General features: G+C 54.1%; 100 protein-coding genes and 1 tRNA gene (1 of these 101 only partly in view). 60 read left to right on the top strand and 41 right to left on the bottom strand.

Annotated elements, in window-relative coordinates; all coding sequences use genetic code 11:
• Positions 1-806, bottom strand: partial view of a sulfite exporter TauE/SafE family protein gene (locus tag AUQ41_RS18815; RefSeq protein ID WP_008890848.1) — the 5' portion only. 118 nt of this gene lie to the left of the window's left edge; the window shows 806 of its 924 coding nt (coding positions 1-806); it begins with the start codon at positions 804-806; the stop codon falls past the left edge of the window.
• Positions 807-926: 120 nt separating this feature from the next.
• On the opposite strand from AUQ41_RS18815, the gene AUQ41_RS18810 reads away from it, so the two are divergent.
• On the top strand, positions 927-1,178 hold the full coding sequence (locus AUQ41_RS18810) for a sulfurtransferase TusA family protein (protein WP_063089936.1): 252 nt from the start codon (positions 927-929) through the stop codon (positions 1,176-1,178).
• A gap of 41 nt (positions 1,179-1,219) precedes the next feature.
• Positions 1,220-1,711 (top strand): GNAT family N-acetyltransferase, encoded by a 492-nt coding sequence (locus AUQ41_RS18805; protein WP_063089934.1) that lies wholly within the window; start codon positions 1,220-1,222, stop codon positions 1,709-1,711.
• 34 nt (positions 1,712-1,745) lie between these two features.
• Here the strand turns inward: AUQ41_RS18805 and AUQ41_RS18800 are convergent, their stop codons facing one another.
• The 3 genes from AUQ41_RS18800 to AUQ41_RS18790 are packed head-to-tail and all read right to left on the bottom strand — an operon-like array spanning position 1,746 to position 6,754.
• Positions 1,746-3,140, bottom strand: a complete 1,395-nt coding sequence (locus tag AUQ41_RS18800) for a DUF2336 domain-containing protein (RefSeq protein WP_063089931.1) — start codon at positions 3,138-3,140, stop codon at positions 1,746-1,748.
• Between the two features lie 12 nt (positions 3,141-3,152).
• Positions 3,153-4,889, bottom strand: a complete 1,737-nt coding sequence (locus AUQ41_RS18795) for a diguanylate cyclase domain-containing protein (protein WP_063089930.1) — start codon at positions 4,887-4,889, stop codon at positions 3,153-3,155.
• Positions 4,886-6,754, bottom strand: a complete 1,869-nt coding sequence (locus AUQ41_RS18790; protein ID WP_063089928.1) for an EAL domain-containing protein — start codon at positions 6,752-6,754, stop codon at positions 4,886-4,888. Before AUQ41_RS18790 ends, AUQ41_RS18795 begins: the two co-directional genes overlap by 4 nt.
• A gap of 370 nt (positions 6,755-7,124) precedes the next feature.
• On the opposite strand from AUQ41_RS18790, the gene AUQ41_RS18785 reads away from it, so the two are divergent.
• The gene (locus tag AUQ41_RS18785; RefSeq protein ID WP_232308463.1) at positions 7,125-8,471 is read left to right on the top strand and encodes an FAD-dependent oxidoreductase; all 1,347 of its coding nucleotides are present in this window, start codon (positions 7,125-7,127) and stop codon (positions 8,469-8,471) included.
• Positions 8,472-8,505: 34 nt separating this feature from the next.
• Here the strand turns inward: AUQ41_RS18785 and AUQ41_RS18780 are convergent, their stop codons facing one another.
• Positions 8,506-9,210 carry a GGDEF domain-containing protein gene (locus AUQ41_RS18780; RefSeq protein ID WP_063089926.1) on the bottom strand — a complete coding sequence of 235 codons (705 nt, stop codon included), beginning with the start codon at positions 9,208-9,210 and terminating at the stop codon, positions 8,506-8,508.
• A gap of 146 nt (positions 9,211-9,356) precedes the next feature.
• Between AUQ41_RS18780 and AUQ41_RS18775 the strand changes: the two genes are divergently transcribed.
• A complete protein-coding gene (locus tag AUQ41_RS18775; RefSeq protein ID WP_008890840.1) occupies positions 9,357-9,665 on the top strand; it encodes a DUF5818 domain-containing protein in 309 nt (102 codons plus the stop codon).
• Positions 9,666-9,673: 8 nt separating this feature from the next.
• Here the strand turns inward: AUQ41_RS18775 and AUQ41_RS18770 are convergent, their stop codons facing one another.
• The 3 genes from AUQ41_RS18770 to AUQ41_RS18760 form a co-directional block, all read right to left on the bottom strand.
• A complete protein-coding gene (locus AUQ41_RS18770; RefSeq protein ID WP_063089924.1) occupies positions 9,674-10,453 on the bottom strand; it encodes an SPOR domain-containing protein in 780 nt (259 codons plus the stop codon).
• 2 nt (positions 10,454-10,455) lie between these two features.
• A complete protein-coding gene (locus AUQ41_RS18765; RefSeq protein WP_063089922.1) occupies positions 10,456-12,840 on the bottom strand; it encodes an ATP-binding protein in 2,385 nt (794 codons plus the stop codon).
• A gap of 182 nt (positions 12,841-13,022) precedes the next feature.
• The gene (locus AUQ41_RS18760) at positions 13,023-14,489 is read right to left on the bottom strand and encodes a PLP-dependent aminotransferase family protein (RefSeq protein ID WP_063089920.1); all 1,467 of its coding nucleotides are present in this window, start codon (positions 14,487-14,489) and stop codon (positions 13,023-13,025) included.
• Positions 14,490-14,568: 79 nt separating this feature from the next.
• Here AUQ41_RS18760 and AUQ41_RS18755 point away from each other — a divergent pair, with 79 nt between their 5' ends.
• From AUQ41_RS18755 to AUQ41_RS18710, 10 genes are all read left to right on the top strand, one after another.
• Positions 14,569-14,832, top strand: a complete 264-nt coding sequence (locus tag AUQ41_RS18755) for a DUF1127 domain-containing protein (RefSeq protein WP_063090148.1) — start codon at positions 14,569-14,571, stop codon at positions 14,830-14,832.
• Positions 14,833-14,962: 130 nt separating this feature from the next.
• A complete protein-coding gene (locus tag AUQ41_RS18750; RefSeq protein ID WP_063089918.1) occupies positions 14,963-15,925 on the top strand; it encodes a threonine dehydratase in 963 nt (320 codons plus the stop codon).
• Positions 15,922-17,352, top strand: a complete 1,431-nt coding sequence (locus AUQ41_RS18745) for a pyridoxal-dependent decarboxylase (protein ID WP_063089915.1) — start codon at positions 15,922-15,924, stop codon at positions 17,350-17,352. Before AUQ41_RS18750 ends, AUQ41_RS18745 begins: the two co-directional genes overlap by 4 nt.
• Positions 17,353-17,430: 78 nt before the next feature.
• Complete coding sequence (locus AUQ41_RS18740) at positions 17,431-18,255, top strand: PhzF family phenazine biosynthesis protein (RefSeq protein ID WP_063089913.1); 825 nt, start codon at positions 17,431-17,433, stop codon at positions 18,253-18,255.
• A 265-nt stretch (positions 18,256-18,520) separates the two neighbouring features.
• A complete protein-coding gene (locus AUQ41_RS18735) occupies positions 18,521-20,392 on the top strand; it encodes an SLC13 family permease (protein ID WP_008890832.1) in 1,872 nt (623 codons plus the stop codon).
• A gap of 173 nt (positions 20,393-20,565) precedes the next feature.
• The gene (locus tag AUQ41_RS18730) at positions 20,566-21,747 is read left to right on the top strand and encodes a phosphoserine transaminase (RefSeq protein ID WP_063089910.1); all 1,182 of its coding nucleotides are present in this window, start codon (positions 20,566-20,568) and stop codon (positions 21,745-21,747) included.
• A 156-nt stretch (positions 21,748-21,903) separates the two neighbouring features.
• Positions 21,904-23,070 carry an ATP phosphoribosyltransferase regulatory subunit gene (locus AUQ41_RS18725; protein ID WP_063089908.1) on the top strand — a complete coding sequence of 389 codons (1,167 nt, stop codon included), beginning with the start codon at positions 21,904-21,906 and terminating at the stop codon, positions 23,068-23,070.
• Between the two features lie 35 nt (positions 23,071-23,105).
• Positions 23,106-24,401, top strand: coding sequence for an adenylosuccinate synthase (locus tag AUQ41_RS18720; RefSeq protein ID WP_063089905.1), 1,296 nt, complete (start codon positions 23,106-23,108; stop codon positions 24,399-24,401).
• 246 nt (positions 24,402-24,647) lie between these two features.
• Positions 24,648-26,783, top strand: coding sequence for a protein kinase family protein (locus AUQ41_RS18715; protein WP_063089902.1), 2,136 nt, complete (start codon positions 24,648-24,650; stop codon positions 26,781-26,783).
• A 9-nt stretch (positions 26,784-26,792) separates the two neighbouring features.
• Positions 26,793-27,278, top strand: a complete 486-nt coding sequence (locus tag AUQ41_RS18710; protein WP_063089899.1) for a hypothetical protein — start codon at positions 26,793-26,795, stop codon at positions 27,276-27,278.
• A 97-nt stretch (positions 27,279-27,375) separates the two neighbouring features.
• Here AUQ41_RS18710 and rpoH read toward each other — a convergent pair whose 3' ends face one another.
• The gene (gene rpoH / locus AUQ41_RS18705; RefSeq protein WP_040823769.1) at positions 27,376-28,242 is read right to left on the bottom strand and encodes an RNA polymerase sigma factor RpoH; all 867 of its coding nucleotides are present in this window, start codon (positions 28,240-28,242) and stop codon (positions 27,376-27,378) included.
• Between the two features lie 119 nt (positions 28,243-28,361).
• Positions 28,362-29,333: an RluA family pseudouridine synthase gene (locus AUQ41_RS18700; protein WP_063089896.1), complete on the bottom strand. Its 972-nt coding sequence runs from the start codon at positions 29,331-29,333 to the stop codon at positions 28,362-28,364.
• Positions 29,334-29,557: 224 nt separating this feature from the next.
• Between AUQ41_RS18700 and AUQ41_RS18695 the strand changes: the two genes are divergently transcribed.
• Both AUQ41_RS18695 and AUQ41_RS18690 read left to right on the top strand, forming a co-directional pair.
• Entirely contained in the window at positions 29,558-29,929 is a 372-nt protein-coding gene (locus AUQ41_RS18695) for a hypothetical protein (protein WP_083952764.1), read from the top strand.
• A gap of 27 nt (positions 29,930-29,956) precedes the next feature.
• A complete protein-coding gene (locus AUQ41_RS18690) occupies positions 29,957-30,460 on the top strand; it encodes a Mov34/MPN/PAD-1 family protein (protein ID WP_063089890.1) in 504 nt (167 codons plus the stop codon).
• Between the two features lie 18 nt (positions 30,461-30,478).
• Here AUQ41_RS18690 and AUQ41_RS18685 read toward each other — a convergent pair whose 3' ends face one another.
• Together AUQ41_RS18685 and AUQ41_RS18680 are read right to left on the bottom strand one after the other, a co-directional pair.
• A complete protein-coding gene (locus AUQ41_RS18685) occupies positions 30,479-31,504 on the bottom strand; it encodes a glycine betaine/L-proline ABC transporter ATP-binding protein (protein ID WP_063089887.1) in 1,026 nt (341 codons plus the stop codon).
• Positions 31,504-32,367 (bottom strand): proline/glycine betaine ABC transporter permease, encoded by an 864-nt coding sequence (locus tag AUQ41_RS18680; RefSeq protein WP_063089885.1) that lies wholly within the window; start codon positions 32,365-32,367, stop codon positions 31,504-31,506. Before AUQ41_RS18680 ends, AUQ41_RS18685 begins: the two co-directional genes overlap by 1 nt.
• 196 nt (positions 32,368-32,563) lie before the next feature.
• Between AUQ41_RS18680 and AUQ41_RS18675 the strand changes: the two genes are divergently transcribed.
• Entirely contained in the window at positions 32,564-32,932 is a 369-nt protein-coding gene (locus AUQ41_RS18675; protein WP_063089882.1) for a thiol-disulfide oxidoreductase DCC family protein, read from the top strand.
• A 40-nt stretch (positions 32,933-32,972) separates the two neighbouring features.
• Here the strand turns inward: AUQ41_RS18675 and AUQ41_RS18670 are convergent, their stop codons facing one another.
• Positions 32,973-34,448, bottom strand: coding sequence for a pentapeptide repeat-containing protein (locus tag AUQ41_RS18670; protein WP_168173405.1), 1,476 nt, complete (start codon positions 34,446-34,448; stop codon positions 32,973-32,975).
• Between the two features lie 159 nt (positions 34,449-34,607).
• Positions 34,608-35,639, bottom strand: a complete 1,032-nt coding sequence (locus AUQ41_RS18665) for an ABC transporter substrate-binding protein (protein WP_063089875.1) — start codon at positions 35,637-35,639, stop codon at positions 34,608-34,610.
• Between the two features lie 367 nt (positions 35,640-36,006).
• Here AUQ41_RS18665 and AUQ41_RS18660 point away from each other — a divergent pair, with 367 nt between their 5' ends.
• The 17 genes from AUQ41_RS18660 (at position 36,007) to AUQ41_RS18580 (ending at position 57,187) form a co-directional block, all read left to right on the top strand.
• On the top strand, positions 36,007-36,840 hold the full coding sequence (locus tag AUQ41_RS18660) for a 3'-5' exonuclease (RefSeq protein WP_198155654.1): 834 nt from the start codon (positions 36,007-36,009) through the stop codon (positions 36,838-36,840).
• Between the two features lie 195 nt (positions 36,841-37,035).
• Positions 37,036-38,052, top strand: coding sequence for a Fe(3+) ABC transporter substrate-binding protein (locus AUQ41_RS18655; protein ID WP_063089872.1), 1,017 nt, complete (start codon positions 37,036-37,038; stop codon positions 38,050-38,052).
• A 236-nt stretch (positions 38,053-38,288) separates the two neighbouring features.
• Entirely contained in the window at positions 38,289-39,314 is a 1,026-nt protein-coding gene (locus AUQ41_RS18650) for a Fe(3+) ABC transporter substrate-binding protein (protein ID WP_083952765.1), read from the top strand.
• A gap of 81 nt (positions 39,315-39,395) precedes the next feature.
• A complete protein-coding gene (locus AUQ41_RS18645; protein ID WP_232308462.1) occupies positions 39,396-41,156 on the top strand; it encodes an iron ABC transporter permease in 1,761 nt (586 codons plus the stop codon).
• Positions 41,157-41,236: 80 nt separating this feature from the next.
• Positions 41,237-42,490, top strand: a complete 1,254-nt coding sequence (glp, locus tag AUQ41_RS18640; RefSeq protein WP_063089867.1) for a gephyrin-like molybdotransferase Glp — start codon at positions 41,237-41,239, stop codon at positions 42,488-42,490.
• 85 nt (positions 42,491-42,575) lie between these two features.
• Positions 42,576-44,150: an MBL fold metallo-hydrolase gene (locus AUQ41_RS18635; RefSeq protein ID WP_063089864.1), complete on the top strand. Its 1,575-nt coding sequence runs from the start codon at positions 42,576-42,578 to the stop codon at positions 44,148-44,150.
• 133 nt (positions 44,151-44,283) lie between these two features.
• A complete protein-coding gene (locus AUQ41_RS18630) occupies positions 44,284-45,486 on the top strand; it encodes a glycosyltransferase family protein (protein WP_063089861.1) in 1,203 nt (400 codons plus the stop codon).
• Positions 45,487-45,504: 18 nt separating this feature from the next.
• Positions 45,505-46,782, top strand: coding sequence for a glycosyltransferase family 4 protein (locus AUQ41_RS18625; RefSeq protein WP_063089859.1), 1,278 nt, complete (start codon positions 45,505-45,507; stop codon positions 46,780-46,782).
• A gap of 11 nt (positions 46,783-46,793) precedes the next feature.
• On the top strand, positions 46,794-47,948 hold the full coding sequence (locus AUQ41_RS18620; protein WP_063089856.1) for a glycosyltransferase family 4 protein: 1,155 nt from the start codon (positions 46,794-46,796) through the stop codon (positions 47,946-47,948).
• Positions 47,945-48,547, top strand: a complete 603-nt coding sequence (locus AUQ41_RS18615; protein WP_063089853.1) for a histidine phosphatase family protein — start codon at positions 47,945-47,947, stop codon at positions 48,545-48,547. The genes AUQ41_RS18620 and AUQ41_RS18615 overlap by 4 nt, the downstream gene beginning before the upstream one ends.
• Positions 48,547-49,689 carry a glycosyltransferase family protein gene (locus tag AUQ41_RS18610; RefSeq protein WP_063089850.1) on the top strand — a complete coding sequence of 381 codons (1,143 nt, stop codon included), beginning with the start codon at positions 48,547-48,549 and terminating at the stop codon, positions 49,687-49,689. Before AUQ41_RS18615 ends, AUQ41_RS18610 begins: the two co-directional genes overlap by 1 nt.
• Entirely contained in the window at positions 49,686-50,444 is a 759-nt protein-coding gene (locus tag AUQ41_RS18605; RefSeq protein ID WP_063089847.1) for a polysaccharide deacetylase family protein, read from the top strand. The genes AUQ41_RS18610 and AUQ41_RS18605 overlap by 4 nt, the downstream gene beginning before the upstream one ends.
• A 14-nt stretch (positions 50,445-50,458) precedes the next feature.
• Positions 50,459-51,088: a hypothetical protein gene (locus tag AUQ41_RS18600; RefSeq protein ID WP_232308457.1), complete on the top strand. Its 630-nt coding sequence runs from the start codon at positions 50,459-50,461 to the stop codon at positions 51,086-51,088.
• A 1-nt stretch (position 51,089) separates the two neighbouring features.
• Positions 51,090-53,018 (top strand): ABC transporter ATP-binding protein, encoded by a 1,929-nt coding sequence (locus tag AUQ41_RS18595; protein WP_063089841.1) that lies wholly within the window; start codon positions 51,090-51,092, stop codon positions 53,016-53,018.
• Positions 53,015-54,946, top strand: coding sequence for an ABC transporter substrate-binding protein (locus AUQ41_RS18590; protein ID WP_083952766.1), 1,932 nt, complete (start codon positions 53,015-53,017; stop codon positions 54,944-54,946). Before AUQ41_RS18595 ends, AUQ41_RS18590 begins: the two co-directional genes overlap by 4 nt.
• Before the next feature lie 76 nt (positions 54,947-55,022).
• Positions 55,023-56,021, top strand: coding sequence for an ABC transporter permease (locus tag AUQ41_RS18585; RefSeq protein ID WP_063089838.1), 999 nt, complete (start codon positions 55,023-55,025; stop codon positions 56,019-56,021).
• Positions 56,018-57,187 (top strand): ABC transporter permease, encoded by a 1,170-nt coding sequence (locus AUQ41_RS18580; protein WP_063089835.1) that lies wholly within the window; start codon positions 56,018-56,020, stop codon positions 57,185-57,187. The genes AUQ41_RS18585 and AUQ41_RS18580 overlap by 4 nt, the downstream gene beginning before the upstream one ends.
• Positions 57,188-57,257: 70 nt before the next feature.
• On the opposite strand, the gene AUQ41_RS18575 is transcribed toward AUQ41_RS18580, so the two are convergent.
• From AUQ41_RS18575 to dusA, 4 genes are read right to left on the bottom strand one after another with little or no spacing between them, the layout of a single operon-like run.
• Positions 57,258-58,115, bottom strand: coding sequence for a class I SAM-dependent methyltransferase (locus AUQ41_RS18575; protein ID WP_063089832.1), 858 nt, complete (start codon positions 58,113-58,115; stop codon positions 57,258-57,260).
• Between the two features lie 58 nt (positions 58,116-58,173).
• Positions 58,174-59,388 carry a 3-phenylpropionate MFS transporter gene (locus tag AUQ41_RS18570; protein ID WP_063089830.1) on the bottom strand — a complete coding sequence of 405 codons (1,215 nt, stop codon included), beginning with the start codon at positions 59,386-59,388 and terminating at the stop codon, positions 58,174-58,176.
• A complete protein-coding gene (gene mnmC, locus AUQ41_RS18565; protein ID WP_063089827.1) occupies positions 59,385-61,433 on the bottom strand; it encodes a bifunctional tRNA (5-methylaminomethyl-2-thiouridine)(34)-methyltransferase MnmD/FAD-dependent 5-carboxymethylaminomethyl-2-thiouridine(34) oxidoreductase MnmC in 2,049 nt (682 codons plus the stop codon). Before mnmC ends, AUQ41_RS18570 begins: the two co-directional genes overlap by 4 nt.
• Positions 61,430-62,425 (bottom strand): tRNA dihydrouridine(20/20a) synthase DusA, encoded by a 996-nt coding sequence (gene dusA / locus AUQ41_RS18560; RefSeq protein WP_063089824.1) that lies wholly within the window; start codon positions 62,423-62,425, stop codon positions 61,430-61,432. The genes mnmC and dusA overlap by 4 nt, the downstream gene beginning before the upstream one ends.
• A gap of 143 nt (positions 62,426-62,568) precedes the next feature.
• Between dusA and AUQ41_RS18555 the strand changes: the two genes are divergently transcribed.
• Entirely contained in the window at positions 62,569-62,922 is a 354-nt protein-coding gene (locus AUQ41_RS18555) for an ArsC/Spx/MgsR family protein (RefSeq protein ID WP_063089820.1), read from the top strand.
• A gap of 10 nt (positions 62,923-62,932) precedes the next feature.
• Entirely contained in the window at positions 62,933-63,607 is a 675-nt protein-coding gene (locus AUQ41_RS18550; RefSeq protein WP_063089818.1) for an HAD family phosphatase, read from the top strand.
• A gap of 81 nt (positions 63,608-63,688) precedes the next feature.
• Here the strand turns inward: AUQ41_RS18550 and ggt are convergent, their stop codons facing one another.
• Together ggt and AUQ41_RS18540 are read right to left on the bottom strand one after the other, a co-directional pair.
• The gene (gene ggt / locus AUQ41_RS18545; RefSeq protein ID WP_063089815.1) at positions 63,689-65,494 is read right to left on the bottom strand and encodes a gamma-glutamyltransferase; all 1,806 of its coding nucleotides are present in this window, start codon (positions 65,492-65,494) and stop codon (positions 63,689-63,691) included.
• 119 nt (positions 65,495-65,613) lie between these two features.
• Positions 65,614-66,450 carry an alpha/beta hydrolase gene (locus tag AUQ41_RS18540; protein WP_063089812.1) on the bottom strand — a complete coding sequence of 279 codons (837 nt, stop codon included), beginning with the start codon at positions 66,448-66,450 and terminating at the stop codon, positions 65,614-65,616.
• A 245-nt stretch (positions 66,451-66,695) separates the two neighbouring features.
• Between AUQ41_RS18540 and AUQ41_RS18535 the strand changes: the two genes are divergently transcribed.
• Both AUQ41_RS18535 and AUQ41_RS18530 read left to right on the top strand, forming a co-directional pair.
• Positions 66,696-67,376, top strand: a complete 681-nt coding sequence (locus AUQ41_RS18535; protein WP_008890792.1) for a Crp/Fnr family transcriptional regulator — start codon at positions 66,696-66,698, stop codon at positions 67,374-67,376.
• Between the two features lie 237 nt (positions 67,377-67,613).
• Positions 67,614-67,988: a DUF423 domain-containing protein gene (locus tag AUQ41_RS18530; RefSeq protein ID WP_008890791.1), complete on the top strand. Its 375-nt coding sequence runs from the start codon at positions 67,614-67,616 to the stop codon at positions 67,986-67,988.
• A gap of 112 nt (positions 67,989-68,100) precedes the next feature.
• On the opposite strand, the gene rpmG is transcribed toward AUQ41_RS18530, so the two are convergent.
• The 3 genes from rpmG to AUQ41_RS18515 all read right to left on the bottom strand — a co-directional run bounded on the left by rpmG (position 68,101) and on the right by AUQ41_RS18515 (position 70,469).
• The gene (gene rpmG / locus AUQ41_RS18525) at positions 68,101-68,268 is read right to left on the bottom strand and encodes a 50S ribosomal protein L33 (protein WP_008890790.1); all 168 of its coding nucleotides are present in this window, start codon (positions 68,266-68,268) and stop codon (positions 68,101-68,103) included.
• Between the two features lie 93 nt (positions 68,269-68,361).
• Positions 68,362-69,867 (bottom strand): S41 family peptidase, encoded by a 1,506-nt coding sequence (locus AUQ41_RS18520; protein ID WP_063090141.1) that lies wholly within the window; start codon positions 69,865-69,867, stop codon positions 68,362-68,364.
• 197 nt (positions 69,868-70,064) lie between these two features.
• Positions 70,065-70,469: a DUF983 domain-containing protein gene (locus AUQ41_RS18515; RefSeq protein WP_063089811.1), complete on the bottom strand. Its 405-nt coding sequence runs from the start codon at positions 70,467-70,469 to the stop codon at positions 70,065-70,067.
• A gap of 188 nt (positions 70,470-70,657) precedes the next feature.
• Here AUQ41_RS18515 and AUQ41_RS18510 point away from each other — a divergent pair, with 188 nt between their 5' ends.
• Positions 70,658-71,440, top strand: a complete 783-nt coding sequence (locus AUQ41_RS18510; protein ID WP_063089808.1) for an Hpt domain-containing protein — start codon at positions 70,658-70,660, stop codon at positions 71,438-71,440.
• An 81-nt stretch (positions 71,441-71,521) separates the two neighbouring features.
• On the opposite strand, the gene rnr is transcribed toward AUQ41_RS18510, so the two are convergent.
• The 7 genes from rnr to AUQ41_RS18475 form a co-directional block, all read right to left on the bottom strand.
• The gene (rnr, locus tag AUQ41_RS18505) at positions 71,522-73,954 is read right to left on the bottom strand and encodes a ribonuclease R (RefSeq protein WP_083952767.1); all 2,433 of its coding nucleotides are present in this window, start codon (positions 73,952-73,954) and stop codon (positions 71,522-71,524) included.
• 48 nt (positions 73,955-74,002) lie between these two features.
• Positions 74,003-76,651 (bottom strand): type I DNA topoisomerase, encoded by a 2,649-nt coding sequence (gene topA, locus AUQ41_RS18500; protein WP_063089805.1) that lies wholly within the window; start codon positions 76,649-76,651, stop codon positions 74,003-74,005.
• Between the two features lie 170 nt (positions 76,652-76,821).
• Entirely contained in the window at positions 76,822-78,099 is a 1,278-nt protein-coding gene (gene dprA, locus AUQ41_RS18495) for a DNA-processing protein DprA (protein ID WP_232308455.1), read from the bottom strand.
• Positions 78,100-78,162: 63 nt separating this feature from the next.
• The gene (gene plsY / locus AUQ41_RS18490; protein ID WP_063089799.1) at positions 78,163-78,813 is read right to left on the bottom strand and encodes a glycerol-3-phosphate 1-O-acyltransferase PlsY; all 651 of its coding nucleotides are present in this window, start codon (positions 78,811-78,813) and stop codon (positions 78,163-78,165) included.
• Position 78,814: 1 nt separating this feature from the next.
• Complete coding sequence (locus AUQ41_RS18485) at positions 78,815-80,137, bottom strand: dihydroorotase family protein (protein WP_063089796.1); 1,323 nt, start codon at positions 80,135-80,137, stop codon at positions 78,815-78,817.
• Positions 80,134-81,093: an aspartate carbamoyltransferase catalytic subunit gene (locus AUQ41_RS18480; protein ID WP_086013196.1), complete on the bottom strand. Its 960-nt coding sequence runs from the start codon at positions 81,091-81,093 to the stop codon at positions 80,134-80,136. The genes AUQ41_RS18485 and AUQ41_RS18480 overlap by 4 nt, the downstream gene beginning before the upstream one ends.
• A 175-nt stretch (positions 81,094-81,268) precedes the next feature.
• The gene (locus AUQ41_RS18475) at positions 81,269-82,192 is read right to left on the bottom strand and encodes an AEC family transporter (RefSeq protein ID WP_063089785.1); all 924 of its coding nucleotides are present in this window, start codon (positions 82,190-82,192) and stop codon (positions 81,269-81,271) included.
• 248 nt (positions 82,193-82,440) lie between these two features.
• Between AUQ41_RS18475 and AUQ41_RS18470 the strand changes: the two genes are divergently transcribed.
• Positions 82,441-83,256, top strand: a complete 816-nt coding sequence (locus AUQ41_RS18470) for a VOC family protein (RefSeq protein WP_063089783.1) — start codon at positions 82,441-82,443, stop codon at positions 83,254-83,256.
• 59 nt (positions 83,257-83,315) lie between these two features.
• Here AUQ41_RS18470 and ruvX read toward each other — a convergent pair whose 3' ends face one another.
• Positions 83,316-83,840 carry a Holliday junction resolvase RuvX gene (gene ruvX, locus AUQ41_RS18465; RefSeq protein ID WP_008890778.1) on the bottom strand — a complete coding sequence of 175 codons (525 nt, stop codon included), beginning with the start codon at positions 83,838-83,840 and terminating at the stop codon, positions 83,316-83,318.
• Between the two features lie 446 nt (positions 83,841-84,286).
• Between ruvX and AUQ41_RS18455 the strand changes: the two genes are divergently transcribed.
• From AUQ41_RS18455 to gatB, 7 genes are all read left to right on the top strand, one after another.
• On the top strand, positions 84,287-85,390 hold the full coding sequence (locus tag AUQ41_RS18455) for an ABC transporter ATP-binding protein (RefSeq protein WP_008890777.1): 1,104 nt from the start codon (positions 84,287-84,289) through the stop codon (positions 85,388-85,390).
• A gap of 84 nt (positions 85,391-85,474) precedes the next feature.
• Positions 85,475-86,590: an extracellular solute-binding protein gene (locus AUQ41_RS18450; RefSeq protein ID WP_063089778.1), complete on the top strand. Its 1,116-nt coding sequence runs from the start codon at positions 85,475-85,477 to the stop codon at positions 86,588-86,590.
• A 188-nt stretch (positions 86,591-86,778) separates the two neighbouring features.
• Complete coding sequence (locus AUQ41_RS18445; RefSeq protein WP_198155653.1) at positions 86,779-88,368, top strand: ABC transporter permease; 1,590 nt, start codon at positions 86,779-86,781, stop codon at positions 88,366-88,368.
• A 4-nt stretch (positions 88,369-88,372) separates the two neighbouring features.
• A complete protein-coding gene (locus AUQ41_RS18440) occupies positions 88,373-89,593 on the top strand; it encodes an ABC transporter permease (RefSeq protein WP_040823753.1) in 1,221 nt (406 codons plus the stop codon).
• Between the two features lie 290 nt (positions 89,594-89,883).
• Entirely contained in the window at positions 89,884-90,174 is a 291-nt protein-coding gene (gatC, locus tag AUQ41_RS18435; RefSeq protein ID WP_008890773.1) for an Asp-tRNA(Asn)/Glu-tRNA(Gln) amidotransferase subunit GatC, read from the top strand.
• A complete protein-coding gene (gatA, locus tag AUQ41_RS18430) occupies positions 90,174-91,652 on the top strand; it encodes an Asp-tRNA(Asn)/Glu-tRNA(Gln) amidotransferase subunit GatA (protein WP_063089772.1) in 1,479 nt (492 codons plus the stop codon). The genes gatC and gatA overlap by 1 nt, the downstream gene beginning before the upstream one ends.
• 3 nt (positions 91,653-91,655) lie before the next feature.
• Positions 91,656-93,110: an Asp-tRNA(Asn)/Glu-tRNA(Gln) amidotransferase subunit GatB gene (gene gatB / locus AUQ41_RS18425; RefSeq protein ID WP_008890771.1), complete on the top strand. Its 1,455-nt coding sequence runs from the start codon at positions 91,656-91,658 to the stop codon at positions 93,108-93,110.
• Between the two features lie 56 nt (positions 93,111-93,166).
• Here gatB and AUQ41_RS18420 read toward each other — a convergent pair whose 3' ends face one another.
• The 3 genes from AUQ41_RS18420 to AUQ41_RS18410 all read right to left on the bottom strand — a co-directional run bounded on the left by AUQ41_RS18420 (position 93,167) and on the right by AUQ41_RS18410 (position 94,801).
• Positions 93,167-93,718, bottom strand: a complete 552-nt coding sequence (locus AUQ41_RS18420; protein WP_063089770.1) for an NADPH-dependent FMN reductase — start codon at positions 93,716-93,718, stop codon at positions 93,167-93,169.
• Between the two features lie 130 nt (positions 93,719-93,848).
• Positions 93,849-94,049 carry a heavy-metal-associated domain-containing protein gene (locus AUQ41_RS18415; RefSeq protein ID WP_063089767.1) on the bottom strand — a complete coding sequence of 67 codons (201 nt, stop codon included), beginning with the start codon at positions 94,047-94,049 and terminating at the stop codon, positions 93,849-93,851.
• A 71-nt stretch (positions 94,050-94,120) separates the two neighbouring features.
• Positions 94,121-94,801, bottom strand: a complete 681-nt coding sequence (locus AUQ41_RS18410) for a type 1 glutamine amidotransferase domain-containing protein (protein ID WP_063090137.1) — start codon at positions 94,799-94,801, stop codon at positions 94,121-94,123.
• Between the two features lie 106 nt (positions 94,802-94,907).
• Here AUQ41_RS18410 and AUQ41_RS18405 point away from each other — a divergent pair, with 106 nt between their 5' ends.
• Both AUQ41_RS18405 and AUQ41_RS18400 read left to right on the top strand, forming a co-directional pair.
• Positions 94,908-95,849, top strand: coding sequence for a LysR family transcriptional regulator (locus AUQ41_RS18405; RefSeq protein ID WP_063089764.1), 942 nt, complete (start codon positions 94,908-94,910; stop codon positions 95,847-95,849).
• Between the two features lie 42 nt (positions 95,850-95,891).
• Positions 95,892-96,470: a thymidine kinase gene (locus tag AUQ41_RS18400; protein ID WP_063089761.1), complete on the top strand. Its 579-nt coding sequence runs from the start codon at positions 95,892-95,894 to the stop codon at positions 96,468-96,470.
• Between the two features lie 20 nt (positions 96,471-96,490).
• Here AUQ41_RS18400 and AUQ41_RS18395 read toward each other — a convergent pair whose 3' ends face one another.
• A complete protein-coding gene (locus tag AUQ41_RS18395; protein ID WP_063089758.1) occupies positions 96,491-97,117 on the bottom strand; it encodes a LysE/ArgO family amino acid transporter in 627 nt (208 codons plus the stop codon).
• A 101-nt stretch (positions 97,118-97,218) separates the two neighbouring features.
• On the opposite strand from AUQ41_RS18395, the gene AUQ41_RS18390 reads away from it, so the two are divergent.
• The 7 genes from AUQ41_RS18390 to AUQ41_RS18360 all read left to right on the top strand — a co-directional run bounded on the left by AUQ41_RS18390 (position 97,219) and on the right by AUQ41_RS18360 (position 106,194).
• Positions 97,219-98,118, top strand: coding sequence for a LysR family transcriptional regulator ArgP (locus AUQ41_RS18390; protein ID WP_063089756.1), 900 nt, complete (start codon positions 97,219-97,221; stop codon positions 98,116-98,118).
• 146 nt (positions 98,119-98,264) lie between these two features.
• Complete coding sequence (locus AUQ41_RS18385) at positions 98,265-99,590, top strand: paraquat-inducible protein A (RefSeq protein WP_063089754.1); 1,326 nt, start codon at positions 98,265-98,267, stop codon at positions 99,588-99,590.
• Positions 99,587-101,266: an intermembrane transport protein PqiB gene (locus tag AUQ41_RS18380; protein ID WP_063089751.1), complete on the top strand. Its 1,680-nt coding sequence runs from the start codon at positions 99,587-99,589 to the stop codon at positions 101,264-101,266. Before AUQ41_RS18385 ends, AUQ41_RS18380 begins: the two co-directional genes overlap by 4 nt.
• Positions 101,263-101,859 carry a membrane integrity-associated transporter subunit PqiC gene (locus tag AUQ41_RS18375; protein WP_063089748.1) on the top strand — a complete coding sequence of 199 codons (597 nt, stop codon included), beginning with the start codon at positions 101,263-101,265 and terminating at the stop codon, positions 101,857-101,859. Before AUQ41_RS18380 ends, AUQ41_RS18375 begins: the two co-directional genes overlap by 4 nt.
• 254 nt (positions 101,860-102,113) lie before the next feature.
• Positions 102,114-103,802 carry a hypothetical protein gene (locus AUQ41_RS18370; protein ID WP_063089746.1) on the top strand — a complete coding sequence of 563 codons (1,689 nt, stop codon included), beginning with the start codon at positions 102,114-102,116 and terminating at the stop codon, positions 103,800-103,802.
• A gap of 129 nt (positions 103,803-103,931) precedes the next feature.
• The gene (locus AUQ41_RS18365) at positions 103,932-104,966 is read left to right on the top strand and encodes a GlxA family transcriptional regulator (protein WP_232308452.1); all 1,035 of its coding nucleotides are present in this window, start codon (positions 103,932-103,934) and stop codon (positions 104,964-104,966) included.
• Between the two features lie 49 nt (positions 104,967-105,015).
• Complete coding sequence (locus tag AUQ41_RS18360) at positions 105,016-106,194, top strand: MFS transporter (protein ID WP_063089743.1); 1,179 nt, start codon at positions 105,016-105,018, stop codon at positions 106,192-106,194.
• A gap of 157 nt (positions 106,195-106,351) precedes the next feature.
• Here AUQ41_RS18360 and AUQ41_RS18355 read toward each other — a convergent pair whose 3' ends face one another.
• Positions 106,352-106,573 carry a hypothetical protein gene (locus tag AUQ41_RS18355; protein ID WP_008890757.1) on the bottom strand — a complete coding sequence of 74 codons (222 nt, stop codon included), beginning with the start codon at positions 106,571-106,573 and terminating at the stop codon, positions 106,352-106,354.
• Between the two features lie 282 nt (positions 106,574-106,855).
• Between AUQ41_RS18355 and AUQ41_RS18350 the strand changes: the two genes are divergently transcribed.
• Positions 106,856-106,948 (top strand) — tRNA-Ser (locus AUQ41_RS18350).
• 286 nt (positions 106,949-107,234) lie between these two features.
• Positions 107,235-108,095 (top strand): cupin-like domain-containing protein, encoded by an 861-nt coding sequence (locus tag AUQ41_RS18345; protein ID WP_040823827.1) that lies wholly within the window; start codon positions 107,235-107,237, stop codon positions 108,093-108,095.
• A gap of 6 nt (positions 108,096-108,101) precedes the next feature.
• Here the strand turns inward: AUQ41_RS18345 and AUQ41_RS18340 are convergent, their stop codons facing one another.
• Positions 108,102-108,914: a 1-acyl-sn-glycerol-3-phosphate acyltransferase gene (locus AUQ41_RS18340; RefSeq protein WP_063089738.1), complete on the bottom strand. Its 813-nt coding sequence runs from the start codon at positions 108,912-108,914 to the stop codon at positions 108,102-108,104.
• Positions 108,915-108,979: 65 nt separating this feature from the next.
• Positions 108,980-109,759, bottom strand: a complete 780-nt coding sequence (locus AUQ41_RS18335) for a GNAT family N-acetyltransferase (RefSeq protein WP_063089736.1) — start codon at positions 109,757-109,759, stop codon at positions 108,980-108,982.
• Positions 109,760-110,097: 338 nt separating this feature from the next.
• On the opposite strand from AUQ41_RS18335, the gene AUQ41_RS18330 reads away from it, so the two are divergent.
• A complete protein-coding gene (locus tag AUQ41_RS18330; protein WP_232308451.1) occupies positions 110,098-110,583 on the top strand; it encodes a hypothetical protein in 486 nt (161 codons plus the stop codon).
• An 89-nt stretch (positions 110,584-110,672) separates the two neighbouring features.
• Here AUQ41_RS18330 and AUQ41_RS18325 read toward each other — a convergent pair whose 3' ends face one another.
• From AUQ41_RS18325 to AUQ41_RS18315, 3 genes are all read right to left on the bottom strand, one after another.
• Positions 110,673-110,915 carry an Lrp/AsnC ligand binding domain-containing protein gene (locus AUQ41_RS18325; protein ID WP_063089733.1) on the bottom strand — a complete coding sequence of 81 codons (243 nt, stop codon included), beginning with the start codon at positions 110,913-110,915 and terminating at the stop codon, positions 110,673-110,675.
• 97 nt (positions 110,916-111,012) lie between these two features.
• Positions 111,013-111,960, bottom strand: coding sequence for a carbohydrate kinase family protein (locus AUQ41_RS18320; RefSeq protein WP_063089730.1), 948 nt, complete (start codon positions 111,958-111,960; stop codon positions 111,013-111,015).
• Positions 111,961-112,118: 158 nt separating this feature from the next.
• Positions 112,119-113,711, bottom strand: coding sequence for a bifunctional UDP-sugar hydrolase/5'-nucleotidase (locus tag AUQ41_RS18315; protein WP_063089728.1), 1,593 nt, complete (start codon positions 113,709-113,711; stop codon positions 112,119-112,121).
• A 622-nt stretch (positions 113,712-114,333) separates the two neighbouring features.
• Between AUQ41_RS18315 and AUQ41_RS18310 the strand changes: the two genes are divergently transcribed.
• The gene (locus tag AUQ41_RS18310) at positions 114,334-115,329 is read left to right on the top strand and encodes a BMP family protein (protein WP_063089726.1); all 996 of its coding nucleotides are present in this window, start codon (positions 114,334-114,336) and stop codon (positions 115,327-115,329) included.
• The last annotated feature ends 14 nt before the right edge of the window (positions 115,330-115,343 follow it).

Here is a 115,343-nt window from a genome sequence, read left to right as displayed (position 1 = left end):
TTGAGGCGGGAACCAAACTGCGCACCAAACTGTGCGCCGATTACGCCGCCAATCAGCAACAGGATGGCAAGTGCAACATCAACCGTCTGGGTTTGCACCGATTGCAGGAAGGTAACGTTGGCCGTGACAAAGATGATCTGAAACAGCGATGTGCCAATGACAACACCGGTCGGCATGCCCAACAGATAGATCATGGCCGGCACCATCACAAAGCCACCACCAACACCCATCAATGCGGTCAGCATGCCAACAAAGAAGCCAACGGCAAGTGGCAACAGGGCACTGATATAAAGCCCGGAGCGATAAAACCGCATCTTCAAGGGCAGGCCGTGGATAAAGCTGTGTTGATGTTTCTTGGATCTGCGGATTTGGCCGCCGCGACGCCGGGTACGGAAAATGGCGCGCGTGGCCTCAAATAGCATCATGCCGCCAATGATACCAAGGAAGATCACGTAGCAGAGCGAAATGACAAGATCGATCTGACCAAGTGACCGCAACCAGGCAAACACCCAGACACCGACGGTCGACCCGACAATACCGCCTGCCAGAAGAACCAGACCCATTTTAAGGTCGACATTACCGCGCTTCCAATGGGCGAACACACCCGATACAGAAGATGCGACGATCTGGTTCGCAGCAGTTGCCACGGATACAGCCGGGGGAATACCATAGAAAATCAAAAGCGGCGTAATCAGAAAGCCGCCGCCAACGCCAAAAAGACCCGACAAGAAGCCGACCCCGCCGCCCAGTCCCAAGATCAGAAATATATTTACCGATATCTCGGCAATCGGGAGATAGATTTGCATCGCGGGCGGGCTAACAGCGTTTGATTGATTGTTGTGGTTCAGTCTAACATATTGTGCAAATGCAACAATCGCCAATTGCCGCAATATCGGACCGGTTTCGTATTTTTTATAAGGTTTCTTATGTCGACATCTTCAAGTGGTCCCCATGATGCAATTCTTGACGCGCGCGGACTGATGTGCCCGATGCCCGTTCTGAAGGCAAAAAAAGCACTGCGTGACGTCAAGGATGGCGGGATTCTGCAAGTCCTTGCGACGGATCCCGGTTCTGTCGCCGATATGAAAGCCTTTTGCGAGATGACCGGCAATCGCCTGATTTCGTCTGAACAGGACGAAGATGTTTTTATCTATCACATTGAAAAATCCGGTACCTGACACCGGGTTTTAAAGCGCCCCACACGATGAAAGTTCCCTGAATGTCGCCAACCCCACCTAATCTGACTTGGCTGGATTGTGATTTTGATGATCTGTCCGCGCGCCACGTGCACAGCCTTTTGAAGCTCCGCCAGCAGATTTTCATTATCGAGCAGACCTGCATATTTCCCGACATAGACGGGCTTGACCCGCGATGCAGGCACATCGTTGCCTATGAAGGTGACGATGTTCTGGCTGCGGCCCGTATCGTTGCACCGGGCATTGATCCCGACCATGCAGAACAAGGTGACCGTCCTGCGATTGGCCGCGTTGTCACCAGCGATCGTTTGCGCGGGCAGGGCATTGGCCGCGAAGTGATGCGTCGTGCGATTGAGGTTTGTGAAAAGCAGTTTGAAGGCAAACCGATCTATCTGAACGGGCAGCTATATCTACGAGGTTTTTATGAAAGCCTCGGCTTCGTGCAATTCGGCGATGAATATGACGAAGATGGTATAGCCCACATCAGCATGGAACGCCCGGCGAACCTGAAATAGGTCCAGCAGTTGGAATGACCGATAGCGGTGCACCTTAGCGTGCGCCGCTGGTCGCCATGCCGGTAAAGAATTCAAGTTGCCAATTCATGTCATCCTCGCTTAGGGGATACTGATTTCCGCTGCGGGGATTTAGTGTTTGGCTCGGCGGAACATGGCCGAGCTTGACCTGAATTTTCACAGCAAGATCGGCTGGAAGGCCAGCCTTCCATGCAAGCGACACAACACCCTTTGCCGAATGGGTGTTCAGCACCTTTGACACGGCGTCGGGCGAGATTCCGGCCAGAACTGCCAGCGATGCGCGGGCGAATTTGACATCGTTTGCGGCCAGTGCCTTTGCCACTTCCTGATCGGTCAGCTTTTTCTTGGCATGCATGGCCAGTGCCTTTTCAAAGGCAGGTTCGCCTTCCTCTTCGTCACCGTCTTCTGCAACCACGCCTTTTTTGTCAGACTTCGGTTCTGCCTTGTCGGACGGCTTGGCTTTTTCCTTGTCGGCTTTGATCTTTTTCGCATCGGTCGCAACGTCGTCGCGCTTCTCGAATTCGCCAGATGCGATACGGCGCTGAACGACTTCGCGGACCGCATCAAGCTGGTCTTTCTTGAGGTCTTTGCGGCGTTCCAGCACGCTGATCAGGTTTTCGGCGACAAAGCGCGCCAGTTTTCCGGCCGCAGTCGGTGTCAGGGTTGGGCGTTTGACAAGCGGTTCGTGCCACTCCGGGTAATCCGGTGCGCGATCAATCAGTTGATCAAGCGTTTCTTCGCGGATCTGTGCAGACTTGTTGCCAAGCAGATGGGAAATCGCATCCTTGTCACTGCTTGCGGCAATGGCATCGGCAAGCTTTTCACCAACGTTTCTGCGACGCGACACAAAGCTGAGCGCACCACGACCAGAGCTGCCTTCAATGATTTCAAGCAGGTCTTCCTCGGTCAGGACCGGCGAATATTGCAAGACCGGGCCAGAAACGACACTTTCGGCGTCGCGCGCAAGCTGCTGAATGATTGGCTGAGGTGCGTCGGCAATGTCTTTGAGTGTTTCAGAGATCACTTGGCGGACGTGAACAGCCTGGTCACGGACAAGCTTGTCGAGCGCCTCGTAAGTCATGCGGCGCAGTTTGTCTGTCTCATGGGCGGTCAGACCGGCGGAAAGATGCGCGATTTTTTCCGCCAGACTGCCACGGACACTGTCATCGCTGTCATCGGTCAGAAGGACATCGGCCTGAACCGGCGTTGCCTGGTTGGCAGCAATGTGACGACGTACGGAAGAATCGTGGTCAGTGGCAAGGAAATACAGGATTTCAGGGCGGGTATCATGGCGCTGTGCCAGTTTGCCGCGAACATCTGCATCCGGGCTTGCCGCCATTTCCTTGGCTTCGTCATAGGTGATTGGCGTTTCGCTTCGCTTGGTAAATACCCGCTGCAAAAATCCCTTCATCGGGCATTCCTCCTAAACTTCGATTTTTGCCGGGTCTTTTGACCCGGGCGCGGCAGCGATACCAAAACGGCCTTTGCCAAGTTTCTTGACCTGATACATGGTCTGATCTGCGCGTTGCACAAGTTGTTCAAGCGTTTCTTTTGAATCAGGTTCGTGAACCGCAATACCTACGGAAATGCCCAGCGGATGTTCGGCATCCCCGGAATATTTTCCAAGAACGGCACTTTCCTTCATCAGGGTCTTGGCGCGTGCCGACGCGGCAGGAATATCAGCACCTTCCAACCACAGAACAAATTCGTCGCCACCAAGGCGGGCTACAAGATCAGATGGGCGCACATTATCAAGTAACACTTGCGTTAGCGTAAGAATGGCGTCGTCGCCAGCCTGATGGCCATGGATATCATTGACCAGTTTGAAGTTGTCCATATCGACATACATCAATGCCGCAGGCGCATTTTCACGGCGCAGGCGACTGTGACGACGTTTAAGTTCCTCAAAGAACGCGCGACGGTTCAGAAGACCGGTCATGCCATCGGTACGCGAAAGCGTCAGAATGCGTTCATGCTGGATGGCCTGTTCAATGGCGATACCGACCTGATCGGCAACCTCGGTCATGATGGCACGTTCGCCGTCGGTTGGTTCCGGGTGATCAGCATCAAACATAAAGATCACAGCGCCATTATTGCGCTGATGATAATGGCAGCTAAGACCAATGAGCCGGTAATTCCCGACATGGGCATCAAACGTTTCATTCGTTTTCTGCATCTGATGAAGCGCCTGGTGGGCGATCTCGTTGGCCGTCTTGTCTGCATCGCCGGCCGCCAGTTCAAGGTCGCCGGTTTCATCATTGCGTTTGAAAATAACGCAATGGGAACAGGCCAATGCACGCGTGCTGGCTTCGGATGCGCCCTTCAGCACCATAAGCGGATCAATTTCATCACGCATGGTGCGCACGATATAGGTCATCAGGCGGTCACGATTTCGGGCGGTTGCGACTTCGCTTTCGCGGCGGCGCTGTTCGGTAATGTCGTGGGCAAGACCACGTGTGCCGATCCAGACCCCTTCGCGCGAATAGACGGGCGTCGATGAAACAGACAGGCACGCATCGCGTCCGTTCGAACGCCGGAACCAAACCGGGACATCACGCACGGCCTTCTGGCTGCGAAATACGTGTTCGCTGTCCTGATCGGCAGTATCAAGCAGGAATTTCCCCGGGAACCGTCCGACAATGTCATCTGCACGGTATCCAAGTGCCCCGCGCGGGGAGACAAAGATGAATTTGCCCGTTTCATCCGTTTCCCAGGCAAAGGCGGATGAAACTTCCACAATATCGCGATAGCGCTGGCGTGAGTCGATCAGGGCTTCACGCAAGTTCCGGTCCATGCTGACATCACGCGGCAGGATCATGACCTCGTTCTTTGTGGTCGGAAGGGCGGTCAACTCCAGTGTCGCCGTACCGCGCTGGACTTCAAAGGTCATCAGTTCAACCACGCCGCCTGGTGTGGTCAGGGCGCGTCGGATCAGTTGATAGATTTCTGGGAACAGGCCGTCACGAATGCCATTGGCAAAACCGACAGCATTTTTGTTGGCAAATAGCGGCACACCCTTTGCGTCCATCACAATGACGGGGGCCTCGGCCTCGGCCATGACTTTGGGGTCAAGGGTAAACACGTCGGCATCGTAGTTTGTCAGATCGTCTGCAAAGTTTGTATTCTGGTTTTGCGGATCCACCGGATGACGGGAAGTCATGCGCGTCCTCCTGTTGTGGTCGACGCGTTCTGATCGTCGGTGTCGGCACTACTATTTGAGCTGGCGAGATTGGTCTTGTGATAATCGTCTTCGCTGCCAATCGTGATTGGCGGCCCAAGATGATAGCCTTGACCATAGTCGATACCCAGATCACATACCAGTTCGTAACTGGCCTGATCGTGGATCATTTCGGCGATTGTATGAATACCAAGGTCACGACAAAGCAGGGCGGTCGCCTTAAGAAATGCGCGCCCTTTGGGATTGGCAAGCGCAGTTCTCATCGCCCCGCCATCAAACTTGATAATGTCGACATCAAGCGCACTCAAATATTCGAAGTTGGCTGCCCCGGCACCAAAGTCATCAAGACAGATGGCATGACCACGGGCGCGCAGCATCTGCAACCCGTTATTCACATCGGTCAATCCACGAATACGTGACGTTTCGGTAACTTCGAAAAGGACTTGTTCCGAAGGGATGTCATAGTCGCCAAGCAGTTCGATCAGGGCCGGCATGAAACCGGCCTGTTCAAGCGAGTGGCCGGAAAGATTGACGGCAACCGGGTAGGGGATGCTGTCAGGATTGTCGCGCAGGTGATCAAGAACCTTGCTGCACATTGCCAAATCAAACTCGGTAATCAGTCCGGTTCCTTCGGCGAAATGAATGATCTGGTCAACAGCCAACGTGCTGTCGCCGATGTTAAAGCGCGCCAATGCTTCGAAATGATGCATTTCCCGATTGCCAAGATGGACAATCGGCTGCAATGCAACGGCAAAGGACCCATTTTCCACAATCTCGCGGAAGGCACGCACCGACTTCAATGTTTCGTTGATCAGGTGCGGCAGGCTTGCCGAAAGGCGGGCGGCGGTGACGTCATTCTGTGCCTTGCGCTGCATCCGGTTGAGCGCATAGGCAACCGCCCGTGTCAGGTTGGTGTCCCGGTCACTTTCGGCATTCTCGGTATCGAAATGATGGATGTTCCGAGCACTTTCATAGTCATTGCCAAACAGTTCCGCTGTTTTGGACTTTTTGGTATTTTTGCCGTTAACGCCCGAGGTGTTGGTCAACGACATCAATCCGCTGAGATTCTCGGCCGAGGTGGTTTTATCAATTTCCTCAAGGTCAGCGCGGAGCGCACTGGCATAGGCCACGATACGGCGTTCGAGTTCGATCATCGGTTCGTCAACCGGATGAATTTTGTGCGGTCGTCGTGACTGTTCCTGATCCTTAACCACACTGGCATTGAATTGCTTGGCGCCAATTCCGATCAGACGGGCCAATTCATTGGTTGCGGCCGTTTCCGCCTGTGAGCGCGAAGCAGCCAGGTTTTCGAGCACGACCAAGGCTTCGTTATGGTAGTTCATGCTTGAAAGATCACCAACCGAACCGGTCTGGCTGGTTTCGGCGTTCATGTTCTGGCGAATGACGGCATTCTGCAAAATGATACGGTCAATGCCCGATCTGGCCCGAGGACGAATGGCGCGGTGGCGGGCTGCGATGTAATAGCGGCTTGAAGGGTCGGCGATCATGTAGCCGCTGAGTGAGAGCGGCACAGCTTCCTGAACCGGTTTGCCATCGGACTCGCAAAGCTGGAAATCAAGATCAAGCTCTTCAAGGCGTTTCAGCCCAGTGCCGCCGTGAAGATAGGCGCGCAGCAAAGGACGTTCAGACTTAACAACAATTTTCTCGAAGGCTTCGCCGATCAGGCGGTCAGGCGTGCATCCCAGAAGGCTCTCGGTCGCGCCTGCGACAAACAGAATATAGCCGTTCTCATCGACCTCAAGAAGCATGTCAGCCCAGCAGAATGCCATGGCTGCCAGAAGGTCTTGGTCATTCGTTTCCGCCGAGTGGCCGGTGCTGTCTGTCATTTTCGACCCGTCATCGTAAGCCGCCTGTTTGTTTTTCTAAGCCGCAGCTTTGCCTGTCTCTCATAAATAGCGATCTTACAAAGGATATGAAGGATTTGCACTTGATATGGCAAAAAAACATTCCGGCTTCAAAAGATCGATTTCTGACACGTCGCAAGGGGCTGAGTGTCGATCAATTCTAAGCGACAGTCGAGCGACACTGACTTTCACCGGAATGCCGTCGGAGACATTGAGGCTTGATGTTTTTTCGATTGTTCTATCAACTCTGAATTGGACAGTTTTCTGCGCCTTCCACCTTCTGTCCGGGAAACTGCATCATCAGCTTAGTGAGGTCGCTGTGTTAAGCCGAAACATCAACCGCCGCCGATTTATGAAGTCTGTCCTGATGGCAAGCGGGGCTGTCGCCTTTGCATCAAAATTTGCCGTCAAAAGCGCCCATGCGCTGGAAAATGTTTCTGTGGTTGTGGTCGGTGCAGGTATTGCCGGGCTCGGTGCGGCGAATTTGTTGCGTAAACACGGGGCCACAGTGACCGTGCTTGAGGCAAAGGACCATACCGGTGGTCGTCTTCTAACAGACTGGTCTATGGGCGCACCGTTTGAAGTCGGTGCTGGATGGATCCACGGTCCGTCGTCGGACAACCCGACCAAGCAACTCGCCGATGCGGTTAATGCCCAATATGCCGTCACCGACGATGAGAACGCAGTGTTCTTTGACATCAACGGCTATGAATATGATGAGGATGAGGTCGAGAGAATTGTCGATGCCTGGGAAGGGGTTCTTGAACACATCGACGGCACCTATGAGGTCAATGACCCGCGCAGTCTTTTGCAGGCGATCAAGGACTATCGTCCGGCGTATCTTGATGATCCGGGGATCATGTGGGCGTTTTCTGCCTTTACCGAATTTTCAAAGGGTGGGGCGATCGAAAAATTGTCAGCGCCCCTATTTAACTGGGATGAGGCATTTGACGGTGCGGATGTCGTCGTCACATCCGGCTATGACGAGATTTTAAATCCTCTGAAAGAGGGGCTTGATATCAAGCTTTCCCATGTGGTTTCGGCAATTGATTACAGTGCCGATGAGGGAGTGGTGATCACCACCGATCAGGGAACTTTCGAGGCTGACTATTGCATTTGTTCGGTTCCACTCGGTGTTCTGAAAGCCAACAATATCCAGTTTACGCCCGAACTTCCCGGCAGCTATCGCGATTCCATCGAAAATCTCGGCTTTGGCAGTGTGACCAAACTCGCGCTGAAGTTCGAGGAACCGTTCTGGGATATCGAAACCCAGTATTTCGGCATCACAACCGAGCCGAAAGGGCGGTGGAACTATTGGCTGAGTTACCGAACGTTTTCAGATGAGAATATCCTGCTAGGGCTGAGTGTCGGGGATTATGCACTGACCGCTGATCGTATGACGGATGCGGAAATGGTTGAAGATGCACTCGATGTGCTGCGGACAGTCTGGGAAGATGACGTGACAGAGCCGATTGATGTTCTGGCAACCCACTGGGCCACCGATCCATTCACACTTGGCGCATATGCTTTTCCGCGTCCGGGTAACCGAAAATCTGATTTTGACGATCTCGGAGAGCCGATTTCAGATCGATTGATCTTGGCTGGTGAACACACAATCTTTGACTATGCCGGTACAACCCATGGGGCGTTCATGACCGGTCTGCGCGCAGCAGAGTATATAATCGACGAGGAAGGTTAAGGGAAACCGACAGCCTGTCCTGTCTTACCGGATATCAGGCTGCGTTATGATCGGCTTTGCGGGGCTCGTTTGCCTCGCGGCGGCTGTGCTTCTGATCATACATGGCTTCATCTGCTTCGCGGATCAAATCGGCAATATCGCATTTTGCGCCAAATGATGCGTGACCGAAACTTGCCCTGATCGACAGAGCCTTGCCCTGCCATATCAGCGGGAATCGCTCGGTCGCGTTCTGAAGCTGCACAATCCGTTTTGCCGCTGCGGCAGGATCACTGCCGGTCATCAGGATGGCAAATTCGTCGCCGCCAAAGCGGGCAACAAAATCATCAGACCGGGTGTGCGTGCGCAGGTTCTGGCCAAAGTGCCGAAGGACGGCGTCCCCCGCAGCATGCCCGTGCATGTCATTGATTTGTTTGAAACCATCAAGATCGGCAATGACCAGAATGCCGCGTTCGTCGGTTCGTGACGCGCGCGAGATTGCCTCCCGCGTGCGCTTCATGAAGCCGCGGCGGTTATAAAGCCCTGTCAACTCATCAGTTTCGACCATGAGTTCAAGCTGTCTGATTCGGTTTTGCTGCTGATCAAGGCGGGTTTGCATGTCACGGGCAAGATCAACCAATGTCGAAAGCGCACTACGTTGTTCGCTTTCGTCTGTTTCTTCGGTCGCGCGATTGTTGATTGCCGTCTGATGCTGAAAATCAGCAGCAAGCTCTATCAACAAATCTATCTGCGACTTTTCCATTGGGCGTCTTGTTCTCAATGACATTGGATACCGAAACCCTTAAAAGGGGTGGAACCATTCTATCTTTCATGGCGTTACAAGAACATTAACGCACATGAAGCGTATTTGTGACGAAGCACTGTCGATCACGCAAAGGAGCACGACGGATGAAGTACCTTTTTGGGGCCGGATTGGCGCGAAAAATCGCTGTTGCGGGCGTGGCTCTGGCGTTGGCAGGGTGTTCGTTCCTGCAAAAAGAGAACTTTACGGTTGGTGGTGAAATCACCGATCAGGGGCAAGAATGCGTTACGTTCCGTGCCGAAGACGGGACACTTTATGCACTCGCCAATAAGGCAAGCAGGCTGCGCCCGGGCGACAAGGTGCGCATCACCGGCCATCTGGCACTGATGACAACCTGTACCGAGGCAACAACCCTGATCGTTGACAAGATTGTCCTGCTTGCACCTGCTGACTGAGCCTTTGTCTAGCGCGCAGTTGCAAAACAATCCGTGCCGTCAGCTTTCAGCTGGCGGCATTGTTTTTGCGCAGACTCGGAGTCTTCAAATCCTGCAAGCTGCAGCCGGTGGTAGATGCCCTGACTGCCGAGATCGGCGGATACGATTTTTTTTTCGTGCGATTTGGCCAGTTCCGGATAGCGGATGCTAAAGCTTGCCCAATAGGTTTCAGCGGTAAATGTGTCGCGAAAGGCGCCAAGCTGTATTCGGAAACCACCACCGCTGGCTGTCGGTACAGGCGTTGCTGTTTCAACAAGATCAGATGCCGTCGTGCGTTGCACGGTCACAGCGGGCTGTGTGGTCTGAGTCGCAGGCGAAGTTGGTGAAGGCGCCGGGGTAATCCGAGTTTCCGTGGGCTTTGGTGTCCTTTGACGGACTGGTTGGACCGAACGGATTGGTGGTTTACCGTTGATCGTCCGTTGATACTGATCTGCCAAGGAGGGGATTTCGATTTCTTCCTCAAGCCGGGTTTCAGTTGGAATTGTCCCGGGCAGGAGGCTTAGAGGCTGATTGCCTGATCGCACACTTGATGCGCGGGCAGGCAAATCTTTCGGGATGATATCGATCCCGGTTGGTCCTGTTTCAGGCGCAAGCGATTGTGCCACTGCACCGATATTAAAGATCATGGCGGCCATTAGTGCCGCAGCAAAGATGCCCGAAAAAGGAAAGCCACCCCACATTCCGGCAAAGCCAATCGCCTGCGAAAACTGTGTCGCAGGGGTTGGATATGCGTGGGGTGGTTTCGCCATTCCTACATCTCCGTGCGCGGACCATATGCATGGCGTTCGCGCAAAATCTGATCATTGTTGCGCAGGCGTTCCATGGCTTTGCCGTAGACTGTGTCTGGCGCATATTGACCATCTGTCCGGTCACCTGTTGCCATCCCGGTCAGAAGCTCAATCGCATCATTGATGTGTTCCACCGTCCAGATGTTGAACTTGCCCTGGCGAATGGCCTGAACGACTTCTTCGCGCAGGACAACGTTTTCCGCATTGGCCGAGGGAATAATTACGCCCTGATCACCGGTAAAACCCTGATCAGCGCAAATGCGATAGAAACCTTCGATCTTGTGGGAAATACCCCCGACCGGTTGTGCCTGGCCAAACTGGTTCATCGACCCCGTAATGCCTACATTCTGGCGCATCGGGATGTTGGAAACAGCGGAAATGATGGCACAAAGTTCCGCCATCGACGCAGAGTCCCCTTCGATCCCGCCATAGTTCTGTTCGAACGTAACGTTACAGGCGAATGAGAGCGGGAAATCCTGCGCAAAGCGTGATTTCAGGAAGCCTTCGATGATCATCACAGACTTTTGCTGCAATGGGCCAGACATATCGACCATGCGTTCGATGTTTAGAACGCCGAGGCTACCGACATATGACCGTGCCGATACGCGTGCTGGCAGGCCAAATGCATGATCGCCATAATCGAGAACCGTCAGTGCGTTGACTTGACCAACCACGCTGCCAAAGCTGTCGATCAGGATTTCGCGCCTTTGGACCCGTTCGTGGGATCGGTCTTCAAGGCGTGAGTTGCGATGGCGGCGTTCCTCGATCGCACGTCGGACATCGGCGGCACGGATGGTTTCGCGGCCTTCGGCCTTGCTGAGTGCGCCGGCCTCAATCGCGACATCTTCGACCCGTTCAATCTGGGCTGTCAGCTTGTCACGTTCGCCTGCCCAACGCGCCGCCTGACCAAGCAACTGTCGGATCGCACCATTATCAACCGGGATGCCGGAGCGTGACAGGGCGGATGCCCGCAGAAGCCCGGTATAGATCGAAATGTTGCGACCAGCCGCTGGCATGTCGGCATCAATATCTGCCTTGACCCGGAAGTGGTTTCTGAAATCCACATCCAGCGAGAAGAAGGTATAATAAAACTTCGGCGCGCCGACGATAACCACCTTGAGGTCAAGCGGGATCGGGCGCGGTTCCGGTGCACCTGCGGTCGGTGGGCCGCCCTTGTGGGTTTCCTCGATACGAATTTCACGGTCACGAAGGGCTGCTTTCAAAAAGCCCCAGCATTCTTCGTGTTCCAGAAGGCTTTCCGCACGCAAAACAAGAACGCCGCCATTGGCGCGATGAAGGGCGCCCGGCTTGATCAGGCTGAAATGCGGATGCATGCCGCCACCCATCGGGCGGTACTGAATTTGCCCAAACAGGTTGTCGTAGCTTGGGCTCGGTTCAAGCACGACATCGGGGTGATTGTCGCGCGAATGATCAATCAGCAGGTTGACGGCATAACGATCATCGACGGTTTCCGGGATCTTGCCATCCCCGCTTTCGATGGCGGGTTGGTCGCTGGCTTCCTCGAACGCGTCGATATTGTCGAGAATGTCTTTTTCAAGCGCGTCGAACCATGCCTTGAGGCCAGGGCTTGTGAATTTGTCGCGCAGTTTCTTGATGCGCGGTTTCAGAACAACCTTTGCTGCCCCGCGTCGCAGACTATCAAGCGTATCGGCGATCTGTTCTTCGAGGTCGCGTGTGGAAAGCAGTGTTTTGCGGGCTTCTTCGGCGACGTCCTCAAACGCGTCTTCGGCCTCATTGCGGCGATCCTTGGGAATTTCATCAAGGGAAACCGGTTCGCCTTCCTCGTTCAGCGCGACAATCATCACGCCTTTTTCGTTTTCCTGAACATCCAGACCGCGTTCACGGGCGTATTCACGCAACGCATCGAACTTTTCGCGAAGCTGCGCACGCGCTTCTTCGGTCTGGGTTTGGGTCTCGGTCAGGTGGGCCGGGGCGTTGAAGGCTGAGGCGAAAGCTTCGCGCAGATGCGTGATCAGCGTTTCCATCGCCGCCAAAAGTTTTTGGCCCTGACCAGCCGGAAGGGCATAGGGGCGCGGCCGATTGGTGCGCGAAAAATTGTTCAGATAGACCCAATCATCGGGGGCTTCGCGTTCTTCCATGGCCTTGTTGAGGTAATCAAGTGTCGCCGTCATGCGGCCAGCGCGATCAAGGCCAAGAACAAAAATGTTGAAACCGGGTTCGGACATCGAAAGTCCGAATTTAAGAGCCTCTGCCGCGCGGTAATGCGATGAAAAATCAAATATTTTCGGCTGTTGGTCTTTGTGTGGGCTGCGAATACGGAAATGCGGGAAACCGCAATCATCTGCGTCAAGGCGGGAAACTGGCATCTGCTGACTTTCTGCTGCCCAAGATCAAGGTATCAAGCAGGGGCTTCTTGCCCCCGCAACATATCTTGGAAGCAACGCAATCACGCGGTCAAGCGTTGCGTGCGGAAATAATTGAAATGCCAGTAAGAACCGTGACTTCGCCTGAAAATTCCACGGTCAACATGCACAAGAAAAACCTTGCGTTACATGACGACAGAATTGCCAAAATCACTGCTCTGAAGCAGTCGGTCGACGATTTGCACGCCGCGGCGCAATCTTTCGGGGGATCGCTCTGCACCGAAGCATAGGCGCATACCCCTTGGCACGTGGCCAACTGCGAATTGCTGTGCCGCGGTCAGAAGAACACCGTTGTTGGCCGCATCCATCACCAGTTCACTGGTGTCGATATGTTCGGGAAGTTCCAGCCAGATGTGATAGTTGGTCGGGTGGAAACGGATATCGTAACCCTTGAGTGTGCCAAGCACGATCGCCAGACGTTTGGCCGCTTCTTCGCGATGCCATGCCTCGAACTGGGCAAGGCTGCCATCCATGATCATGCGTGTGACAAGTTCAAGGTTGATGGTTGAAACCATCCAGCAAGTGGACCGGATTGCACTGGCAAGTTTGCCGATCATTTCGCCCGGTGCATGGATATAACCGACACGCAAACCACCACCGATGCTTTTTGATACGCCATCCAGATAAATGCTGCGTTCCGGTGCAAAGCAAGACAGCGGGGGTGGGGCATCGGGGTCAAGGAAGTGGTAAATGCCGTCTTCGATCAATGTCAGATCATATTTACGCAGGATTTCGGCAATTTCGATGCGGCGCTTCTGGCTCATGGTGCCGCACAGCGGGTTGTGCAGCGTCGGCATCAGATAAATCGCACGCGGGCTTTGTGTGCGACACATGTTTTCCAGCGCGTCAGGCATGATGCCGTCGTCGTCCATGGCCACACCACGCAGACGGAACTGCAACAAATTGGCAAGGCTGCGCAGGTTGGGATAGGTGAGTTCCTCGCACAGGACAAGATCGCCGGGGCGCACTGTCGCCAGCAGCGAGACCGTCATGCCATGTTGCACGCCGGCCGTTGGTAAAACGCGTTCCGGATTGTCATCCAGCCCCAGTCTTCCGGCGGAAAAAGCCAATGCTTCACGCTGATGGGCAACGCCATATTCCGATTTGTACGGCACCATATCGTCCGTCGACATGGTAGTCGCAACCTCAATCAGGGTCTCGCGAATGCGGCCTTCCCTTGGCGGGAGGGGGCAGTTCATCCTGAAATTGATCGGTCCGGTATCTTCGGTCTCGTTTGACTGGGAGTTCGTCGATGGCGCAGAGCCGGTCGATCGAGCCAGCTGGGTGAGGTTGTTGGTAAATGCCATCGGAATCGGAGCGGTGGCCGCCATATCAAGTTCCGACTGGATATTGTCGAGCACATAGGTTCCGCGGCCAACTTCACCAGCCACCAGCCCCAATCTTTCCGCCTCGCGGTAGGAGCGGGTAATTGTGCCGACCGTGACGCCAAGTTGATAGGCGAGATCGCGATGGGTGGGCAGTCGGTCTCCGGGTTTGAGAGAGCCGTCTTTGACTGCTTTGCGAATGGCTTGCGCGATCTGTCGATAAACAGGACCACCAGCCTCATCAAGTTTCGGGAGCCATATTGTCATGGTGACAATGTTTAAATTGACACAATGACAATGTCAATGACAAAACAATATCGAGACAATTCACCGAAAGGAGATGGAAATGGTAAATTGTAACGATACAATTCAGCTTCCTGGCATCAATGTCACTGAGCGCACAGCAAGCACCTCTAAACAGGCCAAGCAGCCTGTGACCTGGCGTGCCGCGATCATTGGTGTGATGATCTCTGCGGCTGAATATCTTGCCCGTCTGCAGGCGCATTCGCGCGATCGTCACGCTTTGCAAAGGCTTGATGATCATATGCTTAAGGATGTCGGGTTGACCCGATCAGATATCGAACAGGAACTGTCAAAGCCGTTCCTGTAAGGTTTCCCCCGGCGCGGCTCGCCACCGCCGCGTTTGACGGAGGCACTTTGCTCCCATTGTGCCTCCGTTCGGCGGGAATCTGCTGTAAACGCAAATTGTCACGATTTTGATCTATCAGGGATACAATACAATGTTTAATACGCGTGAGTTGCGCGAGGCTGCGGATTTTGTGCATCAATATGTTGCGCCGACGCCGACAATTCAGTGGCCGCTGCTTGATCGTGCGACCGGATTGTCCCTGTATGTCAAACACGAAAACCACACCCGACTTGGTGCGTTCAAAATCCGGGGCGGGCTGACTTTTTGTCGTTATCTCGGAAAGTCGGTTGATGTGAACCGCGGGATTATCTCGGCGACACGGGGCAACCATGGTCAAAGCCTTGCCCATGCGGCCAGCCGTTTTGGCATGCCTGCGACCATCATCGTCCCGCATGGCAATTCCGTTGAAAAGAACGCCGCAATGCGGGCCTGGGGGGCAGAGGTGATTGAACATGGTCATGACTTCCAGGAGGCAGCCGAATACGCCAAGGCACTTGCCACCAAGGAAGACCTTGTAATGGTCCCGCCGTTCCATCGGGAACTTGTGCGTGGTGTGGCGTCCTATGGGTTGGAGCTTTTTGACGCTATTTCCGGTCTGGATCGTATCTATGTGCCGGTTGGCATGGGATCCGGGATTTGTTCGCTGATCACGGTGCGTGATGCACTGGGTTTTAAAACCGAAATTATTGGTGTGGTCGCAACGGGTGCGGATGCCATACGTCAATCATTCATGGCCGGTGAAATCATCCAGACACCAACGGCCAATACATTCGCCGACGGGGTTGCCTGTCGTAGCCCCGATCCGGGCGCGTTTGAGATCATTAAAAGCGGTGCTGCGGACATTGTTGCTGTCGATGATGAACAGATCGCAGATGCCATGCGCCTTTATTTCAGTTCGTGTCACACTATTGCCGAGGGGGCAGGCGCCGTGCCGCTGGCGGCTGCGATTGCACAGCGCGAAAGCAATATTGGCAAGAAGGTTGCTGTTGTGTTGACCGGGGCGAACATTGATCGCGCCGACTTTGCGCGCATCCTTTCAGGAGAAAACAAATGAACAGCATTTTAAATCGTTCTGATGACAGCCCCACTGTTGATGAACGTCATCTCATGTTTGATGACCTTGAAAAACTTGGCCGCATTCTTGTGGAAACAGGTGATGTCGCGCACAGCTTTATTCAGGGTGCGGATAACATGGATGTAACCTGCCGCGATTTCTCTGCCTTTGACCCCTCGCGCCCCATGCCGGGGCAGGGACGCGGTGCGCTTGATGCGTTGCGGGCAGCGAAGGAAGAAATTCTGCCGCTGCTCGCCGCATCAATTGGTCCCCGTTATCTTGGATTTGTTACCGGTGGCACGACGCCGGCCGCCCTTGTTGGCGATTGGCTTGTCAGTGCAATTGATCAGAACGCCACCGGACCGGAAGGGTCGGTCAATGCCGCGGTTGAAGAACAGGTCATCAACTGGTTGTGTGAACTGGGTGGTGTGCCGTCAGATACGTTTGATGGTGTCTTGACGACCGGTGCAACTGTATCAAACCTTTTGGGTCTGGTTGCGGCCCGCCAGTGGTGTGGTGAACAGATTGGTGTGAATGTCGATGCCGATGGTGCAAGCGTTTTGCCAGATCTTGAGATTTTTGCCGCGAGTCCGCACGCCAGCATGATCAAGGATTTGTCGATTGCCGGCATTGGTCGTAACAGCTTTACCAAGGTCGCAACCAAACCGGGATCGGAAGAAACTGATATTGCAGACCTCAAGGCCAAGCTTGTGGCCAGTGATGCACGCGCCAAGATCGTTATTGCGTCGGCCGGAACCGTGAACGCAACAGATTTCGATCAACTTGATGCGATTGCCGATTTGTGCAGGGACTTTGGTGCATGGCTTCATGTCGATGCCGCGTTTGGCTTTTTCGCAGCCCTGGATGATCGTCATGCGTACCTTACCAAGGGAATAGCGCGCGCGGACTCCATCACATCAGACGGGCACAAGTGGCTCAATGTCCCGTATGATTGCGGGATCTTCCTGACCCGGCATATTTCGGTGCTGGAGACATGCTGTCGCGCCTTCGCGCCGTATCTCGATACCAAGGCGGACGGGAATAGCTACATCAATCGCGGGGTCGAAAATTCCAGACGGTTCCGCGCGTTGCCGCTTTGGATGGCGATGACGGCTTATGGTCGCGACGGAATTGCATCCATCATCCGGGCAAACTGTGATCAGGCGGCAAACTTGGCCGCGTGGATTCGAACCCATGAGAAGCTCGAACTACTGCGTGAACCCAAACTCAATGTGACAATGTTCGCATCGCGTGGAACCGATGACGAGAATCGGGCATTGCTCCAACGTATCAATGAGACCGGCAAGGTTTTCCTGACACCAACGGTTTACGGCGGTCGTTTCGGATTCCGCGCGGCATTCAGCAATTGGCGGACCCGCGACGAAGATCTTGTGGTCGTCAAGCAGGCCATTCAAACGGCCTTGTAAAGGCGAACCCAAATCATCGATAACCCACACGATGTATCGACTTGTACATCAAACATGTGCCGAGTTCAGGATAAGACGATGACGACCCAAACCCTGCCGATCTATCAGATCGATGCCTTCACCGATGTTTTGTTTGCCGGCAACCCGGCGGCGGTTGTGCCCTTGTCAGATTGGTTGCCTGATGACGTGCTGCAAAAAATCGCAATGGAAAACAATCTCTCGGAAACGGCCTTTTTCGTGCCAAGTGCGGGTGACGAGGCCGATTTCCATATTCGTTGGTTTACGCCGACCGTCGAGGTGCCGCTGTGTGGCCACGCGACGCTTGCAAGTGCATTTGTGATTTTCAATCGGCTTGGTTTTGAGGGCGATCTGATCAAGTTGCAAAGCCAAAGCGGCGTTTTGACCGCCCGGCGCGAAGGTGATGCGATTGTCCTGAACTTCCCGAAACAACCGATCAAGCGTGAACCTGTCTCTGAGGAGGTGCTTGAAGCCCTTGGCGGAGTTAAGCCCGCCGAGACATTTGGCGTGGTAAGCCGCGATACGGATATTGTGATTGTCTATGATGACGCTGCCATTGTGCGAAATTTGCGCCCGGATATGTCGGCGTTGGGCAAATTGGCAGGGCGCGGTGTGATTGTGACGGCACCCGGCGATAAAACCGGACTTGATATGATTTCACGTTATTTCCTGCCAGCACTTGGCATCAATGAAGATCCGGTCACCGGTTATATGCAATGTGTCGTTGGGCCCTATTGGGCAGAAAAACTGGGGCAGGTCGATGTTGTCGGATATCAGGCGTCCGCGCGCGGTGGTGTGGTTGCCTGCAAAATCGACGGTGACCGTGTGCATCTCAAGGGCGAAGCCGTGCAGTATCTCAAAGGGGAAATCACGGTTCCGACGTGATTGGCCTGGCGGTGTCGGGCAATGAATTCAAAAGGGCGGGCAATCTGGTATTTGCCCGCCTTTCCTTGTTCAAGGGGCCTGCATTCTGTCAGAGGTATTCTACCGACTAATCCGCATTCGAACTGATTTGCTTTGTTTTTTATTGACCGGGCTATAGGGCTTTCGTCTAAGTAAAAGGCAAAATGAAACGATTGTGGACAGATCTCGCCGGTGCAAAGGTGCGCGATAACCGCAAGAATGCAGGCTTTACAGGGGAAAGTTTATCGTGCTCGAAAGTGTTGTTGCCAGTTCTGCAACGCCGATGCAGATGTGGGTGGTCCTAGCACTCGTTGCCGGATCGCTTGTTCTGTATGGGTTGGAGCGCATCTCGCTCGAACTGACCAGTATTGCTCTTATCGCAACGCTTTTGCTTTTCTTTGATTTTTTCCCGCTGCTTGATGCGGATGGTGAAAACCTGATGGGGCCTGCCACGGTCATGTCGGGCTTTGCCAACCCGGCCTTGCTGACGGTGTTGTCCTTACTGGTTGTCGGGCAGGGGATGGTCCTGACCGGGGGTGTCAGTTACATCGCCGGTCTGATTACCGAACATGGCGGAAAGAATGCCTCGATTGCGATTTTCGTCGGGTTGTTCGTGGTGATGGTATTGTCGGCCTTCCTGAACAATACGCCGGTTGTTGTTATCTTTATCCCGATTATTCAGGCACTTGCCGAGCGTATTGAACGTTCCCCATCGGCATTGATGATCCCGCTTTCCTATGCGGCGATCCTTGGCGGTATGACGACCCTGATCGGTTCATCGACCAACCTTCTGGTATCAAGTTCCCTGATCGAACTCGGCATGCCGGGGCTTGAATTCTTTGAATTCACAACGATTGGCAGCGTGCTTGCCCTGACCGGCTTCGTCTATGTCCTGTTGATTGCGCCGCGCCTGCTTCCGGCCTTGGCATCCATGCGCAGCAAGCTTGCCAATCCCGATAGCAGCGGCAAGCAGTTCATTGCCCAGATCACGGTTGGGCCTGCGGCAAACATGATTGGCACCAAGCCGGTGGCCGGGTTCTTCAAGAACCTGCCAAATATCACCGTTCAGATGATAGTGCGGCGCGAACATGCTGAACTGCCGCCGTTTGAAGACGATATGGAAATTCAGGCGGGCGACGTTCTGGTCGTGGCAGCCACCCGCAAGGCACTGACCGAGGCCCTGCAAAAGGATCCGGGATTGTTGCATTCAGATGCCGCTGCCGTTGGTGCAGACGGTGACGAAACCCCGCAGAAATCCACGCAGTTGTTGGCCGAAGTCATGTTGCCGCCGGGGTCGCGCCTGATTGGCTTTAACCTTGAGCAGATCGGTTTCCGCTATCAGTACAAGTGCCTTGTACTTGGGATCCAGCGTCGTTCGCGCATGATCCGAAGCCAGATGACTGAAATCCGGCTTGAGGCCGGGGACGTTTTGCTGGTGCAGGGACGATCAGAGGATGTCGAGGCCCTTCGCACCATCCGCGACGTTGTGTTGCTGGAATGGTCGACCAGAACCTTGCCCCGTCCATTCCATGCGCGTCGGGCTGCGGCCATTTTCCTGGGCGTGATTGCGCTTGCGGCAACCGGTGTCGTGCCGATCATGGTTTCAAGCTTTATTGGTGCCGGATTGATGATTGCATCCGGCGCGCTTAATTTGCGTCAGGCATCGCGTGCAATTGATCGCAAGATTGTTTTGCTTGTTGCCGCTGCACTAGCGCTTGGTAATGCGTTGCAATTGACTGGCGGCGCGGAATTCGTTGCGGATCAGTTGTTGGCGGCAACCCGCGGGGCGCCCGCACCAGTTATTCTGTCGCTGTTCTTCCTGATTGTGGCGGGCTTTACCAACGTTTTGTCCAACAATGCCTGTGCGGTTCTTTTTACGCCCATCGGCATTGGCATGGCGCAGCAACTTGGCGTGGAGCCACATGTTTTTGCGATTGCGGTGGTGATGGCGGCCAACTGTTCGTTTGCGTCGCCAGTGGGGTATCAAACCAACCTTCTTGTCATGGGGCCGGGACACTATCGGTTTATTGACTTCCTGAAGGCAGGGACGCCGCTGATAATCATTCTTTGGATTGCGTTCAGCCTGTTTGCGCCTTGGTATTACGACATCCCGTTCTAAGGGGCATAAACCAAAGAATGAATGTTGGCAGCGGTTCGTTTCAGCCATGCAAAAATGGCTGCCATGTCTGTGTGGAAGGCGTTTGACTTTTGCCTTTGGGGCAATAGGATCGGGTCGCTTGAATATTCTAGACCAACCTGCATTGGTTATCCTTCTTTCTCAGGAACTTACAGATGGCCCAGACTGCCGTACTTGCAAAGCCGACCACTCGTCCGACCAGCCCGAATTTTTCGTCGGGTCCGTGCAAAAAACGCCCGGGTTGGTCCGCAGGCGCATTGCAGACGGAGATCCTTGGCCGTTCACATCGTTCCAAGCTGGGCAAACAACGCCTTGAAGAGGTGATTGACCGTTCGCGCGCAATTTTGAACCTGCCAGAAGATTATCTGTTGGGTGTGGTTCCGGCATCCGATACCGGTGCCGTTGAGATGGCGCTGTGGTCGATGCTGGGCGCACGTGGTGTTGATATGCTGGCGTGGGAAAGCTTCGGGGCGACCTGGGTCACCGATGTGATCAAGCAGCTCAAGCTTGATGATGTACGCACCCTTGAAGCCGATTATGGCAAACTGCCGGATCTGGCATCGGTTGATTTTGATCGCGATGTTGTCTTTACCTGGAACGGCACGACGGCCGGTGTTCGTGTGCCCAATGGCGACTGGATTGCTGATGACCGCAAGGGTTTGACCATTTGCGATGCGACCTCGGCCATCTTTGCCATGGAACTGCCGTGGGACAAGCTCGATGTCGTGACCTATAGCTGGCAGAAGGTCCTGGGCGGCGAGGGTGGTCATGGGATCATTATTCTGAGCCCGCGTGCCGTTGAACGCCTTGAAAGCTATACGCCATCATGGCCAATGCCGAAAATCTTCCGCATGACCAAGGGCGGTAAGCTGATTGATGGCATTTTCCGCGGGGAAACGATCAACACGCCATCGATGTTGGTCGTTGAAGATGCCATTGATGCCTTGAAATGGGCCGAAGAGATTGGTGGCCTTGAAGGGCTTCTGAAACGTACCCGTGCAAGTCGGGCGCATCTTGATGCTTGGCTTGCCAGCAGCGACTGGGCGGGCGACCTTGCCGAGGATCCGGCAACCGGCTCAAACACCTCGATGTGCATCAAGATTGTCGATCCATGGGCGCTTGGTCTGTCTGCCGATCAGCAGGCTTTGCTGCCGAAAAAGATTTCGCAGCTTCTTGAAGCGGAAAATGTCGCACTTGATATCAACGGGTATCGTGATGCACCTCCGGGACTGCGTATTTGGGGCGGTGCAACCGTTGAGCCCAGCGATATCAAGGCTTTGCTGCCTTGGCTCGATTGGGCATATGCGATGGTAAAAGCCGAATTTGCGGCCAGCTAGGAAATAGTTCGTACGTATTATTTGCGTTAAAGGGTTTTTCCCCGTTGCTCTGTCCGGCACAACGCGGTAGTAACCGCTACCGGATAGTGAGCCCTGAGCGTTGCTCGGGATATTATCAATTTAAATCTGCGCGCCTCGTCCGGGAAAGCACACAAAATGACCGAACTTGCCAGGAAAGCTCTTTTGCCCGCCGGCCTGCAGGATGTCCTGCCAGGAACCGCTGCACGGGAAGCTGAAATCCGTGAAAAGCTGATGGCCAGTCTGGCGCATGCAGGCTATGACCGCGTGAAAACCCCACTGGTCGAGTTCGAAGAAAGCCTGCTTGAAGGTGCTGCACCGGAATTGTCGACCCAGACGTTCCGCTTGATGGATCCTGAGTCCCGCCGCATGATGGGCGTTCGTTCCGATATGACACCCCAGGTCGGACGCATTGCAGCAACCCGTCTGGTGGATGCGCCCCGTCCTCTGCGTCTTTCCTATTCCGGCGATGTCCTGCGGATCAAAGGATCGCATCTGCGCCCTGAACGCCAGTTTGCACAGGTCGGTGCCGAGTTGATCGGTGTGTCGAGTGCTGCTGCTGATACCGAGATTGTTCTGCTTGCACTCGAAGCTTTGGAAAGCATCGGTTTGCCGGATGTTTCGGTTGACCTTAATTTACCAACACTTCCGGTTCGTCTTTTTGATGCCTTTGGTGTGTCGCGCGATGACCGTGAAGTATTGACCGAGGCGCTTGAACGTCGTGATGTCGCGGCCCTTCGTGCTGCCGATGGCAAAGTTACAGGCGTTCTGGTTGCCTTGCTTGAGGCCGCTGGCCCGGCACAGTCAGCTTTGCCGAAACTCAAAAAGCTCGAACTGCCGCTTGGTGCATCTGAGGAACTCTATCGTCTGATCGATGTTGCTGAACGAGTCATGGCGTCCGGCCTTGATGCTGCCCTTACCATTGATCCGGTGGAAATGGCTGGTTTCCGGTATCAGACCGGCGTCAGCTTTACACTGTTTGCCCGTAACGTCCGCGGTGAAATCGGACGTGGTGGCCGTTATCGTGCCGGTGGTGCCTCGGGCGAAGCTGCAACGGGTATGTCGCTTTATATGGACAGCATTTTGCGCGGTCTTCCAGATGCAGAGCCGGTTGATCGTGTTTATCTGCCGCTTGGTACGCCACAGCGTGAAGCGCGCAAATTGCGTGCCGAAGGCCATTACACGGTTGCCGCGCTTGAAGGTGCGGCAGAGGCCAAAACCGAAGCCGCCGCACGCATTGAAGCGCAAGGCATGGGCTGCAATCATATTTATATCGGCGGTCAGGTTGTGCCGCTGAACGCCTAATCGAACGAACTTTTTATCGCGCAAGGAGTTTTGCGATGACCAATGTTGCCGTGATCGGTTCCCAGTGGGGGGACGAAGGTAAAGGCAAGATCGTCGACTGGCTGTCCGAACGGGCAGACGTTGTTGTGCGTTTCCAGGGTGGTCACAACGCCGGTCATACTTTGGTGATCGACGGAACCACCTATAAGCTGAGCCTGCTGCCGTCAGGTATCGTCCGTGAAAACAAACTTTCGGTGATCGGTAACGGCGTCGTTGTTGATCCGTGGGCGCTGCTTGCCGAAATCGGCCGCCTGAAAGAGCAGGGCGTGGATATCACCCCGGAAAACCTGCGTCTGGCTGAAAATGCCTGCCTGATCCTGCCGCTTCATGGCAATCTTGATCGTGCGCGCGAAGCTGCTGCTTCGGGTGACAACAAGATCGGCACCACCGGTCGTGGCATTGGCCCCGCATATGAAGACCGCGTTGGTCGCCGTGCGATCCGCGTTGGTGATCTGGCAGACACTGATCTGCTTGAAGCCAAGGTCGAAAACCTTCTGACGCACCATAATGCACTTCTGCGTGGTCTCGGCCAGCCGGAAGTCGACGGTGCGGAACTGCTTGCGCAGCTTAAGGAAATCGCACCGAAAATCCTGCCGTTCTCCGACACTGTCTGGAAGTCGCTTAATCAATTCAAGGAAGCGGGTAAACGCATCCTTTTCGAAGGCGCACAGGGCACGATGCTTGACGTTGATCACGGCACGTATCCGTTTGTGACCTCGTCGAACACTGTTTCCGGTCAGGCTGCTGCCGGTTCCGGTATGGGCCCGTCGGGTGTTGGTTATGTTCTGGGTATCACCAAGGCATACACCACCCGTGTTGGCGAAGGTCCGTTCCCGTCCGAACTGTTTGATGAAGACGGCGAACGTCTTGGTCAGCGCGGTCACGAGTTCGGTGTCGTCACCGGTCGTAAGCGTCGTTGTGGCTGGTTTGATGCGGCCCTTGTCCGTCAGTCGGTCAAGGTCAATGGCATCACCGGTATTGCGCTTACCAAGCTGGATGTTCTTGATGGCTTTGATGAAATCAAGATCTGCACCGGTTATGACATTGATGGCAAAATCTATGACCATCTGCCGGCCAACCAGCGTCTGCAGGCAAAAGCCAAGCCGGTTTACGAAACCATCGACGGCTGGTCGGAAACGACCATGGGTGCGCGGAGCTGGGCCGACCTTCCGGCAACGGCGATCAAATATGTTCGTCGTATCGAAGAGCTGATTGAAGCGCCGGTTGCGCTTCTGTCAACCAGCCCGGAGCGCGATGACACCATCCTGGTGCACGATCCGTTCAGCGCCTGATTGCCTGAATTTACGAACTTCGAAAGCCACCAGTTTATGACTGGTGGCTTTTTTGTTTACAGTTGCTGGGCTTACCGTTCATCCGTGACTGCGCCCGCGGGATAACAGCTTGCCGACAGGGGGGATCACAAGTATCGTTTTATCAACCTTTTGAGGATAGCGTTCTGAGGGTTAGGTCAGGAAGACTTTTGGCCCAAGTAAGTGCGTCACTCAGGGAATGATAACCTGTAAAGAAATATCGGGACCATGGCAGAGCAAGCAGAAGATCAGGAACAGGACGTTTCGAATGGTGCTGCGACAGGGCCGGTGATGGATGCACCGGGCGGCGGTGCACCTGCGCCTGAGGAACCCGAAGAATCCCCAGAACTTGATGGTGTCGCAATCAATGCAGGCGGCAAAAATGTCGAGATCGGCAATTTTCGCGTCTTTCTGGATTTGCGGATGCCCGAATTCGATATGGGCCACTGCAAGGCCTATTCGGCTGACAATCTCCGCCGGGAAGAGGGTAGCGCCTTTGCGCTGGTAACCGATCCGGTTCTTCCGACACGCCATGACCATCTGACCTTCCTGGCCGGTATGCATATGGCCGGTCAGATTGACCTTATCGATTATGAAACCGCCTACTGGCCGCCAATTGGTCGCAAGACGATGGTGCTTTTCTATGAAAAACCGGCAGGCGGAAAGGTCGTCGCGCGCGAGCACAAGAAACTCGCCATCGATGAGCATGATATTGCCACGGTTGTGGTCGAGCCGCTGATGAATGCCATGCAGGCATTCAGCGAGAAGGGGCTGGCACACCGCAATATTCGCGCCGATAACCTGTTCTTTGCCGATCCCATGCGTGAAAAGGTCGTGCTTGGCGATTGTGCCAGTGGCCCGCCCGGTTATGATCAGCCAGCGGTTTATGAGACCACAGCACGTATGAGCGCTGATCCTGCCGGTCGTGGTTCAGGCAATGCGACCGACGATTTCTATGCGCTTGGTATGACTTTGGCCGAGCTTGGCATTGGCCGCCAGCCACTCAAAAAGCTGAATGATCAGGAAATTATCGAGCTTAAACTGGCCAAAGGATCGTTTCAGGCAATCGCATCACACGAAAAGCTGCCGCTTGTTCTGATTGAACCTGTTCGTGGCCTGTTGTGTGATGACCCCGAAGAACGCTGGGGCTTGGCCGAGTTGAACGCATGGCTGGACGGAAGACGGACCAAGCCGGTTCAGGCCAATACAGAAAAGCGGGCAGCGCGGTCTCAAAACCTGGCAGGTCGGGATTATTATACCGTGCGCTCATTGGCGCAGGGGATCGCCAAGAACTGGGTAACAGCGCTTGGCCCGTTGCGTGACAGCACGGTCGAAGTCTGGTTGCGGCGTGGCCTTGGCGATAATGATCGCGCCAAGGCGCTATCGGATGCCATGCGACAACTGCAGTGGGCCGGGACGGATAAGCGGTCGGCAGAGGACGTGTTGGTTGCGCGATCTATCCTGATTCTGGATCCGGCAGGCCCGATCCGGTTCAAGGGCTTTTCGTCGATGGTCGACGGGCTTGGTTTCATGCTGTCCTATGATGTCCAACATGGGAAGGGGCCCCAACGTTTTGCTGACGTGATCGTGCGCGATATTCCATCTTTCTGGTTTGGCCGTCAGATGGGATACAGCCCCGAGGTCCAGAGGCAACAGCAGCTATACAAGAACCTGCGCTATTACATTCAGCAGCAAAGTGCCGGTTATGGGTATGAACGCTGCCTCTATGCGACCGTGCGCAACCAGCATTGCCTGAGCCCGCTGGTCGAAGAGGAATATGTCGTCGAGATCGCAGATCTGCTGCCAGCCCTTGAAAAGGCAGCCGAAACCGCATCCGAAGAAAGCTGGCCGGTGGATCGTCATATCGCCGCCTTCATCGCCGCCCGCCTCGAGGACGATGTCGAGGGGCAGTTGTTGGCGATGCAAAACCCGTCAGACGAGGTCGAATATAGCCGCGCAATCATTAGCATGCTGGCGATTGTGCAGTGGCGTCATGGGCCGGACAATTTGCAGAACCTGTCGCATTGGGTGGCGCGTTTGATGGAACCGGCGATCAAGGTATTCCATAGCAAGGCACGTCGTGAACGGGTCGAGACCGAGATTCCAAAACTGGCCAAGCGCGGCAATCTTGTCGAACTGTATAACCTGATCAATGACGAACAGGAACGTCGCAAGGATCAGTCAGAGTTTGTCGAAGCCGTTGCGGAATATTCCGAAGCAGAAAGCGAAGTGTTTGATCTTGAATCATCGGGGCCGGCCCGTATGGAGCTTGCCGAAAAGGTTGGGCAGCAGGCGGCTGCTTTCGCATCCACCATGATCGCACTACTGACAGTGTCCGCGCTGTTCTTGATGCATATCTTTTAAGGGATCGCCATGGCAAAGGGTAAACGAGCAGGCACAAAAAAAGGCGGTCGCAGCGCATTTTCCGGCTTGTCGGTTATTGCATCCGCCGTGCTGCTGTTCATGGTGGCACTTCCCACCTTTATCACGTTGACGGTCGGGCTTTTGCCGTCACTTGTGGCCTTTATCTTTGATCGCAGTGCGGGCAGGACGATGGCACGGTGTGTCTTCGGTCTGAACTTTTCAGGGGTCGCGCCCTATATTCTGGAAGTCTGGATGCAGCCATCGCAAACGGTTGGCGGGGCAACGCAGGCCGTTTTCCAGCCACTGGCGCTGTCGATCATGTATGGGGCAGCGGGTCTTGGTTGGCTTCTATACCTTGCCATGCCGCCAATTGTTGCCAATGTCCTGAACCTGGCAGCCCAGCGTCGTGTCAGTGAACTGCGCAAGAAGCAGCGCGGACTTATCAAAACCTGGGGCGATAGTCTGATCAAGGAAGTGGATCGATCCGGGAACTGATCACTGCGTGACCTGATTGAAAAAGACCATACAAAAAAGAAAGCGGCGGACAATGTCCGCCGCAAGTTGTTTCAGAAGGGACGCAAAGCAGGCAGTATTAGTGGGGCAGGTCCGTATGGATCGATTTGCGGACCTTTTCAAAGGCGCGTACTTCGATCTGACGAATGCGTTCGCGTGAGATGCCATAGGCAAGGCTCAGGTTTTCAAGCGTGACCGGACTTTCAAGCAGGCGGCGCTGCGTCAGAATATCGCGTTCACGATCATTGAGATGCGACATTGCGTTTTTGAGCATGCTCATGCGCTGCAGGAATTCTTCACGTTTGCCATAAAGGGTTTCCTGATCTTCGTCATCGCTTTCGATCCAGTCGACCCATTCACCGTCGCCCTCAATACGGACCGGCGCATTCAGTGAGTGATCCGGTCCGGCCAGGCGGCGGTTCATCATCACAACGTCATCTTCGGACACATTGAGTTTGGTTGCGATCAGTTCGACCTGTTCAGGTTGAAGGTCGCCTTCATCAATTGCCTGCATCTGGCTTTTGAGTTTGCGCAGGTTGAAGAACAGCTTTTTCTGTGCCGCAGTCGTACCCATTTTCACAAGCGACCATGAATGCAGGATGTATTCCTGGATGGCGGCGCGGATCCACCACATTGCGTAGGTCGCAAGGCGGAAGCCCTTGTCCGGGTCGAAGCGTTTTACCGACTGCAGCAGGCCGACATTGCCCTCGGAAATAAGTTCATTGATCGGCAGGCCATAACCGCGGTAACTCATCGCGATCTTGGCGACCAGGCGCAAGTGGCTGGTAATCAGTTTTTCAGCAGATTTATCGCAATCCTTGTCCCGGAAATTACAGGCATAGGTCGTCTCCTGTTCCGGGGTAAGCATCGGGTAGCGGCGTATACGTTGAAGGTATACCGTGAGACCATCTTGAGAGATAGTTGGAAGAGCGTTTCCTTGCTTCATCAAAGCCTCCCGTATTGCTTTCTAAAAGTGCATTTTACCCCTTGCACTTTTTAGGAGCTTATACGGGAGTATTAGAAACCGTCAATGGAAAATTAGACAGTAAGGCTAGTATCAACTATTCAAAGGTATAGTTCTAGGGCCTTCATCAGTGCCAAAAGGTCACCTGGTATAGGTGCCTCTGTGGATATATAGGCACCGGTGCGAGGGTGCAGAAATCCTAACGTTCGGGCATGCAGCGCCTGTTTGTTGAATGCGTTCAAAATCTGTTGCGCTTCTAGGTTGAGTTTACCAGCTGGTCTGTTTCGGCTGTAAACCGGATCACATACAAGTGCGTGCCCAATATGGTTCATATGAACACGAATTTGATGCGTCCGTCCGGTTGCAAGGCGGCATTCAACAAGGGACGCCAACGAGTCGTCGCGAGTTTGCAGAGTCTTGTAGTGTGTGAGGGCATATTTTCCCCCTTTTTTGACCACTGCCATCTTTTTCCGATTGCGCGGGCTGCGGCCAATATTGCCTTCGATATCACCTGAGCGGGGGCGGGGAACACCCCACACGACCGCAAGGTAGGCGCGCTCGATGTTTTCCTTGTCCTCGGCAAACAGGTTTGAAAGGGCGCGATGGGCGGCATCGTTCTTGGCAACCACCATTGCACCGCTGGTGTCCTTGTCCAGCCTGTGCACGATCCCCGGGCGTTTGACCCCGCCAATACCCGAAAGACTGTCCCCGCAATGCGCCAATAGCGCATTCACAAGCGTTCCGCTTTCATTGCCGGCTGCGGGATGAACTACCATGCCGGCGGGCTTGTTGATCACCAGCAGGTCTTCATCTTCAAAAAGCACATCAAGTTTGATGTCTTCGGGTGCGGGTTCGGCCATTTCCGGTTCGGGCACACTCAGATCAAAAACATCACCAGCCTTGACCTTGGCAGACATCTTGGCCGCAGGCGTGCCATTGACGCAAAGCTGACCGTCTTCGATCAAGGCCTTGATCCGCGAACGCGACTGATTGGGCCAGGCGGTCGCCAACACCTTATCAAGGCGGGCACCTTCGTCCTGGTCTGTCGCGGTATAGGTCAGGTTTTCAGACATCGTTTGCTATTGGCATGGTTTGATTTGGTGACTGTAATGATGCATGTGTTCGCCGCTTTTAGCGCTTTGTCCGGCGATTGCAACGAATTGCGACAACTTGCTTCATTTGGCGTTGTTGCCTTGCAATTGATCGTGCTTGTCGCTATGGCCTTGAAACAGGGTACGTATGATCGCGCGTGTGGCGAGCATGCAGGTTTCATCAAACTTTGTCAGTTGGAAATACGATGCGTGTAGTTAAGGCTCTGGTCGCGTTCATGGGCATTCTGATCGTGGTGGGTATCGGACTTGTCGTCTATGGCCTGTCGCTCGAAAAGAACGCTACCGATCCAAGTGTTGAGGCAAACACACCAACAGTCACGCCGTCCGTGCCGTTTGCAGGTGGCGATAATACGGCCGCGCAAGGTGCTCTTGCCGCATTCGGTGACGTCGTTATCGACCTTGATGAAGGAGAACGTCTTGTTGGCTATTCTGTCGATGGTTCGCAGGCCACGCTCCATATCGAAGGCCCACAAGGTGACAGCGCGCGTCTTGTTATCGTTTCCTTAAGCGAAAAGAAGGTCCTTGGCCGTATCCTTTTGCAACAGGCCGCGCAGTAGTCTGAAACCACAAGGGCGCGGGCAGCGATGGCAAACGGGCAGGGGATCGCAAACAACAGCTCATCAGGCGGCGATGATCAGACACACATCGCGCTAGGCAAGGCGCTTCTCGAAGAAATCCGCGATTTCGCCGCTGTTAAATGGCCGGAGGAAGCCTGTGGCCTTCTGATTGCCGCCATCGATACCCCGAACCGGATCGACCGTGTTGTGTTTGCGCGCAACGTCGCGGAAGATCCGCTGACCACGTTTGAAATTAATCCGCAAACCCTGATTGATGCCCATCGTACTGCGCGGCAAAAGCGGGAGCAGGTTGTTGGATGTTTTCATTCCCATCCCAATGGAAAGGCCCTGCCATCACCGACAGACCGCGCACGCGCTGATGAAAATGGTTTTCTGTGGCTGATCATTGCCACAGAGCATAATCGCGCAGGCGACAGCGGCCTTTATCGCATCATTCACCAATCAACCGCCGACGCGGCAGAGCAATCCGAACTGCGCTATTTCCGGCGCTGCCAGATTATTGACCGCTAAGTTTTGGGGCGACTAGGTTTAACCTTCCAGCGCTTCGACAATCTGCTGTGGCGACAGGGTTCCAATCGCAGTGTCTTTGGCATCACGCACCGTCATTGACGTGCCGTTGGCAAGTGCAACAGGCAGGATATCGGCAAGACGTGCATTTGCCGCGATGCTTGGCCAGTCTTCGCGTGCCGCTTGGCTTTCTCCAGACGTGATCGGCTCCATAATCGACTTTGCGCGCAAGACGCGTGATCTGTTCACATCGCGGGTAAAGGCCTGCACATAGTCATCGGCGGGTCTAAGCACGATTTCTTCCGGCCGTCCGACCTGCACCAACTTGCCGTCTTTCAGTATCGCAATCCGATCGCCGATCTTAAGTGCCTCGTCCAGATCATGGGTGATGAAAACAATCGTCTTATGAAGCTCCGCCTGAAGCTTCATCAGTTCATCTTGCATGTCAGACCGGATCAACGGATCAAGGGCCGAGAAAGCCTCGTCCATCAGCAAGACTTCCGGATCGGTGGCAAGCGCCCTGGCAAGGCCAACGCGTTGCTGCATGCCACCGGATAACTGATCGGGATATTTGGCCTCATAGCCCGCCAGACCGACACGTTCGATCCATTTAGATGCGGCTGCTTCGCGCTCCTTGCGCGCAGTCCCCTGGATTTCGAGCCCATAGGCCACGTTATCCATCACATTGCGATGGGGAAGCAGGCCAAAACGCTGAAACACCATACCAAGCCGCTTTCGACGAAACGCATTGAGGGTCGGGATATCCATGGCAAGGATATCTTCGCCACCAAATGATACTTCGCCCGCTGTCGGATCAATCAGGCGATTAAGGTGTCGGATCAGGGTTGATTTTCCCGATCCAGACAGGCCCATGACGACAAAGGTTTCCCCTTGTTCAATCGACAGGGACACATCGTGAAGACCAACCGTATGACCGGTTTTTGCAAGGATTTCATCCTTGTCAGCACCACCCTTTGCCAGTTCAAGTGCAGATTGCGGATCAGGCCCGAAGATTTTGAAAATATTGCGGATTTCGATGTAGCTCATTACGCGTCCTCCGCATCGTGCGATCGTTGTGATCGCTTGCCATAGGCCTGACCGATCCGGTCAAACACCACGGCCAGAAGAACAATTGCAACGCCTGCTTCCATCCCCGCACCAACGTCCAGACGCTGAATGCCCATCAGGACCTGTTCCCCCAATCCGCGCGCGCCAATCATCGAGGCAATCACCACCATCGAGATTGACATCATCGTCGTCTGGTTGATCCCGGCCATAATGTTGGGAAGGGCGAGTGGCAACTGCACACCAAACAGGATCTGCTTGCGGCTGGCGCCAAAGGATCGCGACGCTTCGAGTACTTCCTGATCAACAAGGCGGATACCGAGGTCAGTCAGGCGCATGACGGGCGGGGCCGCATAAATCACCGTGGCGAGGATCGCTGGAACCTTACCAAGCCCAAACAGCATCAGGGCAGGGATCAGATACACAAAGCTCGGCATGGTCTGCATGGTATCAAGGATCGGTAGCATGACGGCCCGCAAACGATTGGACATCGCCATGGCAATTCCCACCGGAATGCCAATCAGAACCGAAAGCGACGTCGCGACAATCATCAGCGCCAAGGTCTGCATTGCCTTGTCCCACAGGCCCAGCATGCCGATGGCAAACATCGCCACCACCAGCCCGACAACCAGCTTCCAATTCTTGCTGGCATGCCAGGTGATGGCAGCAATGGCGATCAAGACCACCCACCAGGGTGCACCCCGCAGAACCTGCTCAAGTGCCACCAAAACGGTCAGCAAACTGTCGGCAAAGGCTTCAAACGCCGCGCCGTAATTGACCACCAGCCAATCAACAAACTGATTGACCCACTTGCCCAAAGGCACATTCAACTGTTCTGGAAACATGGCGCAATTGGCCCGATCTGCTCAAAAAATCAATGAGCGTAAGAGCCTAACAAGATCATGTGGGCCGCGCGACCGTAAATCGAACTTTGGCTGACATCTCCTGACTTCTTTTGGTAGCCCTTTTCCTGTGATTGATAACCCAGAGCCCAGCCAAAGCCGTAAATCATAGACAATATTGTTTTCCGGAGAGGTTGCGATGATAACCGTGTTCTATGACGCAAAATGCGGTCTGTGTTCGCGTGAAATCAATTACTACCGCAAGATCGCGCCAAAAGGCGTTTTCGAATGGCGCGACGTCACGGAACACGCAGGTGATCTTGAAAAGCACGGCATTTCCCTTGTCCAAGGGTTAAAGCAAATGCGCGCCCTCGACTCAGATGGGCAATGGCATGCCGGTGCCGATGCGTTCATTTTGATCTGGCACCAGCTGGACAGATGGCGTGTTTTGGCAGCTATTGTTGCTTTGCCGATCATTCGCCAGATCGCAAATCTTGTGTATCGATTGTGGGCCGCATGGCGCTTCAAGCGTCTTACGCATTGTCAGCTCGCTGCAGCAAACGAGTAAGGCGGTCGCCTGTTATCGTCTTGCGCAGCGAAGTCATGGTCTATTTCAGTTTGAAACGGTTGCGGATGCCAAGCAGTAACAAAAACAGCAGGATCGCTGACAACAGTGTTTGGATGCCTGCAACGACCGCGGCACTGCCGGGAATGATATCACCAAAAAGGCAGTCATATGCCTGCGTGACAATCGTCCGGTCAGCCAATCCCGGAACCAGCAACCCTTTGGCAAAGGCCAATTGGTAAGCGGTATTTACCTGTGATCCCGCACCAGCCAGACATTCCGTTGCGCGATAAGGGTCCAACGGCGTCGCCATTGCGATGTAATGCACAGCGGACAGCATGATGACGCCAAGCCAGTACATCAGCGGTCTTGCGATAGACCGACCGTAATCAGACAATTCGTCAAAGATAAAACTTAGCCACCAACTGGGATCGCGCTGCGTGTAAACCATCAACCGGCGGGATTTGAGCTCTTCGGCAAAGAACTCTACCTCGTGTTTGTGGTCATGTCCCTGAATGGCGAGGCGTTTAAGCGCACGATACTTTGCAGTGACCGCGAAGTTCGTTTTATCAGACGGTTTCCGTTGCTTGACGATGGTGCTGTCAATGTGGACATCATCAAGCAACGGCGCCTCTTCACAGTGGGTTTGCCTGAAGTCGGGCACTTCCTTGAAACGTGCACCGCTCAGGTCGAATGCCTGTTTGATTTGGGCCGCGTTGAAGGATGCGTCGGTGTTAAACCGTGCATCTGAAAATTGGGTTGGCTTTTCAAAGCAGACGTTACTGAACCCCGCGTCGCCCTCAAATGTCGCCCTATGGAACCACGTGGCGTCCTCAAATGTCGCGCTACTTAACAACGCGTCGCGCTTAAAGGTCGCGCGACTGAACTGCGAGATGCCCTTAAAGGTCGCGCTAATGAACCACGTGTCGCGCTCAAAGGTCACGCGAGTGAACTGCGCACCGCCCTCAAAGGTCGCGCTGTGGAACCGGGCGACGCCCTCAAAGGTCGAGCTACTGAAGTTTGCGATGCGCTCAAAGGTCGCGTCACGGAACCACGCGGTGCCCTCAAAGGTCGCGTCACGGAACCACGCGTCGCCCTCAAAGGTCGCGTCACGGAACCACGCGTCGCCCTCAAAGATCGTGTCACGGAACAACGCGTCGCGCTTAAAGGTCGCGCTACCGAACTGCGCGATGCCCTTAAAGGTCGCGCTAATGAACCTCGCGCCGCCCTTAAAGGTCGCAGCGTTCCATTCAGAGATGGATGGAAACAGCCAGCCTTCGAAAGAGGTCGCCTCCAGAAAAACATGTGGCGTTTCTGTTGAAGAAAAGACTGCACGGGCGTCTTTGAACCATTTCTCAGTTGTCTCGTCTTGGGGTTTTTCTTCTCCCCAGGGTTCAACGATGACATCCCACTCGCCTTTGTTCTCCAGCGCCTTGCGTTCGGCCAGCATCTTTTCGGCCCAAGCATTCCAAGCCTCCTTGCCCTGTTTCCAGAGCGCGAGTGTTTCTTCCTGATTCATCTGGCTCCCCAATGCCATCGACGGCGCATGCTATTTATCTGATTAAACGTGTCTTGATTCCGGTTTGCAATCGGGAATTGTGGCGGCGTGTCCCCAAACGCAAAACACCCCGCAGGATTTCGCCTGCGGGGTGTTTGAGTGATTTATTTTTAGTGTTGCTTACATCGCACTTTCAACGCGTGCTGCAACATCCTCCGGTACCCAAGCTTTCCAAACGTCCGGCTTGGATTTCAGGAAATGCATCGCTGCCCCATCGGGCTTTTCGTCATTTTCCTGCATATAGGCCAGCATTTCCGAGACCAGCGCATTGCTGGTTTCGTAGTTGGTCAGGAAGGTGATCAGGGTTGGTGCGGCGGCTTTGAAGTCGTTATTCACACCAATCGTGATCGTGCTTTGCGGGTAGGCGGTTGCCTTGGTCGGGTTTTCTTCTGTTTTCAGCGCATCAAAGATCGACTTGTCATAAGCCGGTTCTTCAAGACGCGTGCTGTCATAAAGACCCATCACCCAGGTTGGCCCCCAATAGTAATAAAGGGCCGGTTTACCGCGTTTATGCGCCGATGCGATGGCAGCCGAAAGGGCTGCACCGGTGCCGGGGCGGAAGTTGGTGAAGCTGTCATCAAGGTTATAGGCACCAAGTTTGGCCGAATTGACCTTTTCACAAACCCAGCCCGAAGGGCAGTTATAAAAACGGCCTTTGCCGGGTTCTTCAGGGTCTTCGAACAGTTCGGTGTATTTTGCCAGATCGTCGACCGATTTCAGGTCAGGTGCCATCGGTTCGATGCCACGTTCTGCATCGCCTTCGATAACATAGGTTGGCACGAACCAGCCTTCGACGGCGTCATCGAAGTTAACTCCGATCTGGCTGACATTGCCGGCTTCTTCGGCCTTGGTCCAGGCTTCGGCAACGTTGTCGCGCCAGATTTCCATGACGATATCAACATCCCCTTTGCCAGCGCCGGTCAAAAGCGGAATGACATCGCCGGGCAGGGCATCGGTCTGACAGCCATAGCCCTTTTCAATGATGAAGCGGGCAACGGCGTTATGGAAAAGCGCACTGTCGTAATTGAGACCGGCAAACATCACCGGTCGATCAATCTCGCATGTGGCATCTTGCGCGTTTGCGCTTGAATGAGAAGTAAATGCAAGGCCAGCGGCCAAAAGCATTGCGGCTCCGGTAGGCAGGGTTTTCATCCTTCTGTCCCTTCGTGGTTGCGGTCCGGAATCGCATCAAATGCATGGTCGGTGCGGGAAGCCCGCAAAGCTTGGGATCAGGTGTGATCCTGAACTTCGAATTGACCGTGCCCCTGATACAGGTGCGGCAATTCTAGACGTGAGGTTAGAACGCGCGCAACCCTCGGTGTTGATTATAACGCCGACGTGATAAGTGTTTCCGTGCTGATATCATTGCAGAATGCTCCTGACAGGGATGGCAGGAGATGTCAGGTAATGTGATTTACGGTAGTGGGCGCGATTGGTTTAACTCTGCCCGTGAATTTATCGGACTTTGTCGTTATGTTGGGCAAACCAACCAATCGGGCACAGATAATCGGGGGCCGTCATGATGCATACCAACCTGTTCGTTTTTGATATCGAAACCGTGCCCGATATTGATGTTCTGCCGCAGCTAACCGGCAAAACTGCGCCGGATCCTGAAACCGGGCGCAAGATGCTGGAAGATTATCATCTTGAAATCACCAGTGGCCGCAATGGCTTCCCGCGCCAACCGTTTCACAAGGTGGTGGCGATCAGCTTCCTTCGGGCGACCATTCAACGTGATGGCGATACCGAAATGTACGAGATCGAAGAATTGCGATCGGGCGGCGAATTGACATCCGAGGAAAAGGACCTTGTGAACGGGTTCTTTGCCTATTGCGGCAAGCTTTATCCGCGTCTTGTGAGTTTCAATGGTCGTGGCTTTGATTTGCCGGTGTTGAAATACCGCGCGATGAAACATGGTGTTTCGGCCCGTTGGCTGCATCAGGCGTCCAACAAGTGGGAAAACTATACCGCGCGCTATGCGCCGCACTGGCATTGTGATCTGGCGGAAGTCTTATCCGATTATGGCGCCTCGGCCCGTACCAAGATGAACGAGGTTTGTGCCGCCCTTGATTTGCCGGGCAAGACCGGGGTCGATGGCAGCAAGGTTTCGGACATGTATGACAATGGCGAGATTGATGGCATTCGTCGTTATTGCGAGACCGATGTCTTGAATACCTATTTGCTGTATCTGCGTCATGCGCTTCATACCGGGCTGACCGATCATGATGGCTATAACCATGCGATCAATCTGACCGTGGGCTGGCTTGAAGAACGGGCAGGGGACATTCCTGCCTATCAGGAATTCCTTGATGCCTGGAAGCAATCAAGTGGCGGGTCGTTCAACGTTCTTTGATACGGCCCGACGTTGTGCCCAGGCATGACTTCAGAAGTGAAGTCCGTCACATTTTGACACCCTGTCTTGCAAATTTGTGTTGAATTAAATGCGAGTTGATCTTAATTGCATTGAATATGCAAGTGAGTTGCAACGTCAGTACGTTTCAACGCGTACCCAAATCCAACAGGGTCAAACTCAACAGGGATCGTTCAAATGGATATCAAGAAACTCGTCGGTGGTGCGGTATTCGGCGCAACAGCGATGGCTGCGACAACCGCGATGGCACAGGAAGTTAATGTCTATTCCCTGCGTCAGGAATTTCTGGTCGAGCCGCTTTTTGAAAAGTTCACCGCTGAAACCGGCATCGACGTCAATGTGATCTTTGCTGAAAAGGGTCTGGTCGAACGTATCAAGCAGGAAGGCGCGAACAGCCCGGCCGATATCCTGATGACCGTCGATATCAGCCGTATCCAGCAGGCCGTTGACGCCGGTGTGACTGAAGCCGTTTCGAATGACACCCTTGATGCCAATATTCCGGCCCACCTGCGCGACCCGGAAGGTCACTGGTTTGCTCTGACCCAGCGTGGTCGTGCGATCTATGCCTCCAAGGAGCGCGTGGCAGAAGGCGAGATCACGTCTTATGAAGACCTTGCCGATCCGAAATGGGAAGGGCGCATCTGCACCCGTTCCGGCACACACGTTTATAACGTTGCGCTGTTTGCTTCGATGATCGCCGTTCATGGCGAGGAAAAAGCCAAGGAATGGCTGCAGGGCCTTAAGAACAACCTTGCACGCAAACCGCAGGGCAATGACCGCGCACAGGTCAAGGCGATCAAGGAAGGCGTTTGCGATCTTTCGATCGGCAACACCTATTACTACGGCAAGATGCTCGACAATGAAGAACAGCGTCCTTGGGCGGAGGCCGTCAACCTTGTCTTCCCGAACCAGGATGGTCGTGGCATGTCGATGAACATTTCGGGCATGAGCCTGATCGCCGATGCGCCGAACCGTGAAAACGCCATCAAGCTGATGGAATTCCTGGCCGGTGACGTTGCACAGGGCATCTATGCTGAGGTCAATTACGAATATCCGGTCAAACCGGGTGTAGAGTGGGCTGAAAATGTGAAGTCCTGGGGCACGTTCAAGGCCGATGAAGTATCGCTGGCCGAGATTGCCCGCCTGAGCCCGGATGCGATCAAGATGGTCGATGAGATCGGTTATAACGAATAGTCAAACCGACTGAGTTTGATGAGCTTTTTGAAAGGGGTGGTGTAATGCCACCCCTTTTTTCCGTTTCGGTACGCGGTCAAAGGCCGGATGTGGTCGCGCATTCGTGACTTCGGGTATGGCTCTTATGTGGTTTTCTTGCTTGCAAAAGGCGGGGCGGGCCCTTTAATTTCGGCCGCAGCAAATACAAATCATTCCTAATTGCTGTGCCACCAGCAGCTGATCCAAACGAGGCATTTATGATTTCTCTGCGCAAAACCGTTCTTGGTCTTGTTGTTTCCGCGATGGGGTTGTCCATGTTCCCCGCCGCACATGCCGCAGAGGAAGTTAATGTCTATTCGCTTCGACAGCCCTTTCTGATCGAACCGATGTTCAAACGCTTTACCGAGGAAACCGGTATTCGCGTCAATACGCTTTTCTCGCAAAGTGGACTGGTGGAGCGCATCAAGCATGAAGGGCGTAACACCCCGGCCGATCTGCTTTTGACCGTTGATATCGGCCGCATTCAGGATGCAGTCGATGCCGATATCGCCCAGCCGATCGAAAGTGCCGTTTTGGATGCGAATATCCCTGATCAGTTCCGTGATGAAGACAAGCTTTGGGTTGGGATGACGACGCGGGCACGCGTGCTTTATACCTCGCTTGATCGGGTGGAGCCGGACGCCATCACGACCTATGAAGAGCTTGCCGATCCGAAATGGAAGGGGCGCATTTGTGTGCGTTCGGGCATGCATGTTTATAACATTGCCCTGATCGCCTCGATGATTGCCCATCATGGTGAAGCAGAAACCAAAACTTGGCTGGTCGGGCTTAAGGATAATTTGGCCCGCAAGCCGCAGGGTGCCGATACCGATCAGATCGAGGCGGTGTCGCAGGGCGTTTGTGACGTGGCGATTGGTAATTCCTATTATTACGGCAAGATGCTTGATGACCCGAACAAGGCGGATGCCGCCAAAAAGGTCCGTATCGTATTCCCCAATCAGGGCGATCGCGGCACGCATGTGAATATTTCGGGTGTGGCGCTGATTAAATATGCGCCGAACAAGGAAAATGCCATCAAGCTGGTGGAATTCCTGTCTGGTGCCGAAGCCCAGCATATGTATGCCGATATCAATTTTGAATATCCGGTCAAGCCGGGCGTTGCCTGGTCTGAACAGGTCCGGGCGTGGGGCACCTTTGTCCATGATGATTTGCCGCTTAATGCGGTTGCGGCCAATCGTGGTGCGGCAATTCGTCTGATTGATGAGGTCGGCTTTAACGAGTAGACCATACGTCGATAGAAGGATATCAAGACCGCCCAACAGAACCGTTCGGAGTAGTCCGCGGCGAATGAAACGGAAACAGCCTTGAACAACGCTTGTCAGACGCAAAAGGAAGACGACATTCGGCCGAGCGCCATGGCGGAAACCTTTGACCCCATGCGCACGCCCACCGGACGTCGGGCGATGCTGTGGTTGCCGCGTGGCCAATCGGCAGCTTGGCTGATTGGCGCGTTTATCGTGGCGGCAATGGTTGCGGCACCGGTTGTTGCCGTAGCCTGGATTGCCCTGTTTCCGACCGAAAATATCTGGCCACATCTGGCATCCACCATGTTGCCAAGGTACCTTAAGAATACAGGTATCCTGATGCTTGGCGTTGGCATTGGTGTGACCCTGATCGGGGTTGCGTCCGCATGGGTTGTGACCATGTGCCGAATTCCGGGAAAGCGGTTCTTTGAATGGGCGATGTTGCTGCCAATGGCGGTTCCGGCCTATATCGTGGCCTATGTTTATACGGACCTTCTGGAATATGCCGGACCGTTGCAGGGCTTATTGAGGGACTTGTTTGGTTGGCAATCGGCGGCCGATTACTGGTTCCCCGATATTCGCACCAAGGGTGGTGCGATCATGGTGCTCAGCCTGACACTTTATCCCTATGTTTACATGCTGGCGCGTGCGGCGTTCCTGTCTCAATCCATCTGTGCGATTGAGGCGGCCCGTATCCTTGGTCGGAGTGCCTGGAGCTCGTTTCTTACGGTCGCATTGCCGTTGGCGCGTCCGGCAATCGTTGTTGGCGTTGTGATTGCGTTGATGGAAACGCTCAATGACTTTGGCACGATTGATTTCTTTGCCGTGCATACCCTGACGGCCGGTATTTTCAATGTCTGGCTTGGTATGGGAAATGCCGGTGGTGCTGCGCAGATTGCCCTGACCATGCTGGCTGTGGTGATCGCATTGATGGTGATTGAGCGCTATTCACGCCGTCGCCAGCGTTTCCATGATACTACCAGTCGTTTTCAGGAACTGCCGGGCTATGAACTGAGCCCGCTTGCCAAAGCCGGGGCGTTGGCGGTCTGTATTCTGCCGATTGTCTTGGGCTTTGTCGTGCCGTCGCTGGTGCTGATTTATTATTCCATCGGTTATTTTGATCAAAGCTGGACGGCGGATTTCTTTGAGTTTGCCGGCAACAGCCTTCTGGTATCCGGGCTTGCAACGCTTGTTGCCGTTGGCTGTGCCATATTTATGGCCTATGCACTGCGCCTGTTCCCGCAACCGCTTTTGAAATTCTGTGTCCGTCTGTCTTCGGTTGGCTATGCCGTGCCGGGCGCGGTTTTGGCCATCGGGGTTTTGATCCCGTTTGCACGGTTTGACAATGCGTTGGACGCGGTGATGCGCGATACCTTCGGCATATCGACCGGGTTGCTGCTAAGCGGGACGGTATTCGCTTTGGTGTTCGCCTATGCGGTGCGGTTTATGGCGGTATCCTATGGCTCGATCGAAGCAGCTCTTGGCAAGGTTCGACCAAGCATGGATGATGCGGCGCGCACCTTGGGCGAAAGCCCGTGGGGTACGCTGAAACGTATACACTTCCCGATGGTGCGTGGCGGCATTTTGGCGGCATCGGTGCTGGTCTTTGTCGATGGCATGAAGGAACTGCCGGCAACGCTTATTCTGCGTCCGTTCAATTTTGATACGCTGGCAACCCATGTCTATCAGTTCGCCAAGGATGAAATGATTGAACATGCAGCCCTTGGGGCGCTGACCATTGTGCTTGTTGGTGTGGTGCCGGTGATTATGCTGAGCCGTGCAATTTCAAAATCCCGTCCGGGGCATAGCGGACAATCCTGATGCGTCCCGCCGATGATCGGGCTATCCTGATTACGGATGGGAATATAAAACAAGACCAAGGGCGGCAGGAAACTTTCGGAATGCAAACAATCAAACCTGGACTGACAACACTTTCCGATGCGCTCGACATTGCCTTTGCCGAAGTGCCGGTGATGACGCCATCCGAAGAACGCCCGATCAGTGATTGTTACGGTGCGATTTTGCGCAAGGACCTCGTTGCCCAGGTTTCCGTGCCGTCGGCGGATAACTCCGCCATGGATGGCTACGCCCTTCGCCATGCCGATCTGGCCGCGATAGACGGCCCGGTTTCGGTGGTTGGTGCATCTTTGGCTGGCCATCCGTTTGAGGGAACCCTGCCAACGGGATGCGCGATCCGTATTGCGACCGGGGCTGCGATCCCCGATGGCGCGGATTGCGTGATCATTCAGGAAAATGTCAAAGCCAATGCCGATGAAACCATCATTGAAATTGATGCCGACGTGATCGCACGCACAAGCTTGCATCAAAATATCCGCTGGCTGGGCGAAGACATCAAAACCGGTGATACAGTTTTGAAGGCAGGCACGATCCTGCGCCCACAGGATATCGCAATCGCGGCCGGGCAGGGCTTTGGCAGCTTGTCGGTTGCACGGCCTCTGAAGGTTGCCGTCTTTTCCACCGGTGACGAACTGGCCAAACCGGGTAATCCTTTGCCGCCGGGTGGAATTTATGATTCCAACCGTTTTGCAATGATCGGGATGTTGCGGTCCATCGGTTGCGAGGTCACCGACCTTGGATTGCTGACTGACAATTTTGATGTGTTGCAAAACGCGTTGTCGAGCGCGGCAAAGTCGCATGACGTGATCATGACATCTGGCGGTGTTTCGGTCGGCAAGGCCGATCTTCTGAAACCGGTGGTCGAGAGCCTTGGTAAAATCACCGCTTGGAAACTTGCGATCAAGCCCGGCAAGCCTTTGATGCGCGGCAAGATCGGTGATTGTCTGGTGATCGGGCTTCCGGGGAACCCGGTATCAGTCCTGGTCTCCGGGTTGCTATATGTTTTGCCATTGCTGCGCCATGCGATGGGCGCGGATCATTCCAAACTGGCGCCAACACGTATCCCGGTCCGTGCCGGGTTTGATTTCAACCGTGGCACGGGGCGCAGGGAATGGTTGCGTGCGCGTCTGGTGCAAAATGATGACGGCGAATTTGAAGCGATTGCTTTTTCTTCGACCAGTTCCGGGATGTTGTCATCAATGGTCTGGGCCGAAGGTCTGATTGAACTGCCCGAAAATTGCGGGCAGGTCTCCAAGGGAGATCAGGTACTTTATTTGCCGCTGCAAGGCCTGCAGTGACTTCATCAAAAATGATCCACATCATTGCAAACGAACATGGTTTGCCAGACTGTTGGATCGTTTCCAATCCGCGAAAGTGAATAGAATGACGATATCGGTGACGTTTTGTGGTGCTGCTGGTGGGGTGACGGGATCTTGCTATTTTTTGCAGACCGATCGGGGCAATTTCCTTGTCGATTGCGGTATGTTTCAGGGCAGCAAAACCGTCCGTGAACTGAACTATGGCAAGTTCCCGTTTGAGGCGGACCGGATTTCGGCCGTGTTGCTGACGCACGCGCATATCGACCATACCGGCCTGGTGCCCAAGCTGGTCAAGGCCGGTTTTGGTGGGCCAATTTATGCAACGGAACCGACCTGCGATCTTCTGACCTATATGTTGCCGGACTCGGGATACATTCAGGAAAGCGAGGTCGAACGTCTGAACCGTCGCAATGCGCGGCGAGGTCGTCCTGAAGTCACCCCGATCTACACCCGTGAAGACGCGGAAAATACGCTGTCGCAGCTCAAGACTGTTGAATATCACGAATGGTTGCCGGTGATTGATGGCGTGCGGGCGCGCTTCTGGGACGCTGGCCATCTTCTTGGTTCCGCGTCGATCGAGGTGGAGATTGAGAACGGCGACAAAGACGGTAAACCGACTAGATTGCTGTTCTCGGGCGACGTCGGAACCGGTGAGGCCGTATTTAACGAAGCGCCCGAGGCACCGACGGGGGTCGATTATCTGTTTGTCGAAACCACCTATGGCGATCGTAACCGTCCGGTGATGACCGACGAAGAACGCCGTGAGATGCTGCGCAAGGAAGTTCAGGATGCGCTCGGTAATGGTGGCAATCTGGTAATTCCGAGTTTTGCCGTCGCCAGAACGCAAGAGCTGCTTGTTGATCTTGCGCATCTTTTTAATCGCGGTCAGTTGCCACCGGCAAATGTCTTTGTCGATAGCCCGTTGGCGCAACGCGCGACCGATGTATTTGCCAAACACCTGAAGCGCGGCGACGCACAGGCGCTGTCGCATCCGAAGTTCCATATGGTGCCAGATGTTCAGGCCAGTAAACAGCTCGCACAGGTCACCAGCGGTGCTATCATTATTTCCGCAAGCGGCATGTGCGATGCCGGGCGTATTCGCTATCACCTAAAAAACAACCTGTGGAGGCCTAATTGCACTGTGCTTCTGGTCGGTTTTCAGGCGGCGGGCTCTTTCGGGCGCGTTTTGCAGAGCGGGGCAAAACATGTGCGGATCCACGGCGATGAAATCGAAGTGCGTGCCCGTATTCGGACGTTGGACGTTTATTCCGGCCACGCCGATCAGGATATGCTTTTGCAATGGACCAAGAACCGCTTGCCAGTCGCGCGTCAGATTTTCCTTACCCACGGTGAAGAAGGCGCACGTGCGGCATTCCGAGAAGTTCTGATGGCGCACGGCATCGAGGAAAAGCTGATTTCCATGCCGATGCTTGATGACACGGTCACCCTCAAGAAGGGCAAAGGCCAACCAGCTATTCCGCAGGCACGTCTTTCGGGTGAAGAACTCTCGCGCGATGACTGGCATAATCTTTATGCAGGTACAGTAACGGCGCTTTCGGAAAAACTTCGTTCGCTTGAAACTGCGGAAGAAAGAAAAGAGATGCTCGAAAAAGTCTTGCGCGATATCGGTTCAGTATGAGAGCAATTGTCCGGGAGCTGAAAGAAGGGCGCAAACCCCGAATTCACGGATTTACTTGCCATAAACAAAGAACCTGTCACCCTGTTTATGGGTTGTGCGGGGAACTGAGATCACTACGCATACGGGCGGGGATATGTCAATCGTAGGGAATTCCGGATATCGGGTTCTGATTTACAGCCATGATACCTTCGGGCTTGGGCATTTGCGCCGTTGCCGTACGATTGCGCATGCGCTGGTATCGCATCGCGATGATGTATCTGTACTGATTTTGTCGGGCTCACCGATTATCGGCAGCTTTGAATTCCGCTCGCGCGTGGACTTTGTCCGCATTCCGGGCGTGATCAAGCTGTCTAACGGCGAATATACTTCGCTTAACCTCAATATCGATGTCGATCAGATTCTGGCGATGCGGGAATCGATTATTCAGCACACAGCCGATGTGTTTAACCCCGACATCTTTATCGTTGATAAAGAACCGCTTGGTTTGCGCGGCGAGGTCGAGTCTACTCTGCAGATGTTGCGCCATCGGCGCACCCGTCTGGTGATGGGCCTGCGCGATGTGATGGATGATCCGGTGAACCTGCGCGAAGAATGGGACCGCAAGCAATGCGTTCCGGCCCTGGCAAACCTCTATGATGAAATCTGGGTTTACGGCCTCAAGGAAATCTGTAATCCGCTTGAAGGGATCGACTTGCCCCCGGGCGTTGAAGAAAAGATGTCCTATACCGGCTATCTGCCACGGACTGCCACCCGCAGACCCGCACCCGAGCACGGGGCGCTTGGCCTTGAAGAACCGTATTATCTGGTAACGACCGGTGGTGGCGGGGACGGGGTCAATCTGGTCGATTGGGTGATCAGCGCCTACGAAACCGATCCGGACATTCCGGTGCCGTCGCTCGTTGTTCTGGGGCCCTTTATGGGACCGACACAGCAAAACGAATTCATGAAGCGTGCGGAAAAGATCGACAAGCTGTCGGTCATTACCTTTGATGCCAATGTCGAAGTGTTGATGCACAAGTCGGCTGGCGTGATCGGCATGGGCGGCTATAACACCTTCTGCGAGATCCTGTCCTTTGACAAACCGGCCGTTATCGTACCGCGTACTGTTCCGCGTCTTGAACAGTATGTTCGCGCTGCGGCGGCAGAAAAGCTTGGTCTGGTCAGAATGCTGACCGAAGATGGTGGTCGCGATCCGCGCGAAATGGCCGACGCACTGCGTGGTCTGATACATCAGCCAAAACCGTCACATGTGACTGTTCCGAACCTTATGGGCGGACTGGATCGCGTTGGCGAATTGGTTGATCGCTGGCTTCCGCCACAAATGGCCGCAGAATAATCATCGGGAATAGATTTGATGGCACGCGACAATCTGGCAATCGTGGTGAAGGGTTATCCGCGATTGTCGGAGACCTTTATCGCCCAGGAAATTCTGGGTATTCAGCAAGCAGGCATTCCCTATCGGATTGTGTCGCTGCGTCATCCAACCGACAAAAAACGCCATCCGATCAATGATCGCATTACAGGTGCGGTCGATTATCTCCCCGAATATGTCTATCAGGAACCGATGCGGGTTTTGCGTGGCTGGCTCAAGGCCCGCAAGATGCCCGGATATCGTCGTGCCGTGAATATCTGGTGGCAGGATTACCGCCGGGACCGTACCGCCAATCGCGCACGCCGATTTGCCCAGGCCATGGTGATGGCTGCCGAACTGCCCGATGATGTCACCCGCATCTATGCCCATTTCCTGCATACACCGGCATCGGTCGCGCGTTATTGCGCAATTATGCGCGGTTTGCCTTGGTCCTGTTCGGCGCATGCCAAGGATATCTATACCAGTCAGGACTGGGACATGCGCGAAAAGCTGCGCGATATGGATTGGCTGGTGACCTGTACAAGCGCCAATGTCGATTACCTGCGCACCCTTGCCGAGGATCCGGATAAAGTTAATCTGCTCTATCACGGACTGGATTTTTCGCGCTTTCCCGATGACCTTCCTGAAAGACCTCTGCGCGATGGGACGGATGCCGAAAACCCGGTAAGGATCCTGTCTGTCGGGCGACTGGTGGGCAAAAAGGGTTATGACGACCTTCTGCGTGCCTTGGCCAAACTGCCAGCCAACCTTCATTGGCGGTTCGTTCATATTGGTGGCGGCAACGGCGAAAAATATCAGCAGCTTGCGACAGAGCTCGGCATAGCGGACCGCTGTGACTGGCAAGGGGCGCGGGATCAGAAGGAAGTGATCGCGGCATGTCAGTCGTCCGATTTGTTCGTGCTGGCCAGCCGGATTGAGAAGGATGGTGATCGTGACGGGCTGCCAAACGTTCTGATGGAAGCACAACTTTGCGGACTTGCTGCGGTTTCGACGGCAATTTCGGCCATTCCTGAACTGATTGAAGACGGCGTAAATGGCAAACTTGTGCCCGAACGTGATCCGGATGCACTTGCGAGTGCGCTGAAAGCCTTGATCACTGATCCTCGCCTTCGCGAAACCATGGGCCGCAAGGGCAATGAGATTGTGCGTCGTGATTTCTCATTCTATCGCGGCATGAAGGATCTGGCGGAACGTTTCGGTGTTAACTCCCAGTCCGAAGAAAAGACAGCAATCCCCGCCGAACAACCCGATGCAGAGTAGGAGGCAAGCACTTGCAGGTTGCCTTTTACGCCCCGCTAAAGCCGATCGACCATCCTGTTCCGTCGGGTGACCGCCTGATTGCCCGGATGCTCTGTGAAGCCCTTCAGTCAGCAGGTATGAAGGTCGATATTGCTGCACGCCTTCGCAGCCGCGTTGCTGATGGCAATGTCCTTAAACAGGCACGGCTTGCCGAACTGGGAACCAAACTTGCTGCCCGTTTACTACGCCAGTACCAGTCGGGGTTCCGTCCCAAACCGGATATCTGGTTTACCTATCATCTTTATTACAAGGCACCGGACTGGATCGGGCCGATTGTTGCCGATGCGCTGGGTATCCCGTATGTGGTGGCCGAAGCATCCTTTGCCCCAAAGCGTGCAAACGGGCCATGGGGACAAAGCCATCTGGCAGTCGAGACGGCACTAAGGCAAGCAGATGCCGTTTTCTCACTCAATCGGGTTGATATGGAATGTCTGGCTCAGGTCTGTGATCCTGATCGTCTGCATTTCTTGCCGCCCTTTACATGTGTCGCGTCATGGCATGTTGGACAGCGGCCAGCAATCAATCCGCAATGCGTGCGGTTGGTGACAACCGCAATGATGCGCGATGGTGACAAACTGAAATCCTATGCGCTTTTGGCAGACGCACTGGGTCGCCTCAGGCGCAATGGCGTTGATAACTGGCACCTGACAGTGATTGGTGATGGCCCCGCGCGTCAACAGGTCGAAGACCTTTTTGAAGAAAACGGACTTGGTGAAGGCAAGGTTTCACTGGTGGGCCTGAAAACACCGGAACAAACCAAAGATATTCTCGCGCAGTCAGATTTGTTCGTATGGCCCGCGATCAATGAAGCCTTCGGAATGGCGTTGCTTGAGGCGCAGTCTGCGGGGCTTCCGGTTCTCGCAGGGGATACTGGCGGTGTGTCGGGTATTGTTTCATCCGGTGTGACCGGGTGGCTTGTGCCTATTGGTGATGTCGATGCTTTTTCAAACCGTTTGGCAGAATGCCTTGGGGCGGATGTCGCCGTATTGCATGATATAGGTGCCGCTGGCGCATCGAAAGCATTACAGCATCACACGCTTGAAGCCGCAGCTGATCTTTTATCCACCACATTCAAGAAAGTCCTCCCGGGTCATGTGTCGTCACAAAACGGGCAGGGCCCAGCATGAAACAGCTCCGTTTTGCATTGCTTCGCCACGGTGTCACGGCCTGGAATACCGAAAAGCGCATTCAGGGACGGACAGATATCTCAATCAGGCCCGAAACAGCTGATTGGTATCGTCAGCACCGCTTGCCCGCCAAGTGGGCCAATGTCCCGTGGTTTTCTTCGCCCTTGTCCCGGACACGTGAAACTGCAGATGCGCTTGGGATCAGAACCGTTGCCACCGAGCCCGCGTTCATCGAGATGGACTGGGGCACGTGGGAGGGCGAAAAACTCTCGGATCTTCGTGCAAGGATGGGGGAAGACCTTCGCGACAATGAAGACCGTGGTTGGGATTTTCGCCCAGATGATGGCGAAAGCCCGCGTGACGTCTTAAACCGGGTTGCGACATTCCTGAAAGATTGTGACATGCCGGAATTTGGTGCGGTCACTCATAAGGGCGTGATACGTGCTGTCTATGCTGCAGCACGTGGATGGGACATGATGGGCAAAATTCCAGACAAACTCGATTGGCACTGTTTGCAGGTGTTTCAGTATTCTGATGAGGCCGGGTTATCTGTTGAAGCACTCAATGTGCCACTTGCGCCTGCGCAGGAGTCTGCGTGATGAGTGATGTCATGGTTTATGTTCAGCACTTGCTTGGCATTGGTCACGTCCGCCGGATGGCGTTGATCAATCGGGCGCTTCGCGATGAAGGGCTTGGCGTTACGGTCGTAAGTGGTGGTGTGCCGAATGACAGCCTTGATTTCGCGGCCAGTGAAGTTGTTCAGCTTTCGCCCTGCAAGACATCCGATACTGGTTTTTCAGGGCTCGTCGATCCGGAAGGGAACGCCTTGGGGGACGATTGGCAGGAAGAACGTAAAAGACAACTGCTGACCGCGTTTAAGGAAACCGCGCCGAGACTGCTTTTGGTCGAAATGTTCCCATTCGGGCGCCGCGCCTTTCGCTTCGAATTGATTCCGCTGTTTGACGCGGCGAATGAAGCAGGCATTCCGATCATTTGTTCTGTCAGAGACCTTTTAGTGCGTAAAAAAGACATCGGCAAAACACGATGGATGCGTGATATCGCGCGTAAATATCTCGATGCGGTTCTGGTGCATGGTGATCCGCAACTGTTTGGTTTTGATCGCAGCTTTGATTTTGCCGACGATATATCTGACCTAATCGTCTACACGGGATATGTCGCACCAAAGGTTGCCAGTGACGTCTCGGAACGTGCTGAGGCAGATCGTCACGGTGTTCTTGTTTCCGCCGGCGGTGGTGCCGTCGGGGCAGAGCTGATCAGGCTCGCAATTTCTGCCCGCGCGCATTCGCAAAAATATAGCGACGCTATTTGGGATATTGTCGCTGGGCCGCATTTTCCGTCGGACCAGTTTGACCGTTTGCGCGGCCAGTTGCCCGACGGTGTTGTTCTTCACCGGTTCTTGCCCGATTTCCGTGAACGGATGGCGCGTGCCGCCGTTTCCGTTTCACAGGCCGGATACAACACGCTGATGGATGTGTTGGCGACGCGAACGCCAGCGGTCATGGTGCCGTTTGCAGAAGGCGGCGAAAGCGAGCAAACCGAACGTGCGGAAGTCCTTGCCAACGAAGGGGTTATTTCCCTGCTTGATCTTGATGGCCTGTCTGCGCAATCATTAGCAAAACAAATAGATAACGCCAGACAGCCAAGCGGGATTAAAATCGCACTGGATGGCGCAAAAAGAACTGCGTCAATCATCGCAGAAAAGATCAAAGGGCAGGCATGAGCAGCTGGGACCAATTACGCGCAGAGCTTGATCTGTGGCATTCGGAGGACCGGATTGCCACCGCGTGGTGGCGTGACGACGATGCTGTTTCTGTGACCCCGGCGCTTGAAACGCTTCTGCGTTTCGAACAGGAATACAAAGTGCCACTCGCCCTTGCGGTTATTCCGGCTGCTTTGCAGGACGACCTTGTAGAACGTCTTGTCGAGACGCTCGATACCCGTGTGTTGCAGCATGGCTGGTCCCACCAGAACCACATGCCAGAGGGACGCAAGAAACAGGAACTCGATGACGTGCGCGATATTGGCGATGTCGTTGCCGATCTGCGCCATGGGTTTTCGGTTCTGCAATCGCGTTTTGGCAATCGTTTCTTGCCGGTCCTGGTGCCGCCATGGAACCGGGTGGCCGAAGATGTCGTAGCCGCTTTGCATTCCCTTGGCTTTTCCGGGATCAGTACATTCAATGCCCGCAAGGAGGCAGAGCCGTATAAAGGCATCATGCAGGTCAACACGCATGTTGATGTCATTGATTGGCGCGGAACGCGCGGCTTTGTTGGCGAAGACGCGGCACTTGGCGCAATGATTGAACACCTGGCGGCGCGGCGAACAGGGCAGGTCGACGCGGATGAACCGACGGGTATTCTGACCCATCATCTTGTCCATGACGATGCCACCACGAAGTTCCTTGATAATCTGTTTTCTATGGACCATTCAGCTTTGCGCTGGTTGAGAATACCCGGAGTATTTCCATGGCAATAAGGCCAAAACAACACGTGGAACCTGAACCGGCACAGGCCCCCAAGGCCCCCAGTGTGCCAAGCACCGTAACGAGCACCGTGGACCCGGTAAAGCCAGCAGGTGTCGGTGACAGCGAAGTCCAGACGATGGGCTATCCATCGAAATTGATGGCGCCTGATCTGGCGAAATCAATTGTCGGGCTGCTGATTTGCGGGGTTATCGCGCTGATTCCCGAGATGCTCGCAATCATTCAATGGACGTCGGCCGGGCTTGCTTTGCTGTTTGTTTTCTATTTTGCCCGCACGGTTATCCGCTTCCAGTCAAAGATTTATGTATCGGAATACGGCATTCGGCTTTCAAGTCTGCGCGGTGGAACGGCTTTTGCCTGGCCGGAACTTTCGAAGTTCCGTTTGCGTTACTTTAGTACCAAGCGCGATGGCAACAAGGGATGGTTCGAGCTGACCCTACAGGCAGGAGATGCGAAAATTGTCGCAGAATCAACACTGGACGGTTTTGACGATCTCCTTGAAATTTCTCGTGATTGGGCGAAAGATAACCAGCTGCTTGTCGATGACGTCACAAGAACAAACTTGATGCGCATGGATGAGGCCGAAACACTGGTTAAGGCCGCGGCGTCCGAACGCAAACACGGTGGTATCAACTAGAATGACCGATATTCTGCGCATCAAGGATCTGAAAGTTGAATTCGTACTGCCGCACATGCGTGTCAAGGCAGTTGAAAATGTAAGCTTTCGCATCGGTGCGCAGGAAACCGTGGCACTGGTTGGTGAGTCCGGATCGGGCAAAAGCACCATTTCGCAGGCAATCATGGGCTTGTTGCCAAAGGTGGCCCAAGTCACCAAAGGATCTATCATCTTTGCCGATCCGAAAAAGCCCGGAACCCGGGTGGATATCGCCATGCTGGATCGGTCTGGCTCTGACATGCGCGCCATTCGCGGTGGCCGGATTTCGATGATTTTTCAGGAACCGATGAGTTCCCTGTCGCCGCTCCATACCATCGGCGATCAGATATGTGAAGCCGTGAAACTTCATCGCAAGGTCGGATCGGCCGAGGCGCGTGAACTTGCCGTTGAAATGCTGACACTGGTCGGCTTCCCGCAGCCCAAGCGCTCCCTTAAAACTTATCCATTCGAACTTTCCGGTGGCCTGCGCCAGCGCGCGATGATTGCGATGGCACTGGTTTGTCGTCCGGCCTTGCTGATTGCGGATGAACCGACAACCGCCCTTGATGTAACCATTCAGGCGCAAATTCTGCGTCTGATCAAGGAAGTACAGGCAGAATTGCAGATGTCGGTTCTGTTGATCACCCATGACCTTGGCGTGGTTGCCAATATGGCTGACCGGATGGTGGTGATTTATGACGGGCGGGTGGTCGAGGCTGGCAAGACCGACGATGTGTTCATCAATCCTGGCCATACCTATACACGATCATTGCTTGCGGCGGTTCCGCACTTTGATATGGGACCAGACGAAAGATTGCGTCCGCTGCGCGAGATCAAGCCGAAAACCGGCAGTCTGCTTGCCAGTGCGGGCGATGGCGATACACAACAAAATACATCTGACGTTCCGGCAACTTTGGCCCTGCACCCGACCATGGCCAGCGAGCCGGTTCTGGCAGTTCGCCATCTCAGCAAAAGCTTTACCACGCGCAAAGGTAACTGGATCAAATCCGAAGAACGCCTTGTGCCCGCAGTTTCCGACGTCTCATTGACGGTTAATCGTGGCGAATGCGTTGGTCTGGTGGGGGAAAGTGGTTGTGGCAAAACGACGCTTTCCAAACTGATCATGCGTGCAATGAGCCCGGATGAAGGTTCCATTCTGTTTCGTGGTGAAAGCGGGCAGATGACCGAATTGACCGGGCTTGATGAAGATCAGCTCAATCCGTACCGAAAGCGGATACAATTTGTTTTTCAGGACCCGTTCGGATCACTTAATCCGCGGATGACTGTTCAGGATATCATCACCGAGCCCATGCTGATTCACGGTGTCGGGGATAGTAACTATCGACAGAAAATGGTGCTGGAACTGATGGACCTGGTTGGTCTTGATCCGCGCTTTTTGAACCGGTATCCGCATAGTTTTTCCGGCGGGCAGCGCCAGCGCATCGGGATCGCACGTGCGCTCAGCCTGAAGCCGGATTTGTTGATATTCGATGAGCCGACATCGGCGCTTGATGTATCGGTTCAGGCACAAATACTTAATCTTTTAAAAGATTTGCAGCGTGATCTTAATTTGACCTATCTGTTCATTTCGCACAATCTTGCGGTCGTGGATTACGTTGCAGACAGGATTGCCGTGATGTGTGCCGGGCGGATTGTTGAATCCGCACCACGCGAAGTGCTGTTTAAGAACCCGATGCATCCCTACACGCAGGCACTGCTGCATGCCGTGCCGTTTGCCGATCTGGATCACCTGCTTGATTTCGACAAGATAATGGATGGCAAGGCATCTGATCCGTCCCGCTGGCCAGCCCCGTTCACGATCAACCAGACCAGCGAGCCCAAGATGATGCAGGTCGCAGAAGATCACTTTGTTCGTGCCGAACGTGCCGATTTTACGGAGATCGCCATATGATCAGTGTTTTAAACCCGTCGATGTCTAGAATGCATCGTGCCTTTTCCGGGCTTGTGATGACGACAGGTTTTCTGGCGGCAAGTGTCTTGGTCGCACCGGCGCACGCAGAAGTCCCTTATTTCGAGGATGCGGTCGCAAGCGGTTCTTTGCCTGCGATGAATGACCGCCTGCCAGAACATCCGCATGTGATTGATTTTGCGGGTGAGGGTAAGGAAATCGGCAAATATGGTGGGGAATTTGTCACCATCATGGGGCGGTCCAAAGATATCCGTATGGCGGTTGTTTATGGCTATGCCCGCTTGATCGGCTATGATCAGGACCTCAACCTGCGCCCAGATATCCTTGAAGCGCTCGATGTGAACGAAGAAGGCAATGTCTTCACGTTGCATATCCGCAAAGGTCACAAATGGTCCGATGGCGAGCCGTTCACGGCCGAGGATTTCCGTTATTACTGGGAAGATATCGTCAATAATGATGAACTGTTTCCAGTCGGGCCGCCGCGTTTCCTGTTTGTCGGGAATGAACCGGCAACCTTTGAAATTCTTGACGAATATACCGTTCGCTACAGCTGGTCACAACCAAACCCGTTTTTCCTGACCGAACTGGCAGCAACCCGCCCGCCATTTATTTATCGTCCGGCGCACTACCTGAAACAGTTCCACGAGAATTATCGCGATGCGGACGAACTTCAGGCGATGGTTGAAGAGCGTGGTCTGCGTAGCTGGGCTGTGTTGCATACGGACATCGATCGTCCCTACAAGCTTTCCAACATTCATCGCCCGTCGCTGGAGCCATGGCTGATCACGACAGAGGAGCCCTCTGATCGCTTTGTCTTCGTGCGTAACCCGTATTATCACCGCGTCGATCCGGAAGGTAACCAGCTTCCTTACATCGACCGGATGATCTTTAATATTTCGAACGCAAAACTGGTCCCGGCCAAAGTCGGCGCGGGCGAGGTCGACCTGCAAAGCAGGATCCTGTCGCTTAAGGACTACACGTTCCTGAAGCAATCCGAAGCCAATCAGAACTATGATGTGCGTCTTTGGGATGTCGGGGCAGGGGCTTATGCCGCATTGTATCCCAACCTGACCTGCAGTGATCCGGTATGGCGCGAAGTTCTGCGTGACGTCCGTTTCCGTCGTGCGCTGTCGTTGGCGATCAACCGCACCGAAATTAACCGGGTCATGTTCTTTGGTCTGGCGCAACCGACCAACAATACCGTCTTGCCAAAAAGCCCGTTATTCAAACCGGAATATCGCGAAAGCTATACCGATTTCGACGTCAAGGCCGCAAACCAACTGCTTGATACAATGGGGCTGGATGAGCGCAATGGCGAAGGTATCCGTCTTTTGCCGGATGGACGCCCGATGGAAATCATTGTCGAGACGTCCGGGGAAAACCCCGAACATGACGATATGCTTGAACTGGTTGGCGACAGTTGGCGTCAGGTTGGCATCAAGCTGTTCGTCAAGGGCCTGCAGCGCGAAGTGATGCGTAACCGTGCCTATACCGGCGAGACGATTATGTCGATTTTCAATGGTATTGATAACGGCCTGGCGACGCCCAACACTGCCCCTGATGAATTCGTTCCTGTTCTGCAAGACAGCCTGCAGTGGCCGAAATGGGGGCAGTATTATCAAACGGACGGCGAGGCGGGCGAAGCACCCGATATGCCAGCAGCCAAGGAACTCATGGAACAGTATCGAAAGTGGCAAACCAGCAATGAAGCGGGCCAGAAACAAGCATGGCAGGCCATTCTCGATATCAATTCGGAAAACATGTTCTCAATCGGCCTGATCGGCAACGTGCCGCAACCGGTCGTTATCGACAAGGACATGCGCAATGTGCCCGAAAAAGGCATCCATAGCTGGGAGCCGGGTGCGTTCTTTGGGATTTATCGGCCTGAGACCTTCTGGTGGGATCGGTAATCTTTTAACTAAAAACGTGTTGTTTCGCGCCGTTGAGGGAATGGCGTAAAACAACCTCGGGGGAGCAACAGCGCCGATGCTGACTTATCTGGCAAGACGGCTTTTCGTGATGATACCCACGCTGTTTATGATCAGCGTGCTGGTGTTTGTCATCATACAGCTGCCACCCGGAGACTTTCTGACCACGTATCTCAACGAGCTTCAAGCCCAGGGCGAGGCAGTTGATCCGGCAAAGATCGAGTTTCTCAAACGGCAATATGGGCTGGATCAGCCGATCTATATTCAATACGCCGAATGGGCCTGGGGATTGCTGCAAGGCGATCTCGGCTTTTCGTTTGAATATAACCTGCCTGTGAGCGATGTGGTTGGTGATCGGCTTTGGCTGTCGCTGGTACTGAATTTCAGCACGGTGATCTTCATCTACATCGTCAGCTTCCCCATCGGGATCTATTCGGCAACCCGTCAATATAGCTGGGGCGACTATGGGTTCACCTTGCTGGGCTTCCTTGGGCTTGCCATGCCGAACTTCCTGTTTGCCCTGATCCTGCTTTATTACGCAAATGTTGTTTTCGGAACATCGATCGGTGGTCTGATGGACCCGGAATACATCAATCAAGGCTGGTCTTTGGCCAAGATGATGTCGGTCGTTGAACATCTTTGGGCACCGGTTGTGGTGATTGGGACGTCCGGGACAGCCGCCATGATCCGCCGTCTTCGCGCCAACCTGCTTGATGAGCTTGGCAAGCAATATGTGGTTACTGCCCATGCCAAGGGCCTGTCACCGACCAAGGTACTGTTCAAATATCCTTTGCGCATGGCGCTTAACCCGTTTATCGCCGATATCGGTAACATCCTGCCGCAGGTGGTGTCGGGTTCGGTTCTAGTGTCGGTGGTGATGTCACTACCCACCACGGGACCGATGTTGCTTACGGCACTGCAAAGTCAGGATATGTATCTGGCTGGTTCGTTCCTGATGTTCTTGGCCCTTTTGACGGTTGTCGGCATGTTTGTTTCGGATGTTCTGCTTGCCTGGCTTGACCCGCGCATTCGTCTGCAGGGAGGGGTCGGCAATTGAGCAAGGAAACCGAAAAGCGCAACGAACATTTTGTGGATTCAGCTCCGTTTGATCCCTGGGATCGCGAGGAACTGACGCCCGAGCAGGAAAAGTATTTCCTTGCGTCGCAATGGCAATTGATGTGGTGGCGGTTGAAACGGCACCGGCTGGCGTATTTTTCACTGATTGTTCTGGCGATCATGTACGCGTCGGTCTTTATCGTTGAGTTCATTGCGCCCTATGCGCAGGAAACCCGTAATTCGGAATATATCCATCACCCTCCGCAGGGTATTCATCTGTTCCATGACGGCGAATTTGTCGGGCCTTTTACCTATGGCACCGATTTTTCGGTCAATATGGAAACCCTCAAACCGACTTATACGGTCAATCCGGACCGGATAGAGCCATTGCGCTTTTTCTGTTCGGGTGATGAGTATGAATTCTGGGGCATGATCGATATGGACTTCCATTTCGTCTGCCCGTCAGAAGACGGTACGCTGTTCATGTTTGGCACCGACCGTTTGGGGCGTGACATGTTGTCACGCATGATCTATGGCGCGCGGGTTTCGCTGACCATTGGTCTGGTTGGCATTTCCGTCAGTTTCCTTCTTGGTATCCTGATCGGCGGGGCGGCCGGGTATTACGGTGGCTGGGTGGATTCAACAGCCCAGCGCGCGATTGAAGTCATCCGGTCCTTGCCGGAAATTCCGCTTTGGATGGCGCTTTCAGCCGCATTGCCTGTGACCTGGAGCCCGATTTTAATTTACTTCGGGATCACGATTATCCTTGGTCTGATCGACTGGACCGGACTTGCCCGCGCAGTGCGTTCGAAACTGCTGGCGCTTCGTGAAGAGGACTATGCACTCGCGGCACGCCTGATGGGGGCGAAGCCAAAGCGGATTATTGCCCGCCATTTGCTGCCGAACTTTGCCAGCCACCTGATCGCATCGGTGACGCTGTCGATCCCCAACATGATCCTTGGTGAAACCGCGCTGAGCTTCCTTGGGCTTGGCCTGCGTGCACCGGTGACCAGTTGGGGCGTGTTGCTCAATGAAGCGCAAAACATCAATGCGGTTGCGGTTTATCCCTGGCTGATGTTGCCGGTTGTCCCGGTTGTTGTCGTGGTGCTCGCCTTTAACTTCCTGGGCGATGGCCTCCGGGATGCGGCGGATCCCTATAAGAACTGATCCATCATCGAACTAAACGAAAAAAGGGCAGCTTCATTGGGCTGCCCTTTGTTTTTTGGCTGTCCATTTTCTAACGCTTGCGCAGCCATAGACTTGTTTCATGCGCGCCTTCGGGAAGGTGTATGCCGTTGGCTATGGATTGATCAACCTCATCACGCATGCGGGTCGTGGCATATGCGCTTGACCACATGATTTCAAACCCGCCGCCAGCCAGAAGGGCTGCGACCCCTTGTTGTTCGTTATATCCGCGCCATTGCCAGATTTCCGGATAGTCATCGGGCAGGGTGATGTCGTGGATATGAATGATCGCCCCGCTTGGCAGGGTCGGGATGACCGATGAAAACAGCAGATCAACATCGGTGCCGGGCATCAGGATGTGGCTTGAGTCGATCGACAGGAAATCGGCACCGGTCAGGGTTTGGAAGACCGATGGATCGGCCTTTTGCACGATGGTGCGTTCGACGGTGATCGGAAGCTTCGCGATATCGGCGCGTGGGGCCGGATCAATCGCATGAAATGCCGTATCGAGTTCGCCGTCCTTGATCGCCCGGTAATAAAACCGTGTCGAATGACCCGATCCGATTTCAATGATCCGGTCCGGGCGAAATTCGCGGGTAAAGACATATGCCATCATCCCATCAAGGCGCGGAAACCAGCTTTGTTGCCAGCGTGGCTCAGGCGGGGTGGCGTTGCCGAAGCTGGCAAAAGCTTCGTGATAATTGGCGGCCTTGGTCAGCCACGCCTTCATGGTGGGGGCGGCCGTATCCATCATGGTTTCGATTGCCGGGTAGGTCGGGCGACCAACAGCTTTTGCCGTCTCGCTGGCATAACGGTAAGGAATGAAATAGCCGGCAGGCTCAGCGCCAATCAGTGTTTTCAAACCAAGTTTCAAGCGGCGCATTCTGAGAGAGAACGGCATCGAGGTCATATCAAAGGCCCCTTTGGGTTCAAAATTATTGTGTTTCTATCGGTGCCGGTAAGTTTAATCAGTTGCAAAAGGTCTGATCCTCTCCGCGCCAGGTTCGCGTCAGCACAATCGCAAAACCCATCGAAATCGCCGAAAATACCGCCATCAGGTAATAGACCTGCGATCCGAACTGTTCATACAGCGGGCCGGAAATCCAGATGCTACTACCAAGGAAGACGCCCATGGACAGTGTCGCCATCAGACTTTGTGCCGAGGTTGCAAGTTGTTGGGGTATGGCACGGGCGATAAAACTGACGGCGGCCAAATGTGTGATCCCAAATGTCATGGCATGAAGGGGTTGAACCAAAATAATCAACCATAGATTGTCTGTTGTGCCCAGTACAATCCAACGTAAAATTCCTGACCCGGCACCAATCGCAAACAAGATACCGGGATGGCGACCACGGACAAACCGCCCGGCGACAGCAAACAGAACGATCTCGGCAATCACACCAATGGACCAGAAAATACCAATCATCTCATGCGAGTAACCGGCGGATTCCCAATGGACGGAGGCAAAGGCGTAATAGGTGCCATGCGCGCCCTGGGCAAACCCGATGCAGGCAAGATAAATCAGGAAGACCGGTTTGCGCAGCAGATACATCAGCGAAGAACCGGATCTGAGCGGACGATCTGTTTGCGGGTCGGGCATACGGGTGGTAATCGCAAAATTCACGATCCCCGCAACGAACAGCATCCAGACGATCCATTCTGTTGATGTTCCATCCAGAACCCAGCCCGCCCCATAGGACGCCAGAATGAAGGCAAGCGATCCCCACAGCCGCACCCGACCATAATCAAGTTCACGCGCCTTGCATTCATGCACCGTAATGGTCGTGCCAAGCGGCAGCAGCGGCGAGAAGGTAAAGCCGATCACGACCGAAAGGGCGGCAAGCCACCAGAAATCGCTCGAGATTGGGAAGGCCAGAATGGATAACACATAGATCCCGGCTAGCCACATCATCGGGGTCTTGCGATTGCCGGTGCGATCAGCACGTTGGGCAATCAACGGATCGGCAAAGACGCGCACCCAGTTTGGCAGCGAAAGCAGGATGCCAATCTCTGCCGCTGATAACCCCTGGGACTTCAACCAGACCGGCCAATAAGGCAGAAAAACACCCTGAATCAGAAACAGCCCCGAAAAGAACAAGGCCAGCGTAGCCGCCGTTTTCATCCGGTCCGGATCGGTGGCTGGTGACGGTTTCGATGATGGTGTGGCGTTTGGCGTGTTCATGCGGTGAGTTGCCGACGCTTGAGGCCGCGAATGATGAAACGCGCCGGATGAATAGCATGCATCAGCGCTTTTTCCAGAGGCAGGGGCATATCGCAAATCTCACTGGCAAGAATCTCGGCGGCGAGCGGGGCGCCGATCAGTCCGCGGGCTCCAAAACCGGTACAGATATACACGTCTTTGTGGTAGGGCGCATCGATATATCGCGCGCCTTTTTTGCCCTTGTCGATGTCGCCGTATGACGCAAGATAGGCGTCAAAATCCGGTGCAAGACCGATCAGGGGCAGGTGATCCGCCGTTGTCGTGCGCAAGGATGCTCGCCCTTCAAGCATTTCAGGCGAAAGCTTTGCCGCAACATCGGGCAGGACTTTGCCAAGCTGGTTGATGTTAAAGGCGTGGTCATCTTCGCGAAGGTCCGTATGCGCATCGTCACGCCCAAAGGTTGCCCCAAATACATGCATGCCATCACGCGCTGGCGTCACGTAGCCCTTGTGGCTCAGAACGCACTTAATGGCGGAACCATCGCCAAGGTTTGACACGATTTCTTCTGGTAAAAAGCTGATCTGGCCACGAACAGGATTAAGGTGGTCTCTAAGCCAGCTTGTCTGATCCAGCATTTGCGTTTCAAGCGCGCCAGCGATGATCACAGCGTCAAACGGCCCATAGGAAGCCCCGTTTCCATCGGTCAGGACTTTGCCTTGTTCATCATCGCCAATGGCAGTGATGGTTGTTGAAAGCCGCATATCTATGCCATCAGAAAAGGCCCGCACCACCGACGGCGGATTAACCCAGCCGGCGGATGGATAAAAAACACCGCCATAGGGCAAGGCCAGGCCAAATCGTTCTGAGGCCTGATCACTGTCAAGCGCCTCGACAAGGTCGGGTTTGTCGCCAAGACGCGCGATCAGGCCATCAAGCCGTTCACGTTTGCGGTCACTGGTGGCAAGATCAATCACGCCGCAGAAATCAGCCTCGACCAAACCCTGATCGGCAAGTTTTTTGATCTTGCGATGGCTGAAACGATAACCAGCCTCATAAAACCGGCCCATGATGGCATCATCAACGGTCAGATAGGGCTCCAACATGCCAATCGGATTGCCCGATGCAGCGCTGGCCAGTTCATCGGCCTTTTCAAAAAGGGTTACGGCAACGCCACGTGCGTTTAAGGCATCCGCGCAGGCCGAACCGGCAAGCCCCCCACCGATAACGGCGACAGATTTGGTTTTCTTGGGGCGGGGCAGGTTAAACCAAGGATCATCGGCGATTTCAAACAGGTCCGGCGTACTGCCGTTGTCACCAATCGATACCGGAAGCGTTGCCGTGATCATGTCGCGTTTATAGCCAAACCCTTTGCGCTTGCTGATTGCAAAGCCGGCACTTTCCAGGCCGTCACGTGCAATGCGTGCGGCAGTGAAAGTCGCAAGGCTTGCACCACGCGGGTTGGACGCGCCGGCAAGGGCAGCAAACAAGTCCGGGTGCCACATATCGGGATTGCGCGCGGGCGCAAAGCCATCAAGAAACCAGCAATCAATATTCCCGTCATAGCCAGACCAGCATTCAATCGCATCGCCGATCAAAAGCGTCAGGCTGACATCGCCATCGGCAAGGGAAAACCGGTGCACACCGGGCAACATGGTTTCATGCGGCCAGATTTCGGCAAGCTGTTTGGAATATTGCGACAGTTCCGGCCAGCTCTGGTGCGCCCGGATCATGTCATCGCGCGACAATGGGTATTTTTCAACGGAAACGAAATGCAGGCGTCTGGATCGTTTGGGATCACTGTCCCAACATTGCCACGCGGCCAAAAAGTTCAGTCCGGTGCCAAAGCCGGTTTCGCCAATAGCAAAACTTTCGCGGTCCTGCCAGGCAGACGGAAGGTTGTTGCCCTCAAGAAACACATAACGCGTTTCAGCAAGCCCATCCTTGGGATTAAAGTAAATGTCACCAAAATGCGGAGAGAACGGCACATTGCCATCCTGCCAGGTTATTTCGCCAGCAGGTCTTGGTTCATCACCTTCTGTCTGCCTGGTGACATCGTTTGCCGTCATGCAGACAGGTCCTCGTCATCCTGTTCGGGGACAAGGGCGAGGGCTTCGCGCACGACTTCCGTACCCGCACCCTTGCGATGGGCGTTTTCGCTCAGATAACGGCGCCATTGTTTTGCACCGCGCATTTGCTGGAACAGGCCCAGCATATGGCGGGTGACATGGCCAATGGTGCCGTTTTCTTCTTTCAGGTGTTCTTCGATATAGGGCAGCATTGCCTCAACCACCTGATGGCGTGTCAGGGGCTTGGCGTCATCGCCATAAAAACGCCGGTCGACATCGGCCAGAACATAAGGGTTCTGATAGGCCTCGCGCCCGATCATGACACCATCGACATGTTTCAGATGCTCGGCGGTTTCATCAAGCGTCTTGATGCCACCGTTGATCAGGATTTCAAGCTCCGGGAATTCCTGTTTAAGCTGATAGACCAACTCGTACTTTAACGGCGGGACTTCTCGGTTTTCCTTGGGCGAAAGGCCTTTGAGCCACGCCTTGCGCGCATGAACGATGAAAGTCTTGCAGCCAGCCTCGGCAACGGTTTCGGTAAAGCGTTTCAGCGACGGGTAGTCTTCCTGATCGTCGATGCCGATGCGGTTTTTGACTGTGACCGGGGCGTCGCTGGCCGAAATCATCGATTTCACGCACTTCGCAACGACATCGGGCGTCGCCATCAGACAGGCACCAAAGGCGCCGTTCTGCACACGATCTGATGGGCAACCGCAATTCAGATTGATTTCATCATAGGCATAGTCATTGGCGATTTCGCAGGCGCGCGCCAGATCATCCGGGTCGCTGCCGCCAAGTTGAAGCGCAACCGGGTGTTCGGCATCGTTATAGCGTAGATGACGTTCTACGCCGCCGTGAAGGATGGCGCCCGTGGTGACCATTTCGGTATAAAGCAACGTATGACGACTGATCTGCCGCAGAAAATAGCGATCATGCCGATCCGTCCAATCCATCATCGGGGCGACGGAAATACGCCGATTAACAGTCATTTGCCTACCGTTTTTGTCAAAGCCGGGTGAAGAGGGTTGCTGTATTCCAAGCGCGGTCTTTATATAGGTTCCGGGATTTAGGGTCAAAACCGATTGCGCGATGCATGGCAGCATCCCGAAGATATTAAAGTACAGGATTTGATATGGTTACGATTTACGGCATCAAGAACTGCGACACTGTCCGCAAAACCCTGAAATGGTTTGAGGCCAAGGGTATTGAAAACAAACTCCATGATTTTCGTGCTGACGGTATTGACGCCAAGACCATCGAAGGCTGGCTTGATGAGGTCGGGGGTAAGGTTTTGATCAACAAGCGCGGGCCGAGTTATCGCAACCTGAGTGACGACGACAAAGCGAAATTGGAGCAGGGGGGTGCCGCTGCGGCCGCGGTGCTTGCCGCCAATCCGACCGTGATCAAACGCCCGGTTGTTGATTTCGGATCGACCCGGACGGTCGCCTATGATGAGGAACGCTGGTCTGATCTGGCCGGTTTGTAAGGGGGCGGAAATGGCAAAGCCGGTCGTTCGGGGAGTGATCTTTGATTGTGATGGTGTTTTGGTTGATACCGAAACGCTTGCGTGTCGCGTGTTGACAGAGCAGCTTTGTGATTATGGCTGCGACATGGATATGGCGAAGACCCATGATCTTTTCATTGGTGGCACATTGGCAATGGTCCCGCCAAAAATGGAACAGATGTTTGGCATCACATTGCCAGAAGACTGGCTGTCTGAATGCTACGAACGCACGTTTACGGCCTTTCGCAACGATCTGACGCCGTTCGCACATCTTGATCCGGTGCTTGATCTGCTGGAAGAAAACAACATTCCCATTGCGATTGGCAGCAACGGTCCACATGCCAAGATGGATGTGTCGCTCGCCAAGGTTGGCTTGAAGGAACGTTTTGAAGGGCGGGTTTGCTCGGCACATGATGTCGAAAACCCTAAGCCGCATCCGGATGTCTTTTTACTGGCCGCACAGAAAATCGGTGTCGATATCGAGGAATGCATTGTTGTCGATGACAGCCAGAATGGCGTACGCGCAGGCGTTGCATCCGGTGCGACGACCATCGGTCTTGTCGATATTACGCCGGCCAACTACCTTCTTGACGCTGGTGCGCACCATATTGCGACCGACCATCGCGACCTTTATCGCCTGTTGGCCGATTGGATGTCTGCTGTCTAGCTGGTACTCATAGCATCCACCAAAAAAGAACGGGCAGCGCCGTGTTGGGGCTGCCCGTTCTTTTGTTTACGCAGGATGTCTTTATTCACCAACCACAATGCCTTCGCGGCGGGAATCAGCCCCACCAATCAGGCCGTTTTCGGTGATCATAATGGCGTGAATGCCGGAATTAAGGTCGCGAATGCTGGTCTCAAAGCCCATGCCTTCCAGTACCGGGGCCAAGTTTTCGGCATTGGTTCCGGCCTCAAGGTCAAAGGTGCCGAACCGGTTGACCAGATGGGGCATGTCGATGGCGTCCTTGGGCGACATGTTCCAATCAATCATCCCGATAAGCGACTGTGCGACATAGCCAATGATGCGCGATCCACCTGGTGAACCCGTGACAATTACCGGCTTGTCGTCTTTCATCACGATGGTGGGCGCCATCGATGAACGCGGGCGTTTGCCCGGTGCCAAGGCGTTGGCAATCGGGACGCCATCGGAATGGGTCTTGAACGAGAAATCGGTCAGCTCGTTATTGAGCATAAAGCCGTTCACCATCAGGCGTGAACCAAAGCCGTTTTCAATGGTGGTCGTCATCGAAACCGCATTGCCATAGATATCAACGATCGAGAAATGGCTGGTGCTTGGCAGTTCAATCGCTTCATCGTCGGCCAATTTCATGGCGTGGCTAAAGCTCGGCATTCCGGGTTCGACGGATTGAAGTGCGGTATCCCGATCAAGCAGTTTGGATCGTTCCGTCAGATAGGTTTTATCGAGCAATCCGGTCAATGGCATCGGGACAAAGTCAATATCGGCCATGTAGCGCCCGCGATCAGCAAATGCCAAACGCGATGCATCGCCGATCAAACGCCAGCTTTGTGCAGAATAAGGGCCCATCGCGCCGATGTCATAAGGTTCAAGTAGTCCAAGGATCTGTCCAACCGTCAGCGCCCCCGAAGAAGGCGGTCCCATGCCGCACACATCATGATCGCGATACTCGATACAGACGGCCGCGCGTTCCTTGACCCGATAGTTGGCAAAATCGGCAAGTGACAGGACGCCGGGGTTCCAACTGGCACCCTTGACCTTGTCGACAATGTCCTGGGCGATCTGACCCTGATAGAAGTTCACGGTTCCATTAGTCGCCAGATCTTGCAGGGTCTTGACATATTTCGGATTGCGAAGAATTGTGCCAGCCTTAAGTGAGGCACCATCCTTGTCAAAGAAATAGCCCTTTGCCTCGGGATCGCGTGAGAGTTTTTCCTGATCATCGGCGATCAAGGCAGCAAGACGTGGAGAAACTTCAAAGCCCGTTGTGGCAACATCAATTGCCGGATCAAGCAGGCTATTCCAAGGAAGTTGACCCCACTTTTCGTGTGCAGCCTTCATCAGGGCAGGGGTGCCGGGCGTCCCAACCGATCTGCCGCCAACAACCGCATCATAAAACTTAAGCGGTTCGCCGTTTTCATCCTGGAATAGCGTCGGCGTTGCGTTCAGAGGCGCGGTTTCGCGGCCATCAAGCGTGGTCAGTTTTCCGGTCGCGGCATCAAAGTAAACCAGAAATGCGCCGCCCCCAAGCCCGGACGATTGCGGTTCGACAAGGCCAAGCATCGTCTGAATGGTGACCATCGCATCAATGGCGTTGCCACCAGATCGCAAGATATTAGCACCTGCCTCGACTGCCAGCGGGTTGGCAGCACTGATCATCCAGTTACTGGCAGTGGCGGCCTTGCGCATTTCGGACGAGGAACCGGCCGCGCTTGCCTCAGGCGCAACGGCGTCTGTTGTTTGCTGGGCAATAGCACTTTGACCAAGGCAGACGTATAAGCCCGCGGCAATAAGGGTTGTCAGAAGCCGTGGGCGAAGTTTGACTGTTTCGAAAGATACAGGAGCGTTAAGGGGCATGTTCCAGACCTTTTATTTTGTTTGGCAGGGTATTTCGTTTGTCGGGGCGCTCAAAAGCAAACACCCGCATCGTGGCAGATGCGGGTGCAAATGTGCAGTAAAAATCCAGTGTAGGTTGCCTAGGCCGCTGTCTTGTTGCCTTTGCTGCGCTGTTGGCTGACGAGCTTGACCTGCAGCCATTCCAGTATGGTTTCGGCGACCTTTTCCCAGTTTTTATCGAGCATCATCGCGTGGTGGATGTCGTCAATCAGGGCGTAATCCGCGCCATAGCGCTTGGCGGTGTGGTGGATCAGCTCGCTCTGGATGATTTCATCGTCGCGTGCGCCCATGACCAGCATGGCTGGCGCTTCATCCTTTGTCAGGAAGATCGGGTTGGCGCCCATCATGTCCGTAATCGCCCGCTGGCTTTCTGTTTCGAGCCGTCCGAAATAGATCATGCCTTCATCTTCGGCGATATCAGGCGACAGCATCGCGCGCCCCAGGCGTTCACGAAGCAGGGTATGGGGGCCAATGGCCTGAAGCCAGAACATATGGAAAAACAGATCGGGCTGGGCCATCGCCATCATCGCATTGCTGGCAATCAGACCTTCTGGCGGGACTGAGGCCATCAGAACAGCGGCTTCGGCACTGTGGCGTTCGAGATATTTCTGAATGACATAGCCGCCCATCGAATGACCAATCAGCACCGGCTTCTTGCCAAGGGTCTCGACAACCTCTTCAAGGTCTTCGACGTAATCGTCAATGGAGGCCAGGCTGCGCAGTTCGCGACCGCCACTTCCGCCATGGCCGCGCAAGGAAAACGCCACGGTCTCAAAGCCGCGATCTGCAAACCAGGTCAGGAAATGTTCGTTCCAGCACCACGCCCCGGTATAGGCGCCATGTACAAACACCAATGGATGTTTACTTTTGGGTTTGCCGGTCGGGCTGCGACGGAAAATCTCCAATTCGGGACTCATGGCCTGCCTCCTCGCGATGCGGGATCGATGCAAATATATGCCTTGATTAAAAAGAACTCGATTATGTTCGCACATGCAGCATAATCTTGTCCAATCACATGTGGGAGTCCGACTTTGGTTTGGCAATGATTGTCAGTCTGAAGTTGTTTGCTTATGATTGCGTCCGGGACAGCAAAAGATGTGAGGGAATGCAGGGGATCTGTGCTCCGGACACAAACAACACCGTAGTGAGAAGCTTGGGGGATATGGTTAAATTATCAGTGGTCGGCATTTTCGCGGATCTCGATGAGAGCGCGATTGCAGACGTCGAACGCCACGTCAACCGAAAGACGTTTGCGGCCGGGACGCAAATTATCGAACCGGAATCAGATAGTTCGGACGTTTACCTGATTTTGTCCGGGCGGGTACGGATCGTTAATTACTCGCTTTCGGGGCGTGAAATCACCCTTGAGGAAATCGGGGCAGGCGGCTGTGTTGGGCAACTCTCGGCCATTGACGGGCAGCCGCGTTCGGCCTGTGTGATTGCGGTTGATGATACCAGTGTCGGTATTTTAAGCCCGGCAAACTTTGAAAAGGTCGTCAAAAATCACCCGTCAGTTGCCTGGAACGTGATCAGCGAACTGGCCAGAATTGTTCGGAACTCGACCCGAAGAATTGTTGACGTCAGCACACTTGGCGCCAACGAACGTGTCGTGGCGGAAATTTTGCGCCGTGCCAACAATGTTTGTGACGATAACGGTTCGGCACTTTTGTCACCCGTTCCGGTTCATTCCGAGGTCGCCGGGCGGGTCAGCACATCGCGGGAAACCGTTGCACGGGTCATGAGTACGCTTGGCCGTCGCCAACTGGTGACAAAGGTTGAGACCGGTCTCTTTGTCCCGGATGTGCGCCGACTTGAAGAATTCCTAAGTGAGTCAATTCATTAGGTCGTATTTGTATGATTTTTTTTGTCTTCATGTGACGACTGTCACAGAGAAGAGGATGATCGACAGGTAAAGGTATTGGTGTGGCGGACATTTAAATGTTCCGGCACATCTCCCCCAAGAGAGTTACTGGCCGTACACTTGTTGTACGGCCATTTTTTTGCGTTTTCGCATGGCGGACGGATTTGTTGATGTCTAATCTGTTCCAAACAATACCACTTCTTTTTAAGGGAACCTCTGATGCGTATTTCTGTGGTTATGGCCGGACTGAATGGTGCGATGGCGGTTGCGTTGGGGGCATTTGCCGCCCATGGCATGGCTGGAAGCGAAATGGATTATGCACGCGGCCTGGTCGAGAAGGGCGCGCATTATCAGCTCGTGCATGCTGTTGCCCTGGCCGCGATTGCAGGCCTGGTTCATCATGTGCCCGATGAGAAGTTCCTGCGCATTGCCGCCTATGCAATGCTTGTCGGGATCGTGTTCTTCTGCGGGTCTTTGTACGCCATTGCCTTTGGCGGCATTTCTGCGTTTGGTGCAGTGGCGCCGATTGGCGGCTTTGCCTTTATTGGGGGCTGGTTGCTGCTTGCGGCGGCCGGATACAGACGCTTTGGCTGATATCGCAGCAACGTGGCATTTGACCTGAAACAGGCAAGTGCAAACAAAAAAAGACGTGTCCCGAAGGACACGTCTTTTTTAAATCTTTGCAATCGAGTTCCGAAGAACCAGATTACTTCATTTTCGCTTCTTTGAACACGACGTGCTTACGCACGACCGGGTCGTACTTGCGAAACTGGAATTTCTCGGTGGTATTCCGCGGGTTCTTCTTAACAACATAGAAGTAACCGGTGTCTGCGGTGCTTACCAACTTTACGAGGATCGAAGCGGGCTTCGCCATGTCTCTGCATCCTGTGTTCAGGTGTATCTCAGGCGGCGGAACATAAAGGTTATCGGCAGAGTGTCAAGCCATTTTGGAAAAAAGAATGTAATTTTATTGGCTGGCAAAAGTATCGGCGATTTCCTGTTGTCCGACATAGGCCAGATTCTTGTATTCACGGTTATTTTTCAGAAGCTCAAGTGCAACTTCGACATCAAATATTTCGCCATTTGTACTGGCCGGACAAACGCTGCGCAGTTCACGGCGGCTCTTTTCGTCCTGATAGTCCAGCTTACGCCATTTCATCATCACCGAGGCGGTCTCATCACGCTGTGACAAGGCGTTCGCCACCTTGTGAATAGCGGTGCTACCTGTGCCCGATTTCGTGCAGATGGCCGGGAAAAGACCGATTCTGTCAAAGGTGTATCCAGAAGGGGCTGTCATGCGCGACCAGGTAAAGGTCAATGTGCCATGGTTGGGCAGATCATTGATTGCCTGAACGGAACCCTTGCCAAAGCTTGTGGACCCGATCAGCACGGCACGATGACGATCCTGCAGCGCTGCAGCAACCAGTTCGGCAGAAGAGGCCGTGCGCCCGTCAATAAGGACAACCAGCGGCGCGCCATTGGTCAAATCGCCGGTTTCAGCCTTGAATATGTGACGTGCGGCTGTGACACGCGAAAATGTCTTTCCGATCGGACCATCGGCCAGAAACAGGTCAGCCACCGCAACGCCCTGTTGCAGAAGTCCGCCACGGTTTCCACGAAGGTCGAGAATAACACCGTTAAGGCCACCATCATAAAGTTTCGCCTTCATGATGCTGTCGGCAAGCATCGACGCGGTTGCCGAGTTGAAGCTGCTGACACGCGCAATCAGGATATTGTCACGGACATCATCGAATACTGTGCGGTCAATCACCCGTTCACGCAGTATCTCCATGGGGGTGATGGCGTTGCTTTTGGCTGCATTCACCTCAAGCAGGACAGATGTTCCTTCTTCGCCATGCAGCAAGTCGGCAGCATAGCGACTGGCTTTGCCATACATGTCCTCGCCATTGACCGTCAGGATCTGGTCGCCGGGATGCAGTCCAGCACGCGCGGCCGGGCTTTCCGCATGAACAAGTTTGACAACGGGGTAGCCACTTCCGCCAACGACACGAACGCCGATGCCAATATAGCCGTCACGACGGTTGCGCGCATTTTCTGCACGTACCGGCCCCTCATAGCGGCTATAGCGGTCCAGATTGCGGATTGCGCCACTGATCAGGGCAGACTCGATGTCTTTGGTGTCCGTGTTGCGCAGTTTGGCCGAATGTGCCCGGTATCTTGCCAATCCGGTTAGCGTGATTTCGGACCAGATCTGGAGGTTATCGTGATCCGCCATGCCGTCGGATGACGCCGGGAGGGCAATCTTGCCGACCGTCCGGTCATAATATTGCAAGACCAGATCAGTCGGGGTGATGTCGACGCGAATGTCTTCGTCAATCGATGAGAGCCCATCAAGGGTGCTCACCAGGATCTGTTCACGGCTTATCGGATCGATATAGCGTGTTGCGACAAGTTCGATTGTTTGAGAAATCAGTTCGCGCGTTTGTGGATCATCAGGGGAGGTCACAGCCATCCGGTCTGAAGTGGCACAGGCAGCCTGCAATACACACAACCCGACGGCAACACAGATGCGCCGCAAACGTCGCACTCCTGCGCCGGGATTGTCATATGTATTCTGTGCTACGCGAAGTGCGACCAATTAAACAATCCGGTTAATTCAGGCGAGATAACCTACGCATTCTACTGGAAAAATTGGCATTCTGCCAACGACTATCCTTTGATGCGCATGGCCCATTGAGTGCCAAGAACAGCCCCTTTGATAAAGGGCAGAAAGCCAAGGCATAATGCGACGGTGGCCGGAAGCCAGATCGAAAGTTGCAACGCCATCGACGGACTGAAATTCTGTTCCATCGCCAAGGCACCCGGAACCACGATGTGTCCGACCAGAAAGATCGTGAAGTAGGGCGGGGCATCATCACAACGATATTCACCGATCGGGTGATTGCAAACATCACACTCGGAACGAAGCTTCAGATAGCCGCCGAAAGCAAAACCGTGGCCACAATTCGGGCATTTGCGGCGAAATCCGCGACGCAAACCGGTCATCAGTCGACCGCTGCTTTGGTTGCTGTTGGTGGCATTTGTTTCGGGAGAAATATCGTGTGGGGCATTCATATATAAAATTAACTCCTGTCATATCTCAGCGCCCTCTTGATCCGTGTGGCGAAAACAGGCATTGAGACTGTACGCCATCATCATGATGTTCGGTTGCGCAAGCAAGTAAAATCGGCCCTGCCTATTCACCTCAGGGGCGTATATAGGGTCACATTTGCTTGATCGAACAGTTGCCAAGGGAGTGCCCAGTGGGAAGTGCAGACGCAGTCATTGCCGGTCTGAAACAGGACTTCATCGAGGACACCATCGAACGCATTGATCGTATTGAAACCACGATTGATCGCGTTGCTGGCGGAATGGACGAAGCCGGACCGGGAATTGCCGAACTGCGGCGCGAGGCGCACACTGTCAAAGGACTTGCCGGATCATTCGGCTTCCCGCTGGTGGGCGCGATTGCGCATCGGCTTGAAGATTATATTGCCGAACTGAGCGAAATTGATGATCTCGAAGCGGCATCGCTTGTGGATTTCACCAGTTGGATCCGCGAGATCATTGAAAGTGGCACCAATCCACAGGCCGAAGAAGAAACCCGTATTCTGCGTTCCCTACCAACCCGCAGTGCCAAAGCCGATGAGCAAGACGATGCGTCCGAAGTTGCGGTTGCGCAGGATAAGGAAGTCCTTATTGTCACCGCGACCGCTGTGCAGGGGCACTTTTTGCAGCGTGCACTGCGTGAAAAGGGTTTTCGCACCATTACGGCCCGTTCGGCCGTCGAGGCGTTCGAAACGGTGGTTCAATCGCGCCCGGATGCCGTCATTACCGCGGCTGTCCTTGATGGGCTCAGCGGAATCGAACTGATCCGGGCCCTGGCAGCGATGAAAACCCTGTCAGACAAAAAGCTTGGTCTGCTGACCAGTTTCGATGCGTCGCATCCCGATCTTGAAGGCCTGCCTGAAAATGTTGCGATCATCAGCAACAAGGGTAAACAAACCGCAGAGCACCTTGCGAAATTCATCGAAACCATGCTCTGAGATTTTTGTGGATCGTTAGCATCGCAAAGAAAAAGGCGGCCATATCGGCCGCCTTTTGTTGTTTGTGTTGGCAGTTCGGTCTTAATCCGAATTCGGGCCCTGTTTGGGGGCGTTGCGCGCCGCCCGGTTGGATGCGACCAGCTTGCGCTGCTTTTTCGGTGTGGTCTTTTTCTTTGCCGCTGCTTTCTTGCCTTTGGACTTGGTCGCAGACGATCCAGCCGGACCATTTGCGTCCCGCGGACCGGATCGGAAACCGGGCTTGCTGCCATGGCGATGGCTGCGATCGCCGGGGCTTCCACGGCGTTTGCCTGCACCACGACGTCCACGTGGCCGTTCAACCAGATCGCGGGCGGTAATGTCTGCGTGTTCTGCCAGTCGCAATGCCAATGATCCGGTGGCCGCATCCGCATCGGCGATCCTGACGACAACCGTATCACCCAGCTGGAACTTCTTGCCGCGATTTTGCCCGACAAGTGCGTGGCTTGCTGCGTCATGGACGTAATAGTCATCGGGCAGGGTAGATATCGGAACCAACCCGTCTGCGCCAGTTTCGTTCAATGAAACAAACAGGCCAAAGTGGGTGACGCCAGAAATCTTGCCGGGGAACTCCGCCCCGACCTTGTCAGACATATAGGTTGCGACATAACGGTCAACCGCATCGCGTTCGGCCATGGCCGCCCGTCGTTCGGTGCCCGAGATGTCCTCGCCAATTTGTTCAAACCGTTCGCCTTCTTCGGGCGTCAAACCGCCTTCACCGAGTTTAAGGCCCGCGATCAAAGCACGATGGACCAGAAGGTCGGCATAACGCCGGATCGGGGAGGTGAAGTGGGCATACCGTTTCAGTGCAAGGCCGAAGTGCCCGATATTGTCGGGGCTGTACATGGCCTGTGACTGACTGCGCAGCACGACCGTGTTGATCAGCTCAGACTCTGGCGTGTCCTTGGCGAGTTCAAGAATGCGGTTGAAATCACGCGGTTTCAGAACCGATGCCTTGTTCAGCTTATAGCCAGCGCCTTCAAGGAATTCGTGCAGCGCTTCAAGCTTTTCCTCGCTCGGTGCATCGTGGATACGATACATGCAGGGCTGCTTGATCCGTTCAAGTTCCTCAGCAGCACAGACATTGGCTGCGATCATGAATTCTTCGATCAGCTTGTGACTGTCAAACCGTGCACGCGGTGCAATGGCGACGATCTGTCCGCTGTCATTCAGCTCGATCTTGCGTTCGGGCACATCAAGCTCGAGCACGCCACGTTTCTTGCGCGCTTCCAAAAATGCGTTGAAAGCGCCGTACAGCGGCTTGATGATGGTATCAACCAGTGGACCGGTGGTGTCGTCTGGCTGGCCATCCATGGCGCGCTGAACCTGATCATAGGTCAGACGGGCTGCCGACTTCATCATCCCGCGGCAGAACTTGTGACGCAGTTTGTGGCCGTGTTTATCCAGCCACATTTCGACCGCCATGCAGCCGCGATCTTCATGTGGGACAAGCGAACACCAGCCGTTCGAAAGCTCAAACGGCAACATCGGCACCACACGATCCGGGAAATAGCAGCTATTGCCGCGTTTGACCGCTTCGCGATCAAGTGCATCGCCCGGACGCACATACCAGGACACATCAGCGATCGCGACCATGATGTGCCAGCCGCCTTCATTGGCGGGATCGGGGTCGGCTTCGGCCCAGACGGCATCGTCAAAGTCACGCGCATCGGCACCATCAATGGTGACCAGCGGGATGTCGCGCAGATCAGTGCGTTTACCCAGTGGTGTGGCCTTGGACTCGCGTGCCTGAAGTTCGACTTCCGGCGGGAATTCAAACGGAATGCCGCGCGCATGGATCGATACAAGGCTGATGGATTTGGGTTCATTGATATTGCCAAGAACCTCGGTAATCCGGCCTTTGCGCAGACCAAAATGTTTGCCCGGCAAAATTTCGGTCAGAACCAGTGCGCCGCTTTCAAGATCAGGATGATCATCAAGCGGGACCGCAATCTCGCCGCTATCCTTGCGATCTGTGGGCACAACGCGGCCTTCGCGTTCATTGGGGCGATAAAGTCCCAAGACGCGCTGTGGGCCGCTTCCAAGGACCCGCATGATGCTGGCTTCGTAGGTATGCTTGCCGGTATAGCGCAGCTTGGCCAGGATCTTGTCACCAATGCCTGGCGCGCTTGGGCCGCCGCGACGAATTGATTTCACAACAATCAGCGGCGGTTCGTATTCGTGTTTCCAGACATTCGGTTTGGCCAGAACTTCGCCGTCGTCATCAACGCCGGTGATTTCCAGAACTTCAACCGGGGGCAGGCGATCGGGTTTGTCAAAACGTCGGCGGCCCTTGACGACGTCGCCGCCAATCTTCAGGTCTTTCAGGATCTTTTTGAGTTCGATCTTGGCTGCGCCCTTAATGTTGAAGGCGCGCGCAATTTCACGCTTCCCAACCGGTGTCGGGCTCATATCGATGAATTCGATAATCTCTTCCTTGGTGGGGAAGTGTTTTTTGTCTTCTGTATCGTTCGCCAACGTTGCGGCGTCCTTTCATAGGTATTCCAGAGAAAAGGAAGGCGGCGATTAATTCGCCGCCGCCTTTTTCGTGGTTGTCTTCTTCGCTGCGGGCTTCTTTGCAGCCGTTTTCTTTTTCGCAGGGGCTTTTTTCTTCGCCGTTGCGGATTTGGTTGCCGTTTTCTTGGTCGCGGCCTTGGTCGTTTTGCCCGACTTGGCTTCCTTTTCCTTGATGGCCTTGATGGCCATTTCAAGGGTTATGTCATCACGTTCTACATCGCGGATATTGGCGATGGTTTTCTTGTGCTTAACAAACGGTCCCCAGCGGCCGACGGCGACAAAGATCGGTTCACCATCATCGGGATGCTTGCCGATTTCCGTGCCGGACTTTTCACGCTTATCCGCGATCAGGGTGATCGCCCGGTTTTCACCAATCGTCAGAACATCATCGTCGGCCTTCAGCGAGGCAAAAATGCTACCTGCCTGCACGTATGGGCCGAAACGACCGATATTGGCCTTCATTTCCTCGCCAGTATCGGGATAAATTCCGACAACACGTGGCAGGGTCAGAAGTTCTTCGGCCTTGGTCAGGTCAACAACAGATGGCTCCAATCCCTTGGGCAGGGATGTGCGTTTTGGTTTGACCTTTTTCGGCTTACCGTTCTTGCCTTCGACTTCCTCTTCCTCGCCAAGCTGGACGTAAACGCCATACGGGCCTTTGCGAAGGGTGATTTCTTTGCCGGTTTCCTTGTCAATGCCAAGGACTTTGGGGCCAGAATCAAGTTCGGATTCGGAGCCGTTTTCATTGGCAACGAGCGGCCGGGTATAATTGCATTCCGGATAGTTCGAACAACCAAGGAAGGCGCCAAACTTGCCAAGCTTGAGGCTCAGCGTTCCATCCGTGCATTTCGGGCATTTATGCGGGTCTGTTCCGTCTTCTCGCGGCGGGAAGAGGTAGTTCTCCAGCATCACCTGAAGGGCATCAAGGACGTCAGTGATCTTGAGTTCCTTGGCCTCGTCGACATTGCCTTTGAACGACTTCCAGAAATCCTTGAGAACGTCTTTCCATTCCAGCTTGCCCATGGAAACTTCATCAAGCTGGTTTTCCAGATCGGCCGTGAAGTTGTACTGCACATAGCGTTCAAAGAATTTCGACAGGAAGGCGGTTACCAGACGGCCACGATCCTGTGCGACGAAACGGCGACGTTCCAGCAACACATAGTTTCGGTCCTGAAGAACCGAAATGATCGACGCATAGGTCGACGGACGGCCAATACCGAGTTCTTCCATCTTCTTGACCAGGCTCGCCTCGGTATAGCGGGGCGGGGGCTGGGTGAAGTGCTGATCAATGCTGACTTTGCCAAGGTCAGGCTTTTGGCCCTCTTTCAGCGGCGGTAGGCGACGATCATTTTCGTCTTCGGCCTCGTCATCCTTGCCTTCCTGATAAAGTTTCAGGAAGCCGTCAAACTTCACAACAGAACCATTTGCACGCAGAACCACGTGATTGTCATTCGATGACAGATCAACTGCGACTTGATCGAAACGGGCATCTTCCATCTGACAGGCGACGGTACGTTTCCAGATCAGGGTGTAAAGCGCCAACTGGTCCTTATCAAGGTGACGCGAAACCTGTTCGGGACGACGGAACAGATCGGTCGGGCGGACAGCTTCGTGGGCTTCCTGTGCGTTCTTGGCCTTGTTGGCAAAGCTACGCGCGCTGGCCGGAAGGTATTGATCGCCATAATCCTTGCCAATCAGGCGGCGTGCGGCGGCGAGTGCTTCCTGTGACAGGACCACAGCATCGGTACGCATGTAGGTGATCAGACCAACCGTTTCGCCGCCAATATCGACACCTTCATAAAGGCGCTGGGCAAGCTGCATGGTGCGTTTCGCGCCAAAGCCCAGCTTACGCGATGCTTCCTGCTGCAGTGTCGATGTGGTGAAGGGGGGCTGCGGACGCCGTTTGACGTCTTTGCGCTCGACCTTTGAAACGGTGTAGCTGCGGCTTTCGACCTTTTCCTTGGCGATCTTGGCGGCACTTTCATCACCAAGTGCCAGCTTATCAAGCTTTTCCCCGTTCAGATGGGTCAGACGTGCGGAAAACTTGCCCTCGGGAACGGCAAAGCCAGCTTCAAGTGACCAATATTCGTCGGGTTTGAAGGCTTCAATCTCGATCTCGCGTTCGCAAATCAGGCGGAGCGCAACCGATTGCACGCGGCCAGCCGAACGCGAACCGGGCAATTTGCGCCACAGAACCGGCGACAGGTTAAAGCCGACGAGATAATCAAGCGCACGGCGCGCCAGATAGGCATCCACCAGTTCCTGATTAAGTTCGCGCGGATTGGCGATGGCTTCGGTGACAGCTTTCTTGGTGATCTCGTGAAACACGACGCGATGGACATCGCGACCGCGGAGCAGCTTTTTCTGCTCGAGAACTTCAAGAATATGCCAGGAAATGGCTTCACCTTCGCGATCCGGGTCAGTCGCGAGGTAGATGGTGTCAGAGTCACGTGCCGCCGAAGCAATTTCCTTGATCTGCTTTTCGGAACGGCCATCGGTTTCCCAGACCATTGCAAAATCATTGTCGGTATCGACCGAACCATCCTTGGACGGCAGATCGCGGATATGACCAAACGAGGCCAGTACCTTATAATCGTCGCCGAGATATTTATTGATCGTCTTGGCTTTGGCCGGGGATTCGACGATGACAAGATTCATTACGTTTTTCGTGTCCGGTTCTTGCGCCCGAAGGCGGTCATTATGCTGTGTGGTCCGTAACCTGAAAGTCTGCACACATATATTATAGTGTGTCGCTGTTTTTCAGATCAAATTGCGCAAATTGCGGCAAATCACAACAATATTTGTCACATCCATATCCGACGCGACTCTCATTTGGCGATACGCGATACCCTATTTCCGGGGTGACGTTCAACCCTTCCTGCAAGTTCGAGCTCAATCAAAATTGTCGAAACCTGCTCGGCGGGCAAGTCAGACGTCCGAATGAGCTCATCAATCAGAAGGGGGCTGGGAGATAGCAAATCAAAGATTTCTTCCATCTCATTGACGGAGTCTTCGTTGGTGTCGGTCTCGTTAGAAAGTTCTTCTAATTCAATTGATTGCCCGGTTTTCTTTTCACCAAGAATGACCGCATCTTTTTCCAGTGATGCCGTTATCTCGTGATATGCCTCGGCTGAGGTGTCAGGGATTGCGTCGCGCGCGTCTGTGTTGAAGGTGTGATTTTGTTCAAACAGATGACTGTTTTGCTCGGCAGTTCGAAGGGCATCCAGAATTACGTCGGCAGAGTCGCACAAGATTGCACCATCACGGATCAAGCTGTTCGGACCTGCTGCGCGCGGATCGGTCGGGGAGCCCGGAACGGCAAAAACATCACGGCCCTGTTCGGCGGCAAAGCGGGCGGTGATAAGCGATCCGGAATTCCGCCCGGCCTCAATGACAACCGTTCCCAAAGACAGTCCGGAAATGATGCGGTTGCGACGGGGAAAGTGCCTTGCCTGTGGTTGGAGGCCGGGAGGCATTTCCGAAACCACACACCCCTGTTCGCAGAGTTGCGCATAAAGGTCTTGATGTTCGCGGGGATAAACGACATCCACACCGCCACCCAGAACAGCAATCGTACCGCCGCCTGCATCATGTTTGCATTGCAATGCCGCCGCATGGGCTGCGCCATCAATGCCGCGCGCCATACCTGACACAACGACATAGCCCGCATTTACGAGCTCATGACTGATTTTACGGGCAAATCCGCATCCCGTTGCCGAAGCATTGCGCGCACCAACGATCCCGATGGCAGATTTTCCAAGAAGCTCAATCCGTCCGATGGCATAAAAATAGGGCGGGGCATCATCAATCCGCGCCAGAAGGGCCGGATATTCCGGGTCGCCAAAAATGATCGGTCGGGCGCGCGATGCCTTTGCGGCCTCAATTTCCGCAACCGTTTCGTCGCGACTGGCAATCTTGATCTTTCGCGTGGTCTTTGCTTGGGCAATTACATCGGGCAGGGCATCAATGGCATTTCGGCCTGAACCAAACCGTTCAAGCAATTTGCGAAAGGTGACCGGTCCGACATTGGTGCTGCGCGCCAGTCGCATGCGTGCCAGACGTTCCGATTGCGATAATCGCGATGGTTGTTGGTTGGGTAAATGCATAACGCCCGGATTGTGGTCATCCGGGCGTTATTTCGTCAAGCTATTCGAAGGGGCGATTTGCGCCTATGAAGCAGGCGTTTCTTCGTCAGCCTGCTTTTTCTTCTGTCCGATCTTGGGTTCCTCACCGCGGATCAGGCGTTTGATATTGGCGTGATGGGCAAGCCAGACAATGACAGCCAGAAACACACCAAACCACCCGGCACCGGGATCATTGGCAATGAAGAACGCCGCCAGCGGGGCCGCGATCATGGCGATGAGTGCCGAAAGCGAAGAAATCCGGAAAATCAGCGCCATAACCAACCATGTCAGCGCAGCGCACAGGCCCATAATCCAGTTGACGGCGGCAAGCGTGCCAAGGGTGGTGGCGACCCCTTTGCCGCCCTTGAACCGCAGCCAAATCGGGAGCATGTGGCCAATAACGGCGGCACCGCCGGCAAAGATGCCTTGCTCCGCACCGTAAAGGTGGGTGAACAGCAGTGCGGCAAAGGCGCCTTTGCCCGCATCGCCGATCAGGGTCAGGAAGGCCAATCCCTTGCGGCCTGTACGCAGAACGTTGGTTGCACCGATATTGCCGGAACCAATCTGGCGGATGTCGCCAAGCCCTGCCATGCGGGTCAGAACCAGACCAAACGGGATAGAGCCCAACAGGTACCCACAGACCGTCGCAACCTGGAGCGACATCAACATTGCCTTATAGGTGGCATCAAGTTCCATTTCAGGCACCTTCCGAGAAGACTTCGCGGCCATCAATCAGGGTGCGCAGAACGCGCCCCTGTGTCAGACGGCCGTCAAACGGTGAATTTTTCGATTTCGAATGGAACTGGTACGGATCAATTTTCCACGGGCGATCCGGATCAAATATTACCAGATCGGCCGCGGTTCCTTCTGCAAGTGTTCCGGCCCCTTTGATGCGCACCAGTTCGGCTGGTGTGCGGGTCAGTTTGGTAATCACATCGAGCAGCGACATATGCCCGTTGTGATAAAGTTCCAACGCCATCGGAAGCAAGGTTTCAAACCCGACAGCACCGGCAGCGGCCTGCGCAAATGGCAGGCGTTTGGAATCAGCATCTTGCGGGTTGTGGTCCGACGCAATGGCGTCAATCGTGCCGTCGGCAAGGCCGGCAACAATCGCCTGACGGTCATCCTCGGAGCGAAGCGGCGGTGACAGCTTGGCAAACGTACGGTAATCTGAAACCGCATTCTCATTCAATGCGAAATAAGGCGGTGCGGTATCGCAGGTGACTTTAAGCCCGCGTTTCTTCGCCTTGCGGATCACTTCCACCGATTCACCGGTCGAAATATGGGCAAAATGCAGTCGCCCGCCAGTCATTTCAACCAGTCGCAAGTCGCGTTCGATCTGAATAACTTCGGCCAGCGGCGAAATACCTGAAAGGCCAAGGCGGGTTGCCAGTTCGCCGCTATTCATCGACGCACCCTTGGAAAGCTCGGGCTCTTCCGGGTGCTGGACGATCATGCCATCAAAGAACGTGGAATAGGACAGGGCCTGGCGCAGCAGGCGCGCACTGGCAATCGTCTTGATTCCGTCGCAAAAGGCAACCGCACCGGCCTGATGAAGCAGGCCCATTTCGGTGATTTCCTGCCCCTCGATGCCCTTGGATACTGCGCCATAGACAAATACCTTGGCCAAGCCAACCTTGCGGGCACGACGGGCAATGAATTCAACACCGGCCACGTCATCAATCACCGGATCGGTGTTGGGTAGGGCTATGATGGTGGTGACGCCGCCGATCGCCGCCGATTTGCCAGCGGTTTCGATGGTTTCCTGATGCTCAAATCCCGGTTCGCGCAATTGGGCGCGCATGTCAACCAGACCCGGTGCCAGGCATGCACCGCCAAGGTCAATGACTTCAAAGCCATCGGGAACGGTGTCTTCGGTGATTTCCGGGCCACTTTTGGCGATGGTGTCATCTTTAATCAGGAGGCCGCCGGTTTCATCGGTTTGTTTGACCGGATCAAGCAGCCTGGCATTGATGAAGGCTTTTTTGCCGGCACCTTTGGCGCGAATGGCGGGGCTCATGCCTGACCTCCGATTTTTCTGTGGTTCTGCACAAGCAATTCAAGCGCCGCCATACGCACGGCGACGCCCATTTCGACTTGTTCGCGGATGACGGAACGTTCAACGTCGTCAGCCACTTCGCTGTCGATCTCGACACCACGGTTCATCGGGCCGGGATGCATGATCAGGGCATCTGGTTTGGCGTTGGCAAGCTTCGCACGGTCAAGCCCGTGGAAATGGAAGTACTCACGCACCGACGGGATGAAGCTGCCTTCCATGCGTTCAAGCTGCAGACGCAACATCATGACGATGTCGCAGTCTTTCAGGCCTTCTTCCATGTTGTGGAAAATCTCGACACCCATCCGGTCGATCTTGGACGGGATCAGGGTTGGCGGGGCGACGAGGCGCACGCGCGATCCCATGGTGTTCAAAAGCAGGATATTGGAACGTGCGACACGCGAATGGGCAATATCGCCACAGATGGCAACATTCAGGCGATGCAGGCGTCCCTTGTGGCGGCGGATGGTTAGCGCATCAAGAAGTGCCTGAGTCGGATGTTCGTGGCGACCGTCGCCTGCATTCAGAACCGCACAATTGACCTTTTCGCTCAGAAGCTTGACCGCGCCACTGTCGCCATGGCGAACAACCAGTGCATCCGGGTTCATGGCATTAAGGGTCATCGCCGTATCAATCAGGGTTTCGCCCTTTTTGACCGAACTGGTGCCGACCGTCATGTTGATAACATCAGCCCCCAGACGTTTGGCAGCCAGTTCAAACGATGTCAGCGTCCGGGTGGAGTTTTCGTAAAACAGATTAACAACTGTCGCGCCGGCCAGAATATTGCTGGTCTTGTCTGCGGAGCGGTTTTTTTCCGCATAGTGCTGGGCGCGGTCCAGAATAAGGGTGATTTCCCCGGGGGTCAGACCCTCGATCCCGAGGAGGTGTGGGTGCGGATAATGATCCGCCGCTGGTCCCATGACGCTCATGGCGTTGCACATTTCCCTTGGATGATCTTTGAAAAATTTCGGGCGGAGCATAACGAATTGCCCCTGTCACGAAAAGTTAAATATTGCCGGTAATACCGATGCAATCGCATCAAATTTCCTGACTGATCGGTCAGGTTTCAGGCGGCGAAGGCCAGGCGATCGGCGATCAGACGACCTGAGTCAAAATGGCGATCACCGGCATGGTGATAATCGCAAGCAGGGTATGAACGGTGATGATGCTGGCCATCATCTGTGCATCGCCCCCCATCAGGCGTGCAAGAACATAGGCACTGGCAGAGCAGGGCAGTGCCGCATAAAGCACCACCGCAGCAAGTTCGATATCGGGCAGTCCCAGCATCAGGCACAGACCGGCTGCAATCGCTGGGCTCAACACCAGTTTTCCAACACTTGAAACCCCGACCGGAAAACCTGCGCGCCGTGCCGCCGAAAGATCAAGCCCGGCACCAACGGCAAGCAGGCCGATGGGCAGGGCCGCGCGTCCAAGCACCTCAAGGAAGGGTCCAATGATCGGCGGTAAGCCAATTCCCAGAACATTAAACAGGCTGCCCAGCACGCATGCCATCAAAAGCGGATTTTTTGCCACATCACGCAGCAATGACAGAACGCCGGGCTTGCGATCATTTTCACCCAGATGGGCACATGCCAAAACGGAAATAACGTTAACTGTCGGCACGACCAATGCGACGCAAAGGGCAGTGACGGTAAGTCCGTGTGTGCCAAGCAAGGCCGCCGCAACGGCAAGCCCGATATAGGTGTTTGGTCGAATGGCGCCTTGCACCAGCGATGAAAATGTTGGTGCCGAAACCTTCAAAACCGGGCGCGCCACAAGGATCAGTGCGGTACAGATCGCAATCGTGCCAAGCATTGCTGTTGCAATCCCCAACAGCGGCAGGCTGCCAAGGTCTGCTTTGGCGGTGTTGGAAAAAAGAAGGGCCGGGAAGGTGATGAAGTAAGTCAGTTTCTCTGCACCCGGCCAAAAACTGTCGGGCAGGAAACGCCGTTCACGCAGCACATACCCGACAACGATCAGGGCAAAGGTCGGCAGAAGTGCTGAGAGAATGGCAAGCATCAGGTGGCTTTCATCACGTAATGAAGAAGAACTTTCAACGTCACCATACTGTTATCACCGATCTGAGCAGGGTGAAATACGCTCGCAATATCTTGTCAGTATAGATGACTAAAATTCAGTTGGTTCGAGTTGTTCTTTGCCGGTGTTTTCCGATGTGATAGTCAGCACATCCAACAGGTTTTGGCGTCGATAGACTGTTTGTTCTGCAAAGTCGTCCAGCTCGCTGAATGTTCAAGGAAAGGGACGCCATGTCACGCGCGATTGATCACATTGTATTATGTGTGAATGATCTTGATGCCGCGATAGCTGTCTATACGCAGCTCGGATTCACAGTGACCCCGCGTGCAGTTCATCCCTTTGGTACCGGTAATGCCCTGATCCAGCTTGACGGCATGTATATCGAACTTCTTGCCGTGATTGATCCGGACAAGATTGCCGAAACGGACCTTGCCCAGCCATTTTCGTTTCCGATCTACAACCGTGACTATCTGCGTCATCGTGAAGGCATGTCGATGCTGGCCCTGCAATCGAGCGATGCCGAGCAGGACAGACAAAAATTTATCGCTGCCGGTGCCGCGGTGCCGCCGGTATTTCACTTTGAGCGCGATGCCAAGACGCCGGACGGTGAAACGGTCGGCGTTGCCTTTTCGTTGGCTTACGCCAACCATCCGCTGTTGCGACATGCAGTGACGTTTGTGTGCCAACATCGTCACCCGGTGCAGAATTTCTATTTCCCTGACTATCAAAGCCATCAGAATGGCGCTGTTGCGATTGGCAAGGTTCTTGTTGATCACTGGGCGGCCGAGGCGGTACGCGACTTCTATGAGGAAATCGGAGTCGACGCGATTGTTGATGCCTTGCATGGCGACGAACTGATTTCACGCTATGGGGTAGAGGACACCGCATTCCCGACAGACGGATTTGCCGGCTTTGAGTTGATTGTCGATGACATCGCGAAAATTACCGATGCAGCCGTCGCAATGGGGGCCGTTGAAAAAGACGGCATGCTTATCATCCCACCTTCAAGGTTCTTCGGGGTGATGATGGTGATCAAAGCCAAATAAAAAGCTGCCTGAATGAACAGGCAGCTTTGATCTTGTTGGTCAGGGCGGGCTGACGATTATCAGTCTTCTTCAGCCTCGATATCGTCATCGTCGGCTTCGGCGTTCTCGCCGGGATCGGTATGGCGGTTCAAATGATCCAGCGCGCCTTGCAAGATATAGGCGGCCGCTGTCTTGTCGACGACTTCAGCGCGGCGTTTGCGGGTCATATCGACTTCTTCAATCAGAATACGCTCAACCGCGTTTGTTGACAGGCGCTCGTCCCACATCAAAACCGGCAGGTCGATATACTTTTCCATTTCGTCGATAAAGGCATAGACGCGATGGCACGCCTTGCCGATCGAACCATCAAGTTCGCGCGGGAAGCCGATGATAATGCCGCCGACATTCTGTTTGTCGATAATCGACGAAAGCTGGGCAATATCGCGTGTGAACTTCTTTCGTGAAATCAGCTCATACGGTGAGGCAATCTGCAGCCCTACATCTGATAGGGCTACGCCAATTGTCTTGGTGCCCAAATCAAGGCCCAATACACGTGCTGCCGGTGGCAAGAACCGCAGCAATTCCTGAGTGTCATTGCAAATCATGGCGACCTTATAGGAGTCTTTTTGCGAAATTGCCAGCGCAAAGCAAATGTATCGTTTTCCGATTTATGGAAGAAACGACGCCGAGTTGAGTGTGTGGGCGCATTTTATTCTAAATGCAGCCAAGAATGGCGGACTTCCTAGCGTAAAAATCTTTCTGAATGATGAGGGGTTGAAGTGCCTCAGCAGGTTTGTTTTAATATCGCACTGCCGAAATTGATCGAAATCGAAATATGCAGGGCGAAACAGGCAGACCGATATGCGCAGATCATCTTGAGAGAGAAAAAACAGAAAGACGCAGCGCACCTATTACACGTGAGTGTCGCAATGCTTCTATCCACGGGGTTCGGGAACCGTCATGCTCGACAGGTTCCAGTTGATTTCCGCATACAAAAATCACCAAAAGCGAAAACGCTGAACAAACAATGACAAATCAGGGGGTATAGGGTTTGGCCGACGGTGCATCAAATGAAGCGTTCGTTGAGTTTGAACGTGTACAGAAAAGTTATGACGGCGAGACACTCGTCGTTAAAGATCTCAACCTAACAATGCCTAAAGGCGAGTTCCTGACGATGCTTGGTCCGTCAGGGTCTGGCAAGACGACCTGTCTTATGATGCTTGCCGGCTTCGAAACCGCGACCCACGGCGATATCCGCCTTGGTGGCGTTTCGATTAACGATATCCCGCCGCACAAGCGTGGTATCGGCATGGTCTTCCAGAACTACGCGCTCTTCCCGCATATGACCATTGCCGAAAATCTGGCTTTCCCGCTTGAGGTCCGCAAATTGGGCAAAGCGGAACAGGAAGAGAAGGTCAAACGCGCACTCGATATGGTCGAAATGGGAAGCTTCGGTGGCCGTCGTCCGGCACAGCTTTCCGGCGGCCAGCAACAACGTGTCGCGTTGGCCCGTGCGCTGGTTTTCGAACCTGAACTGGTTCTGATGGATGAGCCGCTCGGTGCGCTTGATAAACAGCTTCGCGAAAAGATGCAGTTTGAAATCACGCATCTGGCCCATCAACTTGGCATTACCACGGTTTACGTCACCCACGACCAGACCGAGGCATTGACCATGTCCGACCGCGTCGCCGTGTTCGACGATGGTCGCATTCAGCAGCTTGCACCGCCAGATAAACTGTACGAACAGCCCGAAAACAGCTTTGTCGCGCAGTTCATTGGCGAAAATAACACGCTCGAAGGCGTCATCAAGGAAATCAAGGGCAACACCTGTGTTGTCCAGCTTGATGGTGGCGAAATCATTGATGCCGTTCCGGTCAATGTCAGCCAGGTGGGTGAACGTACCCGCGTTTCGATCCGTCCTGAACGTGTTGAATACAACCGTGATCGCCTGCATGCAGATGCGCATACGCTCAAAGCCGAGGTTCTGGAATTCATCTATATGGGTGACATCTTCCGTACTCGCCTGCGTGTGGCCGGCAATGATGAGTTTATCATCAAGACGAGGAATGCACCGGACCAGGTGCGTCTGAAGCCGGGTCAGGAAATCGAGATTGGCTGGCTTGCAGAAGATTGCCGCGCGCTTGACGCGTCGTAACTTTTAGTCAGGCAGATACAGGACCGGTACGCCCGGGTGCTGGTCCTCAACGAATTGTCCGGGAAACAATCAGGGAGTCTATTAATGCAACTCATTAAAACCCTTACTGCATCAACAGCTTTGCTCGTTGTTGCAAGTGGTTCAGCATTTGCCCAGGAGATGGCAAATGACATGACGCTGGTCAGCTGGGGTGGTGCGTACCAGAACAGTCAGGCCAAGGCTTATGCAGAGCCTTACATGGAAATGCATCCAGAGGTTTCAATCACCTGGGATGAAAGCTCGAACGAAGCCGTTGCAAAACTGCGTGCAATGAACGAAGCCAACAACGTGACCTGGGATCTGGTTGACGTGGTTGCTGCTGATGCAATGCGCCTTTGCGACGAAGGCCTCGCAATGGAAATCGACCCGAACGAAGTTCTGGCAGAAGCGCCGGATGGTACCTCGGCAGAAGATGACTTCGGTGATCTCCTCGTAAGCGACTGCTTCATTCCGCAGATCGTTTATTCTACCACATTTGGTTACCGCGAAGACATGGTTCCGGCTGGAACTCCGGCACCGACCGACGTCTGTGCACTGTTTGACACCGAAACCTATCCGGGCATGCGTTCGCTTGAAAAACGCCCGATCAACAACATGGAATGGGCGCTGCTCTGCGACGGTGTTGCCAAGGACGAAGTTTACAGCGTTCTTGAAACCCCGGAAGGTCAGCAGCGTGCTCTTGATAAGCTGGCAACCATCAAAGACAGCGTTATCTGGTGGAGTGCTGGTGCAGACACCCCGCAGCTTCTGGCTGACGGCGAAGTCTTCATGGGTTCGACCTACAACGGTCGTCTGTTCTCCGCAATCGAAGAACAGGATCAGCCGATCGCCATGCTTTGGGACGCGCAGGTCTTTGACCTTGACGGTTGGATCATTCCGGCCGGTCTTCCGGAAGAGCGTTTGAACCGCGTTCTTGACTTCGTGAAGTTCGCAACCGACACCCAGCGTCTTGCTGACCAGGCTGCTTACATCTCGTACGGTCCGGCTCGTTTCTCTTCGGCTCCGCTCGTTGGTAAGCACGCCGAACTCGGTATCGACATGGCTCCGCACATGCCGACCGATCCGGCAAATGCCAAGAACACGTTCCTCTATAACTACGAGTTCTGGGCTGACTACCGTGACGACATCGATGCCAAATTCCAGGCTTGGCTTGCTCAATAAGAGCTAAGGGTAGGGGGCCGTTCGCGGCCCCCTTTACCGACCAATTCGCTAAACAATAAATTGCCGGTCGAAACAATAGACCGAAAACACCGGGGCAGGCTTACGGGGGCGTAATGGGTGATACATCTCAAGAAGTAGTGTTAGCTGCTGATGGCAGACCGCTAAAACAAAGTCTACGAAGGGCATTGATGCGTCAGAAGATGCGCGCGCTCATGCTGGTTGCGCCACTTTTGATCTTTGTGGTCGTGACTTTTATCGTACCGATTCTCTCGATGCTTTTCCGGTCGGTTGAAAACGACATTGTACCGAATACGCTTCCGGGAACCGTGATTGCGCTTTCCCAGTGGGATGGATCAAGCGGGGAACCGCCGCACGAAAACGTATACCGCAATCTTTACATTGATTTATTCAAGGCAGAAGAAGCTAAACAGCATACCCGCCTTGGTTCGCGCCTGAACTACGAGCAATCCGGATTGTCATCCTTGTTCCGGACCACGGGGCGGTCGCTTGATGACATCGGTGAACTTTGGCAGGATCCGCTTGAAGACATTGATCCGAACTTCGAAGAAGGTTCTTTCTGGTTCGAAATGATGTCGGGCACAGGCGGCGAAGATTTCCTTGAAACCCGCCGTGAACTGATGGCGCTGATGTCTGATGAAGACATGAGCGGTGATGTCGGCTTTGTGCCGTCAGAAGAAATCATTCAGCTGCTGCCCTGGACCGCGCGCGCCTATACCGACTTTGCCCTTTGGGCCGCGATCCGCGATGGCGACACTGTTGCCGAGGAAGATCCGTGGGAGTCCGTTTATGGCGCCCTTGGTATGGACCTGACCAATCCGGATACGGTTTCGGCGATCAACAGCTATAACGGTGCGGGCGCAAGCGCCTTGCAGGCGGCTGCCGCCAATATTGATCAGCTGCCACAATTCGGTTTCCGCGAAGCTTTCACCGAAGAAGACAAAGATTGGGGCTCAGCTGATATCTGGGCAACCATCAAGCTCTATTCGCCAAGCATGACGCCGGGCTACTTCCTGAATTCCGTCGATATGACGCTGACGCCCGACGGCATCGTGATGAAGCCCGAAAATCAGCAGATTTATACGACACTGTTCATGCGCACACTGATCATGGCGCTGATCATTACCGCAAGCTGCATTGTTCTTGGCTATCCGGTGGCCTGGTTGCTTGCCAATCTGCCAATGCGTACGGCAAGTATCCTGATGATTTTGGTTCTGCTGCCGTTCTGGACGTCGCTTTTGGTGCGAACGTCGGCCTGGAAGGTTTTGTTACAGCAGCAAGGGGTGATCAACGAAATCCTTGTCTGGCTTGGCTTCGTTAACGATGCGGATCGCCTTGTTCTGATGAATAACGCAACAGGTACGGTCATTGCGATGACCCACATCCTGCTGCCGTTCATGATTCTGCCGCTGTATTCGGTGATGAAAACCATTCCGCCCAGCTATCAACGTGCGGCCAAGTCACTAGGTGCGACGAACTGGACGGCCTTCTGGCGTGTCTATTTCCCGCAGTCGGTTCCGGGTATTGGCGCTGGTTCGATCCTCGTGTTCATTCTTGCGATCGGTTACTACATCACGCCGGAAATCGTTGGTGGTACGGATGGTGTCTTCATCTCCAACCGAATTGCCTATCACATTTCAAGTTCGCTCAACTGGGGCCTTGCGGCCGCACTCGGGTCCATCCTTCTCGTCGTCGTTCTTGGCCTTTACTGGTGCTACGACAAGATTGTGGGCATCGATAACGTGAAGTTGGGGGGCTAAGAACATGAATGAAGTAATCTCATACGTAAGACGGCCCGAACTGATGACCTTCACGATGCCACTTGTGGCCTTGTTGGGCGCAATGTTCGGCTTCATTACCGGCAACATCTTTGGCAGCCCGTGGGTCGGGTTCGTCATCGGTGCTGTGGTCGGTGCGGCACTGGCCTTTGTGTTCTCGAAAATCATCAAGGTGAAAAGCAAACAGAAAACGTTGGCAACCGGCGTGCTTTTCGGCGGTGTAGGCATGATTTTCGGTGGGCTTGGCGGCCTGTTTGGTGGCTTCCTTGTCGGTATTTCGATGGGCTGGTTTGCCAATTGGGTCGGGAGCGGTCGGTATCGTGCCGGTGTGCCGATCTATTACACGCCGGGTCAGGTTCTTTGGCACAATGCATTCCTGTTCATCTGTGCGTTTGTGTTCTTCTTCCTGATCGCACCGCTTCTGCCGGTGATCTGGCTCAGCTTCAATGCCGAGAACTTCTTTACCTTCACGCCAGAAATGCTGAGCTTCAAGGCAGAGGGCTATAGCCTCAAGCACTATCGCGATTTCCTTGGTACCGACGAATGGATGGTGCCGCTCAAGAACTCCTTGATCATTGCGCCGATTGCGACGCTGATTTCAGTATCCCTTGGGACCCTTGCCGCAATTGGTCTTAGTCAGTCGCATGTGCCTGGCCGTCAGGCGATGATGGCGGTACTCATTTCACCGATGATCGTGCCGCTGATCATTTCGGCGACCGGCATGTTCTTCTTCTATGCGCCGCTGGGCAACTGGCTTGAGCTTAATCTTGGGCTTAATCAGGCATTCGTTGGCTATGTAAAGGTGATCCTGGCCCACGCTGTTCTGGGTATCCCGTTTGTCATCATCACGGTTACCGCGACGTTGGTTGGCTTTGACAAGTCACTGACCCGTGCGGCGGCAAACATGGGGGCAAACCCGGTTACCACCTTCTTCAAGGTTCAGATGCCTCTGATCCTGCCGGGTGTGATTTCGGGCGGCCTGTTTGCCTTTATCACCTCGTTTGATGAAGTGGTTGTGGTCCTGTTTGTCGGTTCTGCCCGTCAGCAAACCCTGCCATGGCAGATGTATACCGGCCTGCGCGAACAGATTTCGCCGACCATTCTGGCAGCCGCGACGATCCTTGTATCTGTCTCGATCCTGCTGCTTCTGACCGTCGAACTGCTGCGTCGTCGTTCCGAACGTCTGCGTGGCATGAGCCCGGGCTAAGCCGATTTGGCATTCTGTCGCGTAACACGGGGCAGGCCATAAACACGAAACAGGCCGGCAACATTCTTGTTGTCGGCCTGTTTGTTTTCGTATGCCCGACCCGATCTGGGTAGGTGATATTTTCGCGCGCGAGAGTTTTATCTGCCAGACAGCGCGACAACAGGCATTCTTCGTTGCTTCGAACCCTTGCGGCAGGGGCGGCAGGGTGCTAGTTTCCGCGCTGTAATTCACGTTCTGGCAGATATCTCTCTGCCGGGTTTTTTGTCATTCCTTAAGAGAGACTTTCATCCATGTCGTCTTTGGATAAGGAAACAGTTCGCCGTATTGCCTATCTTTCACGTATCAACGTGTCCGAAGAAGGCCTTTCCGAACTGGCGGGAGATTTGACCCGTATCCTCGATTTTGTCGAGGAACTGCAAGAAGTCGATGTCGAAGGCTGCGAGCCGCTGACATCTGTTGCCGATCTGACCCTGCCGCTGCGCAAGGACGAAGTCACCGATGGCAATATCCAGCAAAAAGTGCTGTCAAACGCACCGATGACCGATGCTGGCTGTTTTGTTGTGCCCAAGGTGGTTGAATAATGACTGATCTGACAAAGCTGACACTTGCAGAAGCCCGCGACGGGCTTGCAAAGGGTGATTATACCTCGGTCGAACTGACCGAAGCACACCTGAAATCGATGGACGCACATCGCAATCTGAATGCGTACATCACCGAAACCCCGGAAAAGGCCATGGAAATGGCCAAGGCATCCGATGCCAAGCGCGCCAAGGGCAGTGCTGGTAAAATGGAAGGCCTGCCGATTGCCGTCAAAGACCTGTTCTGCACCGAAGGTGTCCAGACCACGGCGGCATCGCACATTCTTGAAGGTTTCAAACCGGAATATGAATCCACTGTCACCAGCAACCTGTTTGGCAATGGTGCGGTGATGCTGGGCAAGGCGAACCTTGATGAGTTCGCTATGGGGTCCTCGAACACCTCGTCCTATTACGGCAACGTGATCAACCCGTGGAAAGACAAATCCGGCAAGGATCTGGTTCCGGGTGGCTCATCTGGTGGTTCGGCGGCTGCTGTTGCTGCCAACATGGCGCTGGCAGCCACCGGTACCGATACTGGTGGCTCGATCCGTCAGCCGGCATCCTATTGCGGTATTGTTGGTCTGAAGCCGACCTATGGTCGTTGCTCGCGCTGGGGCATTGTTGCCTTCGCAAGTTCGCTTGACCAGGCGGGTCCGATGACCAAAACCGTGCGCGACGCGGCAATCATGCTGGGTTCGATGGCGGGTCATGACGCCAAGGACAGCACGTCTGCACCGATTGCCGTGCCTGATTTCGAGGCGGCCCTGACCGGTGACATCCGTGGCATGAAGATCGGTATTCCGAAGGAATATCGTGTTGATGGCATGCCCGAAGAAATCAGCAAGCTTTGGGATAACGGCGTTGCGATGTTGCGCGACGCTGGTGCCGAAGTTGTCGATGTGACCCTGCCGCACACCAAGTATGCGCTGGGCACCTATTACATCGTCGCCCCGGCAGAGGCATCGTCGAACCTTGCACGTTATGACGGCCTTCGTTACGGCCAGCGTGTCATGGATGACTGCGACAGCCTTGATGACATGTACATGAAGTCCCGTGCAGCCGGTTTCGGCAAGGAAGTCCAGCGTCGTATCATGATCGGTACCTATGTGCTGTCGGCTGGTTACTATGACGCCTATTACAACAAGGCGCTTAAAGTCCGCCGTCGTATCTATCAGGACTTCGAAGGTGCGTTTGGTCAGGTCGATGCGATCCTGACCCCGACCGCACCGTCTGCGGCCTTTGCGATTGGTGAAAACGAAGGCGATCCGGTCAAGATGTATCTCAATGACGTCTTCACCGTTCCGGCAAGCCTTGCGGGTCTTCCGGGCATTTCGGTGCCGACCGGTCTTTCGGCCGAAGGATTGCCGCTGGGTCTTCAGCTGATTGGCAAACCGTTTGATGAAGAAACCGTTCTGCGTGTTGGTGGCGTGCTCGAAAGTGCTGCCAACTTTACCGCAAAACCTGCCGGGCAGGAGGGCTGATCCATGAGCTATATTCTTGAAGGTTCTACCGGCCCGTGGGAAATCGTTGTCGGTCTTGAAGTCCACTGCCAGGTCATTTCCAAGTCCAAGCTGTTTTCAGGTGCTTCGACCAAGTTCGGCAACGAACCCAACAGCAACGTCAGCCTCGTTGATGCGGCCATGCCGGGCATGCTTCCGGTCGTGAACGCAGAATGCGTGCGTCAGGCGGTTAAAACCGGTCTGGGTCTTAAGGCCAAGATCAACAAGGAAAGTGTTTTTGCCCGCAAAAACTATTTCTATGCCGATCTGCCGCAGGGTTACCAGATTTCGCAGTTCGACAAACCGATTGTCGGCGAAGGCACGATTATTCTGGATATGCCCGATGGTTCGACCAAGTCGGTTGGCATTGAGCGCCTGCATCTTGAACAGGATGCCGGGAAATCGATGCACGATCAGGACCCGAAATATTCGCATATCGACCTGAACCGTTCGGGTGTGGCGTTGATGGAAATCGTTTCTATGCCAGACATCCGTTCACCGGAAGAGGCCGGCGCATACCTGACCAAGCTGCGCGCGATTGTGCGTTACCTTGGCACATGTGATGGCAACATGAACGAAGGCTCCATGCGTTGTGATGCCAACGTTTCGGTACGTCGCCCGGGCGAAGGTTTTGGTACGCGTTGCGAGATCAAGAACGTCAACTCCATCCGTTTCGTGATGCAGGCGATTGAGATCGAAGCAAAACGCCAGATTGAAGTGATCGAAGGTGGCGGGGAAATCCAGCAGGAAACCCGCCTCTATGATCAACGACTGGGCGAAACCCGTTCCATGCGTTCCAAGGAAATGGCACATGATTATCGCTATTTCCCCGACCCGGATTTGCTCCCGCTGGTATTCGACGACGCGTTCATTTCGGAAATTGAAAAAGAACTGCCGGAACTGCCAGACGAGAAAAAGGCCCGCTTCATGCGTGAAAACGGTCTGTCGGCATATGATGCCGGCGTTCTTGTCGCCGAAAAGGAAAAGGCTGATTACTACGAAGTTGTTGCCAAGGGCCGTGATGGCAAACTGGCGGCGAACTGGGTGATCACCAACCTGTTCGGTGCGCTGAACAAGGCAGAAGTCGGTATCGCCGATAGCCCGGTAACGGCCGAAAACCTTGGCAAGCTGATCGATCTGATCTCTGACGACACCATTTCTGGCCGTATCGCCAAGGATGTCTTTGAAATCATGATCGAAACCGGCGGCGATCCGGAAAAGATCGTCGAGGAAAAAGGTCTTAAGCAGATCACCGATACCGGCGCGATTGAAACGGCAATTGACGAAGTCATTGCCGCGAACCCGGACAAGGTAGAAGAGATTCGTGCTGGTAAAGACAAGATGCTTGGCTGGTTTGTCGGTCAGGTCATGAAATCCACGGGTGGCAAGGCCAACCCGGGCATGGTCAACAAGCTGCTGCGCGATAAAATCCTCGGCTGATTGTAATCATCAGACCAAAGAAAAAGCCGCCCGTTTGGGCGGCTTTTTTTGTATGACTAATTGGCCTGGTTTTGAATTTCGCTTGGAATAGCAGCCGTTAAGTGTCGAAGCGCGGTTTCAAGTAAGGACCGGCTGGGCGGATGGCGCACGATATCATCAACGTCAAAGTTCTTGCCGTTCAGCGGGATCGTTGTACACGCGTCAGTGACGATGCGTGCATCCATGGTGCGAATGGTTTCAATCAATGCCGCCTGTGCGATTGTTGCCCGGCCGGACGCATTCAGGCAGGCGACCGGCTTTTGCATGAATTCGCCACTGGCCACCACCCAATCAAGGGCATTCTTGATCGCGCCGGTGACACCATGGGCATATTCGGGACTGGCGACCAGGACTGCATCCGCGCGGCGAAGTGCATCTCGAAACGCCGCAACATTGCGATCATCGGTATCTTCATTGTCCGGATTAAAGATCGGAAGGTGGCCCAAGCCATCAAATAGATGAACGGTTGCGCCATGGGGGCCTGCAACCTTTTGTGCCGCTTGAAGGAGCGTTCTGTTGACCGATGCTTGGCGAAGGCTTCCGCACAGGGCAGTGATATGAAAAGTCATTTGGTGCCGCTCTCTGTTTGTGCCGATGGTTGCACAAACGAATGGGCAGGGTAAAGAAAAGCCGCCAGTATATTTTCAATACTGGCGGCTCTGACGTTCGGGTGGGGGACGCGAACGCGGGTGTATGATCCTAGTGGGCTTCCGATGCCGGATAGCCGGCATCGGTGATCGCCGCGATCAGCGCATTGACGTCGGGGTTTCCGGAAACAGCGACTTCGCCATTTGCCAAATCAACCTCGGCACCTTCAACGCCGCTGACCTTGGTTGCGGCCTTGGTCACGGCACTTGCGCAGTGACCGCAGCTCATTTTTTCGACCTTCAGTTTCACCATCAGATTTCTCCATATGATCGGTGTCTATGAACGCAATATGGAGGTTCCAGTAGATGGAAGGTCAAGCAGTTTTATGCAGACAAAAGTTTGATGACTTCATCGGCCGTTGCATCACTTGATGCCGGGTTCTGACCGGTGACAAGTTTGCCATCAACAACCGCATAGGAAGCCCAGTTATCGCCGCGCTCAAACGTTGCGCCATGCTTCTTGAATTCGTCCTCAATCGACAGCGGCACGACGTTTTCAAGGCCGACGGCCTTTTCTTCATCATTGGTGAAGCTGGTAACACGTTTGCCCGAAACGAGCGGTTTGCCATCTGGCGTCTTGGCTTTGACCAAGGCGGCCGGGCCATGGCAGACGGCAGCAACCGGTTTGTTCTGGGCAACGAACGCCTCGATCAGGGCAATGGATTTCTGATCAGTTGCCAGATCCCAGAGCGGACCGTGCCCACCCGGATAGAACAGGGCGTCAAAATCATCGGCTCTCAAACCGTCAAGGGTGACGGTGTTGGCGAAAGCCGCGTTTGCCGCGTCGTCCTTTTCAAACCGTGCGGTCGCATCGGTCAGGGCGTCGGGCACTTGGCTGTTGGGATCAAGGGGTGGTTTGCCGCCTTTTGGGGATGCCAGTGTGATATCTGCCCCGGCATCCTTGAAGCGATAGTAAGGGGCTGCAAACTCTTCGAGCCAGATACCGGTCTTGTGTCCGGTGTCACCCATCTGATCATGCGACGTAACAATCATCAAAATACGCATCAGTTCCTCCATGCGTGGAATTCATTTGCACTCATCTTAACTGGCTGACAGAATTTGCAAAAGATTGATGAAGTGAACACATTGTCAAATTTAATGAGCATATAGAATGTCGGCACTTGATGAAGTTCGGGCGATGATGATCTTTGCCCGCGTTGTTGACGAAGGCGGGTTTTCTGCGGCTGCGCGGAAGATGGGGCTCAGCCGTGCTGCCATTTCCCATCAAATTCGCCAGCTTGAGACCCGCCTCGGCGTGCCTTTGTTGCGCAGAAGCACACGCAGTTTCAGTCTAACCGATGCGGGTGCACGCTACTACGACAGTTGCCGCACCATTTCCCTCGAAGCCGAAGCTGCGCGAAAACGCGTCGAAGAACTGCGTGACGATCCGGTGGGCAAAATATCGCTGACCTGTTCGGTTCATCTTGGCACACTTCGAATTGTGCCGATCCTTGACCGGTTTAGGCAAACATATCCGGGTGTGTCGATCGATGTGCATCTCAGTGACGAAGTTGTTGATCTGATTGGTCGCGGCATTGATATTGCCGTGCGTTCAGGGCCGTTGAAGAATTCGGAACTCAAGAATTTCAAACTTTATCAGACCCACAGGATCATCGCAGCCAGCAAGCCCTATGTCAGCAAGTTCGGATTGCCCGAGAGCCCGGATGATTTATCCGAACATGAATGGGTAATGTATAGCCGTGTTCCTGAGACGCTGACGCTTCAATGTGCCGAGGGTACCCAAAATATCCGCGTGTCGGGCAGTGTTCGGGTGGATAACGCGACTGCCAGATTGCAGTTTCTGCGGGGTGGTCACGGATTGGCGGTTGTTCCGTTATGTGATGTTCAGCAGGAAATTAATGACGGTGACTTGATCCGGGTTTTGCCTGATTGCAAGCTGCCGGATCTTGAGATCTATGCAGTTTATCCGGGCGGTGTGACCCGAAGTGCAAAGGTTCAGTCGCTTCTGGATTACATGCGGCGTGAAATGCGTGAAATCGATATTTCCCGCAATGGCCAAGTTCAAGGCGACAGCCATATTGATCATTCTTGATTGTTGGGCTATTCCCCTGTGACGAATTTTCGGGGGACACGCATGGCCAATCTGTTTTTCTATTACTCGTCCATGAATGCGGGGAAATCGACCACCTTGCTTCAGGCGAGTTTCAATTACCGTGAACGCGGCATGGAAACGTTGCTGATGACAGTGGCGTTTGATAACCGCTTTGGCGAAGGCAAGATTGCGTCGCGTATTGGTCTTGAAGCACCAGCACTGCTGTTTGATGCCAATACCGATATGACGGCCCTGATCCTCGAGCAGGTCGCAAAGGGAAAAGTCGATTGTGTCCTGATTGACGAGGCACAGTTCCTGTCTAAAGAACAGGTCTGGCAACTTTCGGATATCGCCGACATCCATGGCATTCCTGTGTTGTGCTATGGCATCCGTACCGATTTCCAGGGGCAGCTGTTTGAAGGTTCCAAATGGCTGCTGGCGTGGGCGGACAAGCTTAATGAGCTCAAAACCATCTGCCATTGCGGCCGTAAAGCCGGCATGGTTTTGCGGGTTGATGAAGACGGCAAACCTGTTCGCGAAGGTGCACAGGTTGAAATCGGTGGGAATGACCGTTATGTCCCGGTTTGTCGTCGGCATTTCAAGGAAGCAATGGACGAGTAGGGCGCACTAGACTTGGCGTCCTAGTTCCCGATGAGCGCCCGTATTTCCGGTGCCAGCAGGCTATAGGCCACCAGCCACATAACACCACAGGTTACGCCATCAATGATCTTCCAGGTGATTGGGCGCGCGACATAGGGTGCAAGCCATGCAGCCCCCAGTGCAATGGCAAAGAACCAGACAAAACTGGCACTCATGGCGCCCAAGGCAAAGCCAAGTCTTTCGTCCGCTGGATATTGCCCGCCAATACCACCCAGCATGACAACCGTATCAAGATAGACATGCGGGTTCAAAAGCGTGACCGCGAGGGTGGTCGTAAGAACCGCTTTCCAGCCGGTTTTCGAGATCGCCTTTTCCGTCAATGTTTCGGTTTCAAACAACCGCCGCAGAGCACCCAATCCATACCAGATCAGGAATAAACCGCCGCCCCAGGCCGCAACCTTTGTGAGGAGCGGGTAGGCGGCAATCAGCGTTCCAAGCCCTGCGACGCCCGCCGCAATCAAAACGGCATCACACAAGGCACAGACGAAGGCCACCATCAGCGGATGATTGCGCCGCAATCCCTGACCGAGAACAAAGGCGTTCTGCGCGCCAATCGCAATGATCAGCCCGCCGCCAAGGCCAAATCCCGTGGCATAGGTTAAAAGCATTCGTGGCATTCCTTCTACTGTGCTCCGCCGTTGATAGCACCTTTGTGGATTAAGAAAATCGAATTATACTAAACACGGATTAGAAAAATTGATGGTTGGTCATGCTCGATTACAAATTGGTTGAGGCCTGTGCGGAGGTTATCCGTTTCGGAAGCTTTGAGAAGGCGGCGCGAGCACTGGGACTGACCCAGTCTGCGATATCCCAGCGGGTCAAGCTGATGGAGGAGCGACTTGGTCAGCCAGTGTTGGTGCGCGCCAAGCCGATTGTCCCGACCGTGGCAGGCCAAAGGTTGCTTGCGCATTATCAGAGTATCCGACTGCTTGAACAGGATCTGGGGGCGGAACTGCCCGAGGTGCGCGCCGAGGGCGAATTCGGTCAGGTAACGCTTGCGGTTAATGCCGACAGTCTGGCGACCTGGTTTGTTGATGTGCCCAAGCTTCTGTTTGAGAAACTTGGCGTTCTGGTGCATTTGGTCGTCGATGATGAATCGCTTAATCATCACTCCTTGCAGGAAGGAAACGTGCTGGGTGCGGTCAGTTTGCGCGATACACCCATTCAGGGTTGTCGGGTACGGCCGCTGGGCTCCATGCGTTACTTTATGGTGGTTTCACCAGAATTTCAGGAACGCTATTTCAAGGATGGCGTAACTGCGGATGCCTTGCGCGCTTGTCCGGCGGTGAATTTTTCCGAACATGATGAACTGCAAAATCAGTTCCTTCATCAATACTTCGAACTAAACCCCGGGGAATTCCCTGCCCACACTGTTCCAAGTTCACAGGGTTTCGTGACCCTTGCCGAACAGGGTGTGGCCTACGCCGTCGTTGAACAGCATCAGGCGGAAGAGGGGCTTCGCACCGGAAAGCTGGTTCGGCCGTGTCCGTTTGAAATTGATCGTCCACTATATTGGCATCACAAAACCATCAACAGTCGGCTTCTTGATCGGGTCAACGACATCGTCCTGTCTGAGGCGCGCCGTCATCTGCCGGAAATTCCGCAGTAAAATCATGCCTCTCTGAACATTGTTTTGTCTTATTTGCCAAGGACATTCACCGCTGCCAAGTGCCCCGATTTGACTTGCATGCAAAAGTGTCGCTTACTTTGATGTGCGAACCAGTCCGTATAACGGATTGTAAAAACAGGAAAACAATGTCTCATCGACTGATCGCCTGTGAAAATTGCGACTATCTCCATGTCGAGGAAGAAATCCCGACGGGCAGTGTCGCATATTGCGTTCGATGTGGATCGCCGTTGTACCGCGCGGCACAGGTGCGCTTTGACAAACCGTTGGCACTGGCTGTCACGGCCTTTCTGTTGTTCTTGATTGCCAACAGCTACCCGGTCTTGACCTTTGCCATGGAAGGCCGGGTTGAGACCAACACACTAAGCAGTGGCGTGCTGACGTTCTGGCGCGAGGGGTTTCCGTTTTTGGCCATTATGGTCGCCGTCACATCTGTGTTGGCACCGCTGGTCCTGATTATGGCGCACATCTATGTATTGCTGCCGATTACCATGAACCGACAAGTGCCCGGTATGCAGCAGGTCTGGCGCATTCTGGCGATCATCCGGCCCTGGTCGATGCTCGATGTCTTCCTGATAGGGTTGTTGGTGGCTTTGACCAAGCTAACGGATTTTGCTGATGTCATTGCCGGTCCTGCGTTTTTTGCGATTTGCTGCCTGATTCCGACGGTTCTTCTGATGAATATCACGCTTGATCCACGCTACGTTTGGCGGCAGTTGGCACCGGCAAACCTGCGTTATCCGACATCTGAAGATATTGGCAACCAACAAGGTTCAGATCAGCAAGACAGAACACTTCTGACCTGTCACACATGCTCCATGGTTGTTTTGGGCGGCGGGCGCGAAAATGTGCGCTGTCCGCGCTGTGGTGCGATGGTGCATCACCGAAAGCCACGCAGCCTGTCGCGTTCTTGGGCTTTGTTGCTGGCTGCAGTCATTTTGTACGTGCCGGCAAATGTCTTTCCGATCATGACCGTGACGTATCTTGGCCGGGCAGAGGCGGACACAATACTTTCCGGGGTCAGCGCGCTGGTCCGGGCCGGGGAGTGGCCAATTGCCATCGTTGTCTTTACCGCAAGCATTCTGGTGCCAATCATCAAAATCCTGCTGTTGGGGTGGGTTTATATTGCGACCGCCTTGGGGTTGTCTGGTCCACTCAAGGAGCGCACATTGATTTATCGTATCACGGAGCTGATCGGGCGATGGTCGATGGTTGATGTGTTTATGGTATCAATCCTTGCCGCACTGGTAAAACTTGGAAATATCGCAACAGTTCAACCCGGGTTCGGGGCTGTGGCATTCTGTGGGGTGGTTATTTTGACAATGCTGTCGGCCATGGCCTTTGATCCGCGTTTGATTTGGGATCGCGCCGGCATGCAAACGGTCAAACGACCAAGATTGGCAAATGTGAAGACAGATCATGACCGTGTTGAAAATCAGGGGATCCCGTCATGAGTGACGCGAAAAGTTCAGAACCGGATCAACAGCCGGAAAAGCCCGACATCCGAACAGGCTGGGGCCGTTTTTCAATTATCTGGTTGGTGCCGCTGGTGGCCTTGATCGTCGGTGGTTGGCTGTTGTGGCGTGATATCGTCTCAAAAGGTCCTGAAATCACCGTTACGTTTGAAGCGGCCGAAGGTCTGTCTGCCGGTAAGACAGCCGTGCGTTATCGCGATGTCGATGTCGGTCAGGTAACAGCCATAAATCTTGCCGACGATATGGAACATGTTGTTCTGACGATCCGGATGAACGCAGATTTCAGCGATTACCTGACAGATAAAACGCGGTTCTGGGTTGTGCGTCCACGCGTGAGTGCGCGCGGTATTACCGGCTTGGAAACGATTGTTTCCGGGGCCTACATTGAAGTGATACCAGACAAGTCGGGTGAAAAGGCACGCCAATTTGTTGGTGAGGAAGAGCCGCAATTTATACCTGATGAAGAAAACGGCACGCGGTTTGTCCTGACCGCAGAAGAACTTGGTTCCCTGGGCGAGGGGACACCGGTCCTGCTGCGCGGGATCGAGGTCGGAGAGGTGCTTGATACCGAACTGGATGCCAATGCGGATGGTGTTTCAATCCCCATATTTATCCGCAAACCTTTCGATGCCCTTGTTAAACGCCAATCCAGATTTTGGGATTCAAGCGGGATTGCCCTTGATCTGAATGCCGAAGGCTTTTCTGTACGCGCGCAGTCTGTTCGTTCTGTTTTGGCGGGCGGGATCAACTTTTATACGCCACCCGCAAATGAAAACGATGAAATGGCGACCGCAGATACGGTATTCCGACTGCATGAAAGCCTTGAGAAAGCCGAGTTGCTTGCCGAGGGATACAGCCAGCGCTACATGCTTTATTTCGATTCCTCGGTTCGCGGGCTTTCGCGCGGTGCACCTGTGGAATTCAACGGTATCCGTGTCGGGACAGTCGAAAGTGTCGATCTGGAATATGTCGTTACACAGCACGCCTTCCGTGTGCCGGTTGAAGTTACACTTGAACCCGAACGGGTAAGCATCGTCGGTGGGCGCCTGGGGGATGTTGACCCGCAGGAAACCATTGAAACCCTGATTGATAATGGCCTGCGTGCCCGCCTCAAGACAGGAAGTTTCATTACAGGCCAGTTGTTTGTTGATCTGTCTATGCATCCGGTTTCGCCGGCGCGCTATCTTGGCAATCAAGAGGGCAATTTGCCGGAACTTCCGACATTGCCGCAAAAGCTGGACGAAATTGCCAATTCGCTAACCAGTCTTCTTGAAAAGGTCGAAACCTTCCCGATCGAAGAAATCGGAATTCGCCTGCTTGGGACCGTGGAGGGCATGGAAAATATCGTCACGTCGCCAGCATTGAATAACGGGATGATCAGCCTGCAACAGGCCGCAGCGGGCATAAACACGCTTGTTACCAACTTGGATGCGAGTGTATTGCCCGCAACCCAGACCGCACTGGATGCAGCACGCGAGGCACTTGGCGGTGTTCGCGATGTCACGGCGCCAACATCACCTGTGCGATACAATCTTGAACAAGCCCTGAAAGAACTCGGTGCAACGGCGCGTTCCCTGCGTGAACTGACCGATTTCCTCGAACAGAACCCGAGTGCCCTTATCCTTGGCAAGAGCGGCCCGGAGGAGAATAAATGATGCGACAGACAGTCCGAAAAATGATCTCCAGATGGGTGTTGCTGCTGGTCGCACCACTTTTGGCCGCCTGCGCGTCACCATCGGTTCCTGACCAATATTATTTGCTGTCACCAATGGTACAGCCGGTGTCGCCAGCCCCCGGTGAAACGACGGTCATTGGTGTTGGGCCGGTGACAATTCCGAGCTATCTCGACCGATCGACGATCGTCACGCGTAGTGCCGCCAATCGGCCGGAGGTCAATTCCGGATACCGCTGGGCCGAACCGCTGGGCGAGAACATCAATCGTGTTCTTATGGATAACCTCGACAGGACTGGGGTTGCAGCGCGGCTGGAAGTGTTTCCGTGGAACTCACGGGATATGGTGGAATGGCAGGTGGTTGTCGATATCGACCGTTTTGAACGGCAGGCCGATGGCAATGTTAACCTTACAGCCCGCTGGAAGCTTGTGCATTTCCAAAGTGGGGAAATCGTTACAGCAGCCAAGTATGACAAGGTCAGCACACCTGTCGATCAAACACTCGATAACACCGTTATCGCCATGAGCAGTCTACTGGCCGATTTGACGGCCGAAATTGCGGCGCGGATACCGTGATTCGTCGCAAAAGGACGGTTCACGGCCAAATACGCAGTTTGATTTTCAGAATTTCCCAGCTCCAAGGGCAGGGGAATTTAGGAAATTCTAAAGAAATACCCGAAAGTATATAAAACATCTGCATCGAACTATTGTTTTAGGAACCCGATTAGCAGTATAAGTAAGAATAAATATAAAAATTGGGACACGCGCCTGACTAGTTAAACGGCAGACTTATGCCGCCCAAACAGGAAGTTAGGGAGCCAGAGCGCGTCATGTCGGATACGACATTTGAAGTTATGGTCCAGCGTGGGGATCGCTGGATAATCCATTCGACATTTGATGTCGAACAGGAGGCGGTTACAGAAGCTGAAAAGCTTGTGAAAACCAAGATCTCTGCCGTGCGCGTTATTCGTAACTGGGAACGCGGCGACGGTCGTCATATTGAAAAGGTACTTCTCGAAAAACAAGGTGCGGGCGAGGACCAGGACGATGACGTTCGGGTAACTTCGATCGACGAAGCGCCGTTGTGCGAGACGGATAACGACCTTTTGCAGAAAGAAAGCCGCGCGACCATCAACCGGTTGCTGCGCAAATATTTTGAACAGGAAATTCTGACGCCTTGCGAGGTAATGTACAATTACCAGAACCTTCGCAAGCTGATGTTCCATGACACCTTGATGCCGACTGCGGTTGACAAGGTTGCCGGGCTTCATGCCAAGGCGACTGACGGCGATCACATTGAGGCGATGAACAACCTTCATGGCGCGATTGAGCAGCTCTCTGCGCGTGCCCGCGAAGTTGAAAAAGTCGATCTGCCGGCATTCGAAGACGCCACCATTTCGGAAGTGCGTGACGAAATCCGGCGCCTCAATCTTGCGGAAGATACTGACTTCCTGACCATGGTCGCGCTGACGCGTGTGCTGTCCTCGACCCGTAACTGGGTCGGGAAGCTTGACCTCGCGCTCAAGGTCAAGGGCGATGAAAAGGACGAAGCCGCCCGCAAGATGATTGATGACGTGATCGCCGATATTCTCGGTTCTCCCGTCGCACTCAAGGAACTGCTTGGCGGTTCCCGCAGCTTTGGCGAAGCGGTGACCCTGCACATTGATCTTGCACTTGGCCGCGCAAAGGGCAATCGCGGTGCTGCCGATGACATTCTGGAACTTCTGAACCCGCTGTTTGGGTCTGGTCTTTTGGCCAACAGTCAGGAAGCGATGTTTGATTACATCGTTCGCGAACTGCGCAGTGCCAATAGCCTGCAACGCCACGAAAGCGATCCGGATCCGCTCGACGGGATCCTTGAACGTCTGATCACAGAGCAGGGCGTGATTTATGGCACGCCCATGGTCAGCGCGATTGCCGAACGTGGTGCTCGGTTGCGCAATGTTGGCGGCCCAAGGGCCCTGATCGAAGGTGTTGCAGAAATCAACAGTCGCCTGATCCCCAACTTCCGGAAACTGACCTGGCTTATCGCGGTTGCCAATAGCGGGATCGTCGAAGACTTTGCCGACGAACTTTACGAAATGATGCGCGACGCTGTCGGTGATATGCGTGCTTTGCGCGCGTTCTGTGAGCCGGACGCCAAGCCACGCGACAAAATGGCGACCGTCAAACATATGAATGACGTGCTTGCGGCATCAAACGTTCCTGATGAGCAGAAGGCGGAAATCGGCGCCAAGCTTGATGACGGGCTGGCAGAGTATCTTGTCCGCGAGAAGGTGATTGAACGCATTGATAATCCGAGCCTGCATTTGCGCAAACGCGCCTATATGCTGGTTCAATTCTGTTCAAGCGGTGTTCTGATTGAGGGCAAATCGGCTGCCATGGCCCGTAAAAGGGTGGTCGGGTATCTGAAACAGCCCAACTTTACCGACAAATTGGTCGATGACATCAAGGACATGACGACCAAGGAAGGCACGATCCGCGATTTCTATGCATTGTTGCAACGAAGCGGATTCTGAGCCGAAGAATTCTTTTGGCGTTGAATGATCAAAACACCCCACGAAAGCCGGTTGGCAAGAATCGTGGGGTGTTTGTCATTGTTGCCACATACGGGATTTGGCATGATGTATCTCTGACAAGGAGCTACGATGATGTCCAACTCACCCCACACCCCAAAATTAGTCGCCTGCCACGCCTTTGACGGTGTCATGAGCCTTGATGTCATCGGACCGCTTCAGGTGTTCGGCTCGGCAAATGACGAACTTTCCGCGCTGGGACGGCCACAAGGATACGAAGGGATCGTTGTCGCCGGGGCGAGTGGGCAGGTAAGGACATCCTGTGGTGTGCGAATATATGCCGATATGGCGTGGCGTGACCTTGATCTGGACACGGTCGATACTCTGCTGGTGCCAGGTGGTGTCGGTGTTCTGACAGAATGCAAAGAACCGCAAATCCTTGATTGGGTCAGAAAGGCCGAAGGCATCGTACCACGGCTAGGCTCGATCTGTTCAGGTGCGCTTATTCTGGCAGAGGCCGGGGTGCTTGATGGCAAAATGGCCACAACTCACTGGTCGCGTTGCGAACAAATGGCAAGGGATTACCCGGCAATCCAAATGATGGGGGATCGGCTGCACAGCTATGATCCCGCGGGCCTCGATGGCGATCCACATGTTTTCACATCGGCTGGCGTCACCGCCGGGATTGATCTGGCACTGGCGATTGTCGAGGCCGATTTTGGGCGTGCCTTGGCCTTGTCCGTTGCGCGCAGGCTTGTGATGTTCCTCAAACGGCCCGGCGGGCAGGCACAGTTCAGTGCCTACCTGATCCCTGAAACAGGTGCCACAGCACGGCTTGCAAATCTGCTTGAATGGTTGCCTGGCAATATCGCCAAGGATTTGTCACTTGAAACGCTGGCCGAACGTGCCGGGATGACACCACGCACTTTTTCACGGGTGTTTGCGCGCGATTTGGGGATGAGCCCGGCACGTTATGTCGAACGTGTCCGGGTAGAAGCCGCCCGCGCGCTGTTGCAGGACGAAGCCCTTGCGATTGGGCAGGTTGCCGAGTTGTGTGGCTTCCGGCATCCGGAAACGCTGCGCCGGGCATTTCAGCGACATCTTTCTGTCAGTCCCCAGGAATATGCGGAGCGCTTTGCCCGCAAATCATTAGTCACCGCAAACTAGCGACGGTTTGACGGCTTTCATCACAGTTTGAATTTCAGGAGTTGGAAACATGTTGTTGCTGACCAATGGATCATTGCGTCTGCTTTTCTTCGCACAGGCGCTGTATTGGTCCTGTTCACTGATCGGCATTACCCTGACATCGCTTGTCGGTGTATCGCTTGCGCCCGCGCCATCCATGGCAACTTTGCCACTTGGAATGCTTATGGTCGGTAATCTCGTATCTGTTCATCCACTTGCCATGTTGATGCAGCGTCGTGGACGACGTGTTGGGTTGTTTGTCGGGGCACTCTTTGGGGTTTTGGGTGGCCTGATGGTGGCTTACGGCATCTATATCGGTTCGTTCTGGCTGATGACGCTTGCCGCCGCACTGATTGGCACCTATCAGGCGTCGGCTATGTATTATCGTTACGCCGCGCTGGAAACTGTCGCGCCATCCGAAAAGGGGCGTGCTGCCGCCCTTGTTCTGGGCGGGGGTGTTGTTGCCGCGCTAATTGCCCCTGAGATTGCTGTTGCCAGCCAAGGCATGTTTCCGGTTCCGTTTGCCGGGGCCTATGTGGCGCTGGCAGGTCTGGCGGCCCTGGGCGCATCCTTGATGATCATGTTGCCAGACGGTGGCATTCCGCAACGTGCCGGGTCGAGCAGGGCAGTCATGTCCGATCTGTTGCGTCGCCCAGTCATTCGCGGGGCAATCGCCATCAGTGCCGCCGGGCAGGGTATTATGGTCCTGGTCATGACAGCGACGCCGCTTGCGATGAAGTATTGTGGCTTTGATGTGGATGTTTCGGCCAACGTGATCCGCTGGCATTTAATCGGAATGTTCTTGCCGGCCTTCGTTGCCGGGCCAATGATCGACCGGTTTGGGCCACGCCGGGTCGCATCATTCGGGGCGTTTGCACTGGTAATAAGTGTTGGTGTTGCCGTCTCGGGCATTTCGGTTGCCGCTTTTCTGATCAGTTCGTTCCTTCTGGGGATTGGCTGGAACATGATGCTTTTGGCGGGGACGACGATGCTAGGCGAGGGGCATGATGCGGCGGAACGCGGGCATGCTCAAAGCCTGATGGAGCTTGGCAACAGTGGGACGGCGACAGTCGCCACAATTGCCAGCGGTGCATTGATCGCCGGTGCCGGCTGGAGCCCGATCAACTTTGGTGTGTTGCCGGTTTTGGGTGTTGCACTGATTTTGATGTGGCGGGGATATGCCGGAAAGCAAGCAACCGCAGGCGTATGAAATCAAAAGAAACCGCCGGTCAAGACGACCGGCGGTGAAGTTGCAGGGCGAACGGGGATCGTCGCCCCGGCGCGACTGAAGTCGCTTGCACCCTAAACCGTTCGTGATGGACGAGAACGGGCTAGGTGCATGTGTAAAGGCAATAAAAAACCGGCCATCAGGCCGGTTGGGATACCAAACTTGTCGCATTGCCTGCGACGAATTCCTTGATCTTCTGCAAAACGAAATCGCGTGAACTGTTTTCGCGGGTACGGAACAGGACTTCTCGGTCCTGAATGACCAGCCCCATGTAAACAGGGTCGTTATGACCTTCCTTGGTCATTTTGAGGGCGCGAAGGGTATGACCGAGATCATCCGTGCTTTGATAGATCGTACGCATTTTTCTCCAACCAGCATTTACGTCAAAAGACGGTGAAAAACCAATCGACCACACCGTTATGACAGCTGTTTTTTTCTGTCCGATGACAGCCGTGTGATGGTTTGAAGACTCTTTTCCCAATCAACCGGGAAATGCAGTGAGCAATGCAGGCAAAAAGCTGCTGGTTTTATTTGGCAGGACTGTTAAAAAGAAAACGACCTTAACGCCGGTTTCGGGCATTGACATGGGCCATGGCGATGTTTAAGAAAGGCGTCGTTCCGCAGGGAACACCAAGGACATAAAGGGCAAGTGGCCGAGTGGCTGAAGGCGCTCCCCTGCTAAGGGAGTATAGGGTCAAAAGCCCTATCGAGGGTTCGAATCCCTCCTTGCCCGCCATTGATTAAAGCACCCCAAAAGGGTGCTTTTTTCGTTTCGAGCCCACGCATTTGGGCCGTGGCCGACGCGATTGTTCATGGTGAGGCCAGATCGGTTCCCAAATCAGGTTGGCTCATCGCAAGAGATCAAAAATTACAACTGTTTAGTACATAGTGCCACCGGCGCAGCCAGCTTGATTTCGTCTGTTTCCTATGATCTATCTGACAAGCTCCAAGCCGAAGGTGGAACAGAAAAAAGGCTTGAGCGTTCTGGTGTGCAGCAAAACAAGAAAACAGACGGGGCCGGAATGACGAGCCAATTAAGCTATCTGAGCATTGATCGACGAGATGATCTGAGCCGGGAAGAATTTATTGACCAGTATCTTAAGCCCAAACGTCCCGTCATCATGCGCAGTTTCGCCGCAAACTGGCCTGCATTGGAAAAATGGTCTTATGACTACCTGAAGCAGGGCTGTGGCGATGTCGAGGTGCCGCTTTACAGCGAGGCATTTGCGAACTCGGACAACGACTATCTCGATTCAACCCAAAGCATGCCGTTTGGCGAATATCTTGATCTTATTCAGGCGGGGCCGACACCACTTCGCATGTTTTTGTTCAATGTGTTCAAGCATATGCCGCAACTGCGCGAGGATTTTTCATATCCAGACCTGGGCGTCACGTTCCTGAAAAATCATCCATTCCTCTTTGTTGGTGGTCAGGATGCGTATGTCGATATTCATTACGATCTGGATCACAGCCATGTTTTCCTGACGCAGATGACCGGCACCAAACGTGTGATCCTGTATGGAAGCGAAAACGGACGGCACCTGTATCAGCATCCGCTGACTGTTTCGTGCAATATCGATTTTCGAAACCCGGATCTGGAACGCTATCCCAAGCTTAAGGATATCCACGGCTATGAGTGCATTCTGGAGCCTGGGGATACCATCTTTATCCCCAGCCGCTGGTGGCATTTTATCGAATACAGCACGGCTGGCATCAGCCTGACATTGCGCGCCTTGCCTGAAACCTGGCCTGCGCGTGCGGCGGGTCTTGCCAGCATCTTCAAGCTTAAGGTCATTGACCAGTATCTCGGCAAGATGATTGGCGAAAAGAAGTGGTATCAGATGAAGGAAGACTGGGCACACGCCCGGGCGCGCAAAGCGTAAACTTGCCTAGGCCTTTTTTAGGATGATGTCATAGCCGTTTTGAACCCCGGCATGAGCCCATCGCGTCAGTTCCTTGCGGTTGTCAAATTCGGATACCGCACGGCTTGGGCTGAAATGGACTTTGACGGTACAGCCCGACGTTGCCATGAACCGCCAGAAATGGAAGGCAAGGGTTGTGTCGTCAAACCAGGGGTAAAGAACCGTTTCCGGTTCTGGCGAAGATCCACCCGCGCTGTCTTTCAGGCATAAAACGGTTATCGGCTGAACGTGGCAAACTTCAGCGATCTTTTCATCAAACACAAATTCCATCAGCGACGATTTGAACGGCAGGACGACAGTACCATCCGTACTTGTCCCTTCGGCAAACAGAACCAGCCGACGGTCTGGCAGGATCTTGTCGCGCAGAATCTTGATTTGTTCGTGCGACTTGATGGCCCGACGTTCAACGAAAATGGTTTGGCAACAACGCGCAAGGAACCCGATCCCCGGCCAGCCGCGAACTTCGGACTTGGCGATGAAATTTACGGTGAACAGCGCATTGATCACCGGAATGTCGAGGTAAGACGTATGGTTCCCCAACAGCAGCAAAGGAAGGGTTTCGTTTGGCGATCCGGTGACTTCGACCTTGATGCCGGTGATCTTGCGGGCACCAAGATGCCAGATGCGGACAATCTGGGAACTGGCCCGGAGCTTCAGACCTTCAAGGATCAGAAAAGGGATCAGCATCGCAAACAGCCACACCATCAGCGTCGTGAATTTGAGCCCTGCCTTCACGTGCTGTGCTGGTGTGATCGGTGCAGTGATGTGGGGTGTTGCCATCTGGTCCAAAGCGCTTGAAAACCCTTGTTTGACGTCACGGATGTCTCTTCTAACAGTAATCGCACTCACGCGTTTAGAGGTGTGAGATCAAGGCGATCAGCCTGCTTTTTGTAGAACCTGTAGTATTGGTCGGGAACCTTGGCGACATCTACCGTAATCAATACATCAAGCGTCTTGAAATCGGGATCAAGTGCGACGCCATCGCCAACAACGCCACCCAGCGACAAGTAGGCTTTGATCAGGGGGGGTAATTTCGCAAGGGCCTCGTCCGGATCAATGTCGTCTTTTGCCATGCGTTCCATCGACTGATAATCGAGTGCGCGCGCAATATGAGGTTCATCATCCAGCCGGTAGTGATGCAGGTATGACAGTTCGTAGGCGATCTTGTCGATATCGGTCGCATGGAAGCTTGCGCAGCCGAACAGATAGCGGATGTCATGATTGAAAATCAGCTTGGTGATACCGCGCCACAGAAGCTGAATGGCCTTGCCATCGCGATAGTCCTTGTGAACACAGGATCGGCCGACTTCCATGCAGTTGTCTCTCACAGCGCCAAGCAGGGGAATAGAGAACTCTTCCTGCGCGATGTATGAGAGATCTGCGGGTTTCTGTTGCGAGAGCAGCAATCTGGTGGTGGCGATGACTTTCTTGTCATTTTCATTATCCACGACCAGCAGGTGTTCGCAGAACGCGTCGAATTTATCGCTATCAAGGCCGGCCGAGTGTTGCTCGGTCATGGCTTTGGCGTGAAATTCGCCAAAGAAGACCTCAAAGCGAAGTTCTTGCGCCGCTTTCAGGTCTTGTTTGGTCTTGGCCAGATGAACAGAAAATCTACCGGATGCCATATTGGAAATTAATTCTGTTGTTCTAATGAAACTTGGTTACCGTCGCTTTTCGCGATGACAGAGTGATTTGTATCACATAATGAACTGTCTATGAAAACAATATGATAGCGTGAAATCGACCAGTGTTTTCGGGTGAATACCGTCGCGAATTGAAAAGCCCAAGGCGTATTGATGACAAGGTCAAATGCATCATTTGGTATTGCCGCGATCTGCCCAGTGACCAATCCAGAAAAATATTCTCTGCAGTATGGCATAAAGGTGGCCGGTGAAACGTTATCCTTACTGGGCTTGTCGCAATTTTGGGCAAAGTCCCCACATGAGTTTGGATATTTTTCACGATGACAGAGGTCGCCATGCCGTTCACAACCAGCTGGGTCAAAGCAATTACGACCGGTTTTGTTCTTGTCGGTGCCAGTCTTGCCCTGACAACACCTGTACAGTCACATCCGGCTAATCAGGAACATGATCACACTGTTGTCGAACTTGCCCAAGGTGGCGGTATTTTCAGTGATGAAGAACGGCGCATTATTCGCGATGTGCTTGATATTGCGACCGGGCAGACTGACCAAGATAGCGATAAAAAGAACAAGGGTAACAAGGGTAAAGGCAACAAAGGCTTGCCGCCTGGTATTGCCATGAAGCTTGAGCGCGGCGGCACGTTACCGCCCGGTATTGCCAAACGCGATTTGCCCGACAACCTGATTTCACGACTTCCTGCGCGCACGGACGGCGCGCTGCGTCAGATCGTTGGCGACGATGTTGTGCTGATCGAAAAGGGGACCGAGATCATTCTTGATGTGATCCGGGATGTTGCCAGGAACTAAGTGGCGTTGCCTGCATCCGACAGAAAGAAAGCGGCGCCTGATTGGCGCCGCTTTTGGTTCTGCAAGCGTGTTTGTCGGCCGTTTGCCCCTCAGGTGAAGGCGTTAAAGGTAATGATGGTCTGCGTATCCTTGATATGAGGCAGCTTGTGGATACTTTCGTTCACATAGCGCCCGATATCCTGTCCGTCATCAATATATACCTTGACCAACAATTCAAACGGGCCGGAGATGGAATAGACTTCGGAAACGCCTTCGACCTCTTCAACAAGCGCTGCTGCGACGTCATAGGCTTTGCCAAGTTCACATTTCACAAAGATGAAAAACGGATGCATCGGATCGGCTCCGGTTTGAAGTTGAATTCAGGACAAGCTACCTGCGTTGCATGATCCATGCAATCATCAAGCAGGATCTTGGTTTGGCCCCTTTGGGTCAAAGGACCTTGCTTTCGGCCTTTGCCGCGCGTTCCGTGACCGCGTCGAGCGTTAGATCCCAAACGGTGGTGCCTTCGGTTTCTGCCGTCAGGCTCGCCATCGCGAGGCCCGATGCTATTGCATCGTCAAAGCTCGTATGTGGTTTCGAGTAAGCCGACAGAAAACCGGAATAGAAGGCATCACCCGCACCATTGACGTCCTTGACCTTGGTGGGCAACGGATGCCAGAACGCCGTCCCCGATGCTGACGAGGACACAACCCCCTGGGCACCAAGCGTGATCACGACATCGGGGATACCCTTGCCGCGCAAAAGCTCGACCGCGACCTTCGCCTGCGCAAGATCGTTGATCTCGATACCCGTCAGGATGCGTGTTTCAGCACGGTTGGCAATCAGCAGGTCCAGTTTATCAAGCACCGGCTTGAACCTTACTGCCTTGCTGGGGGAAACAGTGGCTGCACAGAATTTTGTCGTCTGTTTGTTTTCGGCAAGCCAAATGATGCTTTCGGTCGGCAGGTTCGCATCAACCAACCACCATGGCCGTGCCTGAAGGTTTGCCAGATGCGGTTCAAGGCGATCAATGGTCAGCAGGTTATAGACCTCGGCATTCATCATGCCGAGCGCAAGTTCGCCGGTTTCATCAAGAAGGGCCGTGTAACCGGCCGTTGCCATGCCACTGATCTTCATCAGATGGCGGGTATCGATCCCAAGTTCGGACAGCGCCTCGATCACCTGATCGCCATCCCCGTCATCCCCGACAGCACCCAGCATCGCGACATTATTGCCCAGAAGCCGCAGATGCACCGCAATGTTGCGGCTGACACCGCCAGGTTTGCGATGCAAGGTCCGAACCGGGTTCGAGGCAGCGGGAACAAAAGTCTCGGTACATTGCAGGGTGCGGTCGAAATGGGCGGCACCAAAGCAAAGAATGTTGGCATTAGGCGTCATAGACAACGGGTGCTCTTTGTCGTGGGACGTCACGCAGGTGACGGTCATGTGCTGTAAGCGATGTTGATAAGCCTCAAGCGCGCATGAAGGCAAGGAAAACAAAAAAGGCAGTCCGTTACAGACTGCCTTTCGGTCGTTTGATCACGCAGAAAACCTGTTTATTTCAGGTTGATGCGACCCTTGGTCGTCGGGGTCAGTGGCGAATTAAGCCCGATATAGTCGGCAACAGCCTGTTCAAGGTTCGGTCCGAAGTCATAAACATCGGTGGCATTATCCCGGAACAGGGCGTAACCATCACCGCCATTACGCATGAAGTCGTTGGAAACAACTCCATACATTTTGCCGGTCTCGATCGGTACGAAGCCGTTGCCATCAGCAACCATGACGTTTGAAACACGCGATCCGGCAGGTTGCGACAGATCAAGGTCAAATTTCAGGCCCGCAACCTGCGGAAACTGGCCTTTGCCTTCCTCGACAAGCGATACACCATGTTCAAGCGATGCAACGATATCCGCACCGGAAAGCTTGAAGGTTGCCAAGGCGTTCTGGAACGGCAGAACCGTTAGGACTTCACCCATGGTAACCGTGCCTTCATCGATGCTTGCACGCACACCGCCGCCGTTCTGAATGGCGATCTGATATTCATCACCAGCCTTCCAAAGCATCGCATCGGCAACCAACGAACCCATGGAACATTCCATCTTGCGGCAGATTTCGCGCGACCCATCTGCACGTGCCGTGAAGCTACCAACTTCAAGGGTGCGAACGGCATCAACCTGACCGCTGGCTTCAGAGATAACGGCAAGAACGTCCTCGGCCGGTTTGATGCTGGCATCAAGGGCGATCGGATCACCCGACCATGCGGTTGCCACACCGGCATCATCAAATGTGACGTTCAGGTCGCCAAGGTAACGGCTATAGGCATAAGCTTGGACGATCAGAACAGGTTTGCCATCGGCACCATTTTTGACGACCGGGTAGGGATGGGATGCCTTGTCATCACTGTTGGAAAACAGAAGATGGTCATGACCGCCGACAATCACGTCAACACCAGTGACATCGTTGACATACTCAAAATCGGCGTATGAGCCCGAATGGCTGAGAGCGACAATTTTGTTGATGCCCTGGGTGGTCAAGCGATCGACTGAGCTTTGCAGTGATTGTGCAAGGTCGTTGAACTTGACGTTCGGACCCGCACTTGAAATATCGGCCGTTTCCGGTGTTGTCAGCCCGACGATACCAATACGTTCACCGCCAACCGTGATGATGGTTTCAGGTTTGATCAGTTCATTCAGACCATCCGTGGTGGCTTCGATGTTGGCCGACAGAATAGGGGTAAGGCTTTTTCTGATGAAGCTTGCCAGGACATCCGGGCCATCATCAAACTCATGGTTGCCAACCGCCATTGCATCATAATCAACAAGGTTCATCAGCTCAGCCGTCAGCGAACCCTTGTAGGTCGAATAGTAAAGGGATCCCTGGAACTGATCGCCTGCATCGACAACCAGAACATTGCCACCTTCGGCACGGGCGTCACGAATGGCCGTGGCAAGACGGCCATAGCCGCCAAAGCACTTGCCTTCGGCGTCGTCCTCGGCACTGCAGGTGTTATTGTATTTTGTGACCGATTCAACGCGGTCATGGACGTCATTGGTATGGATCAGACGCAAATCATAATCGGCCAACGCGCTTCCGGCACCAAGGCTGAGCATGGTGCAGGCCGACAGCAGCCCTGCAATTGTTCTTTTCATTCCTGTTCTCCAACAATAATCCACTCTTCCTGTCCCGATCGGGAGGGAAAGTATGAAAACGCAAATTTGTGGGTCGGAAAATCTTTGCCCCGCGGAATGCTAGCACCAAACTTTCGTGAACGGTATGTCCGGTTGTTGACGGTGTGGTTAAAATTACACATCGGTTGTGGTCGTAAATCCGCGCCGGTTCATTTATGTCGGGAAGAATCGGAAGCGCACCAATTTCAATCATTCGAGATTCAATCGTCCCAATTTGGTGCCATTTGCGCGCATCGACAAAGATAAATTACCGTGCAGAAAAGGATGCTTCAGGTTTGAGCCTGATCGGCCCAAAAGTAAGGGAAACCCCGCAGATATGCGATTTGAAGTTCCGGTTGTAGTGCATTGGTGCTGACCAAGTGGACAGGTCTGTGCAACGTGTTGCGTGCTCAGCTATTTACAGGGCACTATATTTTGTAGTTACCATGAGCATTCGCAGCATGCCAAACCGCGCTGCATTGGTCCTCGACCAACGCCGCTTTGCTTATGTTGCGAGACATGTGTTTTCGATGAGGGAGTTCCGCCAAACAAGATGGGCATTGGCGGAAAGATAATCAGAATTCAAACAAAGAAGGGCATCGGAATGAAAAAGCTTCTGACCTCGGTGGTCGCGGCTGTTGCTTGCTATGCAGGCGTTGCTTCGGCTGCAGAAATCAATCCGGCTGTGGTTTACGATCTTGGTGGTCGTTTTGACCGCTCATTCAACCAAGCGGCATACACGGGTGCCGAGAAGTACAAGGAAGATACCGGTACTGAGTATCGTGACTTCGAAATCCAGAACGATTCACAGCGCGAGCAGGCAATGCGCAACTTTGCGCGCCGCGGCATGAGTCCGATTGTTGCGATTGGTTTTTCCCAGGCTTCTGCACTTGAAAAAGTCGCTAAAGAATTCCCTGAAACCAAATTTACCATTGTTGACATGGTTGTAGACCTGCCGAACGTTCAGTCGGTGGTTTTCAAGGAACATGAAGGTTCGTTCCTTGTCGGTGTTCTGGCGGCTATGGCATCTGAAACCGGCAAGGTCGGTTTCGTCGGTGGTATGGACATTCCGCTTATCCGCAAATTCGCCTGCGGTTACGCACAGGGCGTAAAATATTCGAATGGCGATGCCGAAGTCTTCCAGAACATGACTGGCACTACCGGTGCGGCCTGGAACGATCCGGTAAAGGGTGGTGAGCTTGCAAAATCGCAGTTCGACCGTGGTGCTGATGTTGTTTACCATGCTGCAGGTGGTACTGGCGTTGGTGTGCTTCAGGCTGCTGCAGATGCCGGTAAACTCGGTATTGGTGTGGACTCCAACCAGAACGGCCTGCATCCGGGTTCGGTTCTGACGTCTATGCTGAAACGCGTTGACGTTGCTGTTTACGAAGCGTTCGAGGCTGCTGCCAACGATACCTGGGAGCCGGGCCTTACCATTCTGGGTCTTGCAGAAGGCGGCGTTGATTGGGCACTTGATGAAAACAACGAAAGCCTGATCACCGACGAGATGAAAGCAGCCGTTGCCGAGGCCAAGGAAGCAATCATTTCCGGGAACCTTGAAGTACACGATTACATGAGCGATAGCGCCTGCCCAATGTAAGGCAGACGTCAAAG

The organism is Thalassospira sp. MCCC 1A02898 (genome assembly GCF_001618185.1).
Taxonomy (GTDB): Bacteria; Pseudomonadota; Alphaproteobacteria; order Rhodospirillales; family Thalassospiraceae; genus Thalassospira; species Thalassospira tepidiphila.
The sequence above is the reverse complement of the archived record's forward strand: the minus strand, read 5'-3'. Positions and strand labels throughout refer to the sequence as shown.

What these genes read in the sequence shown, in the direction of transcription:
- AUQ41_RS18810 (WP_063089936.1), top strand. Translation starts at nt 927, where the DNA reads ATGTCGACATCTTCAAGTGGTCCCCATGATGCAATTCTTGACGCGCGC.
- AUQ41_RS18805 (WP_063089934.1), top strand. Translation starts at nt 1,220, where the DNA reads ATGTCGCCAACCCCACCTAATCTGACTTGGCTGGATTGTGATTTTGAT.
- AUQ41_RS18800 (WP_063089931.1), bottom strand. Translation starts at nt 3,140, where the DNA reads ATGAAGGGATTTTTGCAGCGGGTATTTACCAAGCGAAGCGAAACGCCA.
- AUQ41_RS18795 (WP_063089930.1), bottom strand. Translation starts at nt 4,889, where the DNA reads ATGACTTCCCGTCATCCGGTGGATCCGCAAAACCAGAATACAAACTTT.
- AUQ41_RS18790 (WP_063089928.1), bottom strand. Translation starts at nt 6,754, where the DNA reads ATGACAGACAGCACCGGCCACTCGGCGGAAACGAATGACCAAGACCTT.
- AUQ41_RS18785 (WP_232308463.1), top strand. Translation starts at nt 7,125, where the DNA reads ATGAAGTCTGTCCTGATGGCAAGCGGGGCTGTCGCCTTTGCATCAAAA.
- AUQ41_RS18780 (WP_063089926.1), bottom strand. Translation starts at nt 9,210, where the DNA reads ATGGAAAAGTCGCAGATAGATTTGTTGATAGAGCTTGCTGCTGATTTT.
- AUQ41_RS18775 (WP_008890840.1), top strand. Translation starts at nt 9,357, where the DNA reads ATGAAGTACCTTTTTGGGGCCGGATTGGCGCGAAAAATCGCTGTTGCG.
- AUQ41_RS18770 (WP_063089924.1), bottom strand. Translation starts at nt 10,453, where the DNA reads ATGGCGAAACCACCCCACGCATATCCAACCCCTGCGACACAGTTTTCG.
- AUQ41_RS18765 (WP_063089922.1), bottom strand. Translation starts at nt 12,840, where the DNA reads ATGCCAGTTTCCCGCCTTGACGCAGATGATTGCGGTTTCCCGCATTTC.
- AUQ41_RS18760 (WP_063089920.1), bottom strand. Translation starts at nt 14,489, where the DNA reads ATGACAATATGGCTCCCGAAACTTGATGAGGCTGGTGGTCCTGTTTAT.
- AUQ41_RS18755 (WP_063090148.1), top strand. Translation starts at nt 14,569, where the DNA reads ATGGTAAATTGTAACGATACAATTCAGCTTCCTGGCATCAATGTCACT.
- AUQ41_RS18750 (WP_063089918.1), top strand. Translation starts at nt 14,963, where the DNA reads ATGTTTAATACGCGTGAGTTGCGCGAGGCTGCGGATTTTGTGCATCAA.
- AUQ41_RS18745 (WP_063089915.1), top strand. Translation starts at nt 15,922, where the DNA reads ATGAACAGCATTTTAAATCGTTCTGATGACAGCCCCACTGTTGATGAA.
- AUQ41_RS18740 (WP_063089913.1), top strand. Translation starts at nt 17,431, where the DNA reads ATGACGACCCAAACCCTGCCGATCTATCAGATCGATGCCTTCACCGAT.
- AUQ41_RS18730 (WP_063089910.1), top strand. Translation starts at nt 20,566, where the DNA reads ATGGCCCAGACTGCCGTACTTGCAAAGCCGACCACTCGTCCGACCAGC.
- AUQ41_RS18725 (WP_063089908.1), top strand. Translation starts at nt 21,904, where the DNA reads ATGACCGAACTTGCCAGGAAAGCTCTTTTGCCCGCCGGCCTGCAGGAT.
- AUQ41_RS18720 (WP_063089905.1), top strand. Translation starts at nt 23,106, where the DNA reads ATGACCAATGTTGCCGTGATCGGTTCCCAGTGGGGGGACGAAGGTAAA.
- AUQ41_RS18715 (WP_063089902.1), top strand. Translation starts at nt 24,648, where the DNA reads ATGGCAGAGCAAGCAGAAGATCAGGAACAGGACGTTTCGAATGGTGCT.
- AUQ41_RS18710 (WP_063089899.1), top strand. Translation starts at nt 26,793, where the DNA reads ATGGCAAAGGGTAAACGAGCAGGCACAAAAAAAGGCGGTCGCAGCGCA.
- rpoH (WP_040823769.1), bottom strand. Translation starts at nt 28,242, where the DNA reads ATGAAGCAAGGAAACGCTCTTCCAACTATCTCTCAAGATGGTCTCACG.
- AUQ41_RS18700 (WP_063089896.1), bottom strand. Translation starts at nt 29,333, where the DNA reads ATGTCTGAAAACCTGACCTATACCGCGACAGACCAGGACGAAGGTGCC.
- AUQ41_RS18695 (WP_083952764.1), top strand. Translation starts at nt 29,558, where the DNA reads ATGCGTGTAGTTAAGGCTCTGGTCGCGTTCATGGGCATTCTGATCGTG.
- AUQ41_RS18690 (WP_063089890.1), top strand. Translation starts at nt 29,957, where the DNA reads ATGGCAAACGGGCAGGGGATCGCAAACAACAGCTCATCAGGCGGCGAT.
- AUQ41_RS18685 (WP_063089887.1), bottom strand. Translation starts at nt 31,504, where the DNA reads ATGAGCTACATCGAAATCCGCAATATTTTCAAAATCTTCGGGCCTGAT.
- AUQ41_RS18680 (WP_063089885.1), bottom strand. Translation starts at nt 32,367, where the DNA reads ATGTTTCCAGAACAGTTGAATGTGCCTTTGGGCAAGTGGGTCAATCAG.
- AUQ41_RS18675 (WP_063089882.1), top strand. Translation starts at nt 32,564, where the DNA reads ATGATAACCGTGTTCTATGACGCAAAATGCGGTCTGTGTTCGCGTGAA.
- AUQ41_RS18670 (WP_168173405.1), bottom strand. Translation starts at nt 34,448, where the DNA reads ATGAATCAGGAAGAAACACTCGCGCTCTGGAAACAGGGCAAGGAGGCT.
- AUQ41_RS18665 (WP_063089875.1), bottom strand. Translation starts at nt 35,639, where the DNA reads ATGAAAACCCTGCCTACCGGAGCCGCAATGCTTTTGGCCGCTGGCCTT.
- AUQ41_RS18660 (WP_198155654.1), top strand. Translation starts at nt 36,007, where the DNA reads ATGATGCATACCAACCTGTTCGTTTTTGATATCGAAACCGTGCCCGAT.
- AUQ41_RS18655 (WP_063089872.1), top strand. Translation starts at nt 37,036, where the DNA reads ATGGATATCAAGAAACTCGTCGGTGGTGCGGTATTCGGCGCAACAGCG.
- AUQ41_RS18650 (WP_083952765.1), top strand. Translation starts at nt 38,289, where the DNA reads ATGATTTCTCTGCGCAAAACCGTTCTTGGTCTTGTTGTTTCCGCGATG.
- glp (WP_063089867.1), top strand. Translation starts at nt 41,237, where the DNA reads ATGCAAACAATCAAACCTGGACTGACAACACTTTCCGATGCGCTCGAC.
- AUQ41_RS18635 (WP_063089864.1), top strand. Translation starts at nt 42,576, where the DNA reads ATGACGATATCGGTGACGTTTTGTGGTGCTGCTGGTGGGGTGACGGGA.
- AUQ41_RS18630 (WP_063089861.1), top strand. Translation starts at nt 44,284, where the DNA reads ATGTCAATCGTAGGGAATTCCGGATATCGGGTTCTGATTTACAGCCAT.
- AUQ41_RS18625 (WP_063089859.1), top strand. Translation starts at nt 45,505, where the DNA reads ATGGCACGCGACAATCTGGCAATCGTGGTGAAGGGTTATCCGCGATTG.
- AUQ41_RS18615 (WP_063089853.1), top strand. Translation starts at nt 47,945, where the DNA reads ATGAAACAGCTCCGTTTTGCATTGCTTCGCCACGGTGTCACGGCCTGG.
- AUQ41_RS18610 (WP_063089850.1), top strand. Translation starts at nt 48,547, where the DNA reads ATGAGTGATGTCATGGTTTATGTTCAGCACTTGCTTGGCATTGGTCAC.
- AUQ41_RS18605 (WP_063089847.1), top strand. Translation starts at nt 49,686, where the DNA reads ATGAGCAGCTGGGACCAATTACGCGCAGAGCTTGATCTGTGGCATTCG.
- AUQ41_RS18595 (WP_063089841.1), top strand. Translation starts at nt 51,090, where the DNA reads ATGACCGATATTCTGCGCATCAAGGATCTGAAAGTTGAATTCGTACTG.
- AUQ41_RS18590 (WP_083952766.1), top strand. Translation starts at nt 53,015, where the DNA reads ATGATCAGTGTTTTAAACCCGTCGATGTCTAGAATGCATCGTGCCTTT.
- AUQ41_RS18585 (WP_063089838.1), top strand. Translation starts at nt 55,023, where the DNA reads ATGCTGACTTATCTGGCAAGACGGCTTTTCGTGATGATACCCACGCTG.
- AUQ41_RS18575 (WP_063089832.1), bottom strand. Translation starts at nt 58,115, where the DNA reads ATGACCTCGATGCCGTTCTCTCTCAGAATGCGCCGCTTGAAACTTGGT.
- AUQ41_RS18570 (WP_063089830.1), bottom strand. Translation starts at nt 59,388, where the DNA reads ATGAACACGCCAAACGCCACACCATCATCGAAACCGTCACCAGCCACC.
- mnmC (WP_063089827.1), bottom strand. Translation starts at nt 61,433, where the DNA reads ATGACGGCAAACGATGTCACCAGGCAGACAGAAGGTGATGAACCAAGA.
- dusA (WP_063089824.1), bottom strand. Translation starts at nt 62,425, where the DNA reads ATGACTGTTAATCGGCGTATTTCCGTCGCCCCGATGATGGATTGGACG.
- AUQ41_RS18555 (WP_063089820.1), top strand. Translation starts at nt 62,569, where the DNA reads ATGGTTACGATTTACGGCATCAAGAACTGCGACACTGTCCGCAAAACC.
- AUQ41_RS18550 (WP_063089818.1), top strand. Translation starts at nt 62,933, where the DNA reads ATGGCAAAGCCGGTCGTTCGGGGAGTGATCTTTGATTGTGATGGTGTT.
- ggt (WP_063089815.1), bottom strand. Translation starts at nt 65,494, where the DNA reads ATGCCCCTTAACGCTCCTGTATCTTTCGAAACAGTCAAACTTCGCCCA.
- AUQ41_RS18540 (WP_063089812.1), bottom strand. Translation starts at nt 66,450, where the DNA reads ATGAGTCCCGAATTGGAGATTTTCCGTCGCAGCCCGACCGGCAAACCC.
- AUQ41_RS18535 (WP_008890792.1), top strand. Translation starts at nt 66,696, where the DNA reads ATGGTTAAATTATCAGTGGTCGGCATTTTCGCGGATCTCGATGAGAGC.
- AUQ41_RS18530 (WP_008890791.1), top strand. Translation starts at nt 67,614, where the DNA reads ATGCGTATTTCTGTGGTTATGGCCGGACTGAATGGTGCGATGGCGGTT.
- rpmG (WP_008890790.1), bottom strand. Translation starts at nt 68,268, where the DNA reads ATGGCGAAGCCCGCTTCGATCCTCGTAAAGTTGGTAAGCACCGCAGAC.
- AUQ41_RS18520 (WP_063090141.1), bottom strand. Translation starts at nt 69,867, where the DNA reads ATGGCTGTGACCTCCCCTGATGATCCACAAACGCGCGAACTGATTTCT.
- AUQ41_RS18515 (WP_063089811.1), bottom strand. Translation starts at nt 70,469, where the DNA reads ATGAATGCCCCACACGATATTTCTCCCGAAACAAATGCCACCAACAGC.
- topA (WP_063089805.1), bottom strand. Translation starts at nt 76,651, where the DNA reads ATGAATCTTGTCATCGTCGAATCCCCGGCCAAAGCCAAGACGATCAAT.
- dprA (WP_232308455.1), bottom strand. Translation starts at nt 78,099, where the DNA reads ATGCATTTACCCAACCAACAACCATCGCGATTATCGCAATCGGAACGT.
- plsY (WP_063089799.1), bottom strand. Translation starts at nt 78,813, where the DNA reads ATGGAACTTGATGCCACCTATAAGGCAATGTTGATGTCGCTCCAGGTT.
- AUQ41_RS18485 (WP_063089796.1), bottom strand. Translation starts at nt 80,137, where the DNA reads ATGAGCCCCGCCATTCGCGCCAAAGGTGCCGGCAAAAAAGCCTTCATC.
- AUQ41_RS18480 (WP_086013196.1), bottom strand. Translation starts at nt 81,093, where the DNA reads ATGGGACCAGCGGCGGATCATTATCCGCACCCACACCTCCTCGGGATC.
- AUQ41_RS18475 (WP_063089785.1), bottom strand. Translation starts at nt 82,192, where the DNA reads ATGCTTGCCATTCTCTCAGCACTTCTGCCGACCTTTGCCCTGATCGTT.
- AUQ41_RS18470 (WP_063089783.1), top strand. Translation starts at nt 82,441, where the DNA reads ATGTCACGCGCGATTGATCACATTGTATTATGTGTGAATGATCTTGAT.
- ruvX (WP_008890778.1), bottom strand. Translation starts at nt 83,840, where the DNA reads ATGATTTGCAATGACACTCAGGAATTGCTGCGGTTCTTGCCACCGGCA.
- AUQ41_RS18450 (WP_063089778.1), top strand. Translation starts at nt 85,475, where the DNA reads ATGCAACTCATTAAAACCCTTACTGCATCAACAGCTTTGCTCGTTGTT.
- AUQ41_RS18445 (WP_198155653.1), top strand. Translation starts at nt 86,779, where the DNA reads ATGCGTCAGAAGATGCGCGCGCTCATGCTGGTTGCGCCACTTTTGATC.
- AUQ41_RS18440 (WP_040823753.1), top strand. Translation starts at nt 88,373, where the DNA reads ATGAATGAAGTAATCTCATACGTAAGACGGCCCGAACTGATGACCTTC.
- gatC (WP_008890773.1), top strand. Translation starts at nt 89,884, where the DNA reads ATGTCGTCTTTGGATAAGGAAACAGTTCGCCGTATTGCCTATCTTTCA.
- gatA (WP_063089772.1), top strand. Translation starts at nt 90,174, where the DNA reads ATGACTGATCTGACAAAGCTGACACTTGCAGAAGCCCGCGACGGGCTT.
- gatB (WP_008890771.1), top strand. Translation starts at nt 91,656, where the DNA reads ATGAGCTATATTCTTGAAGGTTCTACCGGCCCGTGGGAAATCGTTGTC.
- AUQ41_RS18420 (WP_063089770.1), bottom strand. Translation starts at nt 93,718, where the DNA reads ATGACTTTTCATATCACTGCCCTGTGCGGAAGCCTTCGCCAAGCATCG.
- AUQ41_RS18415 (WP_063089767.1), bottom strand. Translation starts at nt 94,049, where the DNA reads ATGGTGAAACTGAAGGTCGAAAAAATGAGCTGCGGTCACTGCGCAAGT.
- AUQ41_RS18410 (WP_063090137.1), bottom strand. Translation starts at nt 94,801, where the DNA reads ATGCGTATTTTGATGATTGTTACGTCGCATGATCAGATGGGTGACACC.
- AUQ41_RS18405 (WP_063089764.1), top strand. Translation starts at nt 94,908, where the DNA reads ATGTCGGCACTTGATGAAGTTCGGGCGATGATGATCTTTGCCCGCGTT.
- AUQ41_RS18400 (WP_063089761.1), top strand. Translation starts at nt 95,892, where the DNA reads ATGGCCAATCTGTTTTTCTATTACTCGTCCATGAATGCGGGGAAATCG.
- AUQ41_RS18395 (WP_063089758.1), bottom strand. Translation starts at nt 97,117, where the DNA reads ATGCTTTTAACCTATGCCACGGGATTTGGCCTTGGCGGCGGGCTGATC.
- AUQ41_RS18390 (WP_063089756.1), top strand. Translation starts at nt 97,219, where the DNA reads ATGCTCGATTACAAATTGGTTGAGGCCTGTGCGGAGGTTATCCGTTTC.
- AUQ41_RS18385 (WP_063089754.1), top strand. Translation starts at nt 98,265, where the DNA reads ATGTCTCATCGACTGATCGCCTGTGAAAATTGCGACTATCTCCATGTC.
- AUQ41_RS18380 (WP_063089751.1), top strand. Translation starts at nt 99,587, where the DNA reads ATGAGTGACGCGAAAAGTTCAGAACCGGATCAACAGCCGGAAAAGCCC.
- AUQ41_RS18375 (WP_063089748.1), top strand. Translation starts at nt 101,263, where the DNA reads ATGATGCGACAGACAGTCCGAAAAATGATCTCCAGATGGGTGTTGCTG.
- AUQ41_RS18370 (WP_063089746.1), top strand. Translation starts at nt 102,114, where the DNA reads ATGTCGGATACGACATTTGAAGTTATGGTCCAGCGTGGGGATCGCTGG.
- AUQ41_RS18365 (WP_232308452.1), top strand. Translation starts at nt 103,932, where the DNA reads ATGATGTCCAACTCACCCCACACCCCAAAATTAGTCGCCTGCCACGCC.
- AUQ41_RS18360 (WP_063089743.1), top strand. Translation starts at nt 105,016, where the DNA reads ATGTTGTTGCTGACCAATGGATCATTGCGTCTGCTTTTCTTCGCACAG.
- AUQ41_RS18355 (WP_008890757.1), bottom strand. Translation starts at nt 106,573, where the DNA reads ATGCGTACGATCTATCAAAGCACGGATGATCTCGGTCATACCCTTCGC.
- AUQ41_RS18345 (WP_040823827.1), top strand. Translation starts at nt 107,235, where the DNA reads ATGACGAGCCAATTAAGCTATCTGAGCATTGATCGACGAGATGATCTG.
- AUQ41_RS18340 (WP_063089738.1), bottom strand. Translation starts at nt 108,914, where the DNA reads ATGGCAACACCCCACATCACTGCACCGATCACACCAGCACAGCACGTG.
- AUQ41_RS18335 (WP_063089736.1), bottom strand. Translation starts at nt 109,759, where the DNA reads ATGGCATCCGGTAGATTTTCTGTTCATCTGGCCAAGACCAAACAAGAC.
- AUQ41_RS18330 (WP_232308451.1), top strand. Translation starts at nt 110,098, where the DNA reads ATGACAGAGGTCGCCATGCCGTTCACAACCAGCTGGGTCAAAGCAATT.
- AUQ41_RS18325 (WP_063089733.1), bottom strand. Translation starts at nt 110,915, where the DNA reads ATGCATCCGTTTTTCATCTTTGTGAAATGTGAACTTGGCAAAGCCTAT.
- AUQ41_RS18320 (WP_063089730.1), bottom strand. Translation starts at nt 111,960, where the DNA reads ATGACGCCTAATGCCAACATTCTTTGCTTTGGTGCCGCCCATTTCGAC.
- AUQ41_RS18315 (WP_063089728.1), bottom strand. Translation starts at nt 113,711, where the DNA reads ATGAAAAGAACAATTGCAGGGCTGCTGTCGGCCTGCACCATGCTCAGC.
- AUQ41_RS18310 (WP_063089726.1), top strand. Translation starts at nt 114,334, where the DNA reads ATGAAAAAGCTTCTGACCTCGGTGGTCGCGGCTGTTGCTTGCTATGCA.